At 40.2% G+C, this 114,273-nt stretch carries 128 protein-coding genes, 1 tRNA gene, 3 pseudogenes, 2 riboswitches and 1 other annotated feature (1 of these 135 running past the window's edge); of the genes and pseudogenes, 88 read left to right on the top strand and 44 right to left on the bottom strand.

Going from position 1 to position 114,273, the window contains the following annotated elements:
* The 11 genes from JVX94_RS09055 to JVX94_RS09005 form a co-directional block, all read left to right on the top strand.
* Positions 1-314, top strand: partial view of an FAD-binding oxidoreductase gene (locus JVX94_RS09055; RefSeq protein WP_205185354.1) — the 3' end only. 1,132 nt of this gene lie to the left of the window's left edge; only the last 314 of its 1,446 coding nucleotides appear in the window; its start codon lies off the left edge, out of view; its stop codon occupies positions 312-314.
* A complete protein-coding gene (locus JVX94_RS09050; RefSeq protein ID WP_024426499.1) occupies positions 311-859 on the top strand; it encodes an MFS transporter in 549 nt (182 codons plus the stop codon). The genes JVX94_RS09055 and JVX94_RS09050 overlap by 4 nt, the downstream gene beginning before the upstream one ends.
* Before the next feature lie 137 nt (positions 860-996).
* Positions 997-2,034 (top strand): N-acetyl-gamma-glutamyl-phosphate reductase, encoded by a 1,038-nt coding sequence (gene argC / locus JVX94_RS09045; protein WP_205185353.1) that lies wholly within the window; start codon positions 997-999, stop codon positions 2,032-2,034.
* A gap of 22 nt (positions 2,035-2,056) precedes the next feature.
* On the top strand, positions 2,057-3,277 hold the full coding sequence (gene argJ, locus JVX94_RS09040) for a bifunctional ornithine acetyltransferase/N-acetylglutamate synthase (protein ID WP_205185351.1): 1,221 nt from the start codon (positions 2,057-2,059) through the stop codon (positions 3,275-3,277).
* Positions 3,278-3,291: 14 nt separating this feature from the next.
* Entirely contained in the window at positions 3,292-4,068 is a 777-nt protein-coding gene (argB, locus tag JVX94_RS09035; protein ID WP_024426496.1) for an acetylglutamate kinase, read from the top strand.
* Positions 4,065-5,216 (top strand): acetylornithine transaminase, encoded by a 1,152-nt coding sequence (locus JVX94_RS09030; RefSeq protein WP_144485530.1) that lies wholly within the window; start codon positions 4,065-4,067, stop codon positions 5,214-5,216. The genes argB and JVX94_RS09030 overlap by 4 nt, the downstream gene beginning before the upstream one ends.
* A 70-nt stretch (positions 5,217-5,286) precedes the next feature.
* The gene (locus tag JVX94_RS09025) at positions 5,287-6,348 is read left to right on the top strand and encodes a carbamoyl phosphate synthase small subunit (protein WP_203129575.1); all 1,062 of its coding nucleotides are present in this window, start codon (positions 5,287-5,289) and stop codon (positions 6,346-6,348) included.
* On the top strand, positions 6,341-9,421 hold the full coding sequence (locus JVX94_RS09020) for a carbamoyl-phosphate synthase (glutamine-hydrolyzing) large subunit (RefSeq protein WP_205185349.1): 3,081 nt from the start codon (positions 6,341-6,343) through the stop codon (positions 9,419-9,421). Before JVX94_RS09025 ends, JVX94_RS09020 begins: the two co-directional genes overlap by 8 nt.
* Positions 9,418-10,368 (top strand): ornithine carbamoyltransferase, encoded by a 951-nt coding sequence (gene argF / locus JVX94_RS09015; RefSeq protein ID WP_205185345.1) that lies wholly within the window; start codon positions 9,418-9,420, stop codon positions 10,366-10,368. The genes JVX94_RS09020 and argF overlap by 4 nt, the downstream gene beginning before the upstream one ends.
* Positions 10,369-10,470: 102 nt before the next feature.
* The gene (locus JVX94_RS09010; RefSeq protein WP_008348517.1) at positions 10,471-10,650 is read left to right on the top strand and encodes a YjzC family protein; all 180 of its coding nucleotides are present in this window, start codon (positions 10,471-10,473) and stop codon (positions 10,648-10,650) included.
* 173 nt (positions 10,651-10,823) lie between these two features.
* On the top strand, positions 10,824-12,089 hold the full coding sequence (locus tag JVX94_RS09005) for an MFS transporter (RefSeq protein ID WP_144470143.1): 1,266 nt from the start codon (positions 10,824-10,826) through the stop codon (positions 12,087-12,089).
* 114 nt (positions 12,090-12,203) lie between these two features.
* Here the strand turns inward: JVX94_RS09005 and JVX94_RS09000 are convergent, their stop codons facing one another.
* Complete coding sequence (locus JVX94_RS09000; protein WP_003211779.1) at positions 12,204-12,398, bottom strand: YjzD family protein; 195 nt, start codon at positions 12,396-12,398, stop codon at positions 12,204-12,206.
* Between the two features lie 212 nt (positions 12,399-12,610).
* On the opposite strand from JVX94_RS09000, the gene JVX94_RS08995 reads away from it, so the two are divergent.
* From JVX94_RS08995 to JVX94_RS08980, 4 genes are all read left to right on the top strand, one after another.
* A complete protein-coding gene (locus tag JVX94_RS08995) occupies positions 12,611-13,351 on the top strand; it encodes a hypothetical protein (protein WP_205185342.1) in 741 nt (246 codons plus the stop codon).
* A 73-nt stretch (positions 13,352-13,424) separates the two neighbouring features.
* Positions 13,425-14,000 (top strand): nad binding enzyme, encoded by a 576-nt coding sequence (locus JVX94_RS08990; RefSeq protein WP_205185340.1) that lies wholly within the window; start codon positions 13,425-13,427, stop codon positions 13,998-14,000.
* A 91-nt stretch (positions 14,001-14,091) separates the two neighbouring features.
* Entirely contained in the window at positions 14,092-15,054 is a 963-nt protein-coding gene (locus tag JVX94_RS08985) for a BMP family ABC transporter substrate-binding protein (protein WP_048238469.1), read from the top strand.
* 12 nt (positions 15,055-15,066) lie between these two features.
* Positions 15,067-15,264: a ComZ family protein gene (locus JVX94_RS08980; RefSeq protein WP_024425054.1), complete on the top strand. Its 198-nt coding sequence runs from the start codon at positions 15,067-15,069 to the stop codon at positions 15,262-15,264.
* A gap of 10 nt (positions 15,265-15,274) precedes the next feature.
* Here the strand turns inward: JVX94_RS08980 and JVX94_RS08975 are convergent, their stop codons facing one another.
* A complete protein-coding gene (locus JVX94_RS08975; protein ID WP_144470147.1) occupies positions 15,275-15,508 on the bottom strand; it encodes a hypothetical protein in 234 nt (77 codons plus the stop codon).
* Positions 15,509-15,679: 171 nt separating this feature from the next.
* Between JVX94_RS08975 and JVX94_RS08970 the strand changes: the two genes are divergently transcribed.
* The 9 genes from JVX94_RS08970 to JVX94_RS08930 all read left to right on the top strand — a co-directional run bounded on the left by JVX94_RS08970 (position 15,680) and on the right by JVX94_RS08930 (position 25,652).
* Positions 15,680-16,618 carry a beta-ketoacyl-ACP synthase III gene (locus JVX94_RS08970; protein WP_095408190.1) on the top strand — a complete coding sequence of 313 codons (939 nt, stop codon included), beginning with the start codon at positions 15,680-15,682 and terminating at the stop codon, positions 16,616-16,618.
* A gap of 21 nt (positions 16,619-16,639) precedes the next feature.
* Positions 16,640-17,881: a beta-ketoacyl-ACP synthase II gene (fabF, locus tag JVX94_RS08965; RefSeq protein ID WP_034282078.1), complete on the top strand. Its 1,242-nt coding sequence runs from the start codon at positions 16,640-16,642 to the stop codon at positions 17,879-17,881.
* A gap of 77 nt (positions 17,882-17,958) precedes the next feature.
* On the top strand, positions 17,959-18,762 hold the full coding sequence (locus JVX94_RS08960; RefSeq protein WP_095408191.1) for a DUF2268 domain-containing putative Zn-dependent protease: 804 nt from the start codon (positions 17,959-17,961) through the stop codon (positions 18,760-18,762).
* Positions 18,763-18,911: 149 nt separating this feature from the next.
* Positions 18,912-19,892, top strand: a complete 981-nt coding sequence (locus JVX94_RS08955) for an ABC transporter ATP-binding protein (protein ID WP_205185338.1) — start codon at positions 18,912-18,914, stop codon at positions 19,890-19,892.
* Positions 19,889-20,911, top strand: coding sequence for an ABC transporter ATP-binding protein (locus tag JVX94_RS08950; protein ID WP_205185336.1), 1,023 nt, complete (start codon positions 19,889-19,891; stop codon positions 20,909-20,911). Before JVX94_RS08955 ends, JVX94_RS08950 begins: the two co-directional genes overlap by 4 nt.
* 85 nt (positions 20,912-20,996) lie before the next feature.
* Positions 20,997-22,631 (top strand): peptide-binding protein, encoded by a 1,635-nt coding sequence (locus tag JVX94_RS08945; RefSeq protein WP_205185334.1) that lies wholly within the window; start codon positions 20,997-20,999, stop codon positions 22,629-22,631.
* Positions 22,632-22,858: 227 nt separating this feature from the next.
* Complete coding sequence (locus JVX94_RS08940) at positions 22,859-23,809, top strand: ABC transporter permease (RefSeq protein WP_034621771.1); 951 nt, start codon at positions 22,859-22,861, stop codon at positions 23,807-23,809.
* A 33-nt stretch (positions 23,810-23,842) separates the two neighbouring features.
* Positions 23,843-24,742 carry an oligopeptide ABC transporter permease gene (gene opp4C, locus JVX94_RS08935; RefSeq protein WP_144471498.1) on the top strand — a complete coding sequence of 300 codons (900 nt, stop codon included), beginning with the start codon at positions 23,843-23,845 and terminating at the stop codon, positions 24,740-24,742.
* 157 nt (positions 24,743-24,899) lie between these two features.
* Entirely contained in the window at positions 24,900-25,652 is a 753-nt protein-coding gene (locus JVX94_RS08930; protein ID WP_048238479.1) for a YjbA family protein, read from the top strand.
* Between the two features lie 32 nt (positions 25,653-25,684).
* On the opposite strand, the gene trpS is transcribed toward JVX94_RS08930, so the two are convergent.
* A complete protein-coding gene (trpS, locus tag JVX94_RS08925; RefSeq protein ID WP_048238480.1) occupies positions 25,685-26,680 on the bottom strand; it encodes a tryptophan--tRNA ligase in 996 nt (331 codons plus the stop codon).
* 53 nt (positions 26,681-26,733) lie between these two features.
* Positions 26,734-26,953: a binding site (T-box leader), on the bottom strand.
* A 482-nt stretch (positions 26,954-27,435) separates the two neighbouring features.
* Between trpS and JVX94_RS08920 the strand changes: the two genes are divergently transcribed.
* From JVX94_RS08920 to spxA, 8 genes are all read left to right on the top strand, one after another.
* Positions 27,436-29,067, top strand: coding sequence for a peptide ABC transporter substrate-binding protein (locus tag JVX94_RS08920; RefSeq protein ID WP_076840862.1), 1,632 nt, complete (start codon positions 27,436-27,438; stop codon positions 29,065-29,067).
* Positions 29,068-29,183: 116 nt separating this feature from the next.
* Positions 29,184-30,128, top strand: coding sequence for an ABC transporter permease (locus JVX94_RS08915; RefSeq protein ID WP_205185333.1), 945 nt, complete (start codon positions 29,184-29,186; stop codon positions 30,126-30,128).
* A 3-nt stretch (positions 30,129-30,131) separates the two neighbouring features.
* Positions 30,132-31,049: an ABC transporter permease gene (locus JVX94_RS08910; RefSeq protein ID WP_076840864.1), complete on the top strand. Its 918-nt coding sequence runs from the start codon at positions 30,132-30,134 to the stop codon at positions 31,047-31,049.
* 12 nt (positions 31,050-31,061) lie between these two features.
* The gene (locus JVX94_RS08905) at positions 31,062-32,141 is read left to right on the top strand and encodes an ABC transporter ATP-binding protein (RefSeq protein WP_024425042.1); all 1,080 of its coding nucleotides are present in this window, start codon (positions 31,062-31,064) and stop codon (positions 32,139-32,141) included.
* Position 32,142: 1 nt separating this feature from the next.
* A complete protein-coding gene (locus JVX94_RS08900) occupies positions 32,143-33,063 on the top strand; it encodes an ABC transporter ATP-binding protein (RefSeq protein WP_047201797.1) in 921 nt (306 codons plus the stop codon).
* A gap of 104 nt (positions 33,064-33,167) precedes the next feature.
* A complete protein-coding gene (locus tag JVX94_RS08895) occupies positions 33,168-33,455 on the top strand; it encodes a hypothetical protein (RefSeq protein WP_095408196.1) in 288 nt (95 codons plus the stop codon).
* 137 nt (positions 33,456-33,592) lie between these two features.
* Positions 33,593-34,171, top strand: a complete 579-nt coding sequence (locus JVX94_RS08890; protein WP_205185332.1) for a GNAT family N-acetyltransferase — start codon at positions 33,593-33,595, stop codon at positions 34,169-34,171.
* Positions 34,172-34,364: 193 nt separating this feature from the next.
* Complete coding sequence (gene spxA / locus JVX94_RS08885) at positions 34,365-34,760, top strand: transcriptional regulator SpxA (protein WP_003211421.1); 396 nt, start codon at positions 34,365-34,367, stop codon at positions 34,758-34,760.
* Positions 34,761-34,799: 39 nt separating this feature from the next.
* On the opposite strand, the gene JVX94_RS08880 is transcribed toward spxA, so the two are convergent.
* Complete coding sequence (locus JVX94_RS08880) at positions 34,800-35,465, bottom strand: TerC family protein (protein ID WP_144470163.1); 666 nt, start codon at positions 35,463-35,465, stop codon at positions 34,800-34,802.
* 264 nt (positions 35,466-35,729) lie between these two features.
* On the opposite strand from JVX94_RS08880, the gene mecA reads away from it, so the two are divergent.
* The 4 genes from mecA to pepF all read left to right on the top strand — a co-directional run bounded on the left by mecA (position 35,730) and on the right by pepF (position 41,366).
* The gene (gene mecA / locus JVX94_RS08875; protein WP_144470165.1) at positions 35,730-36,395 is read left to right on the top strand and encodes an adaptor protein MecA; all 666 of its coding nucleotides are present in this window, start codon (positions 35,730-35,732) and stop codon (positions 36,393-36,395) included.
* 86 nt (positions 36,396-36,481) lie between these two features.
* A complete protein-coding gene (gene cls / locus JVX94_RS08870) occupies positions 36,482-38,002 on the top strand; it encodes a cardiolipin synthase (RefSeq protein ID WP_205185331.1) in 1,521 nt (506 codons plus the stop codon).
* Between the two features lie 162 nt (positions 38,003-38,164).
* Positions 38,165-39,325 (top strand): competence protein CoiA family protein, encoded by a 1,161-nt coding sequence (locus JVX94_RS08865; protein WP_205185329.1) that lies wholly within the window; start codon positions 38,165-38,167, stop codon positions 39,323-39,325.
* Positions 39,326-39,539: 214 nt separating this feature from the next.
* The gene (pepF, locus tag JVX94_RS08860; RefSeq protein WP_345890808.1) at positions 39,540-41,366 is read left to right on the top strand and encodes an oligoendopeptidase F; all 1,827 of its coding nucleotides are present in this window, start codon (positions 39,540-39,542) and stop codon (positions 41,364-41,366) included.
* A 107-nt stretch (positions 41,367-41,473) separates the two neighbouring features.
* Here pepF and JVX94_RS08855 read toward each other — a convergent pair whose 3' ends face one another.
* The 7 genes from JVX94_RS08855 to JVX94_RS08825 form a co-directional block, all read right to left on the bottom strand.
* Positions 41,474-41,647 (bottom strand): hypothetical protein, encoded by a 174-nt coding sequence (locus JVX94_RS08855; protein WP_024425034.1) that lies wholly within the window; start codon positions 41,645-41,647, stop codon positions 41,474-41,476.
* A 296-nt stretch (positions 41,648-41,943) separates the two neighbouring features.
* Positions 41,944-42,855: a ClpXP adapter SpxH family protein gene (locus tag JVX94_RS08850; RefSeq protein ID WP_205185324.1), complete on the bottom strand. Its 912-nt coding sequence runs from the start codon at positions 42,853-42,855 to the stop codon at positions 41,944-41,946.
* Positions 42,852-43,250, bottom strand: coding sequence for a globin domain-containing protein (locus tag JVX94_RS08845; RefSeq protein ID WP_048238502.1), 399 nt, complete (start codon positions 43,248-43,250; stop codon positions 42,852-42,854). The genes JVX94_RS08850 and JVX94_RS08845 overlap by 4 nt, the downstream gene beginning before the upstream one ends.
* 360 nt (positions 43,251-43,610) lie before the next feature.
* On the bottom strand, positions 43,611-44,186 hold the full coding sequence (locus JVX94_RS08840; protein WP_205185322.1) for a hypothetical protein: 576 nt from the start codon (positions 44,184-44,186) through the stop codon (positions 43,611-43,613).
* Positions 44,187-44,189: 3 nt separating this feature from the next.
* Positions 44,190-44,801 carry a hypothetical protein gene (locus tag JVX94_RS08835; protein ID WP_205185320.1) on the bottom strand — a complete coding sequence of 204 codons (612 nt, stop codon included), beginning with the start codon at positions 44,799-44,801 and terminating at the stop codon, positions 44,190-44,192.
* Between the two features lie 403 nt (positions 44,802-45,204).
* A complete protein-coding gene (locus tag JVX94_RS08830) occupies positions 45,205-45,972 on the bottom strand; it encodes a lytic transglycosylase domain-containing protein (RefSeq protein ID WP_205185318.1) in 768 nt (255 codons plus the stop codon).
* A 21-nt stretch (positions 45,973-45,993) separates the two neighbouring features.
* Positions 45,994-46,572 carry a CYTH domain-containing protein gene (locus JVX94_RS08825; protein WP_095408205.1) on the bottom strand — a complete coding sequence of 193 codons (579 nt, stop codon included), beginning with the start codon at positions 46,570-46,572 and terminating at the stop codon, positions 45,994-45,996.
* A gap of 234 nt (positions 46,573-46,806) precedes the next feature.
* On the opposite strand from JVX94_RS08825, the gene JVX94_RS08820 reads away from it, so the two are divergent.
* The 4 genes from JVX94_RS08820 to JVX94_RS08805 all read left to right on the top strand — a co-directional run bounded on the left by JVX94_RS08820 (position 46,807) and on the right by JVX94_RS08805 (position 49,610).
* On the top strand, positions 46,807-47,172 hold the full coding sequence (locus JVX94_RS08820; protein ID WP_044334768.1) for a UPF0738 family protein: 366 nt from the start codon (positions 46,807-46,809) through the stop codon (positions 47,170-47,172).
* 33 nt (positions 47,173-47,205) lie between these two features.
* On the top strand, positions 47,206-47,835 hold the full coding sequence (gene yjbM, locus JVX94_RS08815) for a GTP diphosphokinase (protein ID WP_024425028.1): 630 nt from the start codon (positions 47,206-47,208) through the stop codon (positions 47,833-47,835).
* Between the two features lie 63 nt (positions 47,836-47,898).
* On the top strand, positions 47,899-48,699 hold the full coding sequence (locus JVX94_RS08810) for an NAD kinase (protein WP_048238507.1): 801 nt from the start codon (positions 47,899-47,901) through the stop codon (positions 48,697-48,699).
* 8 nt (positions 48,700-48,707) lie between these two features.
* A complete protein-coding gene (locus JVX94_RS08805) occupies positions 48,708-49,610 on the top strand; it encodes an RluA family pseudouridine synthase (protein ID WP_205185316.1) in 903 nt (300 codons plus the stop codon).
* Positions 49,611-49,650: 40 nt separating this feature from the next.
* Here JVX94_RS08805 and prpE read toward each other — a convergent pair whose 3' ends face one another.
* Positions 49,651-50,394, bottom strand: coding sequence for a bis(5'-nucleosyl)-tetraphosphatase PrpE (prpE, locus tag JVX94_RS08800; RefSeq protein WP_205185314.1), 744 nt, complete (start codon positions 50,392-50,394; stop codon positions 49,651-49,653).
* A 161-nt stretch (positions 50,395-50,555) separates the two neighbouring features.
* Between prpE and JVX94_RS08795 the strand changes: the two genes are divergently transcribed.
* The 10 genes from JVX94_RS08795 to JVX94_RS08750 all read left to right on the top strand — a co-directional run bounded on the left by JVX94_RS08795 (position 50,556) and on the right by JVX94_RS08750 (position 59,539).
* Complete coding sequence (locus JVX94_RS08795; RefSeq protein WP_205185312.1) at positions 50,556-52,397, top strand: monovalent cation:proton antiporter family protein; 1,842 nt, start codon at positions 50,556-50,558, stop codon at positions 52,395-52,397.
* Positions 52,398-52,456: 59 nt separating this feature from the next.
* A riboswitch (TPP riboswitch) is annotated at positions 52,457-52,566 on the top strand.
* A gap of 78 nt (positions 52,567-52,644) precedes the next feature.
* On the top strand, positions 52,645-53,355 hold the full coding sequence (gene tenA, locus JVX94_RS08790) for a thiaminase II (protein WP_095408208.1): 711 nt from the start codon (positions 52,645-52,647) through the stop codon (positions 53,353-53,355).
* Positions 53,330-53,947, top strand: coding sequence for a thiazole tautomerase TenI (gene tenI / locus JVX94_RS08785; protein ID WP_205185310.1), 618 nt, complete (start codon positions 53,330-53,332; stop codon positions 53,945-53,947). The genes tenA and tenI overlap by 26 nt, the downstream gene beginning before the upstream one ends.
* Entirely contained in the window at positions 53,931-55,043 is a 1,113-nt protein-coding gene (thiO, locus tag JVX94_RS08780) for a glycine oxidase ThiO (RefSeq protein WP_205185308.1), read from the top strand. The genes tenI and thiO overlap by 17 nt, the downstream gene beginning before the upstream one ends.
* Positions 55,040-55,243, top strand: a complete 204-nt coding sequence (thiS, locus tag JVX94_RS08775; protein WP_111289936.1) for a sulfur carrier protein ThiS — start codon at positions 55,040-55,042, stop codon at positions 55,241-55,243. Before thiO ends, thiS begins: the two co-directional genes overlap by 4 nt.
* Before the next feature lie 4 nt (positions 55,244-55,247).
* Positions 55,248-56,015 (top strand): thiazole synthase, encoded by a 768-nt coding sequence (locus tag JVX94_RS08770; protein ID WP_142944524.1) that lies wholly within the window; start codon positions 55,248-55,250, stop codon positions 56,013-56,015.
* Positions 56,012-57,025 (top strand): thiazole biosynthesis adenylyltransferase ThiF, encoded by a 1,014-nt coding sequence (locus JVX94_RS08765; protein WP_205185307.1) that lies wholly within the window; start codon positions 56,012-56,014, stop codon positions 57,023-57,025. The genes JVX94_RS08770 and JVX94_RS08765 overlap by 4 nt, the downstream gene beginning before the upstream one ends.
* Positions 57,026-57,041: 16 nt before the next feature.
* Positions 57,042-57,848, top strand: coding sequence for a bifunctional hydroxymethylpyrimidine kinase/phosphomethylpyrimidine kinase (thiD, locus tag JVX94_RS08760; protein WP_197198416.1), 807 nt, complete (start codon positions 57,042-57,044; stop codon positions 57,846-57,848).
* A gap of 150 nt (positions 57,849-57,998) precedes the next feature.
* Positions 57,999-58,775: an enoyl-ACP reductase FabI gene (fabI, locus tag JVX94_RS08755; protein ID WP_024425017.1), complete on the top strand. Its 777-nt coding sequence runs from the start codon at positions 57,999-58,001 to the stop codon at positions 58,773-58,775.
* A 113-nt stretch (positions 58,776-58,888) separates the two neighbouring features.
* Positions 58,889-59,539 carry a CotO family spore coat protein gene (locus JVX94_RS08750; protein ID WP_205185305.1) on the top strand — a complete coding sequence of 217 codons (651 nt, stop codon included), beginning with the start codon at positions 58,889-58,891 and terminating at the stop codon, positions 59,537-59,539.
* Positions 59,540-59,573: 34 nt separating this feature from the next.
* Here JVX94_RS08750 and JVX94_RS08745 read toward each other — a convergent pair whose 3' ends face one another.
* The 5 genes from JVX94_RS08745 to JVX94_RS08725 form a co-directional block, all read right to left on the bottom strand.
* The gene (locus JVX94_RS08745) at positions 59,574-60,017 is read right to left on the bottom strand and encodes a CotY/CotZ family spore coat protein (protein ID WP_111292832.1); all 444 of its coding nucleotides are present in this window, start codon (positions 60,015-60,017) and stop codon (positions 59,574-59,576) included.
* A 203-nt stretch (positions 60,018-60,220) separates the two neighbouring features.
* Entirely contained in the window at positions 60,221-60,712 is a 492-nt protein-coding gene (locus JVX94_RS08740) for a CotY/CotZ family spore coat protein (RefSeq protein WP_003211658.1), read from the bottom strand.
* A 146-nt stretch (positions 60,713-60,858) separates the two neighbouring features.
* On the bottom strand, positions 60,859-61,362 hold the full coding sequence (locus tag JVX94_RS08735; RefSeq protein WP_205185303.1) for a spore coat protein: 504 nt from the start codon (positions 61,360-61,362) through the stop codon (positions 60,859-60,861).
* An 88-nt stretch (positions 61,363-61,450) separates the two neighbouring features.
* On the bottom strand, positions 61,451-61,786 hold the full coding sequence (locus tag JVX94_RS08730) for a spore coat protein (protein ID WP_111292834.1): 336 nt from the start codon (positions 61,784-61,786) through the stop codon (positions 61,451-61,453).
* Positions 61,787-61,830: 44 nt separating this feature from the next.
* On the bottom strand, positions 61,831-62,226 hold the full coding sequence (locus JVX94_RS08725) for a spore coat protein (protein WP_240193816.1): 396 nt from the start codon (positions 62,224-62,226) through the stop codon (positions 61,831-61,833).
* A gap of 166 nt (positions 62,227-62,392) precedes the next feature.
* Here JVX94_RS08725 and JVX94_RS08720 point away from each other — a divergent pair, with 166 nt between their 5' ends.
* From JVX94_RS08720 to spoVIF, 5 genes are all read left to right on the top strand, one after another.
* Complete coding sequence (locus JVX94_RS08720; protein ID WP_111292829.1) at positions 62,393-62,743, top strand: DUF1360 domain-containing protein; 351 nt, start codon at positions 62,393-62,395, stop codon at positions 62,741-62,743.
* Positions 62,744-62,814: 71 nt separating this feature from the next.
* A complete protein-coding gene (locus JVX94_RS19700; protein ID WP_254967544.1) occupies positions 62,815-62,943 on the top strand; it encodes a hypothetical protein in 129 nt (42 codons plus the stop codon).
* Positions 62,944-63,033: 90 nt separating this feature from the next.
* Positions 63,034-63,255: a hypothetical protein gene (locus JVX94_RS08715; RefSeq protein ID WP_197198415.1), complete on the top strand. Its 222-nt coding sequence runs from the start codon at positions 63,034-63,036 to the stop codon at positions 63,253-63,255.
* Positions 63,256-63,339: 84 nt separating this feature from the next.
* Positions 63,340-63,474 (top strand): YjcZ family sporulation protein, encoded by a 135-nt coding sequence (locus tag JVX94_RS08710; RefSeq protein WP_047201816.1) that lies wholly within the window; start codon positions 63,340-63,342, stop codon positions 63,472-63,474.
* Between the two features lie 138 nt (positions 63,475-63,612).
* On the top strand, positions 63,613-63,870 hold the full coding sequence (gene spoVIF, locus JVX94_RS08705; RefSeq protein WP_008348417.1) for a sporulation-specific transcription regulator SpoVIF: 258 nt from the start codon (positions 63,613-63,615) through the stop codon (positions 63,868-63,870).
* A gap of 16 nt (positions 63,871-63,886) precedes the next feature.
* Here spoVIF and JVX94_RS08700 read toward each other — a convergent pair whose 3' ends face one another.
* Positions 63,887-66,199 carry a UvrD-helicase domain-containing protein gene (locus JVX94_RS08700; protein WP_144470188.1) on the bottom strand — a complete coding sequence of 771 codons (2,313 nt, stop codon included), beginning with the start codon at positions 66,197-66,199 and terminating at the stop codon, positions 63,887-63,889.
* 126 nt (positions 66,200-66,325) lie between these two features.
* On the opposite strand from JVX94_RS08700, the gene JVX94_RS08695 reads away from it, so the two are divergent.
* Entirely contained in the window at positions 66,326-66,583 is a 258-nt protein-coding gene (locus JVX94_RS08695; RefSeq protein WP_024425007.1) for a hypothetical protein, read from the top strand.
* A gap of 82 nt (positions 66,584-66,665) precedes the next feature.
* On the opposite strand, the gene JVX94_RS08690 is transcribed toward JVX94_RS08695, so the two are convergent.
* The 3 genes from JVX94_RS08690 to JVX94_RS08680 are packed head-to-tail and all read right to left on the bottom strand — an operon-like array spanning position 66,666 to position 68,415.
* On the bottom strand, positions 66,666-67,100 hold the full coding sequence (locus tag JVX94_RS08690; RefSeq protein WP_205185301.1) for a GNAT family N-acetyltransferase: 435 nt from the start codon (positions 67,098-67,100) through the stop codon (positions 66,666-66,668).
* Positions 67,101-67,106: 6 nt separating this feature from the next.
* The gene (locus JVX94_RS08685; RefSeq protein ID WP_039177859.1) at positions 67,107-67,622 is read right to left on the bottom strand and encodes a YjcG family protein; all 516 of its coding nucleotides are present in this window, start codon (positions 67,620-67,622) and stop codon (positions 67,107-67,109) included.
* A 52-nt stretch (positions 67,623-67,674) separates the two neighbouring features.
* On the bottom strand, positions 67,675-68,415 hold the full coding sequence (locus JVX94_RS08680) for an alpha/beta hydrolase (RefSeq protein WP_205185299.1): 741 nt from the start codon (positions 68,413-68,415) through the stop codon (positions 67,675-67,677).
* A 221-nt stretch (positions 68,416-68,636) separates the two neighbouring features.
* A riboswitch (SAM riboswitch) is annotated at positions 68,637-68,758 on the top strand.
* Between the two features lie 79 nt (positions 68,759-68,837).
* Here JVX94_RS08680 and JVX94_RS08675 point away from each other — a divergent pair.
* From JVX94_RS08675 to JVX94_RS08665, 3 genes are all read left to right on the top strand, one after another.
* Entirely contained in the window at positions 68,838-69,956 is a 1,119-nt protein-coding gene (locus tag JVX94_RS08675) for a methionine biosynthesis PLP-dependent protein (protein ID WP_205185296.1), read from the top strand.
* Complete coding sequence (metC, locus tag JVX94_RS08670) at positions 69,953-71,131, top strand: cystathionine beta-lyase (protein WP_205185293.1); 1,179 nt, start codon at positions 69,953-69,955, stop codon at positions 71,129-71,131. The genes JVX94_RS08675 and metC overlap by 4 nt, the downstream gene beginning before the upstream one ends.
* 132 nt (positions 71,132-71,263) lie before the next feature.
* Positions 71,264-71,336 (top strand) — tRNA-Val (locus tag JVX94_RS08665).
* Positions 71,337-71,476: 140 nt separating this feature from the next.
* Here JVX94_RS08665 and JVX94_RS19770 read toward each other — a convergent pair.
* The gene (locus JVX94_RS19770) at positions 71,477-71,686 is read right to left on the bottom strand and encodes a tyrosine-type recombinase/integrase (RefSeq protein WP_446698902.1); all 210 of its coding nucleotides are present in this window, start codon (positions 71,684-71,686) and stop codon (positions 71,477-71,479) included.
* Between the two features lie 71 nt (positions 71,687-71,757).
* Between JVX94_RS19770 and JVX94_RS19695 the strand changes: the two genes are divergently transcribed.
* Entirely contained in the window at positions 71,758-71,880 is a 123-nt protein-coding gene (locus JVX94_RS19695) for a hypothetical protein (RefSeq protein WP_262982671.1), read from the top strand.
* A 23-nt stretch (positions 71,881-71,903) separates the two neighbouring features.
* Here the strand turns inward: JVX94_RS19695 and JVX94_RS08655 are convergent, their stop codons facing one another.
* Both JVX94_RS08655 and JVX94_RS08650 read right to left on the bottom strand, forming a co-directional pair.
* On the bottom strand, positions 71,904-72,530 hold the full coding sequence (locus tag JVX94_RS08655; protein WP_095408225.1) for a hypothetical protein: 627 nt from the start codon (positions 72,528-72,530) through the stop codon (positions 71,904-71,906).
* 221 nt (positions 72,531-72,751) lie between these two features.
* Positions 72,752-73,021, bottom strand: coding sequence for a hypothetical protein (locus tag JVX94_RS08650; RefSeq protein WP_095408226.1), 270 nt, complete (start codon positions 73,019-73,021; stop codon positions 72,752-72,754).
* 334 nt (positions 73,022-73,355) lie between these two features.
* Here JVX94_RS08650 and JVX94_RS08645 point away from each other — a divergent pair, with 334 nt between their 5' ends.
* From JVX94_RS08645 to JVX94_RS08635, 3 genes are all read left to right on the top strand, one after another.
* Positions 73,356-73,790 (top strand): hypothetical protein, encoded by a 435-nt coding sequence (locus JVX94_RS08645; RefSeq protein WP_095408227.1) that lies wholly within the window; start codon positions 73,356-73,358, stop codon positions 73,788-73,790.
* A 234-nt stretch (positions 73,791-74,024) separates the two neighbouring features.
* Positions 74,025-74,246 carry a hypothetical protein gene (locus JVX94_RS08640; RefSeq protein ID WP_095408228.1) on the top strand — a complete coding sequence of 74 codons (222 nt, stop codon included), beginning with the start codon at positions 74,025-74,027 and terminating at the stop codon, positions 74,244-74,246.
* Positions 74,247-74,372: 126 nt separating this feature from the next.
* On the top strand, positions 74,373-74,597 hold the full coding sequence (locus JVX94_RS08635) for a hypothetical protein (protein ID WP_095408229.1): 225 nt from the start codon (positions 74,373-74,375) through the stop codon (positions 74,595-74,597).
* A 315-nt stretch (positions 74,598-74,912) separates the two neighbouring features.
* On the opposite strand, the pseudogene JVX94_RS19765 reads toward JVX94_RS08635, so the two are convergent.
* The 3 genes and pseudogenes from JVX94_RS19765 to JVX94_RS08625 form a co-directional block, all read right to left on the bottom strand.
* A pseudogene (locus JVX94_RS19765) lies at positions 74,913-75,162 on the bottom strand (tyrosine-type recombinase/integrase); the annotation flags it as partial.
* A gap of 115 nt (positions 75,163-75,277) precedes the next feature.
* Complete coding sequence (locus tag JVX94_RS08630; protein WP_205185290.1) at positions 75,278-76,222, bottom strand: acetyl-CoA carboxylase carboxyltransferase subunit alpha; 945 nt, start codon at positions 76,220-76,222, stop codon at positions 75,278-75,280.
* 32 nt (positions 76,223-76,254) lie between these two features.
* Positions 76,255-76,701, bottom strand: a complete 447-nt coding sequence (locus tag JVX94_RS08625; protein WP_039177872.1) for a MarR family winged helix-turn-helix transcriptional regulator — start codon at positions 76,699-76,701, stop codon at positions 76,255-76,257.
* A gap of 446 nt (positions 76,702-77,147) precedes the next feature.
* Here JVX94_RS08625 and hag (JVX94_RS08620) point away from each other — a divergent pair, with 446 nt between their 5' ends.
* A complete protein-coding gene (hag, locus tag JVX94_RS08620) occupies positions 77,148-78,119 on the top strand; it encodes a flagellin Hag (protein ID WP_205185287.1) in 972 nt (323 codons plus the stop codon).
* A 392-nt stretch (positions 78,120-78,511) separates the two neighbouring features.
* A complete protein-coding gene (locus JVX94_RS08615) occupies positions 78,512-81,118 on the top strand; it encodes a beta strand repeat-containing protein (protein ID WP_240193815.1) in 2,607 nt (868 codons plus the stop codon).
* Between the two features lie 635 nt (positions 81,119-81,753).
* Here JVX94_RS08615 and JVX94_RS08610 read toward each other — a convergent pair.
* Positions 81,754-81,942, bottom strand: a complete 189-nt coding sequence (locus JVX94_RS08610) for a hypothetical protein (RefSeq protein WP_205185284.1) — start codon at positions 81,940-81,942, stop codon at positions 81,754-81,756.
* Positions 81,943-82,273: 331 nt separating this feature from the next.
* Here JVX94_RS08610 and JVX94_RS08605 point away from each other — a divergent pair, with 331 nt between their 5' ends.
* The 5 genes from JVX94_RS08605 (at position 82,274) to JVX94_RS08585 (ending at position 85,896) form a co-directional block, all read left to right on the top strand.
* A complete protein-coding gene (locus tag JVX94_RS08605) occupies positions 82,274-82,597 on the top strand; it encodes a SunI/YnzG family protein (RefSeq protein WP_205185531.1) in 324 nt (107 codons plus the stop codon).
* Between the two features lie 239 nt (positions 82,598-82,836).
* On the top strand, positions 82,837-83,499 hold the full coding sequence (catA, locus tag JVX94_RS08600; RefSeq protein WP_205185281.1) for a type A chloramphenicol O-acetyltransferase: 663 nt from the start codon (positions 82,837-82,839) through the stop codon (positions 83,497-83,499).
* A 172-nt stretch (positions 83,500-83,671) separates the two neighbouring features.
* A complete protein-coding gene (locus JVX94_RS08595) occupies positions 83,672-84,790 on the top strand; it encodes a Rap family tetratricopeptide repeat protein (protein ID WP_095408238.1) in 1,119 nt (372 codons plus the stop codon).
* On the top strand, positions 84,780-84,956 hold the full coding sequence (locus JVX94_RS08590) for a hypothetical protein (protein WP_034621741.1): 177 nt from the start codon (positions 84,780-84,782) through the stop codon (positions 84,954-84,956). The genes JVX94_RS08595 and JVX94_RS08590 overlap by 11 nt, the downstream gene beginning before the upstream one ends.
* A 109-nt stretch (positions 84,957-85,065) precedes the next feature.
* Positions 85,066-85,896, top strand: a complete 831-nt coding sequence (locus JVX94_RS08585; protein WP_205185279.1) for an SMI1/KNR4 family protein — start codon at positions 85,066-85,068, stop codon at positions 85,894-85,896.
* 41 nt (positions 85,897-85,937) lie between these two features.
* Here the strand turns inward: JVX94_RS08585 and JVX94_RS08580 are convergent, their stop codons facing one another.
* The 3 genes from JVX94_RS08580 to JVX94_RS08570 all read right to left on the bottom strand — a co-directional run bounded on the left by JVX94_RS08580 (position 85,938) and on the right by JVX94_RS08570 (position 88,082).
* Positions 85,938-86,186 (bottom strand): DUF2651 family protein, encoded by a 249-nt coding sequence (locus JVX94_RS08580; RefSeq protein ID WP_197198407.1) that lies wholly within the window; start codon positions 86,184-86,186, stop codon positions 85,938-85,940.
* Positions 86,187-86,205: 19 nt separating this feature from the next.
* The gene (locus JVX94_RS08575; RefSeq protein ID WP_205185278.1) at positions 86,206-87,396 is read right to left on the bottom strand and encodes a hypothetical protein; all 1,191 of its coding nucleotides are present in this window, start codon (positions 87,394-87,396) and stop codon (positions 86,206-86,208) included.
* Positions 87,397-87,500: 104 nt separating this feature from the next.
* Positions 87,501-88,082: a hypothetical protein gene (locus tag JVX94_RS08570; protein ID WP_197198498.1), complete on the bottom strand. Its 582-nt coding sequence runs from the start codon at positions 88,080-88,082 to the stop codon at positions 87,501-87,503.
* Between the two features lie 7 nt (positions 88,083-88,089).
* Here JVX94_RS08570 and JVX94_RS08565 point away from each other — a divergent pair.
* Positions 88,090-88,590, top strand: a pseudogene (locus JVX94_RS08565) (phosphotransferase); the annotation flags it as partial.
* Positions 88,591-88,634: 44 nt separating this feature from the next.
* Here JVX94_RS08565 and JVX94_RS08560 read toward each other — a convergent pair.
* Together JVX94_RS08560 and cuyB are read right to left on the bottom strand one after the other, a co-directional pair.
* On the bottom strand, positions 88,635-89,510 hold the full coding sequence (locus JVX94_RS08560; protein ID WP_024424981.1) for a LysR family transcriptional regulator: 876 nt from the start codon (positions 89,508-89,510) through the stop codon (positions 88,635-88,637).
* 23 nt (positions 89,511-89,533) lie between these two features.
* Positions 89,534-90,232 (bottom strand): cysteate racemase, encoded by a 699-nt coding sequence (gene cuyB / locus JVX94_RS08555; RefSeq protein WP_205185276.1) that lies wholly within the window; start codon positions 90,230-90,232, stop codon positions 89,534-89,536.
* Positions 90,233-90,411: 179 nt separating this feature from the next.
* On the opposite strand from cuyB, the gene JVX94_RS08550 reads away from it, so the two are divergent.
* On the top strand, positions 90,412-90,936 hold the full coding sequence (locus JVX94_RS08550; RefSeq protein WP_205185275.1) for a DinB family protein: 525 nt from the start codon (positions 90,412-90,414) through the stop codon (positions 90,934-90,936).
* A gap of 4 nt (positions 90,937-90,940) precedes the next feature.
* Here JVX94_RS08550 and JVX94_RS08545 read toward each other — a convergent pair whose 3' ends face one another.
* Both JVX94_RS08545 and JVX94_RS08540 read right to left on the bottom strand, forming a co-directional pair.
* On the bottom strand, positions 90,941-91,504 hold the full coding sequence (locus JVX94_RS08545; RefSeq protein ID WP_205185273.1) for a GNAT family N-acetyltransferase: 564 nt from the start codon (positions 91,502-91,504) through the stop codon (positions 90,941-90,943).
* Between the two features lie 16 nt (positions 91,505-91,520).
* Positions 91,521-92,411, bottom strand: a complete 891-nt coding sequence (locus JVX94_RS08540) for a LysR family transcriptional regulator (protein ID WP_205185271.1) — start codon at positions 92,409-92,411, stop codon at positions 91,521-91,523.
* A gap of 127 nt (positions 92,412-92,538) precedes the next feature.
* Here JVX94_RS08540 and JVX94_RS08535 point away from each other — a divergent pair, with 127 nt between their 5' ends.
* Positions 92,539-93,696, top strand: a complete 1,158-nt coding sequence (locus JVX94_RS08535; RefSeq protein WP_095408247.1) for an MFS transporter — start codon at positions 92,539-92,541, stop codon at positions 93,694-93,696.
* Between the two features lie 109 nt (positions 93,697-93,805).
* On the opposite strand, the gene lpdA is transcribed toward JVX94_RS08535, so the two are convergent.
* A complete protein-coding gene (gene lpdA, locus JVX94_RS08530) occupies positions 93,806-95,200 on the bottom strand; it encodes a dihydrolipoyl dehydrogenase (RefSeq protein WP_205185269.1) in 1,395 nt (464 codons plus the stop codon).
* 186 nt (positions 95,201-95,386) lie between these two features.
* On the opposite strand from lpdA, the gene JVX94_RS08525 reads away from it, so the two are divergent.
* From JVX94_RS08525 to JVX94_RS08500, 6 genes and pseudogenes are all read left to right on the top strand, one after another.
* The gene (locus tag JVX94_RS08525; RefSeq protein WP_205185267.1) at positions 95,387-95,953 is read left to right on the top strand and encodes a TetR/AcrR family transcriptional regulator; all 567 of its coding nucleotides are present in this window, start codon (positions 95,387-95,389) and stop codon (positions 95,951-95,953) included.
* 11 nt (positions 95,954-95,964) lie between these two features.
* A complete protein-coding gene (locus JVX94_RS08520) occupies positions 95,965-96,384 on the top strand; it encodes a GNAT family N-acetyltransferase (RefSeq protein ID WP_205185264.1) in 420 nt (139 codons plus the stop codon).
* A gap of 130 nt (positions 96,385-96,514) precedes the next feature.
* A pseudogene (locus JVX94_RS08515) lies at positions 96,515-97,644 on the top strand (response regulator aspartate phosphatase).
* Positions 97,634-97,771, top strand: coding sequence for an aspartate phosphatase (locus tag JVX94_RS08510; RefSeq protein WP_095408252.1), 138 nt, complete (start codon positions 97,634-97,636; stop codon positions 97,769-97,771). Before JVX94_RS08515 ends, JVX94_RS08510 begins: the two are co-directional and overlap by 11 nt.
* A gap of 97 nt (positions 97,772-97,868) precedes the next feature.
* A complete protein-coding gene (locus JVX94_RS08505; RefSeq protein WP_197198400.1) occupies positions 97,869-98,102 on the top strand; it encodes a hypothetical protein in 234 nt (77 codons plus the stop codon).
* 226 nt (positions 98,103-98,328) lie between these two features.
* Complete coding sequence (locus tag JVX94_RS08500; RefSeq protein ID WP_205185263.1) at positions 98,329-98,778, top strand: GyrI-like domain-containing protein; 450 nt, start codon at positions 98,329-98,331, stop codon at positions 98,776-98,778.
* Positions 98,779-98,824: 46 nt separating this feature from the next.
* On the opposite strand, the gene JVX94_RS08495 is transcribed toward JVX94_RS08500, so the two are convergent.
* Positions 98,825-99,181, bottom strand: coding sequence for a YunG family protein (locus tag JVX94_RS08495; protein ID WP_205185260.1), 357 nt, complete (start codon positions 99,179-99,181; stop codon positions 98,825-98,827).
* Positions 99,182-99,324: 143 nt separating this feature from the next.
* On the opposite strand from JVX94_RS08495, the gene JVX94_RS08490 reads away from it, so the two are divergent.
* Positions 99,325-99,936 carry a hypothetical protein gene (locus JVX94_RS08490; protein WP_144485448.1) on the top strand — a complete coding sequence of 204 codons (612 nt, stop codon included), beginning with the start codon at positions 99,325-99,327 and terminating at the stop codon, positions 99,934-99,936.
* A gap of 172 nt (positions 99,937-100,108) precedes the next feature.
* Complete coding sequence (gene alr, locus JVX94_RS08485) at positions 100,109-101,290, top strand: alanine racemase (protein ID WP_205185258.1); 1,182 nt, start codon at positions 100,109-100,111, stop codon at positions 101,288-101,290.
* Between the two features lie 69 nt (positions 101,291-101,359).
* Here the strand turns inward: alr and JVX94_RS08480 are convergent, their stop codons facing one another.
* Positions 101,360-102,472: an NAD(P)-dependent alcohol dehydrogenase gene (locus JVX94_RS08480; RefSeq protein ID WP_048238578.1), complete on the bottom strand. Its 1,113-nt coding sequence runs from the start codon at positions 102,470-102,472 to the stop codon at positions 101,360-101,362.
* Between the two features lie 209 nt (positions 102,473-102,681).
* Here JVX94_RS08480 and JVX94_RS08475 point away from each other — a divergent pair, with 209 nt between their 5' ends.
* The 4 genes from JVX94_RS08475 to hag (JVX94_RS08460) all read left to right on the top strand — a co-directional run bounded on the left by JVX94_RS08475 (position 102,682) and on the right by hag (JVX94_RS08460) (position 107,469).
* Positions 102,682-103,296 carry a TetR/AcrR family transcriptional regulator gene (locus JVX94_RS08475; RefSeq protein ID WP_205185256.1) on the top strand — a complete coding sequence of 205 codons (615 nt, stop codon included), beginning with the start codon at positions 102,682-102,684 and terminating at the stop codon, positions 103,294-103,296.
* Positions 103,297-103,682: 386 nt separating this feature from the next.
* On the top strand, positions 103,683-105,233 hold the full coding sequence (locus JVX94_RS08470; RefSeq protein WP_205185253.1) for a Kelch repeat-containing protein: 1,551 nt from the start codon (positions 103,683-103,685) through the stop codon (positions 105,231-105,233).
* Positions 105,234-105,464: 231 nt separating this feature from the next.
* Entirely contained in the window at positions 105,465-106,361 is an 897-nt protein-coding gene (gene hag / locus JVX94_RS08465) for a flagellin Hag (RefSeq protein WP_205185251.1), read from the top strand.
* A 286-nt stretch (positions 106,362-106,647) separates the two neighbouring features.
* The gene (hag, locus tag JVX94_RS08460) at positions 106,648-107,469 is read left to right on the top strand and encodes a flagellin Hag (RefSeq protein WP_205185248.1); all 822 of its coding nucleotides are present in this window, start codon (positions 106,648-106,650) and stop codon (positions 107,467-107,469) included.
* A gap of 32 nt (positions 107,470-107,501) precedes the next feature.
* Here the strand turns inward: hag (JVX94_RS08460) and JVX94_RS08455 are convergent, their stop codons facing one another.
* Positions 107,502-108,974, bottom strand: coding sequence for an NAD(P)/FAD-dependent oxidoreductase (locus JVX94_RS08455; protein WP_205185237.1), 1,473 nt, complete (start codon positions 108,972-108,974; stop codon positions 107,502-107,504).
* A 221-nt stretch (positions 108,975-109,195) separates the two neighbouring features.
* Here JVX94_RS08455 and JVX94_RS08450 point away from each other — a divergent pair, with 221 nt between their 5' ends.
* Entirely contained in the window at positions 109,196-110,020 is an 825-nt protein-coding gene (locus tag JVX94_RS08450; protein ID WP_205185235.1) for a methyl-accepting chemotaxis protein, read from the top strand.
* A gap of 33 nt (positions 110,021-110,053) precedes the next feature.
* On the opposite strand, the gene JVX94_RS08445 is transcribed toward JVX94_RS08450, so the two are convergent.
* Entirely contained in the window at positions 110,054-110,425 is a 372-nt protein-coding gene (locus tag JVX94_RS08445; protein WP_197197764.1) for a DUF5412 domain-containing protein, read from the bottom strand.
* Positions 110,426-110,667: 242 nt separating this feature from the next.
* Between JVX94_RS08445 and JVX94_RS08440 the strand changes: the two genes are divergently transcribed.
* Positions 110,668-111,291: a poly-gamma-glutamate hydrolase family protein gene (locus JVX94_RS08440; protein ID WP_144485045.1), complete on the top strand. Its 624-nt coding sequence runs from the start codon at positions 110,668-110,670 to the stop codon at positions 111,289-111,291.
* Positions 111,292-111,293: 2 nt separating this feature from the next.
* On the opposite strand, the gene JVX94_RS08435 is transcribed toward JVX94_RS08440, so the two are convergent.
* Entirely contained in the window at positions 111,294-111,842 is a 549-nt protein-coding gene (locus tag JVX94_RS08435; RefSeq protein ID WP_205185233.1) for an ImmA/IrrE family metallo-endopeptidase, read from the bottom strand.
* 310 nt (positions 111,843-112,152) lie between these two features.
* On the opposite strand from JVX94_RS08435, the gene JVX94_RS08430 reads away from it, so the two are divergent.
* A complete protein-coding gene (locus tag JVX94_RS08430) occupies positions 112,153-113,052 on the top strand; it encodes an N-acetylmuramoyl-L-alanine amidase (protein ID WP_205185231.1) in 900 nt (299 codons plus the stop codon).
* Here JVX94_RS08430 and JVX94_RS08425 read toward each other — a convergent pair.
* The 3 genes from JVX94_RS08425 to JVX94_RS08415 all read right to left on the bottom strand — a co-directional run bounded on the left by JVX94_RS08425 (position 113,041) and on the right by JVX94_RS08415 (position 114,186).
* Positions 113,041-113,172 carry a type II toxin-antitoxin system SpoIISB family antitoxin gene (locus tag JVX94_RS08425; protein ID WP_141211629.1) on the bottom strand — a complete coding sequence of 44 codons (132 nt, stop codon included), beginning with the start codon at positions 113,170-113,172 and terminating at the stop codon, positions 113,041-113,043. The two genes, JVX94_RS08430 and JVX94_RS08425, sit on opposite strands and share 12 nt — an antisense overlap.
* A 98-nt stretch (positions 113,173-113,270) precedes the next feature.
* Positions 113,271-113,441 (bottom strand): type II toxin-antitoxin system SpoIISB family antitoxin, encoded by a 171-nt coding sequence (locus tag JVX94_RS08420; protein WP_008358858.1) that lies wholly within the window; start codon positions 113,439-113,441, stop codon positions 113,271-113,273.
* Positions 113,416-114,186, bottom strand: a complete 771-nt coding sequence (locus tag JVX94_RS08415; protein WP_024424960.1) for a type II toxin-antitoxin system SpoIISA family toxin — start codon at positions 114,184-114,186, stop codon at positions 113,416-113,418. Before JVX94_RS08415 ends, JVX94_RS08420 begins: the two co-directional genes overlap by 26 nt.
* Positions 114,187-114,273 lie beyond the last annotated feature (87 nt).

The raw sequence follows: 114,273 nt of genomic DNA, 5'->3' as shown, positions 1-114,273 counted from the left end.
CAATACGCTACGTTCAAAAAAATGAAAAAGCGGATCTCTCATATGCGAAACAAGATATGTTTGCCCTTGTGCTTTTAGTGAATTACGGGTTTGAAAAAGAAGAGAAAGCGGAAGCAGAGCGGATCATTCGAAAAATGACAGATATCACGCTGCGGCACGAGGGAAGCTATTACTTACCGTACATGCCTTATCAAACGAAGGCGCAAATGAAGAGGGCTTACCCTAAAACCGATGTATTCTTCCAAAAGAAAAAACAAGCAGATCCAGATGGTACATTTACCAACTACTTTTATGAGAGGTACAATACACAATGAATGCAAAAGCAATGAAATGGTTCGTCTACTCACAAAGTCTGCTGTTTTTCGCCAGCAGTTTGATATTTCCTTTTTACATTCTTTTTATTAAAAATGTTGGATCAAGCTATTCACAGTTTGGTCTCGCCTATGGTCTGTTTGGTTTAAGCGGTGCGTTTATTCATTTACTATTAGGGAAACTGCCAGAAACCACAGACAGGCGGCTCTTTTTAATCATTCATTCGTTCGGTATGGCGTTTCTTTTGCTGCTTTTTCCGCATATAACAGAAGTGGAGCAAGTATATATCATTCAGCTTGCACTTGGTGCGCTGGGAGGCTTTCAAAAGCACGGAGAGAAACTGCTCGTCACGGACCTCACAACAGAGAACAAAAGAATGAAAGAAGTCGGGCACTATCATTTTTGGACAGCCCTTTTTTCATCCATCGCCATTATGCTTGGCGGTCTGTTTGCTGATTTCTTTACCGTTTACTTCATTTTTTATGCAAGCTCTATATTATATTTATGCAGTGCGCTCATGGTCATCTATATCAAAAACGAAAGATAAATCCGCATGTCTCATGAAGATATGCGGTTTTTTTGTTGAAAAAAAATGAAAACAAATATTAAATATACAATTGAATTAATTTTTATACATGTTATAATGTTAAATAATTTCACAAAGATCAAGAGGGTGTATTGACGTTGAAAATAGGTATTATAGGTGCTACAGGGTACGGTGGTGTGGAATTGGTTCGTATCTTCAAGCATCACCCGCATGTGGAGGAATGTATATTGTATTCATCAAGTGGTGATGGGCAATCATACAGTCAATCTTATCCGCATCTGACAAACATGACTGACCAAACATTAAAAGCCATTGACCCGGCTGCCATTGTGCAAGAGACAGATGCTGTGTTTTTAGCAACACCAGCAGGCGTATCAAGTGAACTGACGCCAAAGCTTATGAATCAAGGAGTGCCGATCATTGATTTATCAGGTGATTTGCGCATTCAAGATGGAGCAACCTATGAAGCTTGGTATAAACGAAGGGCAGCGGATGAAGCATCTGTTCAACAAGCGGTGTACGGTTTATCCGAACTGAATCGTGACAAAATTCAACAGGCTGAAGTGATTGCCAATCCGGGCTGCTTTCCTACCGCAGTTCTTCTCGGTTTAGCGCCGCTCATCAAACAGAATGTCATCGATGAATCCATGATTATAATAGATGCAAAAACAGGGGTGTCCGGTGCCGGACGATCTGCCTCACTTGGAACGCATTTTTCAGAACTAAACGATAACTTTAAAATTTATAAGGTGAATGAGCATCAGCATACGCCAGAAATAGAGCAAATATTAAGAGAATGGAACCCGCAAACGGCGAACGTCACATTTTCAACGCATCTTGTCCCGATGACAAGAGGAATTATGGCGACGATGTATACACAATTAAAATCAGATATCACAAAAGAAGAATTGATGAAGCGAATGAAAGGCTTTTATGAAGATTCCTATTTTGTCAGAGTGAGAGATCACGGAATTTATCCACAAACGAAAGAAGTATACGGCAGTAACTTCTGTGACATTGGCTTTCATTTAGATGAACGAACAGGGAGACTTACAATCGTGTCGGTCATAGACAATCTTATGAAAGGCGCTGCCGGCCAAGCGGTTCAAAACTTCAACATTATCAAAGGCTTACATGAAGAGGCGGGCCTCACAATGACACCTCTTTATCCATAAGAGAACAGGGGAGACAACAAACATGATTGAATTGAATGAAAAAAGCATTGTCAAAATAGACGGTGACGTATCATCACCAAAAGGCTTTGAAGCGAAGGGGATTCACATTGGCTTGCGCTATTCAAAAAAAGACCTTGGTCTCATTATCAGCGAAGTACCAGCAGCAAGTGCAGCGGTCTACACACAAAGTCACTTTCAAGCTGCGCCTCTCAAAGTCACACAACAAAGCTTAAAAAAGACAGGACAATTAAAAGGTGTCATTGTCAATAGTGCCATCGCCAATGCATGTACTGGTGAGCAGGGATTAAAAGATGCATACGACATGCAGGCAGCCTGTGCAGACATGTTAGGTGTAGCACCCGATTACATTGCGGTTTCTTCTACTGGTGTCATTGGAGAATGTCTGGAGATGGATAAAATCAAAAAGGGCATCGCCGAGTTAAAAGAAGCAAAAGCCGAAAAAGGCCATTTTGAAGAAGCGATCTTAACGACAGATACTGTCATTAAAAATACAACATACACCCTTACGATAGACGGAAAAGAGATCCTCATTTCAGGCGCAGCAAAAGGCTCTGGCATGATTCACCCGAACATGGCGACAATGCTTGGCTTTGTCACAACAGATGCAAATGTCGAACAGGAAGCCTTACAGCAAGCGCTTCGTGACATTACGGATGTGACCTTTAATCAAATTACCGTCGACGGAGAAACTTCGACAAACGATATGGTGCTTGTGATGGCAAATGGAATGGCAGAAAACGATGTGCTGAATGAAGAGCATCCAGAATGGCCATTGTTTAAAGAAGGATTAAAACTAGCTTGCGAGGATTTAGCCAAAGAGATTGCGAGAGATGGAGAAGGCGCAACCAAATTAATTGAAGCAAAGGTCACTGGCGCTAAAAATAACTTGGAAGCCGGCATCATTGCGAAAAAAATCGTTGGTTCAAGTCTTGTCAAAACTGCTGTATATGGTACAGATGCCAACTGGGGCCGAATCGTTGGAGCGATTGGTCATAGCGCAGCTTCCGTCACACCGAAAGAGGTAGAAGTCTATTTAGGCGGACAATGTTTGTTCAAACACAATGAACCGCAGCCATTCTCAGAAGAGGAAGCAAAAGCATATCTAGAGCAGGATGAGATTACGATTTTCATTCAAATGAGTGAGGGGAATGGTGAAGCAGCAGCATGGGGCTGTGACCTTACCTATGATTATGTGAAAATTAACGCGAGCTATCGCACATAAAGAAGGAGATAGACATGAATAAAACGATCGTGTTCAAGTGTGGAGGCAGTGTCATTCGAGAACTTTCAGATACCTTTTATGAAAATGTCCGCTCACTTCAAGCCGCTGGATTTAAACTGGCTATCGTGCATGGCGGAGGACCTGAAATCACCAATATGCTGCAAAAATTAGAAGTTAAAACAGAATTTGTTGACGGGCAGCGTAAAACAACGAAGCCTGTGTTAGAGGTAGCCGAAATGGTTCTCTCGGGAACGGTCAATAAATACTTTGTGTCAGAGCTCGCAAAGCATGATATTTCATCTGTCGGCGTTTCCGGTAAAGATGGACAGATGCTTGTCGCCGATTTCCTAGATCAAGATGTTTACGGGTACGTTGGCGAAATCAAAGAAGTTCATCCAGAGATGGCAGAAGCACTCATGGAAAAACAATTCATTCCTGTGATTGCGCCGCTGTCTATGACGGAAGAATGCCAAACGTTAAATGTGAATGCCGATTTAGCAGCATCAGCTGTCGCCGGAGCCATGAAGGCTGATAAGCTCATGTTTGTCACAGATGTTGAAGGCATTTTGAAAAATGGTGAACTATTAGATGTCGTCACAGAACAAGAAGCCCTTTCACTCATTGATGAAGGCATTATTTCCGGGGGAATGATTCCGAAAGTACAATCCGCTTTGAGTGCTTTATCAGGTGATGTGGATGAAGTGATGATCGTAAATGGCAAAGGCAGTATCTTTACAGGAGAAACCTTTAAAGGAACAAGAATCGTGAAACAAAAGGAGGCGGTCCTGTGAGTCATCTCTTTCAAACTTATGGACGGTGGAATGTTGAAATTAAAGAGGCAGCAGGTTCTTGGGCAGTCGATACAAATGGAAAAAAATATTTAGACTTTATACAAGGCATTGCGGTTACAAATTTAGGCCACAATCACCCAAAGGTCAATGAAGCCATTAAGGAACAGCTTGACCACGTCTGGCATGTATCAAATCTATTTGAAAATGGACTGCAAGAAAAAGCAGCAGAAAAGCTGGCAGCAAACAGTTCAGGGGATCTCGTGTTTTTCTGCAATAGCGGGGCAGAGGCAAATGAAGGTGCCATTAAATTAGCACGTAAAGCGACAGGGAAAACAAATATCGTCACATTTTTGCACTCTTTCCATGGGCGCACGTATGCTGGTATGGCTGCCACAGGTCAAGATAAAATCAAAACTGGCTTTGGTCCTATGCTAGAAGGCTTTCACTACGTACCATTTAATGATCCAGATGCGATGTCAGCGTGTGAAGTCGATGATGTTGCAGCGGTGATGCTGGAGGTTGTGCAAGGTGAAGGTGGAGTGAATCCAGCGACACCAGAATTTCTAGAAGCCGTTCAAGCATTTTGTAAAAAGCATGAAGCACTGCTGATTGTAGATGAAATCCAAACGGGCATCGGGCGTACAGGAACAGCATTTGCGTACGAAGAGATGGGTCTTGATCCTGATATTATCTCTGCGGCAAAAGGGTTAGGAAATGGCTTTCCAGTTGGTGCAGTCATAGGGAAAAAAGCGTTAGGAGATGCATTCTCCCCAGGTTCACATGGCACAACATTTGGTGGAAACATGCTCGCCATGGCCGCTGTGAATGCGACACTCGATGTGATTTTCAAAGAAGAGTTTCTTTCAGAAGTAAAAGAAAAGGGCGATTACCTGTTAGAAAAGCTGCAAAATGTCAAACAGCTGAATATCGTAAAAGAAGTTCGGGGAAAAGGATTGATGGCAGGTATTGAATGTGATCAGCCAGTCGCTGGCTATATCACAGCTCTTAGAGAACAAGGTTTGCTGGTGCTTCCAGCTGGTCCGAATGTCATTCGTTTATTACCTCCGCTGAATGTGAAGAAAGCAGAGCTGGATCAGGCGATCGAAGCAATTGTTCAAGTATTAGCTAATAAAACAGTTTCGGTATAAATTTTTTTACAAATAAACGTATAAAAATGCATTTATATCATTAATTATTCAATTTTGGGGTGACATAAGCATGAAGGGTTATTTAAATTTAGAAGATGGAGCCTCTTTTGAAGGAGATTTGACAGGAGAAGCTGGCATCACAGGTGAAGTGGTCTTTTTTACAGGTATGACAGGTTATCAAGAGGTACTCACAGATCCTTCCTATAAAGGTCAGATCATTGTTTTCACATATCCGCTGATCGGAAATTACGGCATCAATCATGAAGACTTTGAGAGCAAAAAGCCACAGGTAAAAGCGGTGGTTGTTTACGAGGCAGCAGAGCATTTTTCACATCATCTTGCAGCGGTCAGCTTAAAAGATTATTTACAAAAGTGGAATATTCCACTTCTGACCCATACAGATACGCGAGCAGTCGTGCAAAACATCCGGGCAAATGGAACGATGAACGCTGTGCTCAGTGTTGACGAAAACGAAACCCCGCCTGCAATGAAACAAGACAATGTCGTCGCACAGGTGACAGAGAGCGAGATATACACACAAGGCAGCGGTGAGGAACATGTGGCGCTCATTGATTTTGGCTTTAAAAAATCAATTGCAGATTCGCTTGCAGCGCGCGGCTGTAAAGTAACCGTCATTCCATATAAACAAATGGAAAAGGTGTTTGAGATTAAGCCGGATGCGATCCTGCTCTCAAACGGACCTGGAGACCCGAAAACCATGACACCATATTTAAAAACAATTCATGACATCATGATGACATTTCCGACACTTGGGATCTGCTTAGGTCACCAATTAATCGCTCTTGCACTTGGCGGGGATACGTATAAGCTTCCATTTGGCCACCGGGGAGCGAATCATCCTGTACAGGATACAGAATCCAAACGTGTCTTTATGACAAGTCAAAACCACAGCTATGTTGTGAATGAAAAAAGCATGAATGACAAAGAAGTGGACGTGAAATTCCTTCATGTCAATGATGGATCTGTAGAAGGATTCATTCATAAAGAAAAGCTGATTATGTCAGTGCAATTTCATCCAGAAGCACACCCAGGGCCTGCTGAAAGTGAATGGGTATTTGATGATTTTATTGAGAAAGTGAAACAAGCAAGGAGAGAAGTCGCACATGCCTAAAGATCAAAGCATACAAACCATTCTAGTCATCGGGTCTGGTCCAATCATCATTGGTCAGGCAGCAGAATTTGATTACTCAGGAACACAAGGATGTATGGCCTTAAAAGAAGAAGGCTACAAAGTCATCTTAGTGAATAATAACCCAGCAACCATTATGACAGATGAGTCATTTGCTGATGAAATCTATTTTGAACCGCTTTCAGTTGATTCAGTGACAAGAATTATTGAAAAGGAAAAACCAGATGGTCTTTTAGCCAACCTTGGCGGACAGACTGCTTTAAACCTTGCTGTTGAGCTAGAAAAAGCCGGTGTGCTGAAAAAGCATGGGGTGACCCTGCTCGGAACGTCAGTTGAAACAATTGAAAACGGTGAAGATCGAGAGAAATTCCGTGCTCTCATGAAGCATTTGAACGAACCTGTGCCAGATAGTGAAATTGTGGATAATGCGGAAGATGCTCTTCAATTTGCAAAAGAAGTCGGCTTCCCAGTCATCCTAAGACCAGCATACACACTTGGCGGTAAAGGCGGCGGAATCGCTCTAACAGAAGAGGCGTTTAAGCCGCTCATTGAAGGAGCTCTTTTAGCGAGTCCGATTCACCAGTGTTTAGTTGAAAAAAGCATAGCTGGCTTTAAAGAAGTCGAGTATGAGGTCATGAGAGACCGTCAAAATACGTGTATCACGGTATGTAACATGGAAAATATTGATCCAGTTGGTGTGCATACAGGAGACTCGATTGTCGTTGCACCTTCCCAAACATTAACGGATCAGGATTATCAAATGCTCCGTTCAGCGAGCTTGAAAATCATTTCAGCGCTGGATGTAGTCGGCGGCTGCAACATCCAATTTGCCCTTGATCCACTCAGTAAAGAATACTTTGTCATTGAGGTGAATCCTCGGGTCAGCCGTTCTTCTGCTCTTGCATCAAAAGCAACAGGCTATCCGATTGCGAAAATGGCAGCTAAGCTTGCGGTGGGTTATACACTAGACGAATTGAAAAACCCGCTCACAGGTACAACCTATGCTAGTTTTGAGCCGGCACTAGATTATGTTGTCGTCAAATTCCCGCGCTGGCCGTTTGATAAATTTAAACAGGCAGACCGTCAATTAGGCACAAAAATGAAGGCCACTGGTGAAGTTATGGCGATTGATCGGAATTTAGAGTCAGCCATCCAAAAAGCGGTTGCATCACTTGAAATTAAAACGAAGGGCTTCCACCTGCCAGAACTGAAAGAGCAATCGACAGAACAATTATTTGAACTCATCAAAACACCAGACGATCGCCGGTTTTTCGCTGTTATGGAGCTTCTTTCAAGACAAGAAACGGTTGAAACGATTCATCAAACAACGAAAATCGATCGATTCTTCTTACATGTGTTCCAGAATATGATCACGCTCGAACAAGAATTGAAAGATCATAAGGGGGCGCTATCAAAAGATACCTTGAAAAAGGTAAAAGAAAAAGGCTTCCTTGATGAAACGATTGCTCTTCTTACGGGTCAAACGGAAGAGTCAATCAGGCAGCTCCGTCAAGAGTACGGGATTGCTGCTTCATTTAAAATTGTTGACACATGTGCGGCGGAATTTGATGCAAAAACGAATTACTTCTATTCCACCTACTTTGGCAAAAGCGATGGTGAGCATCAAGAAAAAACAAAACAGCGTGCACTCATCATTGGCTCTGGCCCAATTCGAATCGGGCAGGGGGTCGAGTTTGATTATAGTGCTGTTCATGGCGTTCTGACCTTGCAAAAACTTGGATTTGAAACCATCATGATGAACAACAATCCAGAAACAGTCAGTACTGATTATGAGATTGCAGATCGTTTATATTTTGAGCCGATTACATTAGAGCACATTTTAAACGTTGTGGAAGCAGAACAAATTGATTTTGTCATTGTCCAATTTGGCGGACAGACTGCGATCAACGTCGCAGAAGGCTTAGAAAAAGCCGGCGTCACGTTGTTAGGTACATCCTTTGCTACACTGGATGCACTTGAAGACCGTGATTTATTCTATCAGCTTCTTGATGAACTGAACCTTCCTCACGCAAAAGGAGATACAGCTTATTCAAAAGAAGAAGCACTCGTACATGCGAAAAGCATCGGTTACCCTGTATTAATTCGCCCATCGTATGTCATTGGCGGAATGGGAATGATCGTTGTTCAGTCAGAAGCACATTTGGCGACACTGCTTGATCAGCCAGATCATTTACCATACCCAATCTTAATTGATGAGTACGTCACTGGAAAAGAAATTGAAGTGGATCTTATTTCTGACGGAAAAAAGGCGTTCATTCCAACCATCGTAGAACATATTGAAAAAGCGGGCGTGCACTCAGGTGACAGCTTTGCCATTTTACCAAGTATCTCAATCAGTGAAGACATTAAACAGCAGGTGCATACCGCGTCTGAACAAATAGCGAAGAAATTATCGTTCAAGGGCATTATGAATATCCAATTTGTCATCAAAGGTGACCAGGCGCTTGTATTAGAAGTGAATCCGCGGGCAAGCCGGACTGTACCAGTCGTCAGTAAGGTAATGGGCATTGATATGATCCCAATGGCCACTCAATTATTAGCTGGTGCGTCGCTTGAAGAACTAAACCCTGCAACGAAAAACAAAGGGGGGACAGCGGTCAAATTCCCAGTGTTCTCATCACATGCCATTCAAGATATCGACCTCAAGCTGACACCTGAAATGAAAGCGACAGGAGAAGGAATGTGTGTAGGCAAGAACGCCGAAAGCGCCTTGAAAAAAGTGTTTGCGCCGATCTGGAAGCAAAAAGGAAGCCTCTTTATACAAGGCAGCGAGCAATTGATAGATGAAGCGAAGCATGCAGGCTTTGACGTCTGGACTGGCAGCTTTGAATCCTGGCTGCAGAATGAAGATAAATCCCTTCATATTCATTTAGGAGAAGATGCAGAGGCAAAAGAGCAGCGTGTAAAAGCACTCACACACGGCGTTCAAGTCCTAACCGAATATGAAACTGTTCAAGCATTCCTGCAAGGGAAAAATGGAGATGTTTCACCAGTATCGCTCCACGAATTATATAAAAAGGAAGTGACGGCATGAGTCAAGTTGACGTGCAACCGACATTATACGGAAAAGACTTTTTATCGTTAAAAGATTTCTCAATCCATGAGATTGCTTATTTAATTGAAAAAGCAGAAGAAATGAAACAAAACCCATATCAAGATTTATTCAAAGGGAAAACGTTAGCGATGATCTTTGAAAAATCTTCGACTAGAACCCGCGTCTCGTTTGAAGCGGGGATGACGCAGCTAGGAGGACATGCGCTCTTCCTCAGCTCAAATGATTTGCAAATTGGCAGAGGTGAAACCATCAGTGATACAGCGCAGGTGCTCTCTGGTTATGTAGACGGCATTATGATTCGAACCTTTGAGCATGAGAAGGTTGAAGAGCTTGCACAATACGCGTCTGTTCCAGTCATTAATGGATTAACTGACTACTCACATCCATGTCAGGCCCTTGCAGATTTATTAACCATTAAAGAAACAAAAGGTACTTTAAAAGGAATCAAAGTGGCCTATATTGGTGACGGAAATAACGTGGCACACTCCTTAATGATCGGCTGTGCACAGTTAGGCTGTGACATTGCAGTTGCATCACCAAAAGGCTATGAACCACTTCAAGAAGTCACAGACACTGCCCGTGAGTTTGCGAAACAATCAGGCGCAGAAGTTACCGTGACGACAGATCCTGTCGCAGCTGTACAAGATGCAGATGTTATTTATTCAGATGTGTTTACAAGCATGGGGCAGGAAGCAGAAACAGAGAAACGCCTTGCTGAATTTAAAGAATATCAAATCAATGACGAGCTGATGAGTCATGCAGCAAAGGACTATATTTTCCTTCATTGTCTTCCGGCTCATCGCGGTGAAGAAGTGACGGCAGATATTATCGACGGGCCGCACTCAAAAGTATTTCAACAGGCAGAAAACCGCCTGCATGTGCAAAAAGCGTTAATGAAAGAACTTATGTATCAACCATCCAAATAAATCCAAGTGTCCCTGACTCGTATGAGCAGGGACTTTTTGCATAAAGGATTGGAGAGGCAATGGACGGGACATAATAACATCAATCGAGAAAGGAGGATGAAAATGGGTCAGCAGCATCAGTTTAAATCAGGGAATAAAGCACCGAATAATGGTGTGTATATCGAGATCGGCGAAACTGGCAGTATGGTGAAAGATCCTTTAAAGATTAAGCTTAAAGCAGGCGACGTCTTTCCTGATAACTCGAACCATAATCGTGTTTGGACCTACCAAAGAAAGCCGTAAGCAATTGACTAAGAGTCAGCAGGAATAAGACTTTAGAGGCATGTGTCATGCCTCTTTTTTCTTTATAATAAAAAACAATTAAGTTCAAATTTTCAAATAAATAGTATGAAAAAAAGAAAAATTAAGGTAAAATATGTAAGTGGATGGATTATATTTTTGAAAGGATTTGTGTGATGGAAAAGATGAATCTCAGTGAAAGTGTTTGGAATAAACGCTTCACCTCATTATTCATATCAAGACTCATTAAAAACACAGGAGAAAGTTTTGCTTTTACATCCGTCCTTTGGCTATTGATTTTAAGAGGGGATGGAGCGCTCGGTACAGGACTTCTTCTAGCAGTAACGGTTCTCCCTTCATCTTTGTTAGCCCCAATTTTAGGACCTCTTATGAAAAAGCACCATTTGTCTAAATGGATGTTCGCTTCAGATGTTGTTCGAGCAACAATTGTACTCATTATTCCACTTCTGCACTTTTCGCATCTATTGCCTCTATGGTTATTGATCTCATTAATGGTTATTCAATCGGCAACAGGTGCAGCGTATAATCCAGCTTCTGTGGCCATCTTGCCGCAGATTGTTCCAAAGCATCTCATTCAAAAAGCAAATGCGATCCTGCAATCTTCTTTTGAGATTGTCGCACTTGCAGCAGTCATGGTGGCTGGTCTTTTGGTTAAATTAATTGGACCTGCTGATACCTTGCTGATCACCACTGCTTTATTTGTCATTTCTGGCCTGTTTATTATCGGGGTCAAACTAAAGAAAACCGATGAACAAAAAGCAGCAGGCATTAAACAAGCGAAGAATACATATTTTTATAACCTAAAAAGAGGGTTTCTCGTTGTCAAAAACCATCACATTTTATTTGCGCTCACGCTCTATTGTATCTTAATGAATGTCGCAGCAGCTCCGTGGCAGGCACTATCAGCGGTATACGTAGCAGAAGCACTGCAAAGCGACTCCATGGTGTATTCCATTTTAAGAGGCGTTGCCGCAGTTGGTGCGTTTATGATGGGCTTTGCTCTGGCAAAGGTGAAAATTAAGAGATTTGGTTTGTTCTTTATTGTCGCCGGCATGATTGAAGGGGCTGCGTTCTTTATGACAGGGATGAGTACATGGCTGCCAGTCGTTCTGCTTGCTTCCTTTATTTTTGGAGCTGCTGTCAGTGCGATCAATGTACCGGAAATGGTCATTATTCAAACGTCTGTTGACCAAGAGGATCAGCCGCAAGTATATGCTGTGATCAACGCATCATCAAATGTCTTTCTCCCGCTTGCAGCTGTCGTATCAGGCGTCCTCGCAGAAAGATTTGGAGCGGGACCTGTCATTGCCGGCGGAGGAATCCTTGAGATATTATCAGGTATCGCGATCTTCCTGTTTACAGGGCTTGCGAAAAGCCATTTGACTCAAGAAAAACAGAAGTCTGAAACCGTCGATGTGTAAACAATAAAAACCCCCTGTATGTTGAAGGCAGGGGGTTTTAGCGTGCCGCTTTTCAATCAAGCTGAAAAAGAAAAAAGAGCTAAACATCAATTTAGCTCTTTTTCACAAGTCATATTAAGAGTGTTTTGTTGAACTTTCCGTTTCTTTCATTGGACTTACTTCAGCAAAGATGAATAAAATAACCGTAAACACAACTGCAAGAATGGAAGTCAGCGTAAAATCATAAGCAGCTCCATTCATAGAGGCAACGATGTAACCAGCCATATGTGTCAGCAGAAAAGTCCAAATGAGGGTGATAATATAATGCATAATCCCACCGTCCTTTATGTAACAATCTATTGATTATCATACCATAGATGCAAGTGAAGGGAAAAGACTGTTTTCCGCCTTTATGTGACCATTTTGAGACCTTCTGCTATAAAAATAAAAAGAATTCTTCTGTCTTTAGGGGATTTCCTTATTCCTACAAGAGTTGTTGTTCATATCATAGAAAGCAGAATCACTGAAAGGAGGCTGGCCATATGGGTGTAAGCGAACGTTTTTTTCAGCTTGGTTCCCAGTGGAACATCATTCACCTTCCTCAAAAACCAAATGGCTTTGGCATTCTAATCCTCGGTGACCGAAATCACTTTGTGCAGGAAAATACATCATTCTGGCTTCAGCATTATGGAAGAAACCAGCTTTTAACTGCCTTAAAGGATGAAGGATATACATTGTTTAATAGTCATCTTCATGGGAATCACTGGGGATGCGAAGATGCTGTCTTTAGTGCTAAGCAGCTTGTGCATCACACACTAAAACACGAAATATTAAACCGGGAAATTCATGTGCTCGCAGAGGGAATGGGCGCCCTTGTTGCCATGAGCCTTGCTGAGGAGATGCCTGAAGTGCTAAGGTCCATTGCGATGGTGAATCCATGTCTTAATCTGGGTGCACAACGAGTAAGAGAAAAGGAACACAAATTTTTTTATAAGCAGCTGATCAAAGAGTTAGCAGAGAGCTATGGCTGCTCTGAAAAGGAAGCTGAAACGTATCCACTGCCTTCTTGCCCTGTTCATTCTGCTCATGTACCGATTCATATATGGCAAAGACTAAACGGCGCACCTTATGCATATGAACTTCACGCAAAGCCTTTTATTGATCAGCATATGAAAAATCCAGAACATTGTCAGATTGATCTCACGCTGCATATGTTTGATCATCCGAGAAGAATCTTTCAATCCATTCACAAGTTTTATAAATCGCATGAAAGAGAATTGTGATGAATAGGATGATAACAGCCCTTCATAGAAAGGGCTCTTCTTTTTATTCGATATTAAAAAAGGGGACATGAACATGGAAACAGGACTGATCATAGGGGCAGATGAGTTTTTTGGCCTGACACTTTGTGAATATATGATGAAAGAGGGCATTCAAGTGGATATCTCGCGTCCTCATGATCTGAAAGAAGAACAAAAGGGACTGTTAGAAGAGCGGATGATGTGGCTAGGCAGAAATGATCTCGTTCGAGTCATTGACCTTCAAGATAGCAAAGACACGTATGACCTCATTTTTATTCAGTCAGAGGAACCGCATAACAGGCAGGAAGACATCAAAGCAACACATGGCATGTACCGGATTCTTTATGAAAAACCTGAACACGAATCAGCGAAACAGAATGTACCGGCAGTTATTCTTCCTCGCATGTTCGGGCCATGGACACTCAATGAAGATCAAACAAAGCGTGCGGATTCACTTTTTGTAGAAGATGTGGCAAAGGACTTGTTACAATGGGCATTTGAAACAGATCAAAGACAGGACATGACGTATGAATTGAAGGTAGAAAGTCAAACAGATGACAAACAGGCAGAAGACATGATTGCTGAATGGAAAAGACAAAACTCAACATTTTTCGACAAAAAGCAAGAATGATCTTCCATCTTATCTTTTTTCAGTATAAAATAAACCTATATTTAACATACAGGTTCATCACTGCATGTTGCAAAAGGGAGTTGAACATGGCATGAAGTACCAGCGGCTTGTCATGATCTTTTCGTTCCTTCTTCTATTATCTGCCTGCTCGCAGGCTCCTTTAAAAGGAAAAATTGAGAAGGTGGGTTTACTCGTCCCCGATACGATTAATGATCAAGTTTGGGGAACGAAAGGTTATAAAGGCTTATTAAGTATCCAATCAACATTTGGTGTAGATGTTTATTATAAGGAAGGAATGGTCGACAAGGAGAAAATCGTTGATGCCATTGAAGAATTCCATAAAAAAGGAGTCAATTTGATTATTGGCCATGGCAATGAATACAGTGAAATTTTCAACTTGATCAGTGAAGATTATCCAAACATACAATTTATTACGGTCAATGGAAACAAGCCTCAGGCGGACAATGTCACAAACGTGACGTTTAAAGGTGAAGCGATGGGCTTTTTCGGAGGCATGACAGCTGCACATATGTCAAAAACAAAAAAGATTGGTATTCTTGCTACATATGATTGGCAAAGTGAAGTAGACGGCTTTATCAAAGGGGCAAAATATCAAGATGAACATGTACAAGTGTTAGCGGAGTTTGTTGAAAACTGGGATGATGCTGATAAAGCGGTGGAGCTCTATCAAAAATTAAAAAAGCAGGGCGTAGATGTTGTGTATCCAGCAGGTGATGGTTATAATATCCCTGTCATTGAACAAATCAAAGCCGATAATTTATCAGCGATCGGGTATGTCACCGATCAATCCAACCTCGGCAGCCATACGGTTTTAACGAGCACTGTACAGCATGTTGATAAAGCGTACAGTATCATTGCAAAGAAGTTTAATGAAGGCAAGCTAAATGAACAAGGTGAATACTCCTTTGATTTTAAAGAAGGAGTGATCGAAATGGGGAAATTTAGCTCCACCATTGACGACGCTTTTGTGAAAGATATTGAAAGTGATATTGCGTCTTACAAAAAAACAGGCAAACTGCCAAATGAAAAGTGAGGAGACGACGACATGCAGCACGAAAAATCGATGGAATTTTTACAAATTGCCATGAAGTATTTTCCGCAGGCGAAGGAAGAGTTAGATAAAGCAGGGATTCAGCTTGAGCCTGAAGCACTTCAGCCGCTTCTAACATTATTTACATCTGTCATGCAGGAAGCATACGAGCTTGGAAAAGCGGATGCAGAATCAGAAAAAGCCACAGAATAGTGGCTTTTTTTTATGATAATTTTTTCTTAAAAGCACTAATCATAGGACCAACATCTTTAAACACAGGCTTCAGCTCATCAATGGAGTTCATAATGTTCCCAATTTGATTCATGACATGCATGTAGTCAATTGAATCACCACTTGAAGATGTCTCCACGCGTTCCTCCTTTGCTTCTGTCTTGCTTTTCTCTTTTTCAATCGGCTGTCCAAACATCATTGCTGAGAAAACATCTTTTTGCGCCATATCACATGTTCCTTTCTACTATTGGTATATATCATTAATCTATGAAAAAAGTGAGAGGAAAGGTTAGACGTTTGTATTGCCAAGAAGAAAAAAATAAGGTAAAATTAGTACCAGATACTAATATAAGATCACAATATCACATGCTCGTATGAGTAAAAGGAGTCTTATTCAATGAATGCTGGAATTATTGGCCTTGGCCGCTATATACCTGAAAAAGTATTAACAAATCATGATTTAGAAAAAATGGTTGAAACTTCTGACGAGTGGATTCGTACTAGAACAGGTATAGAAGAAAGAAGAATTGCATCTGATGATGTCAATACATCTCATATGGCGCTTGCTGCTGCAAAAAAAGCATTAGCTGAAGCAGATGTGGCTGCAGAAGATATCGATATGATTCTTGTGGCGACAGTCACGCCAGATCAAGCATTTCCGACAGTCGCTTGTATGATTCAAGAACAGCTCGGTGCACATAAAGCATGTGCAATGGATATTAGCGCTGCGTGTGCTGGCTTTATGTATGGGCTTGTTACTGGAAAACAATTTATCGAATCAGGAACTTACAAACACGTGCTTGTTGTCGGTGTAGAAAAGCTTTCTCGCATTACCGACTGGGATGACCGCAATACAGCTGTTTTGTTTGGAGATGGAGCTGGAGCTGCTGTGCTGGGAGAAGTCAGCGAAGGCAAAGGAATTCTATCATTTGAACTTGGAGCAGATGGAAGAGGCGGGAAGCACTTGTACTTAGATGAAAAAGATCATACAATCATGAATGGACGAGAAGTATTTAAATTTGCTGTAAGACAAATGGGCGAGTCAAGTGTAAACGTCATTGAAAAAGCTGGACTATCAAAAGAAGACGTTGATTTCTTGATCCCGCATCAAGCAAATATTCGCATTATGGAAGCAGCACGCGAACGCTTAGAGCTTCCAGTTGAAAAAATGTCGAAGACTGTCCATAAATATGGAAACACATCAGCAGCTTCTATTCCAATTTCACTATGTGAAGAAATCGAAGCCGGAAAAATTCATGACGGCGATGTGATTGTAATGGTTGGTTTTGGTGGCGGATTAACTTGGGGCGCAATCGCTATGCGATGGGGCCGATAAAAGAGTGGGGTGCACAAATTAATGGATAAGAAACGAGTAGTTGTTACAGGATTAGGTGCTTTGACACCACTTGGCAACGATGTAGAGTCAACATGGAAAAATGCTTTAGCGGGTGTATCAGGGGTTGGGCCGATCACACGTGTCGATTCAAGTGAATATACCGCAAAAGTAGCTGCAGAACTAAAAGATTTTAACATTGAAGATTACATGGAGAAAAAAGAAGCGCGAAAAATGGCACGCTTTACGCAATATGCAGTCGTTGCTGCTCAAAAGGCGCTGGAAGATTCACGTCTTGAAATCACAGATGAAATCGCACCGCGTGTTGGTGTATGGGTTGGGTCTGGTATTGGCGGACTTGAAACATTTGAAGAGCAGTTCGAAGTGTATTCAAATAAAGGGGCAAGACGCGTAAGTCCATTCTTCGTCCCAATGATGATTCCTGATATGGCGACAGGTCAAATCTCTATTGCACTTGGCGCAAAAGGGGTTAACTCTTGTACAGTGACAGCATGTGCAACAGGTACAAACTCAATTGGTGATGCATTTAAAGTCATTCAGCGCGGAGATGCAGATGCGATGATCACGGGCGGAACAGAAGCTCCGTTAACAAAAATGTCGTTTGCAGGCTTCTGTGCGAACAAAGCCCTTTCGACAAATCCTGATCCAAAAACAGCAAGCCGTCCATTTGACAAAAACCGTGACGGATTTGTCATGGGTGAGGGTGCAGGGATTATTGTTCTTGAAGAACTTGAGCATGCGTTAAAACGTGGTGCGACCATTTATGCAGAAATCGTTGGTTATGGTTCAACTGGTGATGCCTACCATATTACAGCACCAGCTCCAAACGGTGAAGGCGGCGTCCGTGCAATGAAAGAAGCGATTCGAGATGCAGGTTTGTCTGTGGAAGACATTGATTATATCAATGCCCACGGTACAAGCACACCTTACAATGATAAATTTGAAACAATGGCGATTAAAGAAGTGTTCGGAGAGCATGCGAACCAGCTTGCGATCAGTTCGACAAAATCAATGACAGGTCACTTACTTGGCGCAGCAGGCGGAGTAGAAGCGATTTTCTCTGTTCTTGCGATTAAAGACAGCGTCCTTCCTCCAACCATTAATCTTGAAACACCGGATGAAGAATGTGATCTTGATTATGTAGCAAATGAAGCACGTTCAAAAGAAGTACAAGTGGCTTTAAGTAACTCACTTGGTTTTGGCGGGCATAATGCGACAATTATTTTCAAAAAATACGAAGCGTAATACTTCCTGAGAAAGCGGCGATCGATAAACAGATCGCCGCTTTTTTGCATATGATGAAAATGGAGGTGTTCAGCGGTATGGGTCTGATCAATACACAATATCTCATTCATCAATCATCATCATTTCAGGAGCTTGCGGCGCGCTTTGTTCCTTATTTTAAAGGGGCTGAGGAAAAAGAATGGTCGTCTATCCTCGCTCACCTGCAGCATCACGGGATGGTTCGGTCTTGGAGCTCGTGCAAAGACATGATCGACAAGCTCAAGGAAAAAGGGTACTTCAAACTTGTCATGAAAGAATATCAAACGCTTCAAAAACAGTGGGAAGGTCCAGACATTCCTGTGTTTATTTTGCCTGTCAACGAGAGCAGCAGAGAAATCAGAGAGCAATTTTATTATCAATCCGGCATGGCATTTGATGACAAGGTCTTTCTTTTTTTGTCTCCAAATACCCCGAAGGAGCGAATCGGTACATTGCTGACTCATGAATATCACCATGTATGCAGGCTGCATTTTCTCTCAAAAGAAGAAAAAGACTTTACATTCCTCGATACAATCATGATGGAGGGGCTCGCTGAATATGCTGTGTATCATAGATATGGAGAAAGCTATACAGCGAAATGGACCACCTTCTATAGCGAAGCTCAGCTTCAGCGCATGTACAAGAAATGGGTATCTGGTCATCTAGATCAAAAAGTCCAGGACGACGAAAGGCTGATACAGAATCTTCTTTATGGAAAAGGGAACTACCCTAAAATGCTTGGTTACGCCACTGGGTTTTATATCGTGAAAAAGTATTTCAATGAGCACCGAATCAGCGAGGAGTCGATGATTGCAGAGCCAGCAGAAACTTTTTTAAAGGCGATAGAATCGCAAAGTGAATAATTCGCATAAAAAGAGACATATTACAAATTTACTAAATACTTCTTGATTTCGTCATGACGATGTAATAATATACAAATAATTCTTTTTATTTTAAAAAGACGGAATATTCAGGTTCAATTCTATTGATCTATGAAGAAAGGGGCGAATGAATGAGCACGCTGCTTGAAGTGCAAAACTTAAAAACTTATTTTTTTCGAAAAAAGGAACCGATACCTGCTGTTGATGGCGTTGATTTCAGCATCAATAGAGGAGAAACTGTCGCATTAGTCGGTGAGTCTGGGTCTGGCAAAAGCATTACGTCCTTATCCATTATGGGTCTGATTCATGGAACAGGCGGGAAAATTATGGATGGTTCCATCAAACTTGATGGAAAGGACCTTGTTACATATAGTGAAAAGGAATTATGCAGCATCCGCGGTAATGATGTATCTATGATCTTTCAGGAACCCATGACCTCACTAAATCCCGTCTTAACCATCGGAGAACAAATAACAGAAATCCTCATCTATCACAAAAAACTTTCAAAAAAAGAAGCGGTCAAAAAAGCGGTTGATCTGCTGAAGCTTGTTGGTTTTTCCCGTCCGGAGCAAATCATCAAAGATTATCCGCACCGTTTATCAGGCGGCATGCGGCAAAGAGTGATGATTGCCATTGCGCTAAGCTGTGATCCGAAGCTTCTCATTGCAGATGAACCGACAACTGCCCTAGATGTAACCATTCAAGCCCAGGTACTCACATTAATGAAAGATTTATGCTCTACCTTTGGTACATCTATTCTTCTTATCACACATGATTTAGGCGTCGTATCTGAAGTTGCAGATCGAGTGATTGTCATGTACTGCGGACAGGTTGTTGAAAATGGGACCGTCGAAGAATTGTTTGAACAGCCGCTTCATCCTTATACAGAAGGGCTGCTTGAATCAATTCCTGTCATTGACGGAGACATACAGCCGTTAACAGCGATCAAAGGGAATGTTCCTGCGCCAGATCAGCTTCCAGCCGGCTGCCGCTTTGCTCCTAGATGTCCGCAAGTGAAGGAACGCTGCTTGGGAGAACTGCCTAAGCTGAGAACATTTGAAGATGGCAGAAGCGTCAGATGTTTCTTATATGAGGAGGCAGACCAAACATGACCCTTGCTCAAAATCAATCACAAATAACGGAATTACCAGAGAAAGAAACGATCCTTGAACTGAAACAGATTCGAAAACATTTTCCGATTAAAGCGGGCGTCTTTCAGAAGAAAGTCGGTGCAGTGAAAGCTGTTGACGGCATAGACTTGAAGATTTATAAAGGTGAAACGTTAGGCATTGTCGGTGAGTCAGGATGCGGGAAATCCACATTAGGCCGGACAATGATCCGCCTATATGAACCAACTGACGGTCAAATCTTTTTTAAAGGGCAAGACATCACGCGCGTATCAGAATCAAAACTAAGACAATCTACACGAAAAAACATCCAAATGGTTTTTCAAGATCCCTTTGCATCACTCAACCCTAGAAAAACACTTCGAAGCATCATCAAAGAACCCTACAAAACACATCACTTATATTCCTTAAAAGAAAGAAATGAAAAAGTAGAACAGCTTTTATCAAAGGTAGGTCTTCATCCAAGTTTTGCGAACCGATATCCCCATGAATTTTCAGGCGGGCAGAGGCAGCGAATCGGCATCGCTCGTGCGCTTGCCATGAATCCCGACATGATCATCGCAGATGAGCCTGTATCAGCACTTGATGTATCCATTCAGGCGCAGGTCATTAATCTGATGGAGGGGCTTCAGGAGGAATTTAGTCTTACCTATCTATTTATCTCTCACGATTTAAGTGTGGTCAGGCATATTAGCGATAGAGTCGGTGTCATGTATCTCGGCAAAATGATGGAGCTTGCCGATAAGCACAGTCTGTACGACGAACCGCTCCATCCGTATACACAGGCTCTGCTTTCTTCTGTTCCCGTCACCCGTAAAAAAGGGCAGGCGAAAAGAGAACGCATTATGCTGCAAGGTGACCTGCCGAGTCCTGCGAATCCGCCAAAAGGCTGCGTATTTCACACAAGATGCCCACATGCGAAAGAAATCTGTAAAGAAAAAGTACCTGCATTTCAAGAATTAAAAACGAACCACTTTGTTGCCTGCCACCTCTACAACGCTTGATCAAGCTTGTATGATCTCATCTTTGAGAGGGGGGATGACACAGGATTCTGTCATTATTTTTAAAAAAGAATAGGGGGAATTGTCTATGAAAGGTAGAAATAGAAAGTCCATTTTGGTCAGTTTACTGCTGATTTTTACATTAATCCTTGCTGCTTGTTCTGGTGGAAATAAAACGTCTGGAGACAGTGAAAAGAAATCCACTGGTAAACCTGTACAAGGCGGAGATCTTGTCATCGGCTCCATTGCAGAGCCAACATTATTTAACTCGCTGTATTCTACAGATGTGGCAAGCTCTGATATTGAGGAAAGAATCTACAGCTTCTTACTTCAAACAGATGGAAAGCTCAACCCTCAGCTATCGCTGGCAGAGGATATTAAAGAATCTGATGACGGCAAGCAGTTTGATGTCACCATTAGAAAAGGTGTGAAGTTTCATGATGGTGAAGAACTGACTGCTGATGATGTTGTGTTTACATACAGCATTCCAATCAATAAGGACTACAATGGGGAGCGCGGATCAGGCTTTGAAGTATTAGAGTCTGTTAAGAAGACAGGGGACTACTCGATCGAATTCAAGCTCAATAAAAAGGATCCTTATTTTTATAATGTCACATTAGGAAGCTATGGTATTTTACCTAAGCATATTTTAGGTGATGTGCCTGTAAAAGATCTCGGTGAAAACGAATTTAACCGAAAAAAACCAATCGGTTCAGGTCCATTTAAATTTGCAGAATGGAAAGAAGGAGACTACGTCAAACTAGAAGCCTTTGACGATTATTGGGATGGACGCCCATACCTTGATACCGTCACGATTAAAACGATTCCTGATCAAAATGCAGCCATTGCTCAGCTGTCAGCAGGCGATATTGATTTCTTTGCTGTACCAGGAGCGGAGCTGCAAACAGCTGAAAAAGTCAGCAACATTAAAATTGAATCTGACTTAGGCCTGAATTATTCATACATTGGCTGGAACCAGAAAAATGAACTTTTTAAGAGTAAAAAAGTCCGCCAAGCGCTGACGCATGCCATTGATCGTCAAACGATTGTTGACCAAGTGCTAGATGGAGACGGCAAAGTAGCCAACATTCCAGAAAGTCCGCTGTCCTGGAACTATCCAAAGGATGAAAGTGTTCCAGTGTTTGAATTTGATCAAGAAAAAGCGAAAAAGATGCTGAAAGAAGAGGGCTGGGAGGATACAGATGGAGACGGCTATCTTGATAAGGATGGCAAGAAATTCTCCTTTGTCATAAAGACCAACCAAGGAAATAAAGTTCGCGAGGATATCGCTGTCGTTGTCCAGCAGCAGCTCAAAGAAATTGGTGTGGAAGCGAAGCCGCAAATTGTGGAATTCAGTGCACTCATTGAGCAGACGACACCGCCTAAATGGGATTATGATGCGCTGCTGCTCGGCTGGAGCCTTGCGACATTCCCTGATCAATTCAGCATCTTCCACTCAAGCCAGTCTGAAAAAGGCTTAAATAACATCTGGTATAAAAATAAAGAGGTCGATAAGCTGTTAGTTGATGCTAAAAAATTAAGCGACCGAAAAGAATATTCAAAGGCGTATGAAAAAATTTATAAACTGATCGCAGAAGATCAGCCGTATACGTTCCTTTATTATGCCAACTCACATCGCGCTATGCCATCTAATCTCCAAGGCTACTCTTACCACCCGAAAGATGAGTATTACAAAATCGAAAAATGGTGGCTTGAACAGTAGACTGCTAGTGAAGAAGGGGAGAATTCTCCCCTTTCACCGTGAGAACAATCCCTTGCATTCGGTGCCAGTTCTTTGCGGGTGCTAAAAAGATCATTTTGTTCGCTCCGCATCAGCACGAGGATTCAAGGGTTTTCATATCACGCTGAAAAGAAGACAAAAGGCTAAAATAACATCATTTTGGCCTTTTTTTCACAGAATGGCGATCCGATGAAAAAGGAGTTGTGCATATGGTTACATATATCATTAGAAGGACATTGCTCTCGATTCCCATCTTATTGGGGATTACCATTTTGTCCTTTGCCATAATGAAAGCAGCACCAGGCGATCCGATGTCACTCATGATGGACCCTACCATTAGTGCGGCAGACCGGGAAGCCTTTATTGATAAGTACGGCTTGAACGATCCTGAATATGTGCAATATATGAAATGGCTTGGCAATATGCTTCAAGGTGACTTTGGCACATCCATTGTCAAAAAGGGAACGCCCGTGGCTGATTTGATCTTTGCCCGGCTGCCAAATACCCTCATCCTCATGATCTTTTCTACATTAGTTGCCCTGCTGATCGCCATCCCATTTGGTGTTCTTTCAGCAAAACGCCCGTATACAAAGCTTGACTATGGCATTACGGTTACATCTTTTATCGGACTGGCTATTCCAAACTTTTGGTTTGGCCTCATCCTCATTATGGTTTTATCCGTGAACTTAGGGTGGTTTCCAACTGGCGGAGTCTCTACCTTGAATGCCGATTTTAATGTGTTTGACCGGCTCCATCACATCATTTTACCAGCCTTTGTTTTAGCAACGGCTGATATGGCGGGGCTGACCCGGTACACAAGGTCGAGTATGCTTGATGTCATGAGACAGGATTACATTCGCACAGCAAGAGCGAAAGGCTTTAGAGAAAACAAAGTCATTTTTAAGCATGGTTTAAGAAACGGTCTTATGCCTGTCATAACGATTTTCGGATTGATGATACCATCCTTTATTGGCGGCGCAGTCGTGGTGGAACAAATCTTCACATGGCCTGGACTTGGAAAGCTGTTCATTGATTCTGCCTTTTCGAGAGATTATCCAGTCATTATGGCAATGACCGTTATCTCTGCAGTGCTTGTAGTGGTTGGAAATTTAATAGCGGATATTTTATATGCGATCGTTGATCCGCGTATTGAATATTAGAAGGGAGCTGAAGCACAATTGGCACAGCCTAATATGGGAACACCTCCTGTTGATATCAAATTAAAGGAGGGCCTTCCGCCAAAGCCAGAGACGATGCTGCGTTTGTTTTGTGAGAAATTTTTCAAAAATAAATTGGCGGTTGCCGGCTCTATGATCTTATTGATCATTATCTTTTCTGCCATTTTCGCTCCAGTGATCGCTCCATATGCACCAGAGCATCAAGATTTATTGAAGCGGCTTCAGCCGCCAAGTGCTGAGCATTTTATGGGTACTGACAAGTTTGGCCGCGATATTTTCTCAAGGGTGCTATATGGCGCGCGGGTCTCTTTATTGGTCGGTTTCGTCTCAGTGGTCGGTGCAATCACCATTGGCACTGTCGTTGGAGCGGTCGCGGGGTATTTCAAAGGGTTTGTTGATTCCTTGTTAATGAGGTTTGTGGATGTCGTGTTGTCGATTCCAGACATTTTTCTATTGATCACGCTCGTCACCATTTTCAAACCGGGCATTGATAAATTGATTTTAATCTTTGCTTTGACAGGCTGGACAACAACGGCCAGACTCATCCGCAGTGAATTCTTATCACTTCGAACAAGAGAATTCGTACTCGCAGCAAGAACCATTGGAACGAAAAATCATGTCATCATCTTTTCGCATATTTTACCGAACTGTATCGGTCCTATTATTGTGTCAGCTACATTAAAAGTAGGCTCCGTCATTTTAGCTGAATCAACGCTCAGCTACCTTGGCTTTGGTATTCAGCCGCCAACGGCAAGCTGGGGCAACATGCTCCAAGATGCACAAAATTTCTCGATTATGGTGCAAGCATGGTGGTATCCGCTTTTCCCAGGATTACTCATTTTACTGACTGTTTTATGCTTTAATTTTTTAGGAGATGGGCTGAGAGATGCGCTTGATCCTAAAAAACTGAAGTAAAGTTTAAAGGGGCTCTGCGTGCGCTCTCCGTTTCCTGAATGAAATAAAGACACGAAGCCATCATTCGCTCAGCTTGAAGTTTTGATAAAGTTGGAATAATTTCTCTATCCCTTGCCCATACTGTGGACAACAGTTTTTATAAAGTGAGGGATTGGTTATGTTATTTCTTCATGACGTATGGGTGAATTGGTTTGAAGGGGAAGAAAATGGCTACAATGTGTGTCATTTTCATGAGTGGCGCAAGGAGGACAGCGTTGAGCTGTTAGATCAAGTGCCTTTACTTAAGGTGCAGAGTCCTTTGTTTGATTACATAGAAAATGATCTTTCAGAGCTGCCGAAGACGCTGCTAGAGTCTGTATTTGAGAAATCATATATTCGAAAAAATCATGAACGCCGTAAATTAGAGTATTGCTTTGTGGTCACAGACGGCATACGAATCATTGCCGTGGATACGATTGGGTATTCCATACCTGTGAGAAAAAGCCGCTTGATCCCAAGGCAGGAGCAGTTGGTGTATGAAATGGTGAAAGATGTGAAGGCAGAGGAATATGAATTCTCTAAGGAAAGCCTTGAATCGACGAAGGAGTATCACATTCTATCACTGCCGCCGCAGCATATCAGCGGATTAACGAGAAAAGAAAGACAGCTGAAGCAGCTGATGTTTATGGCGCTCGATCAATTAAAAGGGCTCCAAAACAGGGCGGAAATTGCGTATTGGTATACGGAATGGAACCCGCGCATGTACAACCAAATCAAACGAATGTCATTCGAAGAGATTTGGAACATGCTTTACAATGAAACCATTGATGGATGGTCAGAGAATCATTTAGCCTTCTGTGAAAAAATGATTAAAGGACAGCCTTTTTTCGAAAAGCTTTGGGAAATGGAAAACGAATCAAAAGTAAATTAGAAAAAGCCTGCAGCAAGTGCTGCAAGCTTTTTTTATTTGCGTTTTCTGCCAAGACCCATCGCATTCTCCATTTTTTTCAGCATTTTGTTCGCTGCGCGGTTTGCTTTTTCAGCACCTTCGTCTAGAATACGGTCAAGCTCGTCTGATTCAATGAGTTCATAGTAACGATCTTGAATTGGTTTTAAAGCATCAACGACAACGTTCGCAAGATCTCCCTTAAACTCACCATACCCTTTGCCTTCATACTTTTGTTCAAGCTCTGCAATCGATATGTTGCCTAATACAGAATAAATTGTCAGCAAGTTGGCAATTCCAGGCTTGTTCTCTTTGTCATACTTGACGATGCCTTCTGAATCCGTCACAGCACTTTTGATTTTCTTTTCAAGCTGCTTTGGTTCATCCAATAAGGTAATGAAGGATTTTTGGTTCGGATCAGATTTGCTCATCTTTTTCGTTGGATCTGCTAAAGACATAATCCGCGCGCCTTCTTTTGGAATTTTCACTTCAGGTACAGTGAAGATGTCATTGTACTTTCGGTTAAAGCGTTCAGCAAGCGTTCTAGTCAATTCAAGATGCTGCTTTTGGTCTTCTCCAACAGGGACTAAATCAGTACCATATAATAAAATATCGCCAGCCATTAATGGGGGATACGTTAATAGGCCTGAAACAACGGCTTCCTTACCAGCGGATTTGTCCTTAAATTGGGTCATTCTTTCTAATTCCCCAATATAAGCAACACATTGCAGCATCCATCCTGCCTGGGCGTGAGCAGGTACCTCTGATTGGATAAACAATGTCGCCTTCTCTGGATCAAGTCCAACAGCTAAATAAAGAGCTGCTAAGCTTCTAATATTTTGGCGGAGAGCTAATCGGTCCTGACTCACCGTAATCGCATGCTGATCGACGACACAAAAATAGCCATTATAGTCATGCTGCAAATCGACAAATTGCTTCATTGCTCCAATATAGTTCCCTAATGTCACTGAACCGCTCGGCTGAATGCCTGAAAAAATTGTCTTCTTTGTCATACTAAAACCTCTTTTCTTCAATATAAAAAGGCCCACCCATCACTTTTCAACAGAAAAGGGACGAATGAACCGTGGTACCACCCTTGTTATTTCACATAGAAATCACTCAAGACGTTGATAACGGAGACTGCTCCGTCTAAGCCTACTCACTTTTTAGAAGTGTTCGGTTAGCTGCTCCAAAGCCCATTCCATACATGCCATTATCTGCTCACACCGGCCGCAGACTCTCTGTAAATGGTGAATATATGTACTCTTCTTTTTCATCGCAACAATATGTCTATCTATTATAAAGGATGACCATGAAAAAGTCACGAAGCCATTATGTGACCTTCTCATCATGCCTATTGACACTTAAAATTTTAGATAAAACACCAAATATCTGTCAGAATTTTTTAAAAAAGGATGATTAATTATATGTATAAAACATTATTCCTGCTGAATTTGTTAAATTATTTTAATCAATTTACGCTTTAATTTGTTGAAGTGATTGAGACTTTAGTTTATAAAAATCCCTCTTTATCCCCATTTACGTTTTTAAAAAATATATGAGATTAATATTGCAATAAATTATTCTATTCATTATAATGAATTTGTTCACACGTTTGTGCTAGGCTCTTTACATAGTGAAAATTCAGAAAAAACAAAAGAAATAGAAAGTAAGCTATTTAGGGACTTTTTTACGCTATTTCTTAAATCTGAATCTCATCTTCTATCGAGACCTTTGAACTAAAAACATATTATAAGGGGGAATACAGTTGAAAAAGCGTTGGTCTGTTGTTACTTTAATGCTTATTTTCACACTTGTATTAAGCGCTTGTGGTTTCAGCGGAAACAAATCAGGCGACAGCAGTTCTGGAGAGGCTAAAACAACATTAAATGTGAATATCTCCACTGAGCCTTTTTCTCTACATCCGGGATTGGCAAATGATTCAACTTCAGGTAGTGTCATCCGTCAGACTTTTGAAGGGTTAACAAGAATTAACGCTGAAGGAAAGCCAGAAAACGCAATGGCTTCTGATATCAAAACAAGTGCTGATGGTAAAACTTATACATTCACACTTCGTGATGCAAAATGGTCTAATGGTGACCCTGTAAAAGCAGAAGATTTCGAATATGCTTGGAAATGGGCATTAGATCCTAAAAATGAATCTCAATATGCTTACCAGCTTTACTATATTAAAGGTGCTGAAGCAGCGAATAAAGGGAAAGCGAAAGTTGCTGATGTTGGCATTAAAGCTAAAGACGACAAAACGCTTGTAGTAGAGCTAGAGAACCCAACACCGTTCTTTACTGAACTAACTGCATTCTATACTTATATGCCAGTCAACAAAAAAGTGGCTGAAAAGAATAAAAACTGGTACACGAATGCTGGTGAAAACTACGTATCTAACGGACCATTCGTTCTATCTAAATGGAAACATGGCGGTTCTATCACGCTTGAAAAGAACAACGATTACTGGGATAAAGATACTGTGAAATTGAAAAAGATCAACATGTCTATGATCAAAGATACGAACACTGAGCTTAGCATGTTCCAAAAAGGCGAGCTTGACTGGGCTGGTTCTCCAACTGGAAACCTTCCAACTGAGTCTCTACAAAAATTGAAAAAAGATGGCGGTCTAAAAATTCAAACGATCGCAGGTGTTTATAACTATAAATTCAACACTGAAGTAAAACCTTTAAACAATGTAAACATCCGTAAGGCACTTGCATACTCAATTAACCGTCAAGCGATCGTTGACAAAATTACGCAAGGTGAACAAGTTCCTGCCATGGCAATCGTTCCTCCAACAATGGAAGGTTTCGAGGGCAACAAAACTGGCTACTTCAAAGATCATGATGTAACAGCAGCAAAAGATCTCCTTGAAAAAGGTGCAAAAGAATTAGGCTATAAGTCAGTTTCTGATCTTCCAACATTGAAATTGTCTTACAACACAGATGAAGCCCACCAAAAGATTGCACAAGCAATTCAAGAAATGTGGAAGAAAGACTTAGGATTAAAAGTAGAACTTGATAACTCTGAGTGGAATGTTTATATCGATAAACTTCACAGTGGCGATTACCAAATCGGACGTATGGGCTGGTTAGGTGACTTTAACGATCCAGTGAACTTCCTTGAGCTTTACAAAGATAAAGACGGTGGGAACAACGACACTGGATGGGAAAGCAAGGAATATAAACAATTGTTGAATGATTCTGCAAAAGAAACAGATAAAACAAAGCGTGAAGAAATGCTGAAAAAAGCAGAAGAAATTCTCATCAACGATATGCCTGTAGCACCAATCTACTTCTATACTCAGCTTTGGGTACAAGATCCAAAACTAAAAGGTGTAGTTGTATCTGGTCTTGGTGATGCTCAATACAAATGGGCACATTTCGAAAAGTAATAGTTATAGTGTAAGAGATCTACGGCAAGGATCTTAAGGTATATGGAGGATGTCTCTCCATATACCTTTCTTGCTGATTAGAGAAATTGTTGTAAAATCATGGAGGTGCAATTCCGTTGCTTAAATATATCGGTAAGCGATTAATATATATTTTAATCACACTGTTTGTTATTGTAACTGCAACTTTCTTTCTCATGCAGGCAGCACCTGGTGGTCCATTCTCTGGTGAGAAGAAACTTCCTGCTGAAATTGAAGCAAACCTAAACGAGCACTACGGATTGGACAAGCCCTTATTTGTTCAATATGTAAGCTACCTAGGTTCAGTTGCAACATTAGATTTTGGTCCCTCATTTAAATATAAAGGACAAACTGTAAATGACTTAATCAGTTCTGGATTCCCCGTTTCCTTTACCCTCGGAATTGAGGCAATTCTCCTCGCATTAGCATTTGGTGTATTGTTTGGGGTCCTTGCAGCGCTCTATCACAACAAGTGGCAAGACTATACGATTGCCATTTTAACGATATTTGGAATTTCAGTTCCAAGTTTTATTTTAGCAGCGCTACTACAATATGTTTTTGCATCTGAGGCAAGCTTTTTAGCGATTTTCCCAGTTGCAGGATGGGAGTCTTGGGCCAGCACCGTACTACCTTCTATTGCACTTTCCTTCATGCCAATGGCATTTATCGCTAGACTTGCACGGTCAAGTATGCTTGAAGTACTAAATAGTGACTACATTAGAACGGCTAGAGCGAAAGGATTAACAAAATCTGCTGTGACGATCAAACACGCCATCCGAAACGCATTGTTACCTGTTATCACATACATGGGACCAATGGCTGCTTCAGTTTTAACAGGCAGTTTTGTCGTTGAGAAGATTTTTGGTATCCCTGGATTAGGCTCTCACTTTGTCACAAGCATTACAAACCGTGATTACACCGTCATCATGGGTGTTACAGTCTTCTACAGTATTATTCTATTAGTCAGTATTCTAGTCGTTGACGTTCTCTACGGTATTATCGATCCTAGAATTAAACTGACGAAGGCGAAGAAAGGGGTCTAACACATGGAAGAGATGAGAAAAGATTTATTTGTGCCTGCGACAGCTGACGCAGCAGAATCTGAAAAAATTACTAAACCTAGTCTATCTTTATGGAAGGATGCCATGCTTCGCTTCCGTGCCAATAAACTTGCAATGGTTGGACTCACAATCATTTTTATTATTGTGATGCTGGCCATCTTTGTTCCGATGTTTTCTAAATATGATTACTCCACGACTGATTTGCTGAATGCGGACCAGCCGCCTTCAAAAGAGCACTGGTTCGGTACAGATGATTTAGGACGTGACATGTTTGTCCGTACATGGGTCGGGGCAAGAATTTCGATCTTCATCGGTCTTGCTGCAGCGGTCCTTGACGTGATCATCGGTATTATCTGGGGAAGTATTGCTGCGTTCAAAGGCGGCCGTACAGATGAAGTGATGATGCGTATCGCAGACGTTTTATGGGCAATTCCAACACTATTAATGGTTATCTTAATGATGGTTGTTCTGCCAAAAGGATTATTAACGATTATCCTCGCCATGACAGTCGTAGGCTGGATTAACATGGCACGTATTGTTCGGGGCCAGGTTTTACAATTAAAGAGTCAAGAATACGTTCTTGCAGCACAAACATTAGGTGCGAAAACATCTAGACTTTTATTTAAACACTTAATTCCTAACTCAATGGGACCAATTCTTGTGACGATGACATTAACGATTCCTTCTGCTATTTTCACGGAAGCATTCTTAAGTTACCTAGGGCTTGGTGTGCCTCAGCCATTAGCAAGTTGGGGAACGATGGCGTCAGACGGGATTCCAGCAATGACTTACTACCCGTGGAGATTATGGTTCCCAGCCGCATTTATCTGTATTACAATGTTTGGTTTTAACGTGGTTGGAGACGGACTAAGAGACGCTTTAGATCCGAAGTTGCGTAAATAAGGAGTGATTAGGATGGAACGTGAACGTATTCTAGAGGTGAAAGACCTTGCAATCTCATTTAAAACATATGGTGGAGAGGTTCAAGCCATTCGTGGTGTGAACTTCCACTTAAATAAAGGCGAGACACTTGCTATTGTAGGTGAATCTGGCTCTGGTAAAAGTGTGACATCACAAGCCATCATGAGATTAATTCCGATGCCGCCGGGTTATTTCAAGCGCGGACAGATCCTGTTTGATGGGCAAGATATTGTTAAGAAAACCGAGAAACAAATGCAAACCATTCGAGGAAAAGACATCTCAATGATCTTTCAAGATCCGATGACGTCTTTGAATCCAACGATGAAAGTCGGGAAACAAATTACAGAAGTGCTGTTCAAACATGAACAAATTTCAAAAGAAGCGGCTGAAAAAAGAGCCATTGAACTATTGGAGCTTGTAGGAATTCCAATGCCTGAAAAAAGAATTAAACAATACCCGCACGAATTTAGTGGCGGAATGAGACAAAGGGTTGTCATTGCGATGGCGCTTGCTGCAGATCCAAAGCTGTTGATTGCCGATGAGCCGACGACTGCACTTGATGTAACGATTCAGGCGCAAATTTTAGAATTAATGAAAGAAATTCAGCAAAAGGTCGACACTTCGATTATCTTTATTACGCATGATCTAGGTGTTGTTGCCAACGTCGCTGATCGTGTAGCAGTTATGTATGCAGGACAGATTGTGGAGACAGGGACTGTTGATGAAATTTTCTACAATCCAAAGCATCCGTATACATGGGGACTTTTAGCATCAATGCCAAGCCTGGATACAGATGGCGGAGATGAAGGAAAGCTGACTGCAATTCCAGGAACACCGCCAGATCTGACAAACCCGCCGAAAGGAGATGCATTTGCACTCCGCAGCGATTATGCAATGAAAATTGACTTCGAACAAGAACCGCCAATGTTCAAAGTATCAGATACGCATTATGTGAAATCATGGCTACTTCATCCGAATGCACCTAAAGTTGAACCGCCTGCTTCTGTAAAGGCGAGGATGCGTGAACTAGAAGGTAGCTACGAAAAACCTGTATTAGTAAAAGAGGGTGAATAGCATGGCAGAAAAACTGTTAGAAATTAAAAATTTGAAGCAGCACTTCCATACAGCAAGAGGAACTGTGAAAGCAGTTGACGGTGTTTCATTTGATATTTACAAAGGTGAAACGCTTGGTCTTGTAGGTGAGTCTGGTTGTGGTAAATCCACTACGGGCCGTTCGATCATTAGACTTTATGATGCGACAGACGGTGAAGTTCTTTATAAAGGGGAAAATGTACACGGGAAGAAATCAAGACAAAAAATGCTTGAGTTCAACCGTCAAATGCAGATGATCTTCCAAGATCCATATGCTTCACTTAACCCAAGAATGACAGTGCTTGATATCATTGCAGAGGGCATCGACATTCATGGTCTTGCGAAAACAAAGCAGGCGCGAAAAGAGCGTGTGTTCCAATTACTTGAAACTGTTGGCTTGAACAAAGAGCATGCGAACAGATACCCGCATGAATTCTCAGGTGGTCAAAGGCAGCGTATTGGAATTGCACGTGCATTAGCAGTTGAGCCAGATTTCATCATCGCTGATGAACCAATCTCTGCATTAGACGTGTCGATCCAAGCGCAGGTCGTCAACTTATTGAAAGAGCTTCAAGAGGAAAAAGGCTTAACGTATTTATTCATTGCGCATGACCTGTCCATGGTAAAATACATCAGCGATCGTATCGGCGTGATGTATTTCGGAAAATTGGTTGAGCTGGCACCAGCGAATGAATTATACGAAAACCCGCTGCATCCATATACAAAATCATTGCTGTCTGCGATTCCGCTCCCAGATCCTGATTATGAGCGTAACCGCAAACGAATCAAGTATGATCCATCTGTTCATAAAGGAACAAACACCGAGTTCCGTGAAGTGAAGCCAGGTCACTTTGTGAGCTGCACAGAGGAAGAATTCAAAGAGCTTCAAGCGAAACAATCATAAGAAGAAAGAAGCACTGCTAAGTCAGTGCTTCTTTTTTTATTTTACAAAAAAACAAGATGATGGTAATTTTTAGTTAAGTACAAGCAGATACCGGAGGAAATCATATGTCCATTTGGAAAACTTATCGTTATTCATTACTTCATGTTCTCATTGTATTCATGCTTTTTTCAACGTCTTTTTTCACGAAACCAAACGGAGGAAAGTGGATGCTTGCGTTTATGGTGCTCATTGGGATTGTGTCTTTTTCGGTGGAATATATGCTTAACCGGAATACAAGCGGTCAGAAGCAAGAGACACGGCGTGTAAAATATCTTTATTTGATCATGTTTCAAATTGCGATGACACTGATCCTGTTTGTCTGTTTTCAACTCGTCATGAATCGTTCGTTATAAAACTTTTTTTACGTTAATTGAAAAAAAGTGAAACTACTTAAGAGTTTGCTGCGTCTTACTAGTACAGGCGTTTAAATAGCAGGAAATCGGGAATATCTAAAGAAGTGGTTCTTAACTATAGCATAAGGAGCAGATCCATGAATTGGTATGAAAAGCTCAGTGAATACTTCCCGATAGAAGAAATGAAGTCAAAAGAGCATATGGAAGCTTTATTAAAGGAAAGAAGTGATATTTATCATAAGGAGGAAGGACTTCATCATGTGATGATGTACGCCGAATTTGATTCTTTCATCTTTATTGATTATTTATTTGTTTCCAAAGATGCAAGAGGTGAAGGCCTCGGATCAAAGCTTATTCATAAGCTGAAGGAAAAAAAGAAACCGATCTTGCTTGAGGTCGAGCCTGTAGATGAAGATGATGCAGATACTGCAAAACGCCTAAAGTTTTACCAAAGAGAGCACTTCAAGCATGCAGAATCAATCGGTTATAAACGCAGGTCACTTGCAACAAATGAAGTGAACCGCATGGAAATTCTTTATTGGTCGCCTCTTACAAATCATGAGGAAGAGATCATGGAAGCCATGAGGAAGACCTATGAACGAATCCATACGTATAAAGATGAAGAATGGTATGGACAATCGTATGAGGACGTTGATGATGTATTGAAGATCATTGAAAATAGAAAGCAAAAAAATATTTTCGATCATCTCGACTAAATGAGAATGTTCAGACATCAAGCAGCACCACAAAATGAATGAAATTGTCTAGTTTTTGTCACAAAAATTGCAAGAAAATCTGTTCACACTTACTTTTTTATAGTATAATCACTATAAAGATTACTTATTTAGAACAATTTTAATTTAAGAATACAGATCAATATTCATTCTACAAATTGAGGAGTGAAGATTTATGGTAACATTATACACATCACCAAGCTGTACATCATGTAGAAAAGCAAGAGCGTGGTTAGAAGAGCACAATATCCCATATCAAGAGAGAAACATTTTTTCTGAGCCTCTTTCAATCGATGAAATCAAAGAAATTCTTCGAATGACAGAAGACGGTACAGATGAAATTATCTCAACACGTTCAAAAGTATTCCAAAAACTAAATGTCAATGTTGAGACAATGCCGCTTCAACAATTGTATAAACTAATCAATGAGCATCCAGGTCTTCTGCGTCGTCCAATTATTTTGGATGAAAAAAGACTACAAGTTGGATACAATGAAGATGAAATTAGACGTTTCTTACCAAGAACGGTTCGTACATTCCAACTAAGAGAAGCTCAGCGACTTGCTAACTAATAGAAAAACAAAAAGCTGCCGATCATTTGGCAGCTTTTTTTATTTGTTTTCAGCCGTTTGTTCGTAAAAGAGGCTGGCTAATATGACCACTATGACGGTTAAAAACGGAAGCATTAATTCAAGCGTGGCATGCTGTGCCATAAATTCAGTCAATTTCACATCACGCACAATCATTTCGCCGCCTGTAAAGGCCAAGAGCGCGCTTCCTCCGTATAAAAGAAACGGAAATTTGGTTAAAGCTGCATGAATCAGCTTGCTTCCCCAAATAATAATCGGTACAGAAATCATGAGGCCAAACGCGGTCAGAAGCATATTGCCTTTTGCTGCACCTGCAACTGCGATGACATTATCAAGTGACATAAAGAGGTCGGCAATCACAATGGTTTGAACCGCACGCCAAAGGGAGCCGCTGCTCTTAATCCGAATGGATTCCTTCTTTTGTTCAATTAACAGATTGTATCCTATATAAAGGAGAAAAAGACCGCCAATAAATTGCAAATAAGGGATAGTCAATAAATAAACTGCGGCACCAGTCATTGTAATTCTCATCAGCACGGCTAAAAGTGTGCCGATCCAAATGGCTTTATTGCGTTTGTCATTTGATAAGCTTCGACTGGCCATCGCAATGATGAGCGCATTATCTCCGCCTAAAATTAGGTCTATTCCAATAATCATCAGTAAGGATACGATCCACTCTGTTTCCATCCATTTCACCTCATGTCCCAAATAGAGCTCGTACAACCAATATATGAGGACAATTCAAATATATGTTTCTGCAAGTTTTCTCTGCAAAAAATGCGTTTTTATTTCTTTTATTCATGTTTTATCATAAAATAGACAGTACGAAGCAATACCTCAATTCTTTAAACGGTTAACATGTAGACGGAACGGGTAAAGTGTAGTAAAGTACTATTAATTGGGAGCTTGTATGTCCCTTCAACATCTTATATAGAAGGGAAGGTTGGCAAAATGGAAATCGAAAGAATAAATGAACATACAGTCAAATTTTATATTTCCTACGGTGATATTGAAGATCGCGGATTTGACCGTGAAGAGATTTGGTATAATCGTGAGCGCAGTGAAGAGCTGTTTTGGGAAGTAATGGACGAAGTGCACGAAGAAGAAGAATTTGCAGTAGAGGGACCGCTTTGGATTCAAGTACAGGCACTTGACAAAGGTCTTGAAATTGTCGTGACTAAAGCCCAACTTTCTAAAGATGGACAAAAGCTCGAATTGCCGATTCCAGAAGATAAAAAAGGTCAAACAGATGAAGAAAGCTTAGACGCACTGCTTGATGATTTTAATAAAGAAGAGCAAGATCAAGAAGACCATAATGAGAAGGACAAAAAACTTCAACTTCAATTTGTGTTAAAAATGGATGACTTTGAAGATTTGATTGCACTTTCTCAATTAAATATGCAGGATTTTACCACAAGTTTATATTCGTTTGAAAACCGTTATTATCTATATGTTGACTTCCACGAGGATTTGTCAGATGAGCAAGTGGAGAATAAGCTCAGCATTTTGCTTGAATACGCACATGAATCAGTGGTCAGCATCTACAGACTGAAAGAATACGGTCAGCTGATTATCGAAGGGAATGCCCTTGAAACGATTCAACAGCACTTCTCGTAACTTACAAAAAGTCGATTTCTATAGAGGAATCGACTTTTTTATCTGAATGAATAGATAAATAAAGAGATCGGCAAGGAGAAAATGAAATGAGAAATGTAGTCAAAGTTCTATTTTTTCTTATCATTACGATAGGTGCTTATTTAATCATCCAGTTGATTGCCGGTGATTTAGCGGTAAGTGTATTAAGTTCTGTCAGTGTTCTATTTACGTTATCGATTATCTTCATCGGATTTGTTATTTTCTTGGAGAACCGGAATCCGTCTCAAACGATTACATGGCTTGTCCTTCTTGGCAGCTTTCCGTTATTCGGCTTTTTGTTCTACATTTTCTTTGGACGCAATATCAAAAAGCGCCGGCTGTTTGAAAAGAAGGCGGTACTGGACGAGCAGTTAATCCAAGAAGATGAACGTATTCATAGAGAAGCGATTGAAAAAATGACGCATATGGGTGATCATCAGCAGCTCTTATTTAAGCTGGCCCATAGACTTGGACATACCCCTATTACATATCGCACGTCCTCTAAAGTCCTAACAAATGGTGAAGAAACATTCTCTCATATTTTTGAAGAGATCAAAAAAGCAACACATCACATTCATTTAGAATATTACATTCTCCGCCATGATGACCTTGGCCAAGAATTAAAGGATATTCTCATTGAAAAAGCGAAAAATGGTGTGATTGTCCGCTTTTTATATGACGATGTAGGAAGCTTAAAGCTCTCTCGTCAATATATTGCTGACCTAGAAAAGGCTGGCGTTCAGATCGTTCCGTTTTTACCAGTAAGGCTCCCCCTTTTAAATAATAAAATCAACTTCCGAAATCATAGAAAAATTGTCGTGATTGATGGAGAAGTAGGATTTGTCGGCGGGCTTAACATTGGAGACGAATACATGGGCAGAAGCAGACAATATGGATTCTGGCGTGATACCCATCTGATGATTAAGGGCGAAGCTGTTCGTGACCTCCAGCAGATTTTCATGCAGGATTGGTATTATATGACGAATGAAAGATGCTCAGGTGTGGACTATTTCAAAGATTTTACCCACATTGAAAGTACAACAGAAGGCGTACAAATGATTGCTGGTGGACCTGACAAGCAGTGGGAGGTCATTAAAAATCTCTTTTTCTCCATGATCATCTCCGCCAAAAAGTCCATTTGGATCGCTTCCCCGTATTTTGTGCCGGATGATGATATTTTGTCCGCATTGAAAATTGCCGCATTGAGCGGAGTAGATGTACGGATTATTGCGCCAAAGAATCCTGATAAACGAATTGTCTTCCATGCGTCTCGTTCATACTTCCCGGAGCTTCTTGACGCAGGTGCAAAAGTGTACGAGTATGATCAAGGCTTTATGCATAGTAAATTTATTATTGTGGATAGCGAGCTGGCTTCGATTGGAACGGCAAACATGGATATGAGAAGCTTTCATTTGAACTTTGAAGTGAATGCCTTCCTTTATAAAACGAAAAGCACAGAGAAGCTCGTCAACGATTTCTTAGGTGATTTAGAGCAGTCACATGAAATTGTTCCAGAAGAGTTTGCAAAGAGACCATTGAGGGTCAGACTGTTTGAATCAACAGCAAGACTATTATCACCACTTTTATAAAGATTGTATTTTCCCCCTTTTCTATAAGGGGGAATTTTGATTTTACTGAGGAAATGATCAGTAAAATCATCTTTTGACACGATAAAAATTCATTTTGTCTATTCGCTTCCTTAAAGACGAACAAGCTATAATACGGACATCAAAGAGCAAGGGGCGAACTGAATGAATGCAGCAATTATGGATAACGGTAAGCTTATCCGAATTACACATCATCTATCGAAAAGCCGGCTGGAGCATGTAAGAACGACGTGCAAATTTTATTGTCCTGAATGCAGGGAGGAGGTGCAATTAAAGCTAGGGGAGCATCGTGTCTATCATTTTGCGCATAAACAGCTGACAGCATGTCCGTTAGCCTCAGGTGAAACGGCTTATCATCAGGCGGGGAAGGAAGCCATTATGAATTGGCTTAGGCGGCTTGGATACAAACCGGCGCTGGAAAAGTATATGTCAAAGATCCATCAGCGTCCTGATGTGACCGTCTCTACAGGGAGTGCAGCCTATGCAATCGAATTTCAATGTGCAAATATTTCCCGGCAAGAGCTGCGCAGAAGAACAGCAGGTTTTCGTGAAGCAGGACTCTTACCTATATGGATGATAGGGGCAAATCGTTTAAAACGAAAATCTGCCCAGCTTTTTTCTTTCTCTTCCATTCATTGGGGAATTTTAAGGGAATCAGAGAAGCGGCGGTTGATTTTTTTCTGCCCGATCCAGAATCGGTTCATCCATCTTGATCAATTCCTCGTGTTTCAACCTACAAAAGTATGTGCCGCAATGACTGTCAGACCACCTTCAGCATACCGCGAACTTCCGGCACTCCTATCCCCGCCCTCAAGCAAGCGTCAAGTAAATCAACAATGGCTTAAATGTATACAGCAATTTAGGCAGCGTCCTCCTCGCATTTTATCAAATGAAAGCAAACGTTTGAGAGATATCTTTTATGAGCATCATCAAACAGCATTCCCTTTTTTGCCAACTGAATTATTTATCCCGCTGCAAGAAGCGTATATCTTTACAAGTCCCGTGTATGTTTGGCAGGGATGTCTCTATGATTGGATGGTGAGGAAAAAAGGAAACGGAAGAGTGACGCTTCAACAGCTGATGATGGAAATCAATCGATGTGTGCAAATGAAAGAAGTAAAACTCCGATATGGCGATGTTTCAAGAGAAGAAATAAAAGAGGTGATCACTGCATATGTAAAGGGGCTTATTAGACAAGGGTTTTTACATATGACGAAAGAGGGTAATTATGAAGTATCGTCGAATCAAATGCCTATACGAACAGCAGATGAAGTGTTAAAACGGGATGCTTTCTTATTTCATTAGCATGTTTCATGACCACTTTGATCATGATAAGAAAAAGGTGGTGCTGCTATTGAATCGAAAGAAACGCTTTTTTCTCATTTTTTTAGTCTGTTTGGTATTTATTTCTGCATATGATTTGACAAATATAGTTCAAAACAAAGAAGATAAATACAACACCAATTTTTTTCACTTTCCGAAAGGTTGGTTCAACACAACTCATGCAAGGGGGATTCATATGACTTCACAAAACAAAAACAATCATTTACCAGACAGAAGCGAAGTACAAGAAGAAAACAAATGGCGTCTTGAAGATATTTTTGAAAGCGTCGATGCATGGAACAAGGAATTCGAAGCGGTCAAAAAAGAAATTCCGAAGCTGGCCCAATTTAAAGGCAAGCTGGCCCATTCTGCTGATGTCTTGTATGAAGCCCTAACCTTTCAGGATCAACTTTCTGAAAAGCTTGGCAAGCTTTATACATATGCGCACATGAAATATGATGAAGATACAACGAACTCATCATTTCAGGCGTTAAATGATAAGGCATCAAATCTATTTACACAGCTGTCTAGTACATCTGCTTATATTGTTCCAGAGATTTTATCGATTCAAGAAGATAAATTGCAGCAATTCATTCTGGAAAAAGAAGAATTAAAACTGTATTCACATGCTCTTGAAGAAATTAATAAAGAGCGTCCACATATTTTAAGTGAGGAGCAAGAAGCTTTATTAGCTGAGGCATCTGAACCACTTTCATCTTCATCTACTACTTTTAGTATGTTTAACAACGCCGATATTTCGTTCCCTTCTGTAAAGGATGAGAATGGAGAGGAAAAGAAAATTACCCACGGCAACTTCATCACATTTTTAAATAGTGATGATCGTGAAGTGAGAAAGAATGCCTTTAAAGCTGTGTATAAAACGTATGATCAGTATAAGAACACACTTGCTTCTACACTGAGCGGTTCGATTAAGAAGGATAATTTTTATGCAAAAGTACGAAATTATCAATCGGCAAGAGAAGCAGCACTATCTCGAAACAGCATCCCGGAAGAAGTGTATGACAATCTAATTGATACAGTTCATCAATATTTACCGTTATTACACCGCTATATTGAATTACGTAAAAAGGTATTAAAGCTTGATGAAGTGCACAATTACGACTTGTATACACCACTTGTGAAAGATGCTGGCATGAAACTCACCTACGATGAAGCAAAGGATTACATGCTGAAAGGGCTAGCGCCATTAGGAGAAGAATATGTTTCCGTGTTAAAAGAAGGACTCGACAATCGCTGGGTAGACGTTTATGAGAATAAAGGGAAACGAAGCGGTGCGTATTCATCTGGAAGCTATGGTACAAATCCATATATCCTCATGAACTGGCAAAATAATATTGATAATTTGTTTACGCTGGCTCATGAATTTGGTCACTCTGTCCACAGCTACTATACAAGAAAGCACCAGCCATATCCGTATGGAAACTATAGTATCTTTGTAGCTGAAGTGGCTTCCACTACAAATGAAGCGTTACTAGGCGAATATCTGCTTAATCATTTAGAGGATAAAAAGCAGCGTTTGTATGTGTTAAACCACTTGTTAGAAGGATTTAGAGGAACGGTATTCAGACAAACGATGTTTGCTGAGTTTGAGCATCTTATTCATGTGAAAGCACAAGAAGGAGAGGCTTTAACGCCAGAATTTATGACAAACCTTTATTACGATCTGAACAAGAAGTATTTTGGTGACGGCATGGTGGTTGATAAGGAAATTGGATTAGAGTGGACGAGAATCCCTCATTTCTATTACAACTATTATGTGTATCAATACGCGACAGGCTATAGTGCTGCGCAGGCATTAAGCAAGCAAATCTTACAAGAAGGAAAACCTGCGGTAGAGCGCTACACAGATTTCCTTAAAGCAGGAAGCTCTGATTATCCAATCAATGTGCTGAAAAAAGCAGGTGTTGATATGGCTTCTAAGGAACCAATCGAAGCGGCATGTCAATTGTTCGAAGAAAAACTAAAAGAAATGGAAGAGCTCATCTCCAAAACAGGTGAGTAATGAAAAGACTTCTGTCAGATGTGTGAGTGCTATCTCATCTTTTGACAGGAGTTTTTTTCTCATAAAAAAAGACCTCTTCAGATGTCGAGGCCGTTCCTTATCAATCATCAACCTTTAAAACCTCTAAAGGTCTTACGGTGATTCATTCGATAAAGCGTAAAAAGAATCGAAGCAAATAAGAGTGGAGACGTCAAATAAAGAGGAAGCATCTTCATTAAGCCTAATATATTTAAAAAGAAACATAAGCCAATGGCAACAAGTCCAATAGTTGTGCTGCGCATGCAGATCCCCCCATTTTGTTGTTACTTTCACTATATGAAAGTGACAACCCTCTTATGTTTTGTGACAAAAATATGAACATATAGTATATCTGTTGTCATAAGTCGACAAAATTTGATATACTACAGATGTGAAATTAATCACATACAAACATTACCCCTTTGTTTGACCGTGAAAAATTTCTCCCATCCCCTTTGTTGTCGTTAAGACATAGTGAAACCGCGCTTATCCCGGCGCGGTTTCTTCGTACTTATAAATAGAACAAATGTTCTTGATAGAGGTAAAGAAAAAACATGGGTCAGCACCCATGTTCATTCTCACAACGATAGACATCAAGATCTGTATGGTGATCATTTTCTTTATAGCGCCAAAACATTTCTTGCTGTACTTGTACACGTTCTACCTTTTGAGCGAAAGCCAGCTTCTTCATTTCTCGTTCAACTTCTTCAAGCGTCAAGTCATAGACAACGGCTATCTCTTTTGCGGAAGCAAATTGAAAGTAAGCAATAAACCATTCAATTGGAGGCCGTTCTGAAGGTGTTGGTTTTTCACCAATCATTTCAAAAAGGATTTCCTCGTATATATCATAAGAGTAGGCACCTGAAATTTTTAATCCTTCATCTCCATTTACGGTATTAAAAAAGGCGAAGGTTGGAAGCTCAGAAACGTCCATTTCAGCTGCAATTTTCATATCACATTGTAGGGCTTTAACAGCACTTTGAGAATGAATGTCACGCTGGAATTCTTCTATGTCCAGACCAGCATTTTTTGCATTTTCTAGCAGCACCTGCTCACTTGTGACATCCTGCTGATGGCAAAAAAGTGATTCTTGAATGAGACGCAAAAATTTCATTCCGCATTTTCTGCCTTGAAGCTCCGCCGCTTTTAGTGCGAGTGAGGCGAGGTAGGGTGATGTCACAATTTGTTCAGACAGTATTTGTTCTTTTTTGGTCTGTGTTTTAGTGGCAAATTTTCCCCATGCTTCAGTCAGTAAATGCTTCTTTCTTTTCCGATTCAATGCATTAATACTAGAGCTTGTTACCGTTCGTAAAGTGAAAAAACGGCCATATTTCATTTTTAATTTTTTAATGGATGGCTCTAATAACCAGCAGTCTGGGCTTAGAGGATCAATGAATACATAGATTTCAATCGGCTTTTGAGGATGTCCGTGACAGTGTGAGAAATATTGATCGTGCGTATTGCAGCTCAAGATCGTCCATCCTTTTCAGGTGTTTGATTGACCATATGGCGAGCCGTCAGAGAAAGCCGCTCAAATAAAAAGTCACGAATATCGCCGGTTAGTCCTACTTGATCCATTGCATCCTCCATGCATTCAAGCCATGCGTCAGCCCGCTTCTCAGTAATCGGAAAAGGGAGATGTCTCGCCCGCAGCATTGGGTGGCCATGCTCCTCTGTATAAAGCGGTGGTCCGCCTAAATATTGCGTTAAGAACTGTTTTTGTTTTCTTGCTGTTTCTTTTAAGTCATCCGGGAAAATAGGATGAAGCAAAGGATGACACTTTACATTTTCATAAAAAGTATCAACAAGTTGCGATAGAAGTTCCTCTCCAACCGCTTCGTAAGGTGCGTTAAACGATTGTACCATGTTGACTACTCCTTTTACTCGTAGTTAATAGGATGACTCACCCTATTGCGCATTTCATTTATTTCAAAAGTGATATTCAGTTTGTTCTATTTTATTGTTTCTATTCTTGTACTTATTTTAACAACCTCAACTCGATTCCACAAACAAACCGCTTTGGTCTGCTCGAAATAAAGTGAGAGTCGGGTTCCGTGATCAATTGACCATATCATAACATAACCCTGTTAAATTAGGGGGAAATAAATAAAAAAGCAACAGTCTCTTTCTTTTTGAAGTTGGATTTGTTATAAATATTATTTAAATTTGTTAATTTTTCAAAGAAAAAACCACCCTAACTAAAGAGTGGTGAATAAATAATGAAATTTATGGGTTATCCATAGTTCTTAAATCTAATCCTGCTAAAATAAATACTGGATCGTCATTCTCGTCTAAAATTTGGAATTCGTAATTCTCTGGTTTTTTAAGATAATCTAATTGCTCAATATCTAAATTTTTTTGGAGAGGAAGATATTGAATTATTTTGACATGATTATTTTTTTTATTTAGCTGTTTCACTAGTAAATTCCCATTAACATATTTCTGTTGATGGAGTAAAGAATTACTGATTTCTGTATTGCCGGTTATATCAGCGAAATTGAATGAAAAATCATTAGCTGTATTCTGTAATTTCTTCAATAATTTTCTATCCATAGATATATCCATGCTTAAAGTAAGTATATATTTGCTAATTTTAATCTCTAAAAAGTCGTTCTTTAAACTTTGACCGAATAACTCTTGGAACTCTCGAATGGATGTATAACTTTCGGAAGTACTACCAGGGTTCGGTTCAGTTAAATCCGGATCGTTGTTTACTCTAGAATTATCATTTGAATTATTAACATTGCAACCGACTAGTGCGATAATAAGTAGAGCGAATAAGAAAAATTTTCTGGTTTTCATATATTATTTAATTTTTTTTGAAGACTTATCTGAATATTCTCCGTAAGTATATTTTACATTTACAGCCGTTCTTTTAACAACAGTTCCTCTATTATATTCTTTGATTTGCCCTATAGATTGAACAGCTTTTGAACCTGTTTTAATTGTAGTAGTAGATTTAGCTGGTATATTCCATTTATAGGAAACTTTTATACTATCTGATTTTCCCCATGATTTTTCCGCAGTGATACCAACTTTCGCAGTAACTAATTTCCAATTAGCTCCAACTTCTCCTGAAGCTCCAACTGATCCATTGGAAAATCTTGATCTAGTTACTGTCCTTGTAACACTATCTGTTTTTGAGCTATTGTTTTTAACGGTTGTTGACCAATTTTGGTGTTTATATGTCTTTTTGGAAGTTTGAGTATAATCCTTTCCGTCGTAAGGATTATACATAGCAGACATAAAATACTCTTCTTTTAAATCATACTCTAGTGGTTTAGCAAGTTTTACAGAAGTTATTTCTAAGTTTTTGCTTTTTGATAATGTAGTGGCGTTAGACTCTGTGAAGGGTACCAGTGCTAGTGCAGTAGTTAGTCCGAAAATAGTCACTGTCTTTTTTAAATTTAATCTCATAAATTAACCTCTTTTCCAAATTTACTCTATTCATAAAAATAATAATTCATTTGTTCTATTTTGTAAATACATTATAAGTAAAAATGTTTATTTTTTGGAGTGTAGAAGGAAATCGGAAGTTTGGATTTAATGTATTTATCAGCTTAAAGTTGCTTTTGTAACTAATTAATAGAAAAGCGTGCTCCTTTAAACTATGTGGAAAGGTCTAGTTAAGGAGAATACAGCAAGTAAGTTCTTCTAACTAAGAAGGTTAGAGTTTTTTAAACATAATTTAAATGTAGATCATATTTTAAAAAAATATAAAAAAGCCTGTAGAAATATTTTAATTTCTCTACAAGCTAGTAAATTCGATTTATAATAGAAGGCAATATTTAAATATATTTATGAGGTTATTCTCTTCGGTTTAAGCGAAATATTGAGCTGTGATTTTCTTTACATAATTTTGTGTTTCTTTAAATGGAGGAATGCCTCCGTATTTATCAACATTTCCTGAGCCTGCATTATAAGCAGCTAAGGCGAGTGAGACATTTCCATTATATTTCTGAAGCATTTGTTTTATATACTTCGTACCGCCTTCAATGTTTTGGGCCGCATCAAAGGCGTTCTTTACGCCAAGTGACTTAGCAGTAGATGGCATGAGCTGCATGAGCCCAAGCGCACCTGCGTGGCTGACAGCATTCGCGCGATAGCCGGATTCCTGCTTGATGACCGCGTGAATCAGTTTTGCGGGAACGCCATGCTTTTGAGCCATTTGTGACACGATTTGATTAATCTCTTTTGATGATGAACCGCTTGAGACTGCCTCTTGAAGCGGCGGTGTGTAGCTGTTGTTTAAGACATTTCCAATGCCATTCGCTGTATTTAATTGATTGTCATTTGCATACAAAGATTGGGCCTGAAGCTGCTCACTGCCGGAAGTGGCAGATAAATATGGGTTTGTACGTGCATATTGCGTGTTAGGAGCCGTTGATGTGTCCGTGCCCATAAAAGCTGAGATGGAAAGCGGGAGACGTGATAATTCTGATCCGCCTAAAAAATCTTGCAGCAGCGATTGAAATGAAGCTTGGGCATTTGATTCTTGACCGGCAGACATTTGCGTTTGTGCTGGATCTGTCTGTAACGTTTTAAGCGCTTGAAGCTGCATAAAGGATTGAAGTTGATTGACGTTCATCATGTTCCTCCTTCAAGGAATTCATCTATTCTGTGTTTTCATTTTCTCTTCATAAAAACGAACGACTTTGTTTTTCGTGTTTCGTACTGGGATATGAAATTTTCGGAGCAATGCGGAGAAAGCGGTTTGTCCGATTTCCAGGTCGCTCACTTCAAATTCAAGTTCATAGTCCTCTACTGTTAAATATCGGCTGTGATCCAAAACAATTAAGCCTTCTTCGATCATTTTTTCTGCTCTTGACGTTTCAAGCGAACCAAAGTACACAATTTGATCCTTTTGAATGTTCAGGTGGTCTAATCTGTCCGCAACTTCACCTTCTGGCAGCTCAAAATCGTCAAATTGTGATGGGGGAGCGATCGTTTGGTGGGTTTCGAGCAAGCCTATCTCGTGCGGTTCCTTTAATGTAAGAACCCAATGACCGTCTTTTTCTCTCATTCTTAATGCAGCCAATTGAGATTTTATATCGAATTGAGGTGTATCAAAATAATAGTTGGTTTGCGTATGGAAATCTGCATCCTTCAATTGAAAATGCTGTTTCAGCTGTTCAAATTCTTCTTTCATTAATAATTGCTTTAGTTCTATTTCAATTTCCTGTGCCATTTTGACATCAACCTTTCATTTAGAGGAAATATGATTATTGTACATGAAGTGTGTTCACCAGTAAAAGACTGTTTTTTCTCTTTATTTTCTTTAGGTGTGGACCAAAATAAATGAAGAATCATGGGAAAGGATCATTTAAAAGAGAAAAACAGGATTTTCTCAAAAAGTTCGGTTTATCAATATTGAACTTGATATGATAAAATAAAGCTGTACTTTGTTGTAAAGGAGATCATGATGCAAAACAGAATTGAAATCACAGAAGCAACTTTAAAAGAAGACAGGCTAATTTTGACAATCCAGTCAGAAGAGCAAATCCAAAAAGCAAAAGCATCAGGACAAATGCTTGTTGATTCTGATCACTTTGCGTTCGTTTACATACTTGAAACCGAGGAGTCCTTCTCGTATCTTATTTTAGGGGAACATACATGGGCTCCATTAAAAGAAGCAATGAATCGTGACATCCCTGTCTATTTGGCATCGGATGAACAATCGCTGGAACTCATTCAGCTTCAACAGGAATTACATTATTTAATCGACAATATTAAAGACAATGCCAATTACGGAGATATGGAAGAGAAAGTGAAAAGCACATTCCTCTGAAATAATTAGGTATATGGAATTGGGGGAAGTTTCATGGACAAAAAACAATGGGATCAATTCCTCGCACCGTATAAACAAGCAGTCGAAGAATTAAAAGTGAAACTAAAAGGCATTCGAAAGCTGTATGAATTCGAGGATGACCATTCACCAGTAGAGTTTGTCACAGGCCGAGTGAAACCCGTTGCCAGCATATTAGAAAAGGCAAAGCGTAAAAACATCCCGATGCATGAGATTGAAACGATGCAGGATATTGCTGGGCTTCGCATTATGTGCCAGTTTGTAGAAGATATACAAGTCGTGAAAAAAATGCTCCAGTCACGTAAAGATTTTGTGGTTGTAGATAAACGCGACTATATTGCAGAACATAAAGAAAGCGGATACCGCTCGTACCACCTTGTTGTGTTATATCCGCTGCAAACCGTAAGTGGAGAGAAACAGCTCCTCGTCGAAATCCAAATTCGTACGCTTGCGATGAACTTTTGGGCGACCATTGAGCATTCTCTGAATTATAAATATAGCGGGAATATCCCGGAGAAGGTCAAGCTGCGCCTTCAAAGAGCATCTGAGGCAGCATCTCGTCTCGATGAAGAAATGTCCGAAATCAGAGGGGAAATTCAAGAAGCACAAGTGGCATTTTCCCGGAAAAAGAAAAACGACAGCTGAGCCAGTTTGATCAAATATGATGCTGCCCTCTCATAGCAGCAAGGTGGAAAAGGAGAAGAATTCATGAAATTTGCAGTTTCTTCAAAAGGGAATTCTGTATCTGACACGCTCAAAAGCAAAATTCAGACCTACTTATTGGATTTTGGTATGGAACTAAATGAAGAGGAACCGGATCTTGTCATTACGGTTGGTGGAGACGGCACCCTTCTTTATGCGTTTCACCGTTATAGCGACCGTCTAGATGAAACAGCTTTTGTCGGTGTTCATACAGGTCATCTCGGTTTTTATGCTGACTGGGTGCCAAGTGAAATTGAAAAACTTGTCTTAGCCATTGCGAAAACACCTTATCATATTGTGGAATATCCGATCTTAGAAGTCATTGTCAGATACAACGACGGCGGCAGAGAAGAGAAATATTTAGCGATGAATGAATGTACGATTAAAAGCATGGAAGGGACACTTGTGGCAGATGTTGAAATTAGGGGTCAGCTGTTTGAAACATTTAGAGGTGACGGTCTTTGTCTGTCTACACCATCTGGCAGTACGGCCTATAATAAGGCACTGGGTGGTGCCATTATTCACCCTTCCATTAGAGCCATTCAGCTGGCAGAAATGGCTTCAATCAACAACAGAGTGTTTCGGACGGTCGGTTCACCGCTTATTTTGCCTGACCACCATACTTGTGTGATTAAACCAAGGAATGATGTCGATTTTCAGGTGACCATTGATCATTTGACACTGCTTCATAAAGACGTCAAATCCATTCAATGCCGGGTGGCAGACGAGAATGTCCGTTTTGCCAGATTTAGACCGTTTCCGTTTTGGAAAAGGGTGCAAGATTCCTTTATCGGAAAAGGAGAATAAGAAAGAGGTTGTTCCCGCTGGAATACTTTACGTTAAACAAAACCATGACAGCCAAAGAAGAAGGGCTGCTTTTAAAGGAATATTTAATTGATCTTGGCATTTCGAAAAGAATGCTGACAGATATTAAATTCGCTGGTGGTGACCTCCTCATCAATGGAGAGCATGTCACCGTGAAGTGCGAGCTGCATGAAGGCGACAGGCTCACCATTTTATTTCCCGAGGAAAAAGTGAGTGAAGGGCTGAAGCCTGCACCAATTCCGCTTGATATTATATTTGAGGACGAGCATGTCCTTGTGCTGAATAAAAGGCCATATATCCCTTCGATCCCTTCTCGGGAGCATCCTGAGCACAGTATTGCGAATGGATTGCTGCATCATTATGCAGAGCAGTCTGTTCGGCATACGGTTCATTTGGTGAACCGCCTTGATCGTGATACATCTGGCGTCATGCTCGTGGCGAAGCATCGCTTTGCCCATAGCCTTTTATCAAAGGCGCAAAAAAGTGGGGCGGTTAAACGAACGTACAGAGCCTTTACACATGGCATGATCACAGAAAAACAGGGAACGATCGCTGCAAAAATTGCCCGAAAAGGGGATAGTATCATCGAGCGGATGGTTGATGATACTGGGCAGGAGGCAGTGACGCATTATTCCGTGCGAGCGGTAATCGCTGAGTTGAACATGTCGGACGTGTCTCTTTCACTTGAAACCGGAAGAACACATCAAATTCGTGTTCATATGCAATTTCTTGGGCATCCGCTCATCGGAGATACGCTGTATGGCGGAACGGCCGAGCGGATAGACCGGCAGGCACTGCATAGTGAGACTCTTGTGTTTCCTCATCCGATGACAGGTGAGCAAATGACATTTTCAGCTCCGCTTCCTGATGACATGAAATCATTGCTTCTTTAAATAGAGAGACCCGGTCACCTGCAGCGCGGGACCGGGTTTTTTATGATGTGAAATGCTGAAACCTTGAATCGTCATAAGGCATAGATGAAGGAACTGAGACCGTTTTAAGCTCAGGGTATGTGAGGGCAGACAGCTGGTTACCAAATACGCAGCCTGTATCAATATTGACCGTTCTGCCAACGAATCGAGGTTCTTTCACTGGTGTATGGCCGTACACAATCCACGGTTTTCCGTAATACTCCTTTGCCCAATCCTTCCGAACAGGCCGTCCATCTGGCCATGTTTCTCCTGTGACGGCACCAAATAGTAGATAGGAGCGCATCTGTTTATTCGGCTTTTTTCCAATATCCTTTTCCTTCATCGCTGCGTGTGCAATAATCAGCTCATCAGGAATGAGTACATCATAAAGCGGAGCCTTCTCGAATAACTGCTTAAATTCATGTGACAATTTGTTTTGCTCATGAATTGGCAGTTTTTTTATTTCGTTCACTGTGGTTTCGATGCCATGAAGCAATTTGACGGGATTTCCTTTTAAGTAGCGATAAAGCTTAAAGCAATGGTTGCCAGGTACATAGCGGATTGCGCCGTGTGAATAGGCATGAATGACAAACCGCATGACGTCTATTGACTGAGGTCCTCGATCTGTTAAATCACCAACAAGGGCCAGCGTTCTCTTATCAGGATGGACGGGTAATCCATGTTTGAGTTCGTATCCTAGTTTGTGTATGAGGGTAAGCAGCTCTTCGTAGCAGCCGTGGATATCGCCAATAATATCGAATTTCATAAGGTTTCCTCCTGGTTTTTTCATCCATTCATCGGGTATAAAGAAGTTTGAATTTTAGAAAATATAACGAATGGCTTTCATTTCATTTGGGCAATTGTTAGAATCAATGCTTTAACGTAAGACTTAAAAAATTAAACATGAATGTTAGGAGGCTTTAGCCAATGGAGCATACATCTGTTTCATCACTCGTTGTCGTTATTATTGTCGCCTTTTTCACCCCTATTTTATTGCACCGATTTAAGCTAACCATTCCGGTCGTTGTAGCTGAAATCATCATGGGGCTCATCATTGGGAAAAGCGGTCTTCAACTGGTTGTCGAACATGATGCGTGGTTAGATACATTATCCATGCTCGGTTTTATTTTTCTGATGTTTTTAAGTGGACTTGAAATAGATTTTTCTTCTTTTGAGTCAAAGAAGAAAGCACGAGAACTTCCAAATGGTTTAAAAGAACCAAATACATTTAAAGCAGCCACCATGATTTTTCTTGGGGTATTTTGTATGTCCTTTATCCTGTCCTATGCGTTTGTACTCGCAGGGTTTATCCAAAATGCCTTTTTAATGACGCTCATTATCTCTACCATCTCATTAGGCGTAGTGGTACCAACCTTAAAAGAGGAAAAGTTGATGCAGACGAATATCGGTCAAATCATTCTGCTTGTAGCTGTCATTGCTGATTTAGTCACGATGATTTTACTTGCTGTGTTTTCCTCCATTTATGGAGATGGAACAGGGAACATGTGGCTCCTGCTCTTATTATTTGCTGCAGGCATTCTTCTTTATTTATTTGGCCGCGTATTTAAGACAAAGTCAATTTTTCAGTCGATGTCTAAAGGAACCGTGCAAATTGGGACAAGGGCAATCTTTACTCTCATTATAGTCTTAGTTGCCTTATCTGAATCACTCGGGGCTGAAAATATTCTTGGGGCGTTTTTAGCTGGTGTGCTTGTGTCCCTTCTTTCACCAAATAAAGAGCTCGTTCAGCAGCTGGACTCATTTGGCTATGGATTTTTAATCCCGATCTTTTTTGTGATGGTCGGAGTAGATCTGAATATATGGGCACTGTTTAAGGACCCGACGATTATGATCATGATTCCGCTGCTGTTTATTGCGCTGCTTATGAGTAAGCTCATCCCGATTCTTTATTTGAAAAAATGGTATGACATGAAAAAGGTCATTGGCTCCGGCTTTTTATTAACTTCAACGCTATCACTCGTCATTGCAGCTGCAACGATTGGTGAGCGGCTCGGGGTCATTGATCATAAAATGTCAGGAGCGCTGATTTTAGTTGCTGTGTTAACGAGTATTTTAACACCTGTTTGGTTTAAAGCGCTGTTTAAAAAAGAACAAGCGGAAAGCCATAAGAAGCGTGTGACCTTTATTGGTGCAAATCAGCTGACCTTACCTGTCACACTTGATTTACATCAGGATGAATATGACATTCGGATTTTGCATGTTTTTCAAGAAAATAAGGAAGCACTGCTGGCAGACTCTATCTTTGAAGTCGAATCAATTGAACAATACGACGATGAGACGCTGAGAAAGGCAGGCGTCGGTCAAGAGGATGTCCTTGTCGTCGCAACAGGCAGTGAGACGAAAAATAAGGAAATTGCTTTATTTGCAAAACAAGAAGGTTCAAAGCAAGTCATTGCAAGTGTCAACAAAGCTGAGGCAGAGCTGACCTTGAAGGAAGCGGGTATTGATACGTTTTCTACTTTCCTTTCATCTAAAACGGTGCTAAGAGCTTTGATTGAAGCACCTGATGCGATTCGATTGCTAACAAATGAGGATTCTTCTTTGTATCAAATTCAAATGAACAATCATCGTTATCATAATGTCATGCTGAGAGAATTTCCTTTCACCGGTGATTTGGTATTTGTCCGTATTTTCAGAGGGGTAGACAGCTTAGTACCGCATGGAGATACGACACTTAGAAACGGCGACCGTGTGCTTGTATCGGGCTCCCGGGAGTATGTGGCAGGACTAAGAGCCCAATTAGAATGACAATGAACCCTTGACCAATGAACAATTCCTGATTAAGATAGAGGTACAACATCATATATTTGATCCACTAGGGGAGTCCTTTAAAAGGGCTGAGATAAAAGTGTCGACTTTTAGACCCTCATTACCTGAACAGGTTCATACCTGCGTAGGGAAGTGGTGCGGTTTTTGACTATACTTTTTACAAATTCCAAGCCACTTTCCACGCGGAAAGTGGCTTTTTTATATGGAAAAACAGGAGGAGAGGAATATGACGTTTTCAACAGAATGTAAAGAGGCTGCAGCAACATGGTGGAATGGAAGCTTTACGCATCCTTTTGTCAAAGGGATTGGAGATGGCACTCTTTCACTCGATCGTTTCACCTATTACGTGATGCAGGATTCTTATTATTTAACTCATTTTGCAAAGGTGCAGGCATATGGAGCTGCGATTAGTGAGGACTTACATACGACGGGCAGAATGGCGTATCATGCCCAGGGCACGTATGAAGCAGAGCTGTCGCTGCATAGGAAATTTACAGAGCTTCTGCAGATTTCTGATGAAGCCATTGAGAACTTTAAGCCTTCCCCCACTGCTTATGCGTATACCTCTCATATGTACCGATCTGTAAAAAGCGGACGGTTTGAAGAGATTTTAGCCGCGTTATTACCATGTTACTGGCTCTATTATGAGGTAGGTGAAAAGCTGAAACAAACAACACCTGACCATCCGATTTACCAAGAATGGATTTTGACATATGGAGGCGATTGGTTTAAGGAACTCGTCTTCGAACAGGTGAACCGATTTGATGAACTAGCGGAAAAAGCACCAGAACATGTACGGGCCAATATGAAAGAAAATTTCGTGATTTCAAGCTATTACGAATATCACTTCTGGGAGATGGCGTATCAAAAAGAAATGTGGCAAACAGCATGCTTAGATGGGGTTGGTGCAAATGGAACTCCACGCAGTGACAAATGATTCGCTTCCTGCGGGTGAACTGATCAAACAAATAAAAGCCATTGCGTCTGAAGTGGATTTTATTCATATTCGGGAACGGTCTAAAACAGCAAGTGAGCTTGTTGATCTCGTGAAGAATCTCCTTTTAGAAGGTGTGCCGAAAGAAAAGCTCGTGATCAATGACCGAGTAGACGTGGCACTGCTTACCAATATTCACAGGGTGCATCTCCCGGGCCACAGCTTTTCGCCAAAAGAGCTGCGAAAAAAATTCCCTCACCTTCATGCGGGAGTGTCTGTCCATTCGATAGAAGAAGCAAAAGCAGCAGAGAAAAATGGAGCAGAGTATGTCATATTTGGTCACGTATATGACACCTCTTGTAAACCAGGACTTCAGGCAAGAGGTGTACAGCTTGTGAAAGAACTGACTTCTGCATTAAGGATTCCAGTGGTGGCCATCGGCGGAGTGACCCCAGAACGAGTTCCAGAATTGAAACACGCTAATGTGAAAGGAATCGCTGTCATGTCTGGGATTTTTACTCATCATCAGCCGCGTATGATGGCACAATTATTTTCTGAAAAAGTAAAGGAGAATCCTTATGAAGAAGCATTATGACGTAGCAATCATTGGTGGTGGAATCATAGGGGTGTCAATCGCCTATCACCTTGCAAAAGCAGGAAAACAAGTGGTCTTATTTGAAGCGAATGAGATAGGGAAGCAAACGACAAGTGCAGCTGCCGGGATGCTCGGTGCACATGCTGAAGGAGAGGGTCACGAGGATGTTTTCTTTCAGGCAGGCAGAGCAAGCCAGGCATTGTACGAAAAATTAAAGGTCGATCTTTTGCATGAATCAGGCATTGATATTCGAACTTCAGCTGGCGGTATCATGAAGGTCGCCTTTACAGAAGAAGAGAAACAGGCCCTTTGCCGGATGCAGCATTTGTCTACATTTAAATGGCTTGACGCAAGCAGAGTAAAAAAATGCATGCCTCAAGTCACAGATCACATGCTGGGAGCAGGTTTAATTGAAGAGGATGTTCATGTGGAGCCTTACGCGGTATGCAGGGCTTTGTGGCAGGCGGCCGTCCGGTACGGAGCAGATGTGAAAGAGTGTACACCTGTGATCGAAGTGAAGCGGGACAAAGAAGTGTTAACTGTCAGAACAACGAAGGGCACATTCACATGTGATGACCTGACAGTCGCAAGTGGTGTATGGTCTGGCCGTTTTTTTGAAGAGCTCGGATTATCGCATTCTCTTTATCCAGTAAAAGGGGAATGTGTGTCTGTATGGAATAACGGTCCAGCGCTCGCACACACCATTTATCATGATCATTGTTATATCGTTCAGCGAGATAGCGGAAAGCTTGTCATCGGCGCAACGATGAAGCCAAACGAGTGGCAGGCAGTTCCAACGCTTGGCGGCATGGAAGCTGTGATTCAAAAGGCGTCTCAGCTTATGCCTTCTATTAAGGAGATGCCGATTGAAGAGTGCTGGGCAGGCCTTCGACCGGCGACAAACGACCGGCATCCCTATATCGGAAGACATCCAGAAGACAAGCGTATTCTTTTTGCTGCAGGGCATTACAGGAACGGCATTTTACTTGCGCCGATTACTGGAGAAATCATTCGTGACCTGATATTAGACGAACCGGTCAAAGAGGAATGGCTTCACGCGTTTCGTATTGGACGAAAGGAGGCACTATTCGTATGAAGATTCAATTGAATGGCAGAATCGTTGATTTCGATCAAGAGAATGGAACGATCTATGATCTGCTAGCATCCTATCAGCTTGAAAACCGTGTGGTGATCGTTGAAAAGAACCATGAAATCATTGATAAAGAAGCGTTTCAACAAGTAGAAATTCAACCAAATGACACGATTGAAATCGTTCACTTTGTAGGAGGAGGATGACCCAATGCTGCACATTGGCGGAAAAACATTCACATCGAGACTATTACTCGGAACAGGGAAGTACCCATCATTTGAAATTCAAAAAGAAGCTGTGAACGTATCGGAAGCTGAAATTTTAACCTTTGCTGTCAGAAGAATGAACATATTTGAAGCATCTCAGCCTAATTTTTTGGAGCAGCTTGATTTATCAAGATATACGCTGCTTCCGAATACAGCTGGTGCAAGTACAGCAGAAGAGGCAGTGCGTATTGCCCGTTTAGCAAAGGCTTCTGGGCTTTGTGACATGATCAAGGTAGAAGTCATTGGCTGTTCAAGGTCTCTTCTGCCAGATCCAGTTGAAACATTAAAAGCATCTGAAATGCTGCTCGAAGAAGGATTTATCGTGCTGCCATATACATCTGATGATGTGGTGCTGGCAAGAAAATTAGAAGAACTCGGTGTCCATGCCATCATGCCTGGTGCTTCTCCAATTGGTTCAGGCCAAGGCCTGCTAAACCCTCTGAACCTCTCATTTATTATCGAGCAGGCGAAGGTGCCGGTCATTATTGATGCTGGCGTAGGCTCTCCGAAGGATGCAGCATATGCGATGGAGCTTGGAGCTGACGCTGTATTACTAAACACCGCTGTCTCTGGCGCAAAGGATCCTGTGAAAATGGCTAAAGCAATGAAACTCGCGATTGAATCAGGAAGACTAGGCTACGAGGCAGGACGTATTCCGCTGAAAAACTATGGAACAGCGAGCAGTCCACAGGAAGGAATGCCGTCATTTTGAGCACTCGTTACTCACGTCAAGAGCTTTTTCAGCCAATCGGAACAGAGGGACAAAAGCGGCTAAATGACTCAAAGGCGGTCATTATCGGAGCGGGGGCACTTGGAACCGCTAGTGCAGAAATGCTCGTTCGTGCCGGCGTTGGATCTGTCACCATTTTGGACCGAGATTATATTGAATGGAGCAACCTTCAGCGACAGCAGCTTTACACGGAGCAAGACGTGAAGGATCGGCTGCCAAAGGCTGTGGCGGCTGAAAAAAGACTCAAGCAAGTAAACAGTGACGTGCATGTCAAAGGAATCGTGATCGATGTGACTGCTCAAAACATTGACGAACTTGTCAGTGAGGCTTCGATCATTGTGGATGCAGCGGATAATTTTGAGGTGAGAATGATCGCAAATGATGCCGCGGTCAAACATCAAATTCCGTTCCTTTATGGAGCCTGTGTAGCCAGTTATGGCATTCAATTCACTGTGATCCCTGGTGAGACGCCGTGTTTACACTGTCTGCTTGAACATTTACCCGCACAAGGCATGACATGTGATACAGCAGGTATCATTAGTCCAGTTGTGCAGCAAGTGGCGGCATATCAAGTGGCAGATGCACTTAAATATTTAACAGGACATCAAGTGACGCCAATATTAAAATCCTTCGATTTATGGAAAAACGAACGTTCTGATATTCGGTCGGCCTTGTCTTTAAAGAAGAAGCAATGTCCAAGCTGTGGACTGAAGACTTATCCATTTCTTTCATATGACAAGAGAGCGAAGGCGGATGTACTATGCGGCCGCAATACGGTACAAATCCGCAGTGCAGCAGAAACACCGCCGCCTTTACATGAAGTAGCTCTACGGTTAAAGAGGGCAGGGATGGATGTGCTTGAGAATCCATATTTGCTTTCTTGTCAAAAGGATGAGTTTAAACTTGTCTTATTTAAAGATGGCAGAGCGCTCGTTCATGGTACGAATGATATTGCCAAAGCAAGAACCATTTATCATCAATGGATTGGCTAATGAGAGGTGTGAAGAAATGACGATCAAAAAAGCATTCACAATTGCGGGTTCTGATTCTGGCGGCGGAGCAGGCATTCAAGCAGATTTGAAAACTTTTCAGGAGCTCGGTGTGTACGGAATGTCTGCGATCACAGCGATTACTGCGCAAAACACACTAGGTGTTCACGGGATATACCCGCTTTCAATTGAGGCGTTAGAGCGTCAAATAGATGCAGTGGCAGAAGACTTACTGCCAGATGCCGTCAAAACAGGGATGCTGTGGAGTGCAGACATGATCAAGATCGTAGCTGAAAAAACGGTTCAATATGAAATGAAGCTGATTGTAGATCCAGTCATGATCGCAAAAGGAGGAGCCTCTTTATTAAATGAAGATGCGGTTTCTGCGATGAAAACACACTTGCTGCCTGTCAGCTATGCCGTAACACCAAATCTTCCTGAGGCAGAAGTGCTGACAGGCATACGTATTCAGACGAAAGAGGACCGCTATCTGGCAGCAGAGCGTCTTTATGAGCTCGGCACAAAACATGTCGTGATCAAAGGCGGCCATGGTCCATCTGATGGGATGATTACTGACCTGCTGTATGATGGCAAAGGCTTTATTGAAGTCACAAATGAATATATTGATACACCACATACACATGGCACAGGCTGCACGTTTGCAGCAGCATTAACAGCTGAAATTGCGAAAGGATATTCGATAAAGGAAGCCTTTGAAACAGCAGAAACCTTTGTCCATGAAGCCATCAAATTCCCTTTACGTATTGGATCTGGACACGGGCCTACGAACCATTTTGCTTATCAGCAAAACAGAATCAAACGATAAAGGAATCGAACCGTCTTCACTTGTGAGGGCGGTTTTTTCGCGAAAATGAAACTTTCTTTCAGCGGAAATTGTCATTCTCTTATGATCTGTGATAATATTATGATCAGGTACTAATACTATGTCTTGAAAAAATAGGAGGCTTTATTACATATGAACTTTTCTTTAGAAGGCCGTAATATCGTGGTTATGGGTGTTGCCAATAAACGAAGCATCGCTTGGGGAATTGCCCGCTCACTTCATGAAGCTGGAGCTCGTTTGATTTTTACTTATGTTGGAGATCGTCTTGCTGAATCGGTAAAAGAGCTTGCAAGCACACTTGAGCGTGATGATTCAATCATTCTTCCATGTGATGTGACAAGTGATGAAGAAATCGAAAAATGTTTTGCTGCAATTAAAGAAAAAGTACAAGTCATTCATGGTGTCGCGCATGCCATTGCATTTGCAAACAAGGAAGAGCTTGTTGGCGAATACTTGAATACGAACCGTGAAGGTTTCCTTTTGGCGCACAACATTAGTGCATACTCATTAACTGCTGTAGCAAAAGCAGCACGTCCATTGATGACAGAGGGTGGAAGCATTGTGACGCTTACATACCTAGGCGGAGAACGTGTTGTATCAAACTACAACGTAATGGGTGTAGCGAAAGCATCACTTGAAGCAAGTGTGAAATATTTAGCAGCTGATTTAGGCGCAGAAGGCATCCGCGTGAACAGTATTTCTGCTGGTCCAATTCGTACGTTATCTGCAAAAGGCATCAGCGGCTTTAATACCATTCTGAAGGATATTGAAGAGCGTGCACCACTTCGCCGTACTACAACTCCTGAAGAAGTTGGCGATACAGCTCTATTCTTATTCAGTGATCTATCTCGCGGCATGACAGGCGAGAATCTGCATGTTGATTCTGGCTTCCATATCATTGCCCGCTAAACGAATACATGACTCACAGCATACCGATGAAGGGTATGCTGTTTTTTATTTTTCTTCTGATTTGAGGCCTCCGTTCATATATATAAGGAATGAATCATTCGGGAGGGATTAGTATGTCAAATAAAGGTGATGAGAATCAAAAGCCGCTGATGTATATTGTTCAGCCGAGCTATCAAGAATCAAAGCCGGCCATGCAAAATATTGTGAGAAAGCGAAAGAAATCAGAAAAACAGCCAGAAAGTGATACCAATGCAAAAGATGTGATCAAAGAAAGCACGCAGGAGGAACGTGCAGCTCAAGAAATAGAGCATAAAAAAGAAGCAGAGCCGCCTAAACTTCAACAAGAACGAGATATGACACAAGCAGCTGAGTTTAAAGAAGAACAAGAGATCAAACAAGAAGCCGAATTTATACAGGAACAAGAAATCACACAAGAACCAGAGCTTATACAAAAGCGAGAGTCTCAGCAAGAAGAGGGAAACAAGCCAGAAGGTGTCTTTCATGAAACAAAAGAAGAACCAAGAAGAAAACGAGTGAAAAAACCTTTAAGTCAGATGAGTATTGATGAAAAAGTCGATTTTCTCACAAGACTGCCTCATAATATGCCAAGAGCTCTTTGTCTGATTGAAGCTGATGGTAAAACATATAGAGGGATCATCATGGATCGAAAAGATGATACTGTGATCATTCGGACAGCAGGCGGGGGAAATCCAGTCGAATTAGCGATTGCAGAGATTTCTTCCATCCACCCGCTTGGGTTTTAACAAAGAAAAAAGTCCCATATAGGGACTTTTTTTGTTAGCAGTTACGGTTGATGAGTCTTGGGTTTAGGCACTCGATTGCGCAGAAGCAGTCAAGGTCTACTTCAATGCAATATTTCGATTTTTCTAATCGGAACACATCACATAAGGAATCTTTATCTGTAAAATCTAAAATATGACGGTCTTTGTCAAATGCGATAAGCAAGCTGAGTGTTGCACAGTGATCACAGATATGTTCGACTCTGAAAAATGCAGTGCTGAAGCAAGGGCCTGCATCTACTTCTCCGACGTTTCCGAATGCGACGAATGGTTTTGATTTGGATGTAAAGAGAACAAATGGGACAGTGTCACCTAATGAATGTGATGGAGAAAGGAGATTGCTGTAACAGCTGGTCGGGCACTCTTCTTTGACAGCATTTTGCAAGTCGCTAATGTTTTCAACAGCCTCTGTTACACAGCTCCATGAATGTTTGCGGCTCATATTCAACCCTCCTATACTAGGAAATTTGTTTGAGTGTTTGAGCACTGTCATCATCTACAAGCTATCTTTGCCGGCTCGTGCATCTACTTTTAACCAATGCGGAAGCGGCCGCTTCTTATGCTGACTGCTCCGCATGATTGGCTGTCATTCGTGAGGAAGGGGATGCTTTGACTCATGACAAGTTAGATGAGCGGCCTGTTGATTTAGCCGTGGTGATGATGCTTTTTATCTTTTGATGGCATGACTCTGTCGACAAGCTCTGGGTTTAAGCATTGGATTGCGCAGAAGCAGTTTAAATCAACCTCAATACAAAAGTCCGTTTTTTCTAGACCAAAGAAGTCAGGGTCACAAGGGTGACACACGCTTAGCGTATGTCCGTGTACATCAACAGGTCTTAATACAGATAACGTAGCACAGCAGTCGTGTAATTTTTCAACCCGGAAGAAAATGGATTCGAAGCATTGGCAATCGTCAACAAATCCTCCGATGTTTCCGAAAGTAGAGAACAACCCGCCCTTTTTATCAAAAAGTAAAAACGGAATTGTATCTTTTCCAGAAACTGTTGGGCTTAATAAATTACTGTAGCAGCTCGTAGGACATTTATCTTCTACAGCTTCCTGCTCTGCTAAAATCTTATCAACCGCATCGCATACACAGTTTTCATCATGTCGGCCATGGTGTTTTCCGCAGCTCATGGATTTCAGCTCCTTTAACAAGGTATTTGACTTTAGTCCTTAACAACATATGTATGCGCCCTCTAGTTGGTGTGGGTAAATGACCATTTATATTTGTTGTATTTTTATAAAAGGAAAAGCAGAGCTTTTCGCTCTGCTTTTGGACATTAGAGGATACCGATTGCAACGATTGTCGCAACAAGAGTTTGTGTAAGTGTTTGGATTGCGATAGAGATGTCCGCATCGATTGTAGAGACTGTAACGTTTCTTGAATTTTCGATGACAAGTTTTTGGCGGTTTGTTTGTTTGTGAGTAGCAGCTTGTAAGAGATCCTGCGTGACACGGTCTGCCAAATCACCGTCAGCGATTGAGATATTTGTAATGGTAATGATCGCTGTTTGAACAGCTACTTGGATAGATGCTGCAACCTGTGCATCGACAGAAGATACGTTAATGTCACAAGAGTCTCTGACGATAATGACTTCCTCAGATGTCTGCTTTGTGAAGCTTACTTGATCAAAGTCTTGTAAGACATCTTCATCATCATAATAGTCGTCACAAAGTGCTTTTCTTTCATAATTGCAATCGTCGTGGTGTCTGTGGTGTCCGTGGTGTCCGTGGTGTGTACAGTTACGATCTAGAGCGACCCAAGAGTATGGTTTAGAATCCATTTCTATTCCTCCTTCCGTTTACTTTATTAAATGCTGGAATGTGTGGTTTTGTTTCGGGCATTTACCCTAGCATACAACCCATTTTTATTTAATCGTTATTTCGCTGCGCATCACGACGCTGCTGAATTCGCTCTCGAAGTGAATTTCGTTTTGGACGTACTTTTGGTTCAGGCTCTACTTCTTCCGCCTGTTTTGCTGCCTCAGCCTGCCTTTTTTTCTCCTGCTGCTGTTCTACGAAATCATTTGCTTTCTTTTGTAAATCCTCGACTAATTTCAAAATCATTCTTCTTTGATCGTCTGAGATATTTGCTTTCTGATCTTCGGTGATATTGTTTTTGTTTAACACATCACTTACAAGAAGACTCGTTAATGGATCAACATCAGTATTGATTTGAAACTCCTTTTTTTCGTTCTCTTCAGCCACGATGATTTCACCTCTTTCATACGTCATGTTAGAAAAAGAAAGGGTCAAAGAATGCCGGCTTCAACTAAGAGTACATTCAATGTTTGAGTGAGAATTTGGACGGAGCTCATAATGGATGCATCTGATAACGTGATCGTAATGTTATGGCAGTTGATGATTTGAATCACAGTTTTCTTTTGGACTGTCACTTGTTGGGTGGATAAAAGCTGATCTGTGATGTCTGCAGCCACTTCATCGTCTGGTACAAGAATTTGGATTAAAAGAGTAATGATTGTCGTTACGGTCGCTTGAAGGGAGAGTGCAGCTGTTACATCTGTTTTATGAATTGTGACATTTTCGGAATCTTTGATCTCAATGAAATCATCATAATTGCTGATTAATTCGTTTAACAGTTGTGTATACAATGTTTCAGCACTTTCTTCAATAGACAATACTTTCACTCCTTTCTTATCTATACATTATTTAATGCAACAAGGACGCAAGGTGGAATCAGAAAGTGTGAAAAAGTACAACCCAATTTTATTTCCGCTCGATTCATCATGTCGGTCTTTTTTCTTGCATATATAAAGAAAGGACGGAAAAGAAGAAAGAAGGAGGTGGAGGCTTCTGAGCGGTGCTTTGTCATTTGTCGTGTTTGCCCTCGCATCCTTTAGACTGACGAGACTGATTGTGTTTGATACCATTACTGCCCCTTTTCGCCGTCTATTCCATGAAGAACAGGAAGAGGTAAACGAACAAGGTGAGGTCGAAACATATATCATCATTAAAGGGGGAGGACTGCGGTCTTGGGTTGGAGAACTGTTAAGCTGTTATTGGTGTACTGGCATATGGTGCACTGCTGCCTTACTTCTGATATACATACTTTTTCCTGTCATCAGCATGTGGCTTAATTTACTATTAGCGATTGCCGCAGCAGCAGGCATCATTGAAGCGATCGTCTCAAAGCTTGTGAAATAAACAGGCATTCTGATCAGACACGCTTTCAATAAATGCATATACTATCATGGAATAGGAAAGGAAGGGTTGCGATGAAACCAACTGAAACGCCGTCACATATGCTTCAAGGTTATCCAGCGCAGTCAAATCAACAATCTGTATATACGAAGAAAATCAAGAAAACTGGCTGCGGCTGTGGAAACAAAAAGAAACCTCAATAATAGAAGAGAAAAACAAAAGCCGGATTTATCCGGTTTTTTTGTTGCCCTTTTTTTGAGTGATGCATATGTAAGAGAGAAGGGGTGACCAGAATGGATGCATTCGAACAATTAATCGGTTCCTTGTTCACTAAACCGCATGATGGGAAAGAACAAGCGCACGAGAAGGCTGAAAGGGATCTAACGGATAAAGCGAATGATCTTGAGGAGCACTTAAAAGCATTTGGCTTGAAGATGGAGGCTTTTGCGAAAGAAACAGAAGCATTCATGATGCGTCATAGAGAGGCAGATTACATCTTTAAACAGCAGAAATAAAAATTCCGCACTTTTTTATGTGATCGTCCAAACCATTTCTTTCATTTTTCATACTTTGTAAGGGAGAAGAGGAGGTGCTTAAATATGAGTTGTTACGGTGGCGGTTATTGCGGCGGCTACGGAGGTGGCTACGGCGGCGGATATGGATCAACATTTGTTCTTGTTGTCGTGCTTTTCATCCTCCTAATTATCGTTGGTGCTTCTTTCTTTAACTACTAAAAAGTAAGAAGGTGAGGGAAGCAAGGGGGAAGCCTTTTGCTTTCCTTTCTCTTTGGTCAAACAAGGCTTTAGGATAGGCACATATCTCGCCTATTTTCATATAGTAAGGTGATTACTCCATAAAGAGGAGGCAAATGAATGGATAATAAATTCTTTAAAAGCGTAGAAAACAAAACCGGTGTGAATATGAATGATGTGTTTAAACTTGCAGGTTCTTTGCAAAATGCCAACTTTAAAGATGAAAATACCGTTCGAGGTGTCATTAAAAAAGTAGCGCAGCTTGCGAACAAACGTGTACCTAAAGAAATGGAAGACAAAATCGTTCAATCGATTACAAGTGGAAAAGAAAAGCTTGATTTCAATACAATCGCTAAAATGATGAACAACAAAAAATAAACAACAGGCTCTCCGTTTAAAGGGGGGCCTGTTGTTTTTGTGTAAATAATTCACGGTTTTTCTTTAGAAGAGGATACAAAAAACGAGAACGATGAGCCGTTTTTCCTCGTCTAAATGATGGAACAGACAGATAAAGAGATTGTTCTGCTCTTGTCATGGCAACGTATAATAAACGGCGCTCTTCTTCCAGCGCTTCTTCATCACCGTTTCTGAGTTCATCCAGTGAGAAATCATGAGGCAGTGCCCCATCGACCACACAAGTGATGTATACTGTCTGGAACTCAAGTCCCTTTGCGCGGTGGATCGTCATGAGCTGAACACCGGGTTCAGCTGTTTTTTCCTTTTCGGCAGACTTCATATGTTCGGCATGTGCGAGAAAGTCTTCAATCGTTTCAAAGCGTTTGGCGGCTGTTTTCACATCACGTACATCATCCGCCCCTTTTTCAAGTACATTCGTATCGTTCACCCGTTTTTTCAAGTAATCTCCGAGTCCCATCTTTTGTTCAATAAATGTCACCGCGTCCGATGGCTTTAACGTCCGTAACGTTCGGAACAAAGGAACCATTGATTGCAGCTTTTTCCGTTGAAACGGCTGTATATCTGTCAGTTTTCCAAGCGCTTCTACCATTGAGCAATCTTCTGTGATGGTCAGTGCTTTTAGTGTATTAAGGGTTTGCTGCTTTAAAAAGAAAACCGGCAGCAGCTGTTTCATGGCTGCCACATCATCTGCATCCTGACTTAAAGAAAGAAAGGCGAGGAGAACCCGAACCATTCGTCTGCTGTAAAAGGCTTTGACACCGGCATCTGTCTCATACGGAATGGCCGATTGATGCAGTCGTTCATAAATTGCCCGGCCGCCTGTATTCGTTCGAAACAGCACGCAGAAGTCATTCGGCTTTGCACCGTTTTTAATTTTCTCCTGAATATCTGCGACAATCATCGTCGCTTCCTCTTCTTCATCATATGGATAGAAGAGCGTCGGAGGAATTTTCTCCTCGCGCACGGCTTTTAACGTCTTCTCATAACGATGCTGATTTTTCTTAATAATCGCATCAGCACTTGCGACAATCGTATGGTGAGACCGGTAATTCGCATGTAAATGGACGATCTGAGCCGAAGGATAGTCCTGTTTGAATTCAAGAATGAAAGCAGGATTGCTCCCTCTAAAGGCGTAAATGGCTTGATCATCATCACCTACACAAAATAACTGCTCTGATTCTCCGGCTAAAAGCTGAATTAATTGATATTGTACTGGATTAATATCTTGAAATTCATCCACTAAAATATACTGGAATCGTTCTTGATACCGTTTTAGCAGTTCGGGCTGTTCTGTCAGCATATGTAAGCAGGCAATCGCCATATCATCAAAGTCAAATTGCTGGTTGTCTCGTTTTTGCTGTTCATATGATTGGTAGATCGTCCACATATGTTTTTCCTTTTCATCTTTCAAATCAGGAAGCTCACCTGGTAAAAAGGCATTTTTCCAATAGCCAATCGATTGCAGTACTTGATCAGTAGGGTAGTCTTTCTCATCAAGCCCCTCATTCATAATGGCTTTTCGAATGTATTGCTCCTTTTGCCAGTCAAACTTAATCAGATGCTGGCCGTTCCATTTGTTTGCGTCATCGTGAAGCAGCATTTTATAAAAAAGACTGTGGAAGGTACCTGTCACCACTTGGCTGGCTTGTGAAGGATGAAGCTGGTATTGCTTACGCAGCCTTTCTTTCATCTCACTGCTCGCTTTGGTCGTGAAGGTCACGAGTAAAATATGGTGAGCAGGAATATGATGATGGGACATGAGATAAGCTGCTCTAGCCGTCAAGACTCTTGTTTTCCCGCTGCCGGCACCAGCCAGCACAAGCATCGGACCATCTTGATGTGTGACAGCTTGAAGCTGCGGTGTGCTAAAGGTGATATTCGGAAAGAGGTCGATCGTATGAACTTGTTCATTCTCTTCTAAATGTAAGGCATCGCTCAATTGAATCGACCTAGGTTCCTGCCAGTCATTTGATTCGTTCGTTTGGGAGATGATCTGTTTGCCGGTTGGAAAACGGAAGCCGCCAAGTTCTTTATAGGAAGCCTTTTCTTCATGTTCAGCCGTTTGATTATGATCTGTTTGTTCTTCAGCTTGTTCACAGATCTCTTGCTGAGACATATGCTTATGGATAAAGGCAGGTTCATCATGTATATTTAATCTAAAAAAGACCGGTTGTCCGCAATATGGGCAGAATAATTGTCCTTTTTTTCCCTCGTCATGGAGGAATTGATAGTGTTCTCTCGAATACGTATGTAATGAGATCGTTCGATCATGTCGTCGTGCGCATTTCAAAGCTAGTCCTCCAATAGTCAATCAATCTTAAAATGAAACACATCTAATCATATCAAATGAGGCGTGTTTCAAACAGTCATAATTAGGGAATAGTAGAGTAAGAGAGAAGCAAAGGAGGCGTTCTTGATGGGATATATAGCCCCGATTCAGCCGGATCTGTATTTTCAATATATCAATCGTCCAGCTCCTCAGGATAAAGAAGACTACGCGAAAGTAACAAAGGTTACTCGCACCTTTCATGACAAGATTTACAGAGAGCTGGAGAAAAAAGAGGACTTAGTGACAGAAGCGGAAACGAAAGTACAGCAAAAAAAGCGGGAACGTTTTGTACGAGATATGTTTATGGAGGAAGGCAAGGGCATTCATATCAATACGTATATATAAATGATTGCGCTTTCCTCCTGTGACGAACGATAATGAAAAAGAAAAAGCCGGGGCATCTTGAATGCTCTGGCTTTTCTTTTGGTCAAACAGACAGTGTTTTTGTCATTTTGACATGTGTGATTCCTGCTTCTTCAAACGGTTCAGAAACCGCTTTGTAGCCTTTCTTTTCGTAGAAAGGAAGCGCATGGACTTGGGCATGCATAACCGCTTCTTTTGCTCCATTAGCAATCGCTTCTGTTTCTAGCGCTTCTAATAGCTTGTGGCCAAGGCCGAAAGAGCGCGCCTCTTTTAACACACAAATGCGTTCAAGCTTTGCCTTTGATCCCTCAATGAACCGCAGTCTAGCGGCCGCCTGAGGTTTTTTGTCATCATTGTAAATGACAAAATGGGTGGCTTTGTCCTCTAGTTCATCTATTTCGATCTCTACTGGAACTTCTTGTTCTTTTACGAATACTTCTTTTCGTACATAATATGCATCTTCTCGTTGTGTTTGTTCTGTTGCGATGACTGTTTTCAAATGTCTTTAACCCTCTTCTCCTAAAATAAATGTTTCATAGACGGTCCAAGATCCGTTCTCTAACTGATATAAAAGGTGGAAGCGATCCACTGTTTCTTCATGGTCAATCTTTCTCAGCTTTAATGTGCCAAGTACGTCTGAATGCTCATCATCTGATAGTTTTTGAGCCACTGTCACATGCGGAACAAAGGCATATTCAGGTGTACCAGCAAGTGGCTCTGCGTACAATCTTTCATTGAGCGCCATGATGTCCTCGTTCGGTTCTACTTTCATATAAATGACGTTGTTTACAGGAGCGAATGAACTGAATTTTTTAATACGTAACGTAATAGGAGAAGCATTTTTTGCATAATCTCTTAACGTTGAGACGACCTCAGCCGCTTCTAGATCCGTTAATTCAAAAGGTGTTCTTAATGTTAAATGAGGCGGTATGAGTGCATAGTTCGGATCATAACGCTTCCGGTAAGAGTTCGCAATATCTTGCAATTTTTTCGATGGAAATATAACAACTCCGTATTTCATCATGTTCCCTCCTGAATAAGAAAGTATTTATTATTGTTTATTATAACAAAATTCAGTTGATTAACGAATATGGGAGCATTCTTTTTAACGAAGGCGCAATGAGCGGCTGCCAAAACGTCCATTTATGATCCCCTTCGAATGTCTCAAATAAATAATCCGCTCCAGATTGTTCAAGAAGGGCCTTTAAATCATCATTCGGCTGAACAAAATCAAGCACCTGGCCATCTGTTGTTTTCACAGCGGTTTCCTCAAGCCCAATTTGATGGATAATGGCATAATGAGAAAGGGCTGTCGACTGTTTGACGGCTTCTAGAACCGACTCGTCAACGTAAGGGGACTGCAAAATCAGCCCGCCGAATAAAGAAGGGTAATCAATGGCTGTCATGAGAGAAATCGTCGCACCCAGTGAATCACCAATAAACGTACGCCCTGATCCAATTTGATAGGTTGGATAGTGTTCATCAATATAAGGGACCAGTTCATTTGCTAAAAAGCGTTTATACGCTTCAAACTTTGTACCGTCTGGATGATACGTGTTTCGTCTTTCCGTGACATTTTCATAAGGTACACCAATGATAATCGAGCGTTCCATTTCTTTGTTTTGCATCAATTCTTCTGCCTGTCTGCCTATTTTGCCTAGGCGGAAATAATCATGACCATCCTGGGCAATGATGACATGATATGTATAAAGGGGGGAGTAATTGACTGGCAAATAGATCAAAATGGTCATATCCGCCCCAAGTTCTTTTGACTGTATGGTTTCTTCTTGAATGATTCCTGTTTTCTTCACCATAATCCATTCCTCCAGCTAACCAAATTCATCATAAAGTGAAACGTTTCCATTCATTGTAACATGAAAAACAGCGTTGTTCCTATATGCTAACATGCAATCAAATCGTATAACATCGATTCTTTTATAAAATACAGAAAATTTTAATTAATCATGACATTTCCCCTTGAAAAATGAGATTTAATGGGTTACAGTATTAAGAATTAGAACAGACAGACAACACATTCTTATCGTGAGAGGTGGAGGGACTGGCCCTTTGAAACCTCAGCAACCGGTATGCATCACTTCATGTGATGTACCAAGGTGCTAAATCCAGCAAGCAGCTTTTTTGCTTGGAAGATAAGAGGAAGCGATTAAACCCCCTTCTTCTTATGAAGAAGGGGTTTTCTGTTTTGAAATCAGATTTTTACTTAGGATGGTGTCAAATGACAGAACATGTGGAAACGAAATTAGCGCAGATTGGAAACCGTAGCGAAGAGGTGACTGGCACTGTCAGTCCTCCCGTTTATCTTTCGACAGCATACAGACATAGAGGTATAGGGGAATCTACAGGATTTGATTACATTCGAACGAAAAACCCAACAAGACAGCTTGTAGAGGATGCAATTGCTTCACTCGAAGAAGGGACGGCCGGTTTTGCCTTCAGTTCGGGAATGGCGGCAATCCAAACGATCATGGCTCTATTTGAAAGCGGAGATGAACTCCTCGTCTCATCAGATCTATATGGCGGTACATACCGTTTGTTTGAAAACGAATGGAAAAAGTACGGCTTACGTTTTCTTTATGATGATTTTTCAGATGAAGACTGTTTACGCTCTAAAATCACGCCAAACACAAAAGCGGTCTTTATTGAAACACCGACAAATCCACTGATGCAGGAAGCAGATATTCAAAAAATAGCGAAGATTGCAAAAGATCATGGCGCTTTGGTGATTGTCGATAACACCTTTTACACACCAGTCTTGCAAAAGCCGATTACGCTTGGAGCGGACATTGTCATTCATAGCGCAACCAAATATTTAGGCGGACATAATGACGTTCTTGCAGGGCTTGTCGTCACAAAAGGAGAGCAGCTGTCTGAAGACATGTTCCAGCATCAAAACGCGATTGGAGCGGTTCTATCACCATTTGACTCATGGCTTTTAATGAGAGGGATGAAAACACTGGCACTTAGAATGCGCCAGCACGAGGAAAATGCGAAGGAACTGGCACAGTTTTTAGAGAAGCAGCCGGAAATTCAAGATGTCCTTTATCCAGGAAAGGGAGGCATGCTGTCATTCCGAGTAGCTAAAGAGGACTGGGTCAATCCATTTTTGAAGCAGCTGAAAACGATTTGTTTTGCTGAAAGCCTTGGCGGAGTTGAAAGCTTCATTACGTATCCTGCAACGCAAACGCACATGGATATTCCAGAAGAGATTCGCATCGCAAACGGTGTATGTAACAAGCTGCTCCGTTTCTCTGTTGGCATCGAGCATGTAGATGATCTGAAAGCAGATCTGAAACAGGCACTATCACAAGTAAAAGAGGAGGTACACGCCAAATGACCACACACGATTGGACACTCGAAACACAACTCGTTCATAATGCGTTTAAAACAGATCGTTCAACAGGTGCAGTCAGTGTACCGATTCAGCATGCATCCACATTTCATCAAAGCAGCTTCGATGAATTTGGCCAATATGACTACTCGAGATCGGGGACTCCTACACGTCAAGCATTAGAGGATACGATTGCGGCGCTGGAAGGAGGAACGAGAGGGCTTGCTTTTGCATCAGGCATGGCTGCTATTTCAACCGCTTTTCTTCTATTATCAAAGGGAGATCACGTCCTTGTCACAAGAGATGTGTATGGCGGTACATTCAGAATGATTACTAAAGTTCTTTCGCGATTTGGCATTGAGCATACCTTTGTGGATATGACCGATTTGAATGAAGTCAAAAGAGGCATTCAATCGAATACAAAGGTCATTTACATGGAAACACCGTCAAATCCAACACTAGGCATTACAGATATTGAAGGTGTTGTACAGCTTGCAAAAGAGCATGACTGTCTGACTTTCTTAGATAATACGTTTTTAACGCCTGCGCTTCAGCGTCCGCTGGATCTTGGTGTTGACGTTGTTCTGCACAGTGCAACGAAATTTTTAAGCGGCCACAGTGATGTACTGTCAGGCTTAGCCGTTGTGAAAGATGAGAAGTTGGGAGACGAACTCTATTCACTGCAAAACTCCTTCGGTGCGGTCCTTGGTGTGCAGGACTGCTGGCTCGTGCTAAGAGGGTTAAAAACCCTTCAGGTGAGATTAGAAAAAGCCAGCCAAACGGCATTTGAACTCGCTACATTCCTCAAAGAACATCCTGCGGTGAAAAAAGTATACTATCCAGGCTTAGATGATCATCCTGGGGCAGACATTCAGCGCAAGCAAGCAAGCGGAGCTGGAGCCGTTCTCTCATTTGAACTAGAAAACCAAGCGGCTGTCAAAGAATTGGTGGATGCCGTCACATTACCTGTATTCGCCGTCAGCCTTGGCGCCGTCGAATCTATTTTGTCGTACCCAGCCAAAATGTCACATGCGGCTATGCCAAAAGAAGAAAGAGAAAAAAGAGGGATTACAGATGGGCTGCTTCGTTTAAGTGTCGGAGTTGAAAACGGAGAAGACCTCAAACGTGACTTCAAACAAGCACTCGATCAACTAAAGCCCGTCCTTGTGAACCAATCATAAAGAAGGAGAGAAAAAAGCCGGCACAGCCGCCGGCTTTTTGATCTTTTTTGAACAAAACCATTGACGACTTAATATGATGGTTATATAATAGAGACTGTCAGTAACAGAAAGCCCAGAACTGATACATAACCCGATTCCGTAGCTCAGCTGGGAGAGCGCTACCTTGACAGGGTAGAGGTCGCTGGTTCGAGCCCAGTCGGAATCATATAAAAAGACGTTGATACAGAGCCATTCTTGAGATAATCGAGAGTGGCTTTTGTATTTCTTAAAACAAAAAGGTAACATTGCCATAATAAAAACCACACTGAAATAAAGTGTGGTCAATTTAAAATCCCATCCATTTGATCAGCAATCTGTTGGCTTGTTGAAGGTAGTACATGAGCATATGTTTGAAGTGTTAATTTTATGTCCCGGTCTTTTACTCACTGCTTTAACAGGTGCGCCATTCAATAATAAGATAGTTGCACAAGTGTGTCTTAGATCATGAAACCGTATCTTGGTAACGCCTGTTTCTTCTATTGGCCAATCATAGATCAGACCCGTTTTATGAACCAAGTGAAGAAGTAAAAGAAACAATTGATCACATTGTTGAGGAATAAAAAGATGAGATTGAAGAAGTTTTGTCGGTGATTAAAGATGTCGATGTATGCAGAGATACATTCTCGTTTGTAGATCCACAGGAATGGATGAAGGAATTAAAAGAGAAAAAAGCTGTTACCGCAAAGTTAAGTAAATTTAAAAAGAATTGAGGACAGCTTTTCTAAACAGAAAATCATCTAAGGATCTTTACAAACTCAGTAATAGTATCTATGCATTTTGGAACGAAGTTTTCCTCTAGTATAAAGGAAAATGTATATTCATCTATCTCGTGTTCTACACTTAATCCAGGAAGCTGTTTTATACTTGAGTATTTTTTCTTTTTAACTATAGACTGATTATGTGCAATAGCATTTCTTACTTTTCCGTAGTCTACAATATCTTGCCATAAACCAGTGTTGAATGGCTCAGTGATTAAACAAGCTTTTGTTAAAAAAGTTTTTGCTCTATTAATTCCTTGGCCATGAATATCCTCATAACTCAGATTGAGGTTTTTCTCTTTTTGTAGATCATTACATTTAGAATTAAGATAGTTTTCAAATGAAAAGTATATCTCCAGAAATACTGTTCTACGTATCATTTGAGGATGTCTAATTACATAATCATAAAGCTTATCATCATTTCTCTCCACGTAATACTGTGCTTCTTCTTTATCCATTCCTTGTGTAGCTTCATCAAGGTATTCTTCATAGGACTGAAGGGAATTTTGATTGTATTTTTCCATTTCATTGTAGTATTGCAGTATTTGTTTGAGTTCGAATTCTATAAAAAAATCATGTATTTTAAATATTTTAGGTGCCATATTCATCATCCTGTTCCAATTAATAGAAGTATTATAAATTAACTATAAAACTGTGTAAAGTGGAAGGGGTGTAAAGCAAAATATGTTAGATGAAAGAAAGATTAAATCTATCTCATTAATAGCGGAAGCAAGGAAGACAATGCAAGAAAGTGCTGATGGAAAACTTTACAAAAAAGGTATTATTAAACAAAAACCCACCCCGATCTGGGGTAGGTTTAAACTCATTTGTAGACGTAACATGTTTCATTGATAACATCAACACAATCGAATGTTCTATGATATGAGTCTCCATTATCATCTCTAAACCAAATACGAACTTGTGCTATTCCCTGACTATTATAACCAAGCCATTTATACTCATAGCCTTTGTGTTTGTTTCGGATAGGTGTTAAATCTCCTGGTTTTACTGGTTCTGATGCATTCGCTGGTACAGCAGATACAAGCAAAGCCCCTGTAACTAAAACACTTCCAATGATCTTTTTCAAATTCATAAATGACACTCCCTCTCAAATTTATGTATCTATTGAATCTCTAATAGACATCCTAATATTAACATTTAATTTGTATGTAATTTGTCGAATTGTGCAGTTTTATTAAAATATTTTCTATTTTTTACTAATAATGACATAATATTAAACAAGAAGATTTATCCTAGAGAAAAAGCCTTGTTGACTTTTAAAAAAGCCTCAACACACCTTCAATTCATAAGCGCAGTTTCCGATATTATCCATGAGGTGACTATAAGTGAGAAGCACACTGAAGGAAAATAGAGAAATTAAGAAATAGAAGTTTACTAAGCAAAATTTAAAGCATAATTTGGTGGAGTTGAGTACACGTGGACTCATTGTTTACTTAACAGAAAACTTCCCTAGAGATGGTCAAGATTATACCGAATATAAAAAGAAGATGATGATTCTAAAATCATTAGATACGGAAGATATATCAGGCGCAATTGCTCGAATGGATAGGATTAATCATGTTAATGATCAAAAAAGATTGTTGTTCTTTATTGGAATAATATCCACAATTATCGTGGCTGCAACAACTGCTATTCTTAGAAAAATAGATATCGATCCTAGCACATCTAATATAGACATTGTTGCAACTATTGCAATGATATGCACTGTTCCTGTAATTATTTATCTAATGATTTCTTTGGCGGTGATAATGGACAGTTTCAGCAAAGCAACTGTTAATTACTTTAAAGACTTGCTTATCATTGCAAGAAATGAGAAAAAGAATGATATTGAAATTGTTTAGGCTCTTTCTTGCCCCCTTTATTCATACTGGGTTTACTTCATCGTAAATTGCAGTATTACAAAGGGAGTAGTTTTAACCTACAGTGGGGATCTCATAAATACCTACCGTCATTTAAAATGACATCCGCTTATATCAAAACGCATATTTGCGTTCAGTCGTTTAAAACTATGATATTCTTTCCATTCAATCTAAATCCCCTGTATAATTAAGGAAAATTAATTAGGAGGATTAAAAGTGAAGGTTCTTAGATTTGAATATGAGAATAATAGATTTGAATTACACACAATATTTATGGAAAATATTTCAATAATGAAAGATGATGATATTCAAAGAGATATGCTAAAAAAGAGTAAAAATATAGTTAAAGCTGCTTTGGGCTTTGAGAGCTATTTGAAACAAGAATATTTTTCAACATACGAAGAAAACAATTCTGTGTATTGCTCATACACGTTTTGAAAGGATAATAAGATAAGAAGCGTTTAGAACGTGAGTTAGAAGAAACTAAGACTATGAATTGATTGAGGATTAATTATTAACCCATGTTATCATAGAAGAAAATGGATAATGGGGGATTGTAAATAAATGTTTAAATCAAAGTTAGTTGTTTGGACGTTTATTATTGTGACTGGATTCTATATGCTGGTGAGTATATGGAACATTGCTGTATTTCCAGATAAAACATGGACAGATTATGCAGGACAGATTTTGATTGTCGTTTTTGGGAGTATGGTAAATGGTTTAATTGCTGCTTTCTTTATGTACGCAGCAGTCATGTTAGTGAGATATATTAATGGTGGTAAAGCTTAAATTTGTATACAGTCATAAGTTTAAAACAGGTGTATAAAAAGGCAACAAAAAAGGTAACATTTTTTTCGGGTTTTAAAAAATACGAAAGAACACAAGAGTATACAAAAGGGTAAAGAAAGCTTATATAACAAGGTTTATGAGTGAATAGAGGATAATGCCGATAATCACAGGATTTCATATATCTACCTTGACAGGGAAGAGAGGTCGCTGGTTCGATCCCAGTCGGAATCATCATTGAAACCCTTGCGTAGCAAGGGTTTTTTGTTTTTTTTGCAACGAATATTTATTCTGTTTCTTTTGATTGGGGACGAACTGTCCGGCTCTTTTTTGAATAGCATTAATGCTCTCACCTGCCTCTATAAGGAGAGCGACCCATTGTATGTCTTAAATCATGTAGTCGAATGTTTTTTAATTTGTGTTTGATTTTGATTTTTGACCATTTGGAAGAAGGGGTTGAGTAATAATATGGCTCACCAAAGCCATTATGAAATAAATATTGGTGATCATCTCCTTCCCATAAGTCACCAACTAATAGTTTTTCTTTTCTCCACATGATATGGTACTGCTTTAATTCATCCAGTGTAAATAGTATCAGCATATCCAGTTTAAGAGGTTACTTACAAAATATTTAGAATTTTTCAGGAGAATTCTCCGAAATGTAATATGGACTTTAAATATGTTCATTTATAATTCTCTATTTGTCTATACTTTTCATATCGCTGTTGTATAAGCTCTTCCGAGGATAATGGTATCAATTTTTTTAGAGATGATTCGATCACAGATTCAATCATGTTTGCCTGTGATTTTATATCATTTTGTGCTCCACCCTTAATTTCAGGAATGATTTCATCAATAATTCCTAAATGCTTTAAATCTTTTGCTGAAATTTTCATATGTTCAGCAGCTTCTGGAGCATACTTAGCATCCTTCCATAGGATAGATGCTGCTCCTTCTGGCGAAATGACCGAGTACCATGAATACTCTAACATATGGATATGGTTACCGACACTAATGCCAAGAGCTCCACCACTTGATGCCTCTCCAATTACAATACAAACAATTGGCACTTTAAGTGTAGCCATTTCCAATAGATTTCGAGCTATCGCTTCAGAAATTCCACGTTCTTCAGACCCTTTCCCTGGATAGGCGCCTATTGTATCAATAAATGTAATAATAGGGCGATTAAATTTATCAGCTTGTTTCATTAGTCTTAGCGCTTTTCTATATCCTTCTGGATGAGCCATTCCAAAATTTCTTTCTATATTTTCCTTTGTACTTCTCCCTCTTTGATGACCTATAACCGTAACGGGCATTCCTTTAAATTTTGCAATACCACCTATCATTGCTTTATCATCACCATATAATCGATCACCATGTAGTTCGAAAAAGTTTGTAAACAATAAAGGTATATAATCCAATGTCGTGGGCCGGTTACGTAGCCTTGCAATTTGAACTCGTTGAAAAGGTGTAAGATTAGAATAAATTTCATCTTGCATTTTATTTAAACGTTTTTCTAATAAATGAATTTCTGACGATAAATCTACATTATTTTCTTTCATCATTTTCTTTAATTCATCAAATTTCTCTTTTAGTTCAATAATAGGACGTTCAAAATCCAAACTCATTTTAACCTCCAAAGGTTATGATTTACCTCACTTTAATCAAAAGACTTAGAAATAGAATCAATAAATAATTCAAAACCATCCACAACTATTTTTTGTTCTGATTCTGATAAATTATTGAGGATACGTTGATAAAATGTAAGGGATTGTTCTCTTAAGCGATTAACAGTAATGTGACCCTTTTCTGTGAGGTGCAGAAAAAGTTCTCTTCTATTTTTTTCATTTACTTCACGATAAACAAGCCCCATTTTTACTAACTTATCTACCAACCTACTTACAGTTGAAGTCTCTAATCTAAGTTTATTGGATAGTTGCCAAACAGTTAGTTTTTCCATCTCTAGTTCCTCTAACGCCATCATTTGAGAAGTTGGTAGAGGTTTTTCAAATGGTCCATTCGGCAAATTTTGAGATTCGAAAACCCCAGTTAATATAATCATTTTCTTAATATCTGTTCTTAGTTTTAAGGCATCTTCTCTTTTCAAAAGGTCAACCTCCTACAATTCATGCATGATACATCAATTGTATTATACATCAATGTGGTTTTTTCACAAGCTTAACATAAGCCAATATGACAACATGGACGAGATATTTCTTCTTGTTAAATGTGTCTAATTTGTGAATTTAACAAATTCCACAAACTAAAATATATGGAAGTTCAGTCTATAGTAGGTAACATAATACTCATTGTTATGGCGGGTATCTAGTCTCGTAAAAGTGACAAGACTAATCATTTTGAATGAATAGAAGGAGGTTTCATGATTATTGCCATAACTGATGTTACATACGGTAGTAAGTAAGAGAGCCAAAAGGTGCTCTGCGTTACTACTATACACATGCCTTAGAAATCGAAAATTCTAAGGAAGAGCTTTCATCTAAATGGACTTTACAGATAAGCTCTCTAAAAAAAATTACACGGAGGTAATAGGAAATGAGAATTAACCACAATATCGCAGCACTTAACACATTAAACCGTTTATCAGCAAACAATGGTGCAAGCCAAAAGAACATGGAGAAACTTTCTTCTGGTCTTAAAATCAACCGTGCAGGAGATGACGCAGCAGGTCTTGCAATCTCTGAAAAAATGCGTGGACAAATCCGAGGATTAGAAATGGCGTCTAAAAACGCACAAGACGGTATCTCTCTTATCCAAACAGCTGAAGGTGCATTGACTGAAACTCACTCCATCCTTCAACGTGTTCGTGAACTAGTCGTTCAAGCTGGAAATACTGGTACACAGCAAGGTGAAGACTTAGCTGCAATTAAAGATGAGATCACAGCGCTTGTTGAAGAGGTCGATGGTATTTCTAATCGTACTGAGTTTAACGGAAAAAAATTATTAAATGGTACGTTTAATGGAGTAGGTACACCTGGCACACCAGCAACTCCGCCGACAGATCCAGATGATCCAAGTACAGGTACACCTGCAGTCCCAGCAACTCCTGGTGATGCTTTAGTATTCCAAATTGGTGCAAATGCTACACAACAAATTAAAGTCAACATTCAAGATATGAGCGCTGCTGCTTTAGGCGTTACAGACGCAGATGGTGCAGTTGAGACAGGTAAGTCTGTTAAAGACATCGATGTTTCTAAATTTGGAACAATTGCAGCTGATGACGATGGTGGATTTGATGATCAGTTAGCAATCGTTGATGGAGCTATTAAACAAGTTTCTGCACAACGTGCTAAACTTGGTGCAGTTCAAAATCGTCTAGAGCACACAATCAACAACCTTGGTGCATCTTCTGAAAACTTAACGGCTGCTGAGTCTCGTATTCGTGACGTTGACATGGCAAAAGAAATGAGTGAGTTCACAAAGAACAACATTCTTTCTCAAGCGTCTCAAGCAATGCTTGCACAAGCGAATCAACAGCCACAAAACGTACTTCAATTATTACGTTAATAAACCAAAAGCCCCTATATAAAGGGGCTTTTTTTGTCAAATTTCAACCAATTATTCTAGTGATTATAACTCAATTATAAATAATAATCACTTTTATTTCCGCTTACATAAAGTATATAGACCACATGTCCGCAATCTCTTATAGTTTCACCCAATTTAGAAAAGATCCCCCGATCATGGGGAGGTCTTTTCTTTTTGTGTCTTTATCTTATTTTTCTTGTGTAGGGAAATAAATGTACTGTAATTCCTTACTTGTTTTTTTGAAAACTATATAAGAAAAGAAAATTATACAGTTTTCAAATCTATTAATGTTGACCCTGTATCATTAATACTAGAGAAACAGAACCAAACTTAGTTTATTTACATAGTATGGCCAAGAGGTGATCATAATTATGAAAAGATGTAGACATTGTGGAAAATCATGTACATCTCATTTCGGAAATAATTATAAAAAAGGAAGTTGGTTCGGTTCTTATGAAAATTATGATTGGGAGTGTGATAGCTGCAAGAAATTAAGGGAAAATCCTTGCTGCGGCAAAAATCCTTGTGTTTGTGTAATTCAAGGTCCTCCAGGCGGGAGGGGAAGAAGAGGCCCAGTAGGATCAGCGGGTCCGGCAGGCCCGGCAGGAGCAACGGGAGCCACAGGAGTAGGGTTGACTGGTATTTTGGCATTTGATCCAGCGGTAGCACCTACGTATCCAGCAGGCCAAGTCGTGACATTCGATGGAAGTACGTATTTAGTGAATTCAGCGTCGCCTACAGGTACGCCAGGTACGTCACCAGATTATACATTGTTAGCTGCTGCTGGTGAAGCTGGAGCCACCGGAGCTACAGGTATAGGAGCGACCGGAGCCACGGGAGCCACCGGCGTAGGATTAACCGGCATTGTGGCATTTGATCCAGCAACATCTCCAACCTATCCAGTAGGTCAAGTGGTCATATTTGAAGGTGGAACCTATGTTGTAAATACAGCATCGCCAACAGGTACACCAGATACGTCGCCAGACTATACATTATTGGCAGCCGCAGGAGATACCGGAGCGACCGGTGCAATGGGCGTCACAGGAGTAACGGGAGATACCGGAGCGACCGGTGCAACGGGCGTCACAGGAGTAACGGGAGATACCGGAGCGACCGGAGCCACAGGAGTAACGGGAGATACCGGAGCGACCGGAGCCACAGGAGTAACGGGAGATACCGGAGCGACCGGAGCCACAGGAGTAACGGGAGATACCGGAGCGACCGGAGCCACAGGAGTAACGGGAGATACCGGAGCGACCGGAGCCACAGGAGTAACGGGAGATACCGGAGCGACCGGAGCCACAGGCGTCACAGGAGATACCGGAGCGACCGGAGCCACAGGAGTAACGGGAGATACCGGAGCGACCGGAGCCACAGGAGTAACGGGAGATACCGGAGCGACTGGTGCAACGGGCGTCACAGGAGATACCGGAGCGACTGGTGCAACGGGCGTCACAGGAGATACAGGAGCGACCGGTGCGACGGGCGTCACAGGAGTAACGGGAGATACCGGAGCGACCGGAGCCACAGGAGTAACGGGAGATACCGGAGCGACCGGAGCCACAGGAGTAACGGGAGATACCGGAGTGACCGGAGCCACAGGAGTAACGGGAGATACCGGAGCGACCGGTGCAACAGGAGTAACGGGAGATACAGGAGCGACCGGAGCCGCTGGTGTCACAGGAGATACCGGAGCGACCGGAGCCACAGGAGTAACGGGAGATACCGGAGCGACCGGTGCAACAGGCGTCACAGGAGATACCGGAGCGACCGGAGCCACAGGAGTAACGGGAGATACCGGAGCGACCGGAGCCACAGGAGTAACGGGAGATACCGGAGCGACCGGTGCAACAGGCGTCACAGGAGATACCGGAGCGACCGGAGCCACAGGAGTAACGGGAGATACCGGAGCGACTGGTGCAACGGGCGTCACAGGAGATACCGGAGCGACCGGAGCCACAGGAGTAACGGGAGATACCGGAGCGACCGGAGCCACAGGAGTAACGGGAGATACCGGAGCGACCGGAGCCACAGGAGTAACGGGAGATACCGGAGCGACTGGTGCAACGGGCGTCACAGGAGATACCGGAGCGACTGGTGCAACGGGCGTCACAGGAGATACCGGAGCGACCGGAGCCACAGGAGTAACGGGAGATACCGGAGCGACCGGAGCCACAGGAGTAACGGGAGATACCGGAGCGACCGGAGCCACAGGAGTAACGGGAGATACCGGAGCGACCGGAGCCACAGGAGTAACGGGAGATACCGGAGCGACCGGAGCCACAGGAGTAACGGGAGATACCGGAGCGACCGGAGCCACAGGAGTAACGGGAGATACCGGAGCGACCGGTGCAACAGGCGTCACAGGAGATACCGGAGCGACCGGTGCAACAGGCGTCACAGGAGATACCGGAGCGACCGGTGCAACGGGCGTCACAGGAGTAACGGGAGATACCGGAGCGACCGGAGCCACAGGAGTAACGGGAGATACCGGAGCGACCGGAGCCACAGGAGTAACGGGAGATACCGGAGCGACCGGAGCCACAGGAGTAACGGGAGTTACCGGAGCCACAGGAGTGACGGGAGCCACCGCAACGCTTTCAACAGCCACTGCTTCTGCTCTTTATCAAACTACTCAAACCGTTGCTGATAATGCTAATATTGCATTTACGAATACGACAGTAAATAATGTACCTTATACTGCTCCAGACACTTTTACCGTACAAGAAAGCGGTATTTATGAAATAGTTGCAATTGTTTCCGCTGCTAGCAATCAAGCTGGTCCTCTTGTGATTAATATAAATATCAATGGAACTAATATTTTTAGTGGTGTAGTTAGGGGCACCACAGTTGGTCAACAAGTAACAGCTATCGGTCTAGCAAACCTTGTTGCAGGAACTGTAATTCAATTAAGGAATAATAGCGGGCAGGCTATTACAACAGATTATGGAAGAATGACGATTTTCAAACTCACTTAGATTTCTAAACAATCTCATTAAGCCGATCACAGTAGTAATGTGTTAGTTGAGTATATTTGTATTAAGGTATTCTATTAAACAGGAGGAGCTATTAAGTGTGGTTTTTAATCATGACAGCTCTAGATTCTAATAAATAGAATACCGCCTTCGTTTGATGTATATATTAGTACGATAGTTGCATTATAATCGAAGTTAATTTGCCTTCACTATTGAGGGAATCTTAACTCTAGCCGCAAGCCGCACATATATATCAAACAGGAAATGAGGTCGTTATAATTCTGAAATCATCAAATGCTAGTTTTGATGATTCCACAGCCGGTTTTATGAGTGTCGATATATTCATCAAGTAATAACTTAATAGAGTCATCCCGTTCTAATTCATTCGACAAAGGAAATCGCTCCTTGTAGATTTGATATTTAGACTCGGGCAATGCTCCTAAAAGGTATATCAACTCAAAACGTATAGGCAAAATTAAAACAGGCCCTTCATGGTCTGTTTTTTTATGGGGGCGAATTGGGGACCAACCCTTTCAGTTGTGTTCAGAATCGAGAGTGGCTTTTGTATTTCTCAGTGTTAGTCATTATCCTGTTTTTAACAAACAGGGAGCTACATAAAGCAGCTCCCTGACAAGTAATCAATCTTTCTTTTTTTTGTAGTCTTTTATTAAGCTTGAAACAGTTAAACCCATTACACCAAAAGCTACTGCATAAAATAAAATATTTGTTACAGGTGTATCAATTTTTCCTAAAATCAACACAGTAGCGATAATAGCGGCGGGTAAAGTAATTAGCAAGCCTTTGGATGCCTTATTTTCCTGTGTCACTAGCCGAGCACCTCCTTGAGGAATTACACGAACAAAGGTCGTTCGCAACAAACTAAAACAATTGACTTCTTCACTAAAAGTAAGATGAATATATATAGATGCTTTTTTATAAGTTTTACATTGGTAAAATAGTGAGAAGTATCTCAGTCATTCTTTCCAATATAGAGGAGGGGGAATCGTAGTTACCTTATACAAATGTATAAACAGCACTTCATAGAACTTGCCTTACTAGGGTGAATTAAAACATATATAATCCTTCTATTAAAGTTGTTGGTTTTAAAAAGTAAAAAACATGGTAAAATTAGATAAAAGTATAAGAAAGAGTGATTCTATGGAATATGTAATTATGTTAATCTTTTTATTAGCACTTTTCTTTATATTTACTGTTTTCCTAAAAACCCGTTACAGTTTTGGTGAAAAATACTTAGTCTTAAAATTTGGTTTATCTAAAACAGAAATACCAATTGATCAAATCGTTAGTATTAAAGAGTCGGACAAGTATGGAGTTGAAGATAATATTGATTATAGAATTGGTGCTCCATATGGTCAACCAGATAGAATCGTTATTGAAACTATGAATAAGCGTTTTCTAGTTTTTTTAAATGAAGGTCATCATTTTCTTCAAAATTATAAAAAAGCTAGTGCTAGAATATAAGATAAGTACCTTCTACGATATAAGGTGCTTTTTTATTCGAGTTCCTCTTCTTTAAATATACTAATATGAATACTTCAATACTTCAGCCAAGCTGACTTACGAAGAGTTGTTGAAGGTTTTATCGTAGGCTAAGTGATAGACTGAAACATAATATATCTCTTGAAAGGATGATTGTGGTGGTGAAAACAGATAAAGTCTCCTCCTGAATACAGTAAATCACATTCAGGAGGAGATAAAAAATGTTTAAAAAAATAGATGAAAATTATTCGAGAAAAGAGCACTTTCATCATTATATGAAGGTAACCCGATGCTCATATAGCCTAGTTATCGATTTAGATATCACGAAATTGCATTCAATATTAAAAGAAAAAAAGCTAAAAGTATATCCTGTGCAACTTTATTTGTTAGCAAGGGCTGTGCAAAAAATACCGGAGTTTCGGATGGATCTAGTGAATGATGAACTTGGTCACTGGGATCTTCTCCATCCTAGTTATACGATTCTAAATAAAGAAACAAAGACATTTTCAAGTATTTGGACGCCTTATGACGAAAACTTTGCTCAGTTTTATAAAAGCTGTGTGGCCGACATTGAAACATTTAGCAAAAGCAGCAACCTATTTCCGAAATCTCATATGCCAGAAAACATGTTCAATATTTCAAGTCTACCTTGGATTGATTTTACTTCTTTTAACCTTAATGTATCTACAAAAGAGACTTATTTACTGCCAATATTTACGATAGGCAAATTTAAAGTGGAAGAAGGGAAAATCATTTTGCCCGTTGCGATTCAAGTACATCATGCTGTTTGTGATGGCTATCACGTCGGTCAATATGTGGAATATTTGAGGTGGCTTATTGAACATTGTGACGAGTGGTTAAATGATTCAATGCCAATTACCTGAAGACAAAAGGTATGCTCATGGAAATCTAGAAGATGAAGGCAGACTGAAATGAGTCTGCCTTTTTGTTTAAGGCTATATTTGTTCTTTTTGCGGTTTCTTTTCGGTGCTTTGTAAATTCTTGTATGTGATAATAAATGTCATATAAGGGAGTTCAGTGGAAGGGGAATAAGGGATGGAGAAAGTTCTTTCTTCACATGTAGGTGTGAAAATCAATGAATGGTATAAAATGATTCGGCAATTCAGTGTACCTGATGCAGAGATTTTGAAAGCTGAGGTAGAACAAGAAATTGAACGGATGGAAGAAGATCAGGATTTACTCATTTATTATCAATTGATGTGCTTTCGTCACCAGCTTATGCTTGATTATATCAAACCATCAGAAAAACGATCGCCTTCTGTTTCTGATTTGGTTGATAAAATTGAGAATTCTAATCATCAACTTTCGGGTATGTTGCAATATTACAATGCTTTTTTTAGAGGAATGCATGAATTTAGTAAGAAAGAATATGTACAGGCTATTCAATATTACAAGATTGCTGAAAGGCAGCTTGCACTGGTTGTCGATGATATTGAGCAAGCGGAGTTTCACTTCAAGGTGGCTGAAGCCTACTATATTATGAAACAAACTCATGTTTCTATGCATCACATCATAAAGGCGCTTGAAATTTATAAAGAACATGAGCAGTATAAAGTTCGCCAAATTCAAAGTCTAATTGTCATTGCAGGAAATTATGATGATTTCAAGCGATATGACAAGTCATTAGAGCATCTAAATACAGCCTTTTCTATAGCAGAAGAGCTCGCCGATAATATGTTAATTGCTAAAATTCTATTGAACATAGCGAATACATATGATCGACAACAAAAGTACACTGAAGCAATCATACGCTACAGAGAAGTTTTAGACATTATTACACCACGAAGTATTGATATAAAACCAATCACCCTATTTAGTTTAAGTTGGTCGTTGTATAAGTCTAGTCAACATGATGAAGCCGCTCCACTCGTAGAAGATGGTCTCAAGTGCTCCTTAGAGAGAAATGATTCGTTGTGTTTGATGTTATTTAAAGCTTTAAAAGCGATTTATATAAATGCTAATGAGAAAGCCATTCAAGAAGTGCTAGATTATTTTGAGGAAAAGCAACTATATGTCTATGTCGAGGCATTTGCTCAAAGTATAGGATTATCTTCTGAAAAAAAAGGGGACTTTGAAAAAGCTGCCGAATATTACAGAAAGGCTCTTAAAGCTCAAAATGATATTCAAAAAGGAGAGTGTCTGTATGATTATTAAAAAATTACTAGTCATTGTATCCATTGTATTGTTAAGTGTTTCAACAGCAGAAACTTTGAAAATCATTGGAACAAAATCAATTCGGAATACAACAATGGAGGAACAACAAAAATCAAATCGAAATACGACTATAATTGATCGAAATACAACCTCTGAAAACGTATAGACAAGATTAAAACAGACTTTAATAGTCTGTTTTTTTATGAAGTAGAATGAGCAAATGAACAGTTGGTCAATGTTATACTTATCTCAATAGATATAGGGAGGCATCCATTTTGAAACCTTTTTGGAAGAAAGAAGAAGAGAGTCCTTTCACGTTAGAAAAGATAGAAGAGGAAAAAATTCGCGAAGCAGAGGCGAGACTTGGTGTCACTTTACCTGATACATATAAAAAGCTCATTTTAGAATGGAACGGTGGTTTTACAGTTCGAAATGCTTTTCCAACTGAAAAGCCGAATTCATGGGCAGAGGATCATGTTCAATTTGACCATCTAAGAGGTATCGCAAAAGGTGATGGAATTATGAATAGCTCTGAGTTAAGTGATGAATTGGAGCTGCCTGAGGGACTTATTTTCATCAGCGGAGAAGAAGATACATGGATCGCAATGGATTATCGAAAAACGAAAGAACATCCTCCTATTCACTATTTTGATTTAGAGATGGAAGTAGATTTTAAGCTTGCAGATAGTTTCGATGATTTTATTGAGAAGTTATATACAGCTGAAGATGCGATGGTCGAAGTAGTAGAGATTGAGGAGGAAGATTCTAATTTATATGTCAGTAAAGAAGAGCTTGAACACATTTTTGAGAGGCAGGATCTTCGTCAGCAGAATCTTTTCAAAATGGCACATTATCCGATGGAAGAAACAGAAGAGATCGAATGGTTTTTCAATCGTATGAAACAATGCATCCAACAGATAAACGATCAACATGTTTTGTATGAAGCAGCGACAACGATTCACTCCATCCTTCTATTAAACCCAGATATGCCAAGAAATGACCGTATCAATCAAGAGCTGCAAGAAATGGCTGAGTTTTTAGAAAAGAGTGGAGATCCTAATACCGCTTTTTTGGGAGAAGACATTCATCCAGTGGAAAAACGATAGCGAAAGAATAAAAGCCCCTGAAAAGGGCTTTTAAATTTAGTTTAAGACCTCTTTTTATGTAATATTTTCATGATGAATAATGCTATATATGAAGCAATGAATGAGCCTAAAGTGTAGACAACTGACCACCCTAAGAAGGAGATATTAAAAAGTGTAAATGTCAGGATGAGCAAAATGATAAAGCTCACAACTGGCATGAAATAAACCTTTTGTATAATCAATGTGACGATAAAAGAAGTGATGATCATACTGACTGGAAGCAAGCCGAATGCGAATTCTAAATGAGTCATATCAATTCTCCCTTTAGAATCACCTATTAAATATCTTGAGAATATCATTTCTATTTTGTTCTAACATCAAAAAGTCATATTCAGATACATGATTATTATCCAAGATTTTGTCGAGACCTTTTATCTTTAAAGAATTCAATCTTTTTCCCTTTTGGTATGAATGAGAAGAGATTTCATATTCTCCCGACTTTTTTTGGTTTAATAAGTAGATATGATCAGAATTAAAATAGACAAACTTAACTTCCCGTCCCTCTTTTTGCTCTAAGGAAAAGGATCCTTCTGGTTTCATCGTTTTTGTGTTAAATGTATAAATCTTAGAATTTGCAGTTAAGTGATATAAAATATCGTCTTTTATATAGAAGTGCTTTTCATTTGGTGGAATTAGTTGATCTTCACTTTTATAGCTACCAAGTAAATATGCTCCCCTTAATTTTTTCTTTTTTATATCAAATACTGCTACTTTAAAAGACACATCCTTAGAATCTTCAGGAGTGTGATAGAGGATAAAATAAGCTAATTTGTCCTTAATGATAATATTTGAATAAACTTCCCAGTCTTCATTGATGGGCTTAACATGACCCCCATTTTGAAGAGTCGGTTTTTGCTCTAAATTTAATTCATGAAAAGTAGATTGATCAGTATCCATATCTTGATTGATCACGTAAATTTTATCTTCGTCGTTACCTGTACTAACAAAGTATCCATTTAAAATTTGCTCGTGAAAGTTTTGACTGTTGCCCCATCTAATTAAACTTTCATAGTCCTTCTCTCCAAAACCTTGGTTGTTTAATGTATAAAATATTTCTTTATTCTTTAAATATCCATTAGCTTGTCCATAACCAGTATGTACTTTATTTTTGAACTTAAAGTGAGAAGTTTTTTTTCCAAGAATATTTATTTCTGAAGGGTTTTCTTTCAGTAACATCTGATCACCTTGAGCAATAGAACCTAATTCGATTGCGTCACCTTTTGAGATAGTTAATTCCCCTTTCTTATTAATATATATTGTGTAGCTTCCTTCACGTTGATAATCAATTGATGCTGAAAGATAAATGGTAGCTAATTTGTCATTTAGAAATGAAGGTTTGAACTCATTTTCTGATACAGATGTAGTATTTTCTTTAATGAATAAATTTTTTAGTAGATAATAGGAAGAAAATAAAACAAAACCAATGATGATGCTAATAATTAATTTTTTCTTGGGCCTCATTTTCAAAACAACCTTTCTCATTAGGGCTTGTATAATGAAAAGAATATTCTTAGAAAAATTTACTCCCTTTAGAGAGAATGAATATTCTCTAAAGGGAGTTTAGTCTATTTAACTTTTCTCACCAACTTTGTGTACCCTGAATCCCGAACATCTCGAGGATAGACTCCTAGTCCTCCATTTTTGTCTATATCAATCTTTGCTTTCAATTTAAAGGCAGACCAAATTAATTTTGAACAATTTTTACTTCCATAATGACCGGTTGTTCGATTTGTAGCAAAATTTACCGAATAACCATCTTTTTTAATACGCCCTTTTCCCCAGTCGACTGCAGCATTTTTTTTCTTTGTTGATACTTTAACTGATTTAACCACTGCACCTTTTTCTACTTTTCGTTTTTTTGCTGAAATTGAGCGGACACCGAGTTTAGGAACCGACTCTACAATATGAGTTTTTTTATAGTACATACCAACATGACCATGATTAAGACCCCAAGTGGCAGCGCTTGTATAATAGATATTTCCCTTTTTACTATTTCCTATTATTTTGGTACCTTTATTATTCCCTAAAGTTGTGACTTCTCCTTTATTTATATTTTCCTCCTGTGATTTTAGTTCACTTTTTATTTGCTCTAATATTTCCATTTCTGATTTCTTTTCATCAACTACAATTTTATTTATATCTGCCATTAATTCTTCTTTAGATCAACAGCCCTTTAAAACGATCGGTGTGGAGATGCTCAGTGCTCGTGAATTAAGAGCATCAATGAAACAGCGAATGGAACGTGTCAAATCGCAATACACCATTAACAGCGGTTTATGGGAGCGCTGGCAAGAATGGCTTGATAAAGATTCTTTATGGCCGCCTTTCGTGGGGGTGAAGCATGGAGATTTACATCCTGGCCACATTCTGACTGATGAAAATCAATGTGTGACGGGTGTGATTGATTGGTCTGAAGTGGGGGTTGGTGATGTATCTGCAGACTTTTTGTCGCATCAACTTCTCTTTGGGAAAGAAGGATTAACAAAACTTATCCATGCGTATGAAAAAGCAGGCGGGAGAACTTGGCCAGGAATGGATGAACATATAATAGAACTTCTGACTACAAGTGCGATCACTGTGGCCGAGTACGCACAGAGATCAGGATTGAAAGATATGCATGAAGCTGCAGCATATATGTTGGCAAACGAAAGTTAATCAAACAGAATGAATCCAAAAAAAAGCCCCTAAAAAGGGCTTTTTTAATTTAATTCATGAAAAAACTGTTTGAGTTGATCAATGAAAACGGATTTTGATTTTCCTTTTTTATAAATGAACTCGATATTGATATTGAAATTGATGGATGGATCGATTGAAATTTGTTTTAATGTTCCTTGTTCTACTTCATTTCTAACACAATGATGAGGTAGAAACGATAGCCCCATTCCTTGTAGCACTAAATTTTTTGCGGTTTCCATATGATCAACCTCAATGGAAATGTTCGGTGTGATGTTGTTTTTTTGAAATAATCGGTGAAGCATCAACCAATCAAATGACCCGTAGTCAAAGAAAATAAAAGGCTGTTCTTCTAGTTCTTTCATATTGATATTGTCAAGGCTGGCAAGCGGATGATGAGTTGGGACGAACAGCCCAATCGGATCGCTGAAAATAGGAATCGATTCAATTTGAGGATGTGTTTCAGTCCTGACAATGCCAAAGTCTACTTGATTGTTAATCACTTTTTGGACAACATCCTTTGAATGCCCTGTTACAATTTTTACTTTCAGGTTTTCGTATTTTTCTTTTAGGGCTGGCAATATGTTAGGCAATAGATTATTGGAAATAGAGGATGCGCATCCAATTGTCAATTCATAAGGGATCATCGTTTGTTTGAGACTATGCTTTGCTTCTTGATAAGAATGGAGAATCTTTTTGGCATGCGGGTAAAACTGTTCACCTTTTTCCGTTAGAGATAGTTTATTTCTCTGTCTATCAAATAATTTCAGATCTAATTCCTTTTCTAACGATTGAATACGTGCCGAAACAGAAGGCTGAGTTAAATACAGTGCTTCTGCAGCTTTATTGATACTGCCTAGCTGGCATACATAAATAAACGCTTCTATATTCTCAATATTCATGTTATCCCCTTATATGACGTTCTTTAAATGTTTAGCTTTTCAAGCCCATACACTAATTTTACAGCTTCTTTCGCCAAAATGACAGTAGGGTCAATCACTTTCACATCTTTAGTTGACCTTAGGACTAAAGGGATTTCTGTGCAGCCGGCAATGATGGCTTCTGCCCCTTGATTGATTAAAATTTCTGCAGCTAACGCCAATTCACTTTCGCCTTTACTTAATTTTCCTGCTTTCACCGCGTATATCCCATTCATCACCTTTTTTTGAAGCTCTTCACTTGGGGTCATGACGTCAATCTTGTGATGAGCACAAGCCTTTTGGTAGAGCTTAGTTTTTAATGTGCCATCAGTACATAGTAAGCCCACAGACGTATAGTGATGTTTGTTCAGGTGCTTTGCGGTTTCTAATGGCATATTCATGATAGGGATATGAGTGGATTGTTGTACGTTTTCTAAAAAGAAGTGAGCGGTATTGCATGCAATCAGAATAAAGTCCGCTCCTGCGCGTTCTAATCTTTTAGCTGATGCAATCATATATTCTGTAGGATTTTCGCCTTTCCCAAATATAGCATTGGTTCTATCAGGAATTTGCGGATAATTATCAGCAAGCACATGGAGATGATCCTGATCTTTTATCGCTGGAGTATGAGAAATGATTTTTTTCATCAAATCAATCGTTGCTAAAGGGCCCATCCCGCCCATAATTCCGATCGTTGTAGACATATAAACCACCACATTTCTTTTTTTTCTATTATAAAAAAAGAAAGCATGGTGATCGTTATAGAAAAGTTCTATTTGTATATAGAAGGTTGATCAAAAACGCCTTTATCTGTCTTGAAGTATGAGTTGCAATCTATTCAAAAAACATTAGAATAAAGAAAAATTGAGAAAGGAGCAACCATATGAATTTCAATTTGAATGAAGCTTTAGATATGTTGAGTCGAACTCCTCACACGTTAGAAAGTCTTTTGTCCGGTTTATCGAAGGATTGGCTTCACAGCCGTGAAGGGGAGGGAACGTGGAATCCGAATGAAGTCATTGAGCATTTGATTGAAGCAGAAAAATTTAACTGGATTCCTCGATTAAATGTGATTCTTGCTGATGGAGAGAATACACCATTTCCTGCGTTTGACCGCTACTCTCATTTGAACCAATCTGAAAGACAGATAGAACAAGCACTATCTGAGTTTCATCATGTGCGGATGGAGAATGTGGCATACATTCAACGCATGACACAATCAGGCCTTGATTTAGAGAAAAAGGGCGTCCATCCGGAGTTTGGAGTCGTGAAAGTGAGCGAATTATTCTCTGCGTGGGTTGTCCATGACTTCACTCATATGTCCCAGATTGTTCGGGTCATGGCGGAACGATATCGAACCGATGTGGGCCCGTGGAGCGCTTATTTAGGGATTTTGAATAGGAGATAAATGTTTAATGACGCCTAGCGGCCCACTCAGATTGAAGCATGGCATATTGATATTCATCTACCCAATGTCCCTTAGACATATAATTTTGCAGCAAATGTCCTTCGCGTCTCATTTCTAAACGTTCCAGCACTCGAATGGATTTTTCGTTGCGCACATCTGTAAAGGCAATGATTTTATGTTTGTTCAATGTCATAAAAATATATTCGAAGATTGAACTGAGAGCTTCGTGAATATAGCCCATTCCTTGGTATTCAGGCGCGAGGGTAAAACCTATTTCGATGATTCTAGGCTCACTATCTAGTGTATGGATGGCGCAATCTCCTATCAGCTGATTGGACTCAGATAAGGCAATAGCATATTGAAACCATGTCCCCGGTTGATTAGGTTTTTGTGTCATTTGATGTTGAACAAAAGATTCGGCATCTTCGTATGTGTAGTTTTCCCAGGATTGAAATTTTGCTATAGAAGGATTTGCTCGATATTGATAAAATGCTTCAATATCCTGTCTATCAAATTGGCGAATAACAACCCGGTTTGTTCTTGTAAATATGCTGTTTGCATTCTTCATGTGTTTACCTCACTTTTTAGTTTGTTCTTGATTTGAAAAAGTCTATCAGCCATTCAGATAGCTGCTGTTGTGCTTTGCTGACAAATCGATCTGCATAATAAATTAATTCTAAGTGACGGACAGGTGCTGGCTCAGCAATAGGAATCGAAACAATATTGGGCCACGTCGAATGTTGTTTTAGTAATCCTCTTGGCTGAATGGTTGCACCGATTCCCGCTTCAACCAGCTGCAATAGCGAAAACGCCGACCCAACCTCCATGGCAGTGTCCAGTTCAACACCCTGTTCTTTACATACGTTATCTACTAAATCCCTTCCTAGATATCCCTTCGGATACATGACCAACGCATGCTGAGTCAGCTCTTCTAATGTCACTTCACTCTTTTGGGCCAAATCACTTTCTGAATGAACAAATAATTCGTAGGGCTCACTACCAAGTGGAATTTGAACGAGACGCTTATCCGCAGGCCCTCGAAGTCCGATGCCGAGATCTACTTTATGCGAAAGGACTTCGTCACGAACGAAGATATTTGAATATGCCTTCAGATTGGTTTCGGGATAAAGTGTTTTAAATTCTACAAAAAGTGGCACCAGCTGAAAATCAAGATCGGATGGGAGTACTGCGAGACGAACGGTTCCTCGTTTTTCTGATAATAGTTCTTTCATCGCATTTTTTGCATCTCTTTCAGCTTGAAGCATTTTCATGCCATATTGATAAAGCAGCGAACCAGCTTCGGTAGCAACGACTTTTTTGCCGATTCGATCAAAGAGCGGCATCCCAACTTCTGCTTCAAGCAATCGAATTTGCTGGCTAAGTGTAGGCTGTGATATGCCTAGCTGCTCAGCAGCCTTTGTAAAATGCAAATGATTGAATACAGCCATAAAATAGGTAATATGCCGGGTATCCATTTGTCCTCCTTTTATAAATGATAGTCTTTTCCTATCATCATAATACGATTTATTGTATTGATCAATGAATGAAGCAGATTTATACTCAAAGTAACCTTAACAAGATGAGAGAGAAAGAAGGGTATTGATGAAAAAAATATATTATTTAGCCGCTTTATTTTTAGCGGCATTAAACTTACGTCCGATCATTACTTCCGTGGCTTCTATGATGAGCATGATCCAATCAGAGCTTGGCGTAAACGCACTGACAGCAAGTCTTTTGACCACTTTGCCTGTCCTTTGTATGGGAATATTTGCTCCTGTTGCAACGATACTTAGCCGGCGGTTTGGTTTAGAGAGAACGCTGTTTTTCTCAATTCTTCTTATCACGATTGCCACCGCACTGCGTGGTACAAGCCAATCGGTTGCTATCCTGCTCATGACTGCGTTTGCAGGAGGGGTAGGGATTAGCTTCGCGGGTCCTTTATTGTCTAGTTTTATTAAAAAATATTTCCCGAGAAATCCCGGTATCGTCAGTGTGTATTCAATTTCGATGACGATAGGTGCAGCGCTCGCTTCCGGCTTTACCATTCCGATTTATCTGCGCAGTCAGCATCACCTCACGTTTGCGTTGTCCTGCTGGGCTATTCTAGGGGTGATTGCCCTTATTCTATGGGTCGGTTTAGTTCGCAAAAATGAGCAGAGTGATCATCTAACCTTGCCATTAAAATTGCCGCTGAGAAACAAAAAAGCCATTCAATTCACCTTGTTCTTTGGCTTTATGTCCAGTATGTTTTATTCTTTGACGGCATGGATTTCACCGATCGCTCTTAGCTTTGGAAACAGTCCGCAATATGCTGCCATGCTTCTGACCATATTTACACTCATTCAGATTCCGGTGGCACTACTCGTTCCAGCAGTCGTTACTCGATTAGGAAAACCGAAATTATTTCTCATCTTATGCAGTCTGTCTGAACTCATTGGTCTTATCTTTCTTCTTCTGCCAATGCCGATCTTGCCAGCCGTCATTTTCCTCGGTATGGGTGCCGGAGGGTTATTTCCTTTAGCGCTTATGCTCCCAATTATGGAGACGAGCACTCCGGAGGAAGCCGGAACATGGTCCGCGATGTCGCAGATGGGCGGGTACATCGTGGGTGGATTCGGTCCGTTTTTCATTGGCTTGGTTTTTGATCTAAGCGGACATTTTTATGCTTCCATTGTGGCAATGCTTGTCATCGTCATGCTGATGATTGGCGTTCAGTTATCCATGAATCTCGGTAAAAAGCGCGAAGTAGAATCCAATTGAGGATAAATTGACCGGCGCTTTTATATGATTGCTCAATTGAAATCGCCATAGCCTATTCCTAAATAAATAGGCTATGGCGATTATTTTTTTAGAGCTGCACTTGAACCATTTATCGTGCAAGATATTTTTCAACTTTTCGGGTGGCCGTTTCTGCAGCTTCCATGATCATTTCACCTAATGTTGGGTGAGGGTGAATCGTCATTGCTAAATCTTCTGCTGTAGCGCCAATTTCTATAGAGAGAGCTAGTTCTGATATAAGAGTAGATGCTTCAGCACCTACGATTTGTGCCCCTAGAATAAGACCAGATTCAGCATGGGCGACAATCTTCACAAAACCTTCTGGTTCTTTTAATGCAAGCGCTCGGCCATTAATGGAGAACATTGTTTTCCCAATGACAGTCGGAATGGATTGTTGCTTGCAATCCGTTTCGCTTAGTCCAACACTCGCCAATTCTGGGCTGGAAAAAACAACAAGTGGGATCGCTTTATAATCTATAATAGAAGGTTTACCAGCGATTGCCTCTGCTGCAACCTTCGCTTCATAGGAAGCTTTATGAGCCAGAGCAGGACCCTCTGTGATATCACCAATCGCATATATGTGCGGGATGGACGTTCTGCATTGTTCATCAATTTCAATACGTCCGTGAGGGAGAATAGACAACCCGATAGAATCAAGACCTAATGTTCCATCTGTATTCGGTTTTCTTCCAACAGTAATTAGGGCATATTCCGCTTTCACCGTGTAGCTTTCTTTCTGTTTCTCATAATGAAGATCAATTCCGCTCATATGCTGCTCGGCATCTGTGACGTTTGCTCCTGTAATCAGCGTGATGTTATCTTCTTTCAATTGACGAACGACAGGCGAGACAAGTTCACTTTCAAAACCAGGCAATACTTGATTGCCGCCTTCCAAGATGGTGACTTTTGTTCCAAATCTTGCAAACATCTGCCCTAGTTCAACACCAATATACCCGCCCCCAACTACGACAAGGCTTTTAGGGATCTCGGGAAGGGAGAGTGCTTCAGTGGAAGACAATATACGACCTCCGAAAGGGAGTGATTTAATTTCAATTGGATGGGAGCCGGTTGCTAGTATAAGGTGTTTGAAGTTGATTCGCTTTTCACCTTTTTCGGAATGTTGAATGACCGCTGTATGCTGATCGATCAAGCTTGCCTCGCCTTCCAGTATGGTAACTCCCGCTGACTTTAACAAAAATTGTACGCCTCCCGCTTGTTTTTCCACGACAGCTTTTTTGAACGCTTGAGCTTCATTGAAAGAGCCGCCTTCTTGAGAACCACCCCATTGTGTGCGGAGTTTGAACCGCTCTGCTTCTGCTATTAGCGCCTTAGAAGGGATACAGCCTACATGGGTGCATACTCCACCTAACTGATCACGCTCTACAACCGCTGTCTTCATGCCGAGATGAACTGAACGTAATGCAGCCACGTAGCCTCCCGGACCTGATCCAATTACTAATGTATCTACTGTTTCTAAATAAATCATTTCTTGCACCTCCAACCTCAAAATATGATAACCATAATATATTATAGTCATCATATTTTGGCGAAGTCAATTCCATTTGAGTGAGGAAAGATGGTTTCCAGTCAATTGACACATGATAATATGATGAATATAATATTTTGATAAATACACTTAGAAAGAGTTAAAGTGAAGGAGGGGAGTAAGAAAATGCCTTATCCGAAAGGTCATAAGTCAAAAGTGAGAGAGCAAATCATTGCAAGTGCTGCACGAGCATTTCGAACAAATGGCATTCGTAATATTAGTTTGCCATTTATTATGAAAGGGGCAGGTCTAACTCATGGAGGGTTTTATGCTCACTTTAAGAACAAGGATCAGTTGGTCATAGAGACTTTTCATTTTGCTATTACTGATACGATCAAGCTGCTGCAAAGTGTTGCAGACAAGAAAGCAGACCAGCCTCGAATTCAGACGATCATTGAATTTTATTTAAGTTCCGTTCACCGTGATCAGACGGAGGTCGGTTGTATACTGCCTGCGCTCGCAGGGGAGATTTCTCAATTATCGCATGAGGTACGAAAAGCCTATACAGATGAATTGAAACGATTTATGATGTTTATAGCTGATGCAGGAAACATAGATCTCTCTAAGAGTTACGCACTAGTAAGCAGCATGATTGGTACAATTGCCCTTGCACGAGCGGTCAATGATTCGCAGTTCAGTGATCAATTGTTATTGGCAGGCAGAACACAGGCAAAATACATTCTAAAAACATAGGGGATGTTGCGATGTTGATTAGAGAAGCAAGCATAGAAGATTATCCAGAATTAAGACAAATCTATTTAGAATCCCGACGCCAGAGCTTTCACTGGTTCAATCCAGAAGAACTCAATCTGCAAGATTTTGATCAAGATACGCAGGAAGAGCAAATTTTCTTAGCTGAGGAAAACAACAAAATCCTCGGATTCATCTCGCTCTATGTACCAGATCGTTTTATTCACCTCTTGTTTGTACATCCAGAAGCTGCTGGTCAAGGGGCAGGGGATCTGCTGCTCAAACAAGCGATAAAAGTTTTGGGAACACCGGTCACCCTCAAATGCGTCTCCGAAAATCACAAAGCTTTATCTTTTTATCAAAAAAGAGGCTGGAAGGCTGTTGTAGAAGAAGGAGAACCTGGGGCGGAATACTGGGTGCTTATTTATGAATAGAAGTCTTTTTATCTTATCACTCAGGGGGCCCTTTATAGGGCTTTTTTGCGGTTTCTTTTCGGTGTCGAATGGTTCATAAAATGATAATATATGTCATTATAGGGAAAATAGAGGAAGGGGGAAAGGGCTGATGGAGAAAGTGCTTTCTTCTCACGTCGGTTTGAAAATCAATGAATGGTATTATCATATTCAAAGATTTAACGTACCAGACGCCGAAGCAAATAAAGAGGAAAATCAATGCTTGATCATATGGAAGAAAATCAAGATTTATTATTGTATTTCTCACTCATGGAGTTCAGACATAAATTAATGCTTGATTACTTGAATCCTTTAGAAAATGGGAAAGAGCGGGCCAACTTCAAGGAGCTCGCAATGAAGATCAAAAGGGACCAAGAGAAATTAACAGGATTACTCGAGTATTACTTCAATTTTTTCTACGGCATGTATGAATTTGAAAACTATGAATACCTAAATGCGATTACCTTCTATAAACGGGCAGAAAAAAAGCTGTCTCTTGTCAGTGACGATATTGAACGGGCCGAGTTCAATTACAAGATGGCTGAAATCTATTACCACATGAAACAAACCCACATGTCCATGCACCATATCGCACAGGCGATAGAATGTTATCGAGAAAAAGATACATACACTGTAAGAGAAATACAATGTTCTTTTGTGATCGGATTAAACTATATAGATATGGGCTGCCCCGAAAAAGCAATACCCCATTTTCAACACGCACTAGAAAAAGCCGCCGACAACTCAACGAAACGATTAAAAGGATCAGCACTCTATAATTTAGGGTTGAGTTATTTTCATCACAATGAAATAGCCCAAGCAATTATTCATTTTAATGACTCAATTCGAGCATTTAGAGAGCAGGGATACGAACATTTAAATAGAATATTAGACCCGCTCATTATGTTGTCAAAAGCCTACTTCAAAAAGAAAGAACAGGATTTAGGTATATATGCTTTAAATAACGGCATAGAACTATCTGAAAAGCTGAAAGATCATGTGCTGTTATTGATATTCAAATTTTTAAGATCACTATACGTTGAAAACAATTTTGAGCAGTTGGAAAAGATAATGGAATTGCTAGAAATAAAGTCAATGTATCCTGATCTTGAAGATTTAGCCAAAGATGCTGCAAAATATTATAATGAAATGGGAGATAAAGACAATGCGATGCTTTTTTACGAGAAAATTCTTTATTTCCAAACTCAAGTGAAACGGGGGGACTGTCAGTATGAAATTTAAAACGTTATCAGTCGTATTTGTGATGATCAGTGTCATCAGTATTGTTGGTTATTTTACATCTGAAGTGACAGCAAGTCATGATGAAGCTAGGAGAGGTCATACTGCAAGTATCGGTTATACTGCTTAAATAAAAAGCCCTTAAAGGGCTTTTTATTTTAAGACGGAATATATGCTATGAATAAAGAATATTTTTTCCATAGAAAAGATATTGAGGAGGAAGTAAAGTGAGAATGTTAAAATCAACATTATTTCGAAGGATTTTCATTATATCTTTTGCTTTAACCTTTATGATTAGCCTGTTCAATATGGCTGTGTTCCCAGGGACGCCAGCGTCTTACTATGTTGGCCTGGTTTGTAAGATGTTGTTTATCAGTTTGTTAAATGGTTTGTTTTTTGGAACAATCAGCTATTTGATTGGCGTCTTTCTCGGTGCTAAATCTTCAAAGGAAAATCAATAACAAGTGAGCGGCTAAAGTCCATTCTTTTTTATTTGAAAAATTTGATATCTTATGAAAGAGAAAATGAGATTACTTCATGTATGAGCTAGATCGCAAGTCCTACATATGTATTTTCCATCATACATTACATTATTTTTAATATCCTACTGCATTATATTTTAAAGGATGTTACCGTTGATTGTAAGGAATGATTGGCCAGTCTTCCAATAAAAATTGGAGGGAAATCATGAATTATAAAATTGAAATATTAATGAATATGAAAATGGTGTATATGAGAAATATCGGATCATATGGCAGCAAAGAGAACTTTGAGATGATGAAGAGATTTAAGAAATGGATCAAACAACATCATTTAAATGATGAATTAAAGGAATATGGTATATATGGTGTTCCTAAAGATGATCCTGGAAAAATTCCATCAGAAAAATGCAGATACGACCTCATGCTTATGACAAATAGAGATTTCTCAAATGATCAAATGGTTCAGACTGGTCATTTTGAAGGAGGAAAGTATGCTGTGTTTACTGTGACACATACAACTGAAAAAGTGAATTTGTTTTGGAGCCAATTGCCTCAAATGATCCAAAACAATCAATTGAACATTCGGCATGTACCTATTATAGAGCGATATAGAGAAGAAGAAGGAGTGTGTGAGTTCTTACTGCCTATCTTTTAAACACTTTATTGAACTTCAATGAAAACAGACCTCTTATGGTCTGTTTTCATGAATATGATATGTGTAAATATTCTAGGACTCGCTCCTTTAAATAACGATACTGATCCTCATTCGTATCTTGAAATGCTTCTTCTCGATTTGAAGGTACATCCATATAAACGATTTCATCAGAGAATTGTGAAGAAGTAAAGTCGATTCTTGTTCCATTCACTACGTTGTAAAAGTGCCATCCATTGGGTAATGCAGTTTTGTTTATTTTTCCGCCTAGAAGATCATGTACGACTAAAGAAGTGACGCCACATTGTCCGTTTGCCGGGTTGTCTTTACTCCATTTTGAGCTAGATTGAGAAGACCATGCTTTAAAAAGAGCATCAATGATTTCGCCTGTCGTGTAGAGGTTCATCATAAAAATCCTTTCTATTTAAAAAGTGAAATGAATGTAGTATCTGTTTAGTATATAGTAGATTTTTTTTCAATCAAAATCTAGATGCTATACTATGGCTAAACCAATATAACAATGAAAATTCATGACAGGAGGAGCTTGGTGTGGTATTCATCATAGGTATTGTAATCGCTTATATTGTTGCTATTTTAGGCTTTACTGTTTTCGTAGATGTAGGGAATGGGTTGGGAACGGCTCTCAGCATCATCGGGGGAATGGTCATTTTATTCATAGCTGGTAGACTACAAAGACAAAAAGAAAAGAATGATCCAAACATATTATTAGATAAAATGATGATGCTTTTTCAAGAAGACGGTTTTCAGGCATCAACATACATCTTTTCACAAAATGTTGATAAAGGTTTTGCGATTGATGATGAGCGAAAGGTAATGCGCTTTATTACACATCAACCTGGCGGCTCATCTCGAAAATTCAGGTTTGAAGTCACTGAGCTTTCCTTGAAAGAGTTAAAACAAGTTGACATGTTAGAAGATGGTGTACCTATTGAACAATCTACTGAGAGTGATAATAATGAAGAGATCTCGACACTTGAATTAAGATTAACTATGAATGATCAGGAATCATCAACGATCACGATCACCTTCCTGAAATTTGATGTGCCAGTTCGTAAGAGTGACGCCGAATATTTGACTGAACGAGAAAATCTGGAAGAAATTTATCATGAAATTGATTCAATGATGAAATCTGCGGATTAATGAAATGACTGTTCATAAAGAAGAAATCAACATTTGAGGTGGTTTCTTTTTTTATGTCAATCAAGACAAAGCTGGTTCAGTCATTGCGGTTGAATGTTTTCTTCAAAAATGAATAAAGATAGACTAGACACGAAAACGAACATTGATATCGAAATGACTGGAGGAAACATAAATGCAAAAGCTTTGCAGGGAAGTCTGGATCGAGGTCAATCTTGACGCGATTAAAAGAAATATCGAAGCCATTCAAGCGCATATTCCAAGGAAAAGCAAGATCATGGCTGTCGTGAAGGCGAATGCTTATGGACACGGTTCAGTGGAGGTTGCGCGGCAGGCATTAGAAAGCGGTGCGACAGAGCTTGCAGTTGCCAGCTTAGAAGAAGGCATTGTATTGCGGAGAGCAAAAATTGAAGCACCGATTCTGGTCCTTGGATTTACTCCGCTCGACTGTGTGAAAAGGGCTGCAGCTTGGAGAATTGATCTCTCCGGCCTTCGAGAAGACTGGATTGTTCAAGCAAATGAGATCTTAGCGGAAGAAGAAAGTCAGCATCGCCTAGGGATTCATGTCAATGTCGATACGGGAATGGGACGATTAGGTGTCCGGACAAAGGAAGAGTTGTTAGCAGTGGTGGAGGCGCTTGAAGAGAGTGAAAACCTGAGGTGGGATGGAATATTTACGCATTTCTCGACTGCGGATGAGCCTGACCCTGATTTCACACTGCTGCAGCACAGCATTTTTATTGATTTTCTTCGTTTCTTAAAAAAACAAGGCATTACACTACCGACAGTACATATGAACAATACAGCGGCTGCCATCGCATTTCCTGAATTTAGCGCAGATATGATTCGGCTCGGCATCGGGCTATATGGACTGTACCCCTCGCAATACATCGAGAGTTTAGACGCTGTTAAGCTGGAGCCCGCTCTCAGTTTAAAAGCAAGAATTGCGTTCGTGAAGGAAATGGTGACTAAGCCAAGAACCGTCAGTTATGGAGCAACCTATGTAGCAAAGCCTGATGAAGTTATTGCGACCATACCGATAGGTTACGCAGATGGGTACTCACGTGCCTTATCCAATCGAGGATTTATGCTTTTCCGCGGAAAACGAATGCCGATTGCTGGCCGAGTCACAATGGATATGACCATGATCAGTTTAGGAGAAATGAAAGCAAAGCAAGGCGAGGAAGTCGTTATTTACGGCCGTCAAAAGGGCGGAGAAATTTCTGTCGACGAAATCGCTGAAATGCTCAATACAATCAATTACGAAGTCATCGCCACCTTAAGCCGCCGCGTCCCAAGATTTTACCGTCGCGGCGGGAAGATTATTAAAATATCGACACCGGTGATGTATGTGTGAGCTCAATTTAAGCAGACTGCAAAATTCGATTAGCCCCCTTTACATGGCAAGGGGGCTAACTTTCACGACTTAAGCACGATACTCTTTATCTAAAATAAGGATTGGTTTAATCGTAGATCCATTTTTAGAATCTTCAAAGGCTTGTTCAATATCTTCTAATTCGTAGAATTTTGCTAGTTTCTCAACTGGGAATTGTCCATTTTTAAAGAACTTCACTAGTTTAGGAATAAGTAGTTGTGGAACGGCATCCCCTTCTATCACACCTTTTAACGTGAGAGCATTGATCATTAGGTCATTTGTTACATTAAATGTTAAATCCCGCTTTCCTACTGCTACTGTTGCACAAGTCCCTTTGACACGCAGGCAATGAAGGGCAGCTAGAGTGACTTCTGGTACACCAGTTGTTTCAAATGAGTAATGTGCACCTTTGCCTTCTGTTATTTCCTTAATTTTTTCAGCTGGATTCTCATGCTTGCTGTTGATGATATGTGTTGCACCTAATTCTTTTGCTAACTCAAGGCGGCTATCATGAATATCAACGGCAATAATCGGATCACAGCCAGCGATTTTTGCTGCCATTAACCCACTTAAACCAACAGCCCCTGTACCGAACACTACAAAGCTTGTACCTGGTGCTGGAGCAAGTGAATTTAAGACCGTACCGCTCCCGGTCATTAAGCCACATCCGAATGGGCCTAAATAACGTAAATCGGTTTCTTTGTCTACTTTCACCACATTTTTCTCATCAACCGTGGCATATGTACCAAATGACGATTGACCAAAAAATTGCGATACATCTTGGTGATCATGTGTATGAAGTGGCGTTTCATTATGCTTATTACGACCAGAGAAATTCAAAGGCATCATGTTCTCACATCCACCTGCGTTCCCATCTAGACAATTATGACAATGACCACAATAAGCGAAGCCTAGTACAACGTGGTCTCCTTCTTGAACGGTTGTGACATTAGAACCTGCTTTGACTACAATGCCAGAGCCTTCATGTCCTAATACAGCAGGACGTGGGACAGGAAGCGTTCCATCTAATACTGTCGCATCAGTATGACAGACGCCAGATGCAACAATTTTGACAAGCACTTCATCTGCTTTTGGGTCATCTAGTAATAACGTTTGTTTCTCGAAATCTTTTTCATTTGTTGTGACCATCGCTTGAATTTCCATATCATGTGCCCTCACTTTGTATAGTATAATATTCAATAAAGTTAGATCAAATGTCACAAAAAATTCATTTCTTTATGACTAAGTTGATTGTAGGACGAAAGATTTTTCGTTTCAATCAGCAAAAAAACTTTTTTGTATAGGTTTTCAACACACAGGAATTTATGTATCTCTAATCAACATTTTTTAAAAAGTGTCTAAAGGAGGGGCCAATGATCAAAAAAGAGGATCGCCGTGTTGAGCGAACAAAAGAAACACTTCGGCAAACATTCAAAATACTAGTAAAAGAAAAAGGATATTCGCACGTAAAAGTAAAGGATATTGTGGAAAATGCAAACTATAATCGGACGACGTTTTATGTGCATTATGAAAGTAAAGATGAACTAGCAGCAGATTTTATTTATCGAGAAATGGAAGATTTCGAATATGAATTTTGTAAGCCGACTCGTGAAAATCCCCTGTTAGACTTAACTCGCATGAAACCAGAGGGCACCTATGTATTTCAATATATCGTCGAAAATCGCGACTATTATGATTTATTAGTTATGGAAGACCGCATCCCGCAAATACAAGAACAATTGCTTAAGAAAATACAATACATCTTCCAAAATAGAATGTCGTTTGTAAGTGATCATTATGCAGAAATCAACGACAGTTATTTTATCCAATATCGTTCATACGGCATCTTTGGTTTTATCATTGAATGGATTAGAAATGACTACAATGCGTCCCCCTCTGAAATGGCACGCCGCATTATCAATTTATTATATAATCAATCCTCACTCATGATTGAGCTGAATGGCGATGAACCGATTATTAAAACGTAATGCTTAGAACATATCTTCATCACACAACATATTTAGATGATTGAATGAATGATTTTTGATGTTGATTAATTGATTTATTGAATGAGAATGAAGCCCTTAAAGTTGCATTGAAGAAGATGTAAAATTATATTTTTGCATTTGAGGTATTCATGTGCTTTATCGAATTAAGAATTTAAGCTTTTTGTAGTAAGCCGGAGAGGTCTTCATTTGCGTTCATCGAAAGATATGTTCAGAGAGAAAAATACAGATAAATTTGATATATGTAGAAAGATAATAATAGGAATGTGTGCATTCTGAATTTATGATGGGGCACAATCGTAAAATTTAAATATTATTACAAATATGTCGATAAAAGGAGGGATATTTAAATATGGAGGAAAGAAACGATGAAAAAAGGTTTATTCTTAGTACTTTTGACCATTTTTATGATGGTAACAATTCATCCGTTAAAAGCTCATGCTGCTGAAACAAATGGGTGGACGACGCGAGCGGACTTACCGGAAGAGAGACTTCATTCTAGTTCCGCAGTAGTAGATGGGAAGATTTTTGTTTTTGGGGGAAGTAGTGAAAAATCATCTAGTAATAAAAATACCTACATGTATGATCCTCACAAAAATGAGTGGAGCTCAAAAGCAGATATGCCTAGAAAAAGAACAGATAGCACGGCAGTGGCTATAGGTAAGAAAATATACGTCATTGGAGGTGCATACCGAGAGAGCGAAAATACGATTGATATTTATGATGCAGAATCCGATAAATGGTCGGAAAAACCAATCTTAATACCAAGTTCTGCTGTGACAAATGGAGATATTATTGCGACTGAAGAAAACGATAAAATTTATATTCTTGCAACGAATAAAAGTCCTTATCAAGAACATAATTTTTATAGTTATGATACAAAAACGGATAAATGGCAACAATTAAAAATGTTTCCACAGCAATTTACGGGAATGTCTATGTCAGAAGTTATTAACAATAAAATTTATGTCACAGGTGGGGAAAGAACAGTTAGTAATCATAAAAATGCCCAAGTATATGAATATAGCATTGAAACAAATCAATGGGTACAAACAAAATCACAATTGAAGTTTTATCAACTAGGGGCTGCATTTACAACATATCAGGGGAAATTGTTTATGGCTGGCGGTCAGTATGACGATGACAGGTCTAGCATAATCTCACCTTATACACAATATTATGATGTTAAGTCTAATTCTGTGAAAAAAAGTATAAGCAAATTGCCTGAAGCTAGAGTGGGATCAAGTGCTGTAACACTTGATGGTACGATATATATCATAGGTGGAAGGAATTTCAAAGAATATTATCATTCAAAATCGATTAAAAGTGATTACAAATCAGTGATCTCTATTTCATTAAAAGATTTGCAAATTGCTGAAGGTGAAACCAAGCCAGATGATGGCACAACCGAAGAACCGAAAGATCAGGACGGGACAAATCCTGGTGATGGTTCAACCGAAGAACCGAAAGATCAGGACGGGACAAATCCTGGTGATGGCACAACCGAAGAACCGAAAGATCAGGACGGGACAAATCCTGGTGATGGTTCAACCGAAGAACCGAAAGATCAGGACGGGACAAATCCTGGTGATGGTTCAACCGAAGAACCGAAAGATCAGGACGGGACAAATCCTGGTGATGGTTCAACTGAAGAACCAAAAGATCAGGACGGGACAAATCCTGGTGAAGAAGCAACAAAAGGTATACTTTCAATTACGATGATAAATGGGCTTCAAAAGGATTATTTGCTTTCAATGAAAGAAATCAACGATTTTCTTAACTGGTATAAAGAAAGAAGCTTTGGAATTGGGATGAACTTTTATGAAATCAATGATGAACACAATAAAGGTCCTTTCACAAGTAAGAAGGATTACGTCGTGTACCAAAATATCTTAATGTTTGATATCAAACAATACTAATATTCATAAATTGTAAAGCTGCTGATAATAGATCAGCAGCTTTTATTTTGATAAAATTGTTAAAATTAGGATCAACGTCATGAAAAAAATGCGGTATTTTTTTTAAAATCTGCTAAACATCCTATAAACACATCCGATAATAGAATTGTCAGGGTTGATAAGCCCTAGAATAAAGGACTTTTTTCAGACAAGGACGTCTGTCAGGTCCCACATACATGGAGGTAATAGGAAATGAGAATCAACCACAATATCGCAGCACTTAACACATTAAACCGTTTGTCTGCAAACAACGGTGCGAGCCAAAAGAACATGGAGAAACTTTCTTCTGGTCTTAAAATCAACCGTGCAGGAGATGACGCAGCAGGTCTTGCAATCTCTGAAAAAATGCGTGGACAAATCCGCGGATTAGAAATGGCTTCTAAAAACGCACAAGACGGCATCTCTCTTATCCAAACAGCTGAAGGTGCATTGACTGAAACTCACTCAATCCTTCAACGTGTACGTGAGCTAGTGGTACAAGCTGGAAATACTGGTACTCAACAAGATGAGGACCTATCTGCAATTAAAGATGAAATGGATGCATTAATTCAAGAGGTTGATGGGATTTCTGATCGTACAGAATTTAATGGTAAAAAATTGTTAAATGGTACTTTTAAAGCACCAGCAGACCCTGCTAACCCAACTGCTACTGATAAGTCTTTAGTATTCCAAATCGGTGCAAACGCAACTCAACAAATTTCAGTCAATATTGAAAAGATGGGTGCTGATGCACTAGGTACAGATGCTACTTTAAATGTTAAATCTTTAGATGTCACTAAATTTGCTAATACTGCACCTGATGCAGCTGGTGGTTATGATGCACAATTGAAAATTGTTGACGATGCAATTACACAAGTATCATCTCAACGTTCTAAACTTGGTGCAGTTCAAAACCGTCTAGAGCACACAATCAACAACCTTGGTGCTTCTGGTGAAAACTTAACAGCTGCTGAGTCTCGTATCCGTGACGTTGACATGGCGAAAGAAATGAGTGAGTTCACTAAGAACAACATTCTTTCTCAAGCTTCTCAAGCGATGCTTGCACAAGCGAACCAACAGCCACAAAACGTACTTCAATTACTACGTTAATGACAGGCCCCTTTATGGGGCTTTTTTTTATGCTTTTTTCTTCATGTTTTCTCCAGTCTTATGATTCTTAAATCCCTCTGATAAATCATGAAAAATGACCTTTAAATTTGGCATACTCTAGCGAAACGATCATAGTGAATGAGACTTTATTCTTATTTATTCCTTTTTTGTTAAACATATTCCAGTAAAGTTCGATAAATGGATTGTAAGGCTTACAAAAAAATTCTAATTTAGAACTTTTGGATATGGACGTCCAATTGGTTCAAACACACGGAGGTCATTTAACATGAGAATTAACCACAATATCGCAGCACTTAACACACTGAACCGTTTGTCTGCCAACAATGGTGCAGGACAAAAGAACATGGAAAAGCTTTCTTCTGGACTTCGTATCAACCGTGCAGGAGATGACGCAGCAGGTCTTGCAATCTCTGAAAAAATGCGTGGACAAATCCGCGGATTAGAAATGGCATCTAAAAACGCACAAGATGGTATTTCTCTTATTCAAACTGCTGAAGGTGCATTAACTGAAACTCATGCGATTCTTCAACGTATGCGTGAGTTGACAGTTCAAGCGGGTAACGTTGGGACTCAACAAACAGAAGATTTAACAGCTATTCAAGAAGAACTCGATGCTTTGGTTGAGGAAATTGATGGTATTTCTCAGCGTACAGCATTTAACGGAAAGCAACTGTTGGATGGTACTGTTGAGGATGGATTCCAATTTCAAATTGGAGCGAACATTGAGCAAAATATCAATGTAAAGATTGGTAAAATGGACGCTGAAACATTGACTGTCAAAGATATTAAAGTAAATGAAGAAGGCTTTAACTTTGACACCGAAGTAGCAAAAATTGATGAAGCGATCGGCGCTGTATCTAAACAGCGTTCAGCTCTTGGTGCAGTCCAAAACCGTCTAGAGCACACAATCAACAACCTTGGTGCTTCTGGTGAAAACTTAACAGCTGCTGAGTCTCGTATTCGTGACGTTGACATGGCGAAAGAAATGAGTGAGTTCACTAAGAACAACATTCTTTCTCAAGCATCTCAAGCAATGTTAGCTCAAGCAAACCAGCAGCCGCAAAACGTACTTCAATTATTACGTTAATGAAAAAGCCCCTTAAAGGGGCTTTTTTTGATTCAATTTAATGACAGCAAGTGCTCTAGACGAAAGTCAGGAACCGCTTCATGGAAAAAAGCTCGGTTGCCTTCATCGTTCTTTTGATCCCATTGCTTCCACCATTCGGCGGTTTCTCCTGAGGTGTCAGCTTGAATCATGTCGTGCAGCTGTTCTAAGTTGATGATTTCTCTCGGTTCTGTTAAGAAAGAATGCATCCGGTGATACGCCTCAAGACATTCAGGCTGTTTTGTGACAATGGCGTATTGTACGTAGCGATTTAAAAATTCCTGTACGAATGTCAAGTGGGGGATGGTTGCTTCTCCTTTCAACTCGACGCCGTCCCACGCCATATCAGCAATGGCACAAAGCCACCATCCAAGTTCACTCGCTTGCTGCATTTGTTGTAATGTGTCCTTTTCAAAAGATAGCCGCTCATTTTTTTGTGCTTGTTTGAGCATACGGTCAAGTGTTTGTGCTTCAATGGCAGCTTTTGTCATGCCCTGACCATGAATAGGATCTAACGTACACAAGGCATCACCCATCACCAATAATCCACTTGGCCAATCCTGCATTTGTTCATAGTGATGTTTTACGCAAGAAGGGACTCTAAATCCTTTTGGTTTTGTAAAGGGCGTTAAATGGGTGATGGCTTCTGCTATTGCGGGATGGGTCAGTGCAGCGGTTTCTGAATCAAATTGAGCATCATCCGTTGTTGGATAATGCGACCCGCCAGCTGCAGAAAGAAGAACAGCGACTAAATCATGATCTACCCGTTCAAACAGTCCTGTTGGGATTTGTTTATGAGGCTGTCCAACTACGACCATTGATTGCATGTACGGCGCACCTGGTGGTATTTGATAGTATCTTGTGCTGTATCCTAGAAACACACCTAACTCATCAGTCTGTGGTAAGGTGAGTCCAGCGTCTTTCAGCCATTTTGGCAACTTGGACATTCTTCCAGACGTATCAATTACTAAGTCTGCTTTTATTTCATGAATGCTTCCAGGCTTTACTTGCCGGTCCTTCACGATGAGCCCCATGACTTGATTTGTTCCTTCTTTAAACTGGAGCGAGATGGCTTCATGTTTTTCTAAAAACTGCACATGGTCCTCTTTTACCATTCTTTGCATCAGCACCCACTCTAGCATCGCGCGTCTTGTGACGGCAGTTTCTTCTGTATCAGTGAGCGTTAACTCGCCATCTTTTGTGATAAATCGAGAGGTTTGATCCCTTGTATTAAATCCGCCCATTGCCAGTAACTCTTTTGTATAACCAGGGAATAGACGTTCAACAATTTGCTTGCCAAGTGGCAGCATTCTATGTGGATGAAAGGCTTGAGGAGTGCCAAGACGATTCTCAGGAGAGTCTGGCAGTTCATCCTTTTCAATAATTAAGACTTGATCATAAAACGTTGATAAAACTTTTGCAGCGAGCATTCCGGTGATACTTCCGCCAATGACGATTGCCCGCTCATATTTCATGGGTTGTGTCACAACATGCGCCTCCAATGAATACACAAAATGGTTACATGACCATTTCATCATATGTTGATTCGTTAATTATAGCAAATTTGCGATTTGTTGAATATAGAAAGGAAATGACCTGCTTTTTACTCATAAATATGAAGAATTTCTTCAATCATCATCATTATTTTTAAAAAGTAACTATTAATTTAAGAAGAACGACCGATAAACTATATAAGGGGGTAGAGAAATTGGATATACTACAGAGTATTGTGACAGCAGCACCTTATATGATGCAGATTTTAAAAAATGAAGTGACGATCGGTGTTATTGATCGAGAGAAATTCTTGCTGTATTTGCCATCGAAAGATGTTGATTTTCAAATTAGTGCTGGAGAACCCATTAAACCAGATGATTTAAATATGAAAAAAGCGCTCAGAGGTGAAACATCAAGTACGTTTGTACCTGAATCGGTCTATGGAATACCATTAAATGCAATGGGTTTGCCAATTTTTGATGAAAATCAACAGGTTATTGGTGCACTCGCTTTAGGTTTTCCGATTAAAAATCAATTAGAGCTTGAAGCGTATATGGAGTCATTAAATAACATCATTCAAAGTATTCAAGAAAAGGTGCATGTGGTGGCGGCGCATTCAGAGGAGCTTTCTGCGACAAGTGAGGAAATGACTTTACAAACGCAGCAAACACTTGAAAGCTCGAAAAAAACATCCGATATTACAAAAATGATTAAAGGTATTTCGAAACAGACGAGTTTGCTAGGATTGAATGCGTCAATCGAAGCAGCCAGGGCAGGAAAAGAGGGTGCTGGTTTTAGTGTTGTAGCAAGTGAGGTTCAAAAGCTTTCAAGTGAAACTTCACGTGCAACAGAAAACATCGAAAGCTCACTGCAAGGGATTTCCTCTAATATACATACATTACTTGAGAGTATGGGTCATATGAAAGGTTCATCAGCAGAGCAAGCTTTACTTGTGACAGAGTTTAGCGAGATCGTGGAACGATTGACGATCGTAAGTAAAGAAATGAAAGAATTCATGCAGCATGTGATGTCAACGTAAAAAACGAATCCAAGAGGATTCGTTTTTTGATGCCTATTTTCTCTTGTTCCGATCAAAGCGATAATCGTATGTTTCTCCCTTTACCACATTTAAAAATTCATGCCCAATTTGAACAAGCTGTCCATTTTTCCATTTAATTAGGGGGTCTTTATCAGGGTATTTCCAGTAAATCGTTTTCTTTCGGTGGGTGAGTTTGTTTTCAATTTCTGCTCTAACTGCGTTCTCCTTTAGTTTCCCTCCGCTATGACGGTAGGTATTGATGATATATGTTCCGTCAGGTGATGTCATCGAACGGATAAAGGTTCCGTGAGATACGCCTTGAAGAGAAAAGCACTTCCAGTAAATGATGCCAGCGAAGCTAAGGCATAAGATGACAAGGGTGATGGTGGTTTTCTTCTTTAACATGAATTCCTCCAGATATAGATCACAATATTTCTAATTTATGAGAGAGAATGCAAAAAGATTCATATAGTCCAAAAGTTCTATTCATTTCAATTATCGGTTATTTTTTCTCAAAATTCAACAGATAGCCGTAAAGATAAGGAAAATTTAAGGATGTTTCATATCGATAGATCTTTCGAAATCCCTTTACAAAAGAATTTGAGATCAGTAGACTTATGCTCATATAAAGAAATGGAGCAGATGACATGAGGCAAATTATCGATACGTATCAAAGTTATGAAGAGCTTTCCGCTCATGAAAGAAAAGGAATCGATTATCAAATTCTTCACGAGCGGAAAGGTGACCAGCTTTTGGTTTTGTCCCCTCATGCTGGAGGAATTGAATCTGGCGTGAGTGAGCTTATTCATGAAATCGCAAGTGATCATTCTATGTATTTATTTGAAGGCCTTAAGGTGAAAGGCAATCATGTGCTTCACATTACAAGCACACGTTTCGATGAGCCGGTCTGCCTTTCTCAAGTGCATACCCATCATTACACGTTTGCGCTCCATGGCTACGGGGAAACGGAGGTGCTTCAAACATTAGTGGGCGGGACAGACAGAGAAAAAGCGGCAGAAACAGTGAAACGTTTAACGCTTAATGGATTTCCCGCAGTGCTGCTATCTGAATCTGATCGTTATTCTGGAACACATCCAGACAATATTAATAATCAATGTCTGACCGGAAAAAGTGTACAACTTGAAATCAGTCAGGCGCAAAGAAGAGCATTCTTTCAAGATTTCAGACGGCGCTATCGACGTGAAACACAAAATGAGCAATTTTATCGGTACACAAATGTACTCAAGCAATTATTAAACCTTTATGAATAACCTCACGTTTGATAAACAGCTTCTTTTTCCGCGACCTTTTCGGATTTCATTAAATAAGAGGTAAACTCTTGTTGGAAGCGAATGCCTGCTTTCCTCTGTTCGAATAAGGCAAGCCGCTTTTCAGCGAAAGCCCAGGTGACATGAAATGTTTGCGCAATGTGCAAAATGGCTTGCTGCCGAAGGCTTGGAAGCTTCATTTGCATCAGCATAAAGGTCGGTACACAAAAGTGATACATGAATTGTTTTGCCTGAAACTCTTGCAGTTCTCGAAAGAGTTTGTGCATCTTGAAATGATTACCTGCATGCTTCAGCACATGACAGAGCTCGTGAGCAAAATCCTGCCATTGTTCCTCTGAAGATAAAGATCTGTTTAATATAATACTGTAAAGACCTTGATGCTTGATCATCATGCTGCCAGTATCCTCATAGTGTACCCATACATGAAATTCAGAAGCGATCCTTTGCATGTCTCTATAAGCAGGACCGCTTATTTGTAATTTGGCATATAACCGCTTAATCTCTTCTTCTAAATGGGTTAAAAAACCAGTCATTTAAAAACCTCCAAGCAAACGTATGTTCTATTTTTGGCGTAAAAGAAAAGTCCATATAGGACTAAATAGCTAATGAAGCTATTGCTTACTTTTAATATCGGATTATTTTTAACAATTTTAACATAAAATCAAGGAAAAATGGAATTAATTCCTGTTTTTTTCTTCATTTTTGCGTTTTCCACTACTAAAAAGAGTGGGTTGAATTCAAATTTTACCATAGTCTTCTCACTAAAACAAACTCATGTTGTCTTACGAACGCCACCAATTGATGAGAAAGATCAATTCAATCTAGCAAAAGGGAGTGCAAAACATGGTAGAAATTTATCAAGATTTTATTCCAGTTGGAAACGGAAACCGCCCAGGATACACCATGACACCGATGTATGTCACGGTGCATAACACAGCAAACACGTCAAAGGGGGCGGATGCGAAAAGTCATGCAGCATATGTGAAACGCCCAACGACAGCGGAAAGCTGGCACTTTACAGTGGATGATCATGAAATCTTTCAGCATCTGCCGTTAAATGAAAATGGCTGGCATGCAGGGGACGGACATGGAAATGGTAACCGAAAGTCGATCGGCATTGAAATTTGTGAAAATGAAGATGGGAATTTCCAGCAAGCGGTCAAACATGCGCAATGGCTCATCCAAAAGCTGTTAAAGGAACATAACATTCCACTAGCGAATGTGGTCACACATCAGCATTGGTCTGGAAAAGCATGTCCTCGCCTGCTTCTCGCTACATGGGATGAATTTAAAAAAGGAATTGAAACGGCAGGAGAACCGGAGACAGTCATCACGTATGTCGTCAAAAGCGGGGATACGTTAACGAGTATTGCTAAAGCTCATGACGTCACAGTACAAGATCTACAGAAGTGGAATAACATTAGCGACCCGAACAAGATTCAAATTGGACAGGTTCTCAAAATTTATCGAAATGATGGAAAAATGATGTATGAGCTGCCAGATGGGATTTTAAAGGTGACTTCGCCTTTAACGAAGGGAGAGCACGTACGCCTCGTCCAAAAAGCGCTTGCTGCTGTTTATTTTTATCCTGATAAATCGGCTGCAGATAAAGGCATCGATGGCGTTTACGGGGAAAAAACGGCAAATGCCGTAGCACGCTTTCAGCTGGTGAACGGCCTGACAAGTGATGGGGTATACGGCCCTAAAACGAAGGAAAAGCTGCTTAAACTGTTAAATCAGTGAGTGTTTCTGTTTGTATGATTGAATGGCTGTTTCACTTTTTTCAATTAATCGCTGAGTATATGGGGAAGGCTGATATTCGGCAAACTGAACATATCTCAGTTGTTTGATTTTCTTTTTCATTTTGGCACCTCAATTGTTGCAGCGTATGGTGTATTGTATGCAAGTCTATGTAAAAATGGAATCAGGACGCGGATTTCGTTCCGCGTCCTTTAGTGTAATCAAGCCTTTTTGTTTTTATACTCATCCAGAAGCTGTTCATTCTTTTTAAAAATTCGCTCAGTATGGGGGCTTACCTTATAATCGGCCATACTGATATGGCGTTTTTTCTTTAAAATCTTAAAAGGGTTTTTCTTGCGATTGTTGTTATCCCCTTGAAGTGCGTGGTCCATCTTCATCACCTTCCTCTTCGTCAGGCAAGATTAGGTCATAAATTGTTGTAAGTGATGTCATTAATAAATAGTCGAACTCCGTGACAATCTCATCGGAGGTAAGCTTAATGACAAAGTGAGCATCTGCTACAGAAAATGGGATGAGCACCAAATGACCGAAATCATCGTAATATACTTCCTGCCTGTCAAGCTTCGCCTGAATAAGAGCCCGCTGGTCAAGTGTCCGAAGCAGGTCGTCTTTTTGTTCCTGCATATCGTATGGACAAAGCACCGCTTGAATATTCATCTTGTCGGCAAAAGAATAAATCAGCCGCTCAATTCCCTCTATATATGCCTCTACACTTCCATAATATACATGGATCGGTTCATTTTTCAATAGGTATTGGTACGTTTTTAGTTTATTGAGGTAGGAATGAAGCAAATCGTTATTTTGTTCAAGGAGTTGATGGGTGTCGGTTTCCAGCTCATGATTTCCGAGTTTCTTTATATAGGAGCTGAGAAAGATGAAAGCATCGGTTAATGCGAAAAAAACGGCAATGATCAAGTAGTGCATCCAATCGGTGAAAATCGAAGAAGGGTCATTTGTCCAGTACACAACAGCACCTGCTACATAAATCCAATACCACGTTTTACGAATGGCAAACATCTTTTCTTTTACTTTTTGTTCAAAGCGCCATACTGCAAATACATACACAGCAAGAGCACCTAGCAATAACCATACGGTCAATTGAAAAAATAATAGCATGTTCTTCTCTCCCATAGACAGATGAATACTTGTTTATTTCTATGGATATGATTGGAAAACCTGCTTCATGAAAAAATGTCCTGCAGG

The organism is Bacillus sp. PDNC022 (genome assembly GCF_016919285.1).
Taxonomy (GTDB): domain Bacteria; phylum Bacillota; class Bacilli; order Bacillales; family Bacillaceae; genus Bacillus; species Bacillus safensis.
Note: the sequence above shows the minus strand (reverse complement) of the source record. Positions and strands in the feature narration are given on the sequence as shown.

Coding starts and splice junctions, on each gene's coding strand:
- JVX94_RS09050 (WP_024426499.1), top strand. CDS start 311: ATGAATGCAAAAGCAATGAAATGGTTCGTCTACTCACAAAGTCTGCTG.
- argJ (WP_205185351.1), top strand. CDS start 2,057: ATGATTGAATTGAATGAAAAAAGCATTGTCAAAATAGACGGTGACGTA.
- argB (WP_024426496.1), top strand. CDS start 3,292: ATGAATAAAACGATCGTGTTCAAGTGTGGAGGCAGTGTCATTCGAGAA.
- JVX94_RS09025 (WP_203129575.1), top strand. CDS start 5,287: ATGAAGGGTTATTTAAATTTAGAAGATGGAGCCTCTTTTGAAGGAGAT.
- JVX94_RS09020 (WP_205185349.1), top strand. CDS start 6,341: ATGCCTAAAGATCAAAGCATACAAACCATTCTAGTCATCGGGTCTGGT.
- argF (WP_205185345.1), top strand. CDS start 9,418: ATGAGTCAAGTTGACGTGCAACCGACATTATACGGAAAAGACTTTTTA.
- JVX94_RS09010 (WP_008348517.1), top strand. CDS start 10,471: ATGGGTCAGCAGCATCAGTTTAAATCAGGGAATAAAGCACCGAATAAT.
- JVX94_RS09005 (WP_144470143.1), top strand. CDS start 10,824: ATGGAAAAGATGAATCTCAGTGAAAGTGTTTGGAATAAACGCTTCACC.
- JVX94_RS09000 (WP_003211779.1), bottom strand. CDS start 12,398: ATGCATTATATTATCACCCTCATTTGGACTTTTCTGCTGACACATATG.
- JVX94_RS08995 (WP_205185342.1), top strand. CDS start 12,611: ATGGGTGTAAGCGAACGTTTTTTTCAGCTTGGTTCCCAGTGGAACATC.
- JVX94_RS08990 (WP_205185340.1), top strand. CDS start 13,425: ATGGAAACAGGACTGATCATAGGGGCAGATGAGTTTTTTGGCCTGACA.
- JVX94_RS08985 (WP_048238469.1), top strand. CDS start 14,092: ATGAAGTACCAGCGGCTTGTCATGATCTTTTCGTTCCTTCTTCTATTA.
- JVX94_RS08980 (WP_024425054.1), top strand. CDS start 15,067: ATGCAGCACGAAAAATCGATGGAATTTTTACAAATTGCCATGAAGTAT.
- JVX94_RS08975 (WP_144470147.1), bottom strand. CDS start 15,508: ATGGCGCAAAAAGATGTTTTCTCAGCAATGATGTTTGGACAGCCGATT.
- JVX94_RS08970 (WP_095408190.1), top strand. CDS start 15,680: ATGAATGCTGGAATTATTGGCCTTGGCCGCTATATACCTGAAAAAGTA.
- fabF (WP_034282078.1), top strand. CDS start 16,640: ATGGATAAGAAACGAGTAGTTGTTACAGGATTAGGTGCTTTGACACCA.
- JVX94_RS08960 (WP_095408191.1), top strand. CDS start 17,959: ATGGGTCTGATCAATACACAATATCTCATTCATCAATCATCATCATTT.
- JVX94_RS08955 (WP_205185338.1), top strand. CDS start 18,912: ATGAGCACGCTGCTTGAAGTGCAAAACTTAAAAACTTATTTTTTTCGA.
- JVX94_RS08950 (WP_205185336.1), top strand. CDS start 19,889: ATGACCCTTGCTCAAAATCAATCACAAATAACGGAATTACCAGAGAAA.
- JVX94_RS08945 (WP_205185334.1), top strand. CDS start 20,997: ATGAAAGGTAGAAATAGAAAGTCCATTTTGGTCAGTTTACTGCTGATT.
- JVX94_RS08940 (WP_034621771.1), top strand. CDS start 22,859: ATGGTTACATATATCATTAGAAGGACATTGCTCTCGATTCCCATCTTA.
- opp4C (WP_144471498.1), top strand. CDS start 23,843: ATGGGAACACCTCCTGTTGATATCAAATTAAAGGAGGGCCTTCCGCCA.
- JVX94_RS08930 (WP_048238479.1), top strand. CDS start 24,900: ATGTTATTTCTTCATGACGTATGGGTGAATTGGTTTGAAGGGGAAGAA.
- trpS (WP_048238480.1), bottom strand. CDS start 26,680: ATGACAAAGAAGACAATTTTTTCAGGCATTCAGCCGAGCGGTTCAGTG.
- JVX94_RS08910 (WP_076840864.1), top strand. CDS start 30,132: ATGGAAGAGATGAGAAAAGATTTATTTGTGCCTGCGACAGCTGACGCA.
- JVX94_RS08905 (WP_024425042.1), top strand. CDS start 31,062: ATGGAACGTGAACGTATTCTAGAGGTGAAAGACCTTGCAATCTCATTT.
- JVX94_RS08900 (WP_047201797.1), top strand. CDS start 32,143: ATGGCAGAAAAACTGTTAGAAATTAAAAATTTGAAGCAGCACTTCCAT.
- JVX94_RS08895 (WP_095408196.1), top strand. CDS start 33,168: ATGTCCATTTGGAAAACTTATCGTTATTCATTACTTCATGTTCTCATT.
- JVX94_RS08890 (WP_205185332.1), top strand. CDS start 33,593: ATGAATTGGTATGAAAAGCTCAGTGAATACTTCCCGATAGAAGAAATG.
- spxA (WP_003211421.1), top strand. CDS start 34,365: ATGGTAACATTATACACATCACCAAGCTGTACATCATGTAGAAAAGCA.
- JVX94_RS08880 (WP_144470163.1), bottom strand. CDS start 35,465: ATGGAAACAGAGTGGATCGTATCCTTACTGATGATTATTGGAATAGAC.
- mecA (WP_144470165.1), top strand. CDS start 35,730: ATGGAAATCGAAAGAATAAATGAACATACAGTCAAATTTTATATTTCC.
- cls (WP_205185331.1), top strand. CDS start 36,482: ATGAGAAATGTAGTCAAAGTTCTATTTTTTCTTATCATTACGATAGGT.
- JVX94_RS08865 (WP_205185329.1), top strand. CDS start 38,165: ATGAATGCAGCAATTATGGATAACGGTAAGCTTATCCGAATTACACAT.
- pepF (WP_345890808.1), top strand. CDS start 39,540: ATGACTTCACAAAACAAAAACAATCATTTACCAGACAGAAGCGAAGTA.
- JVX94_RS08855 (WP_024425034.1), bottom strand. CDS start 41,647: ATGCGCAGCACAACTATTGGACTTGTTGCCATTGGCTTATGTTTCTTT.
- JVX94_RS08845 (WP_048238502.1), bottom strand. CDS start 43,250: ATGGTACAATCGTTTAACGCACCTTACGAAGCGGTTGGAGAGGAACTT.
- JVX94_RS08840 (WP_205185322.1), bottom strand. CDS start 44,186: ATGAAAACCAGAAAATTTTTCTTATTCGCTCTACTTATTATCGCACTA.
- JVX94_RS08835 (WP_205185320.1), bottom strand. CDS start 44,801: ATGAGATTAAATTTAAAAAAGACAGTGACTATTTTCGGACTAACTACT.
- JVX94_RS08830 (WP_205185318.1), bottom strand. CDS start 45,972: ATGAACGTCAATCAACTTCAATCCTTTATGCAGCTTCAAGCGCTTAAA.
- JVX94_RS08825 (WP_095408205.1), bottom strand. CDS start 46,572: ATGGCACAGGAAATTGAAATAGAACTAAAGCAATTATTAATGAAAGAA.
- JVX94_RS08820 (WP_044334768.1), top strand. CDS start 46,807: ATGCAAAACAGAATTGAAATCACAGAAGCAACTTTAAAAGAAGACAGG.
- yjbM (WP_024425028.1), top strand. CDS start 47,206: ATGGACAAAAAACAATGGGATCAATTCCTCGCACCGTATAAACAAGCA.
- JVX94_RS08810 (WP_048238507.1), top strand. CDS start 47,899: ATGAAATTTGCAGTTTCTTCAAAAGGGAATTCTGTATCTGACACGCTC.
- prpE (WP_205185314.1), bottom strand. CDS start 50,394: ATGAAATTCGATATTATTGGCGATATCCACGGCTGCTACGAAGAGCTG.
- JVX94_RS08795 (WP_205185312.1), top strand. CDS start 50,556: ATGGAGCATACATCTGTTTCATCACTCGTTGTCGTTATTATTGTCGCC.
- tenA (WP_095408208.1), top strand. CDS start 52,645: ATGACGTTTTCAACAGAATGTAAAGAGGCTGCAGCAACATGGTGGAAT.
- tenI (WP_205185310.1), top strand. CDS start 53,330: ATGGAACTCCACGCAGTGACAAATGATTCGCTTCCTGCGGGTGAACTG.
- thiO (WP_205185308.1), top strand. CDS start 53,931: ATGAAGAAGCATTATGACGTAGCAATCATTGGTGGTGGAATCATAGGG.
- thiS (WP_111289936.1), top strand. CDS start 55,040: ATGAAGATTCAATTGAATGGCAGAATCGTTGATTTCGATCAAGAGAAT.
- JVX94_RS08770 (WP_142944524.1), top strand. CDS start 55,248: ATGCTGCACATTGGCGGAAAAACATTCACATCGAGACTATTACTCGGA.
- thiD (WP_197198416.1), top strand. CDS start 57,042: ATGACGATCAAAAAAGCATTCACAATTGCGGGTTCTGATTCTGGCGGC.
- fabI (WP_024425017.1), top strand. CDS start 57,999: ATGAACTTTTCTTTAGAAGGCCGTAATATCGTGGTTATGGGTGTTGCC.
- JVX94_RS08750 (WP_205185305.1), top strand. CDS start 58,889: ATGTCAAATAAAGGTGATGAGAATCAAAAGCCGCTGATGTATATTGTT.
- JVX94_RS08745 (WP_111292832.1), bottom strand. CDS start 60,017: ATGAGCCGCAAACATTCATGGAGCTGTGTAACAGAGGCTGTTGAAAAC.
- JVX94_RS08740 (WP_003211658.1), bottom strand. CDS start 60,712: ATGAGCTGCGGAAAACACCATGGCCGACATGATGAAAACTGTGTATGC.
- JVX94_RS08735 (WP_205185303.1), bottom strand. CDS start 61,362: ATGGATTCTAAACCATACTCTTGGGTCGCTCTAGATCGTAACTGTACA.
- JVX94_RS19700 (WP_254967544.1), top strand. CDS start 62,815: ATGAAACCAACTGAAACGCCGTCACATATGCTTCAAGGTTATCCAGCG.
- JVX94_RS08715 (WP_197198415.1), top strand. CDS start 63,034: ATGGATGCATTCGAACAATTAATCGGTTCCTTGTTCACTAAACCGCAT.
- JVX94_RS08710 (WP_047201816.1), top strand. CDS start 63,340: ATGAGTTGTTACGGTGGCGGTTATTGCGGCGGCTACGGAGGTGGCTAC.
- spoVIF (WP_008348417.1), top strand. CDS start 63,613: ATGGATAATAAATTCTTTAAAAGCGTAGAAAACAAAACCGGTGTGAAT.
- JVX94_RS08695 (WP_024425007.1), top strand. CDS start 66,326: ATGGGATATATAGCCCCGATTCAGCCGGATCTGTATTTTCAATATATC.
- JVX94_RS08685 (WP_039177859.1), bottom strand. CDS start 67,622: ATGAAATACGGAGTTGTTATATTTCCATCGAAAAAATTGCAAGATATT.
- JVX94_RS08680 (WP_205185299.1), bottom strand. CDS start 68,415: ATGGTGAAGAAAACAGGAATCATTCAAGAAGAAACCATACAGTCAAAA.
- JVX94_RS08675 (WP_205185296.1), top strand. CDS start 68,838: ATGACAGAACATGTGGAAACGAAATTAGCGCAGATTGGAAACCGTAGC.
- metC (WP_205185293.1), top strand. CDS start 69,953: ATGACCACACACGATTGGACACTCGAAACACAACTCGTTCATAATGCG.
- JVX94_RS08655 (WP_095408225.1), bottom strand. CDS start 72,530: ATGGCACCTAAAATATTTAAAATACATGATTTTTTTATAGAATTCGAA.
- JVX94_RS08650 (WP_095408226.1), bottom strand. CDS start 73,021: ATGAATTTGAAAAAGATCATTGGAAGTGTTTTAGTTACAGGGGCTTTG.
- JVX94_RS08635 (WP_095408229.1), top strand. CDS start 74,373: ATGTTTAAATCAAAGTTAGTTGTTTGGACGTTTATTATTGTGACTGGA.
- JVX94_RS08630 (WP_205185290.1), bottom strand. CDS start 76,222: ATGAGTTTGGATTTTGAACGTCCTATTATTGAACTAAAAGAGAAATTT.
- hag (WP_205185287.1), top strand. CDS start 77,148: ATGAGAATTAACCACAATATCGCAGCACTTAACACATTAAACCGTTTA.
- JVX94_RS08615 (WP_240193815.1), top strand. CDS start 78,512: ATGAAAAGATGTAGACATTGTGGAAAATCATGTACATCTCATTTCGGA.
- JVX94_RS08605 (WP_205185531.1), top strand. CDS start 82,274: ATGGAATATGTAATTATGTTAATCTTTTTATTAGCACTTTTCTTTATA.
- catA (WP_205185281.1), top strand. CDS start 82,837: ATGTTTAAAAAAATAGATGAAAATTATTCGAGAAAAGAGCACTTTCAT.
- JVX94_RS08595 (WP_095408238.1), top strand. CDS start 83,672: ATGGAGAAAGTTCTTTCTTCACATGTAGGTGTGAAAATCAATGAATGG.
- JVX94_RS08590 (WP_034621741.1), top strand. CDS start 84,780: ATGATTATTAAAAAATTACTAGTCATTGTATCCATTGTATTGTTAAGT.
- JVX94_RS08580 (WP_197198407.1), bottom strand. CDS start 86,186: ATGACTCATTTAGAATTCGCATTCGGCTTGCTTCCAGTCAGTATGATC.
- JVX94_RS08575 (WP_205185278.1), bottom strand. CDS start 87,396: ATGAGGCCCAAGAAAAAATTAATTATTAGCATCATCATTGGTTTTGTT.
- JVX94_RS08570 (WP_197198498.1), bottom strand. CDS start 88,082: ATGGCAGATATAAATAAAATTGTAGTTGATGAAAAGAAATCAGAAATG.
- JVX94_RS08560 (WP_024424981.1), bottom strand. CDS start 89,510: ATGAATATTGAGAATATAGAAGCGTTTATTTATGTATGCCAGCTAGGC.
- cuyB (WP_205185276.1), bottom strand. CDS start 90,232: ATGTCTACAACGATCGGAATTATGGGCGGGATGGGCCCTTTAGCAACG.
- JVX94_RS08550 (WP_205185275.1), top strand. CDS start 90,412: ATGAATTTCAATTTGAATGAAGCTTTAGATATGTTGAGTCGAACTCCT.
- JVX94_RS08545 (WP_205185273.1), bottom strand. CDS start 91,504: ATGAAGAATGCAAACAGCATATTTACAAGAACAAACCGGGTTGTTATT.
- JVX94_RS08540 (WP_205185271.1), bottom strand. CDS start 92,411: ATGGATACCCGGCATATTACCTATTTTATGGCTGTATTCAATCATTTG.
- JVX94_RS08535 (WP_095408247.1), top strand. CDS start 92,539: ATGAAAAAAATATATTATTTAGCCGCTTTATTTTTAGCGGCATTAAAC.
- lpdA (WP_205185269.1), bottom strand. CDS start 95,200: ATGATTTATTTAGAAACAGTAGATACATTAGTAATTGGATCAGGTCCG.
- JVX94_RS08525 (WP_205185267.1), top strand. CDS start 95,387: ATGCCTTATCCGAAAGGTCATAAGTCAAAAGTGAGAGAGCAAATCATT.
- JVX94_RS08520 (WP_205185264.1), top strand. CDS start 95,965: ATGTTGATTAGAGAAGCAAGCATAGAAGATTATCCAGAATTAAGACAA.
- JVX94_RS08510 (WP_095408252.1), top strand. CDS start 97,634: ATGAAATTTAAAACGTTATCAGTCGTATTTGTGATGATCAGTGTCATC.
- JVX94_RS08500 (WP_205185263.1), top strand. CDS start 98,329: ATGAATTATAAAATTGAAATATTAATGAATATGAAAATGGTGTATATG.
- JVX94_RS08495 (WP_205185260.1), bottom strand. CDS start 99,181: ATGAACCTCTACACGACAGGCGAAATCATTGATGCTCTTTTTAAAGCA.
- alr (WP_205185258.1), top strand. CDS start 100,109: ATGCAAAAGCTTTGCAGGGAAGTCTGGATCGAGGTCAATCTTGACGCG.
- JVX94_RS08480 (WP_048238578.1), bottom strand. CDS start 102,472: ATGGAAATTCAAGCGATGGTCACAACAAATGAAAAAGATTTCGAGAAA.
- JVX94_RS08475 (WP_205185256.1), top strand. CDS start 102,682: ATGATCAAAAAAGAGGATCGCCGTGTTGAGCGAACAAAAGAAACACTT.
- JVX94_RS08470 (WP_205185253.1), top strand. CDS start 103,683: ATGAAAAAAGGTTTATTCTTAGTACTTTTGACCATTTTTATGATGGTA.
- hag (WP_205185251.1), top strand. CDS start 105,465: ATGAGAATCAACCACAATATCGCAGCACTTAACACATTAAACCGTTTG.
- hag (WP_205185248.1), top strand. CDS start 106,648: ATGAGAATTAACCACAATATCGCAGCACTTAACACACTGAACCGTTTG.
- JVX94_RS08445 (WP_197197764.1), bottom strand. CDS start 110,425: ATGTTAAAGAAGAAAACCACCATCACCCTTGTCATCTTATGCCTTAGC.
- JVX94_RS08440 (WP_144485045.1), top strand. CDS start 110,668: ATGAGGCAAATTATCGATACGTATCAAAGTTATGAAGAGCTTTCCGCT.
- JVX94_RS08435 (WP_205185233.1), bottom strand. CDS start 111,842: ATGACTGGTTTTTTAACCCATTTAGAAGAAGAGATTAAGCGGTTATAT.
- JVX94_RS08430 (WP_205185231.1), top strand. CDS start 112,153: ATGGTAGAAATTTATCAAGATTTTATTCCAGTTGGAAACGGAAACCGC.
- JVX94_RS08425 (WP_141211629.1), bottom strand. CDS start 113,172: ATGAAAAAGAAAATCAAACAACTGAGATATGTTCAGTTTGCCGAATAT.
- JVX94_RS08420 (WP_008358858.1), bottom strand. CDS start 113,441: ATGGACCACGCACTTCAAGGGGATAACAACAATCGCAAGAAAAACCCT.
- JVX94_RS08415 (WP_024424960.1), bottom strand. CDS start 114,186: ATGCTATTATTTTTTCAATTGACCGTATGGTTATTGCTAGGTGCTCTT.